Annotated in this window: 103 protein-coding genes, 2 pseudogenes and 2 riboswitches (2 of these 107 running past the window's edge); of the genes and pseudogenes, 47 read left to right on the plus strand and 58 right to left on the minus strand. The window is 56.9% G+C overall.

Annotated elements, in window-relative coordinates:
- From PHQ58_RS02475 to PHQ58_RS02515, 9 genes are all read right to left on the minus strand, one after another.
- On the minus strand, nt 1-402 hold the 5' portion of the coding sequence (locus PHQ58_RS02475) for a polysaccharide deacetylase family protein (protein WP_300106385.1). The gene continues 342 nt to the left of window position 1, outside the view; 402 of the gene's 744 nt are visible here — the first part of the coding sequence; the start codon lies at nt 400-402; its stop codon lies beyond the left edge, outside the window.
- 18 nt (nt 403-420) lie between these two features.
- A complete protein-coding gene (gene rng / locus PHQ58_RS02480; protein ID WP_300106388.1) occupies nt 421-1896 on the minus strand; it encodes a ribonuclease G in 1476 nt (491 codons plus the stop codon).
- Between the two features lie 69 nt (nt 1897-1965).
- Nucleotides 1966-2568, minus strand: coding sequence for a nucleoside triphosphate pyrophosphatase (locus tag PHQ58_RS02485; RefSeq protein WP_300106390.1), 603 nt, complete (start codon nt 2566-2568; stop codon nt 1966-1968).
- A gap of 19 nt (nt 2569-2587) precedes the next feature.
- Nucleotides 2588-3055, minus strand: a complete 468-nt coding sequence (gene rlmH / locus PHQ58_RS02490) for a 23S rRNA (pseudouridine(1915)-N(3))-methyltransferase RlmH (protein WP_300106393.1) — start codon at nt 3053-3055, stop codon at nt 2588-2590.
- 2 nt (nt 3056-3057) lie between these two features.
- Nucleotides 3058-3870, minus strand: a complete 813-nt coding sequence (gene rsfS, locus PHQ58_RS02495; RefSeq protein WP_300106395.1) for a ribosome silencing factor — start codon at nt 3868-3870, stop codon at nt 3058-3060.
- The gene (gene nadD / locus PHQ58_RS02500) at nt 3870-4484 is read right to left on the minus strand and encodes a nicotinate-nucleotide adenylyltransferase (protein ID WP_300106397.1); all 615 of its coding nucleotides are present in this window, start codon (nt 4482-4484) and stop codon (nt 3870-3872) included. The genes rsfS and nadD overlap by 1 nt, the downstream gene beginning before the upstream one ends.
- Nucleotides 4469-5407, minus strand: a complete 939-nt coding sequence (gene hemF, locus PHQ58_RS02505; RefSeq protein ID WP_300106400.1) for an oxygen-dependent coproporphyrinogen oxidase — start codon at nt 5405-5407, stop codon at nt 4469-4471. Before hemF ends, nadD begins: the two co-directional genes overlap by 16 nt.
- On the minus strand, nt 5404-6705 hold the full coding sequence (gene purD / locus PHQ58_RS02510; protein WP_300106403.1) for a phosphoribosylamine--glycine ligase: 1302 nt from the start codon (nt 6703-6705) through the stop codon (nt 5404-5406). The genes hemF and purD overlap by 4 nt, the downstream gene beginning before the upstream one ends.
- Entirely contained in the window at nt 6702-7436 is a 735-nt protein-coding gene (locus tag PHQ58_RS02515; protein ID WP_300106406.1) for a YebC/PmpR family DNA-binding transcriptional regulator, read from the minus strand. Before PHQ58_RS02515 ends, purD begins: the two co-directional genes overlap by 4 nt.
- 58 nt (nt 7437-7494) lie before the next feature.
- Between PHQ58_RS02515 and PHQ58_RS02520 the strand changes: the two genes are divergently transcribed.
- Nucleotides 7495-9015 (plus strand): helicase HerA-like domain-containing protein, encoded by a 1521-nt coding sequence (locus tag PHQ58_RS02520; protein ID WP_300106408.1) that lies wholly within the window; start codon nt 7495-7497, stop codon nt 9013-9015.
- A 114-nt stretch (nt 9016-9129) separates the two neighbouring features.
- On the plus strand, nt 9130-9774 hold the full coding sequence (gene upp, locus PHQ58_RS02525) for a uracil phosphoribosyltransferase (protein WP_300106411.1): 645 nt from the start codon (nt 9130-9132) through the stop codon (nt 9772-9774).
- Between the two features lie 144 nt (nt 9775-9918).
- Here the strand turns inward: upp and PHQ58_RS02530 are convergent, their stop codons facing one another.
- From PHQ58_RS02530 to PHQ58_RS02550, 5 genes are all read right to left on the minus strand, one after another.
- On the minus strand, nt 9919-11268 hold the full coding sequence (locus PHQ58_RS02530; protein WP_300106414.1) for a sigma-54 dependent transcriptional regulator: 1350 nt from the start codon (nt 11266-11268) through the stop codon (nt 9919-9921).
- Between the two features lie 170 nt (nt 11269-11438).
- Entirely contained in the window at nt 11439-11966 is a 528-nt protein-coding gene (locus PHQ58_RS02535) for a hypothetical protein (protein ID WP_300106417.1), read from the minus strand.
- Nucleotides 11967-11977: 11 nt separating this feature from the next.
- The gene (locus PHQ58_RS02540) at nt 11978-12640 is read right to left on the minus strand and encodes a C39 family peptidase (RefSeq protein WP_300106704.1); all 663 of its coding nucleotides are present in this window, start codon (nt 12638-12640) and stop codon (nt 11978-11980) included.
- 24 nt (nt 12641-12664) lie between these two features.
- Nucleotides 12665-13036, minus strand: a complete 372-nt coding sequence (locus tag PHQ58_RS02545; RefSeq protein WP_300106419.1) for a hypothetical protein — start codon at nt 13034-13036, stop codon at nt 12665-12667.
- A 111-nt stretch (nt 13037-13147) separates the two neighbouring features.
- Nucleotides 13148-15223 carry a hypothetical protein gene (locus PHQ58_RS02550; protein ID WP_300106422.1) on the minus strand — a complete coding sequence of 692 codons (2076 nt, stop codon included), beginning with the start codon at nt 15221-15223 and terminating at the stop codon, nt 13148-13150.
- 536 nt (nt 15224-15759) lie between these two features.
- Between PHQ58_RS02550 and PHQ58_RS02555 the strand changes: the two genes are divergently transcribed.
- Together PHQ58_RS02555 and PHQ58_RS02560 are read left to right on the plus strand one after the other, a co-directional pair.
- Nucleotides 15760-17109 carry an acetate kinase gene (locus PHQ58_RS02555; protein WP_300106424.1) on the plus strand — a complete coding sequence of 450 codons (1350 nt, stop codon included), beginning with the start codon at nt 15760-15762 and terminating at the stop codon, nt 17107-17109.
- Between the two features lie 32 nt (nt 17110-17141).
- Nucleotides 17142-17849, plus strand: a complete 708-nt coding sequence (locus tag PHQ58_RS02560) for an alpha/beta hydrolase (RefSeq protein ID WP_300106427.1) — start codon at nt 17142-17144, stop codon at nt 17847-17849.
- Between the two features lie 26 nt (nt 17850-17875).
- Here the strand turns inward: PHQ58_RS02560 and PHQ58_RS02565 are convergent, their stop codons facing one another.
- Both PHQ58_RS02565 and PHQ58_RS02570 read right to left on the minus strand, forming a co-directional pair.
- Entirely contained in the window at nt 17876-18508 is a 633-nt protein-coding gene (locus PHQ58_RS02565) for a phosphoribosyltransferase (RefSeq protein ID WP_300106429.1), read from the minus strand.
- 29 nt (nt 18509-18537) lie between these two features.
- Nucleotides 18538-18951, minus strand: coding sequence for a cytochrome c (locus tag PHQ58_RS02570; RefSeq protein WP_300106431.1), 414 nt, complete (start codon nt 18949-18951; stop codon nt 18538-18540).
- A gap of 157 nt (nt 18952-19108) precedes the next feature.
- On the opposite strand from PHQ58_RS02570, the gene PHQ58_RS02575 reads away from it, so the two are divergent.
- From PHQ58_RS02575 to lon, 3 genes are all read left to right on the plus strand, one after another.
- Nucleotides 19109-19762 (plus strand): BON domain-containing protein, encoded by a 654-nt coding sequence (locus tag PHQ58_RS02575; protein WP_300106434.1) that lies wholly within the window; start codon nt 19109-19111, stop codon nt 19760-19762.
- A 63-nt stretch (nt 19763-19825) separates the two neighbouring features.
- On the plus strand, nt 19826-20230 hold the full coding sequence (locus PHQ58_RS02580) for an Hsp20/alpha crystallin family protein (RefSeq protein WP_300106437.1): 405 nt from the start codon (nt 19826-19828) through the stop codon (nt 20228-20230).
- A 113-nt stretch (nt 20231-20343) separates the two neighbouring features.
- Nucleotides 20344-22686 (plus strand): endopeptidase La, encoded by a 2343-nt coding sequence (gene lon / locus PHQ58_RS02585; RefSeq protein ID WP_300106707.1) that lies wholly within the window; start codon nt 20344-20346, stop codon nt 22684-22686.
- Nucleotides 22687-22692: 6 nt separating this feature from the next.
- On the opposite strand, the gene PHQ58_RS02590 is transcribed toward lon, so the two are convergent.
- The 4 genes from PHQ58_RS02590 to PHQ58_RS02605 all read right to left on the minus strand — a co-directional run bounded on the left by PHQ58_RS02590 (nt 22693) and on the right by PHQ58_RS02605 (nt 27774).
- Nucleotides 22693-22929: a BON domain-containing protein gene (locus PHQ58_RS02590; protein WP_300106439.1), complete on the minus strand. Its 237-nt coding sequence runs from the start codon at nt 22927-22929 to the stop codon at nt 22693-22695.
- A gap of 171 nt (nt 22930-23100) precedes the next feature.
- Complete coding sequence (gene sbcB / locus PHQ58_RS02595; protein ID WP_300106442.1) at nt 23101-24543, minus strand: exodeoxyribonuclease I; 1443 nt, start codon at nt 24541-24543, stop codon at nt 23101-23103.
- Between the two features lie 74 nt (nt 24544-24617).
- The gene (locus tag PHQ58_RS02600) at nt 24618-26852 is read right to left on the minus strand and encodes a bifunctional (p)ppGpp synthetase/guanosine-3',5'-bis(diphosphate) 3'-pyrophosphohydrolase (protein WP_300106445.1); all 2235 of its coding nucleotides are present in this window, start codon (nt 26850-26852) and stop codon (nt 24618-24620) included.
- A 16-nt stretch (nt 26853-26868) separates the two neighbouring features.
- Nucleotides 26869-27774, minus strand: a complete 906-nt coding sequence (locus PHQ58_RS02605; protein WP_300106447.1) for an alpha/beta hydrolase — start codon at nt 27772-27774, stop codon at nt 26869-26871.
- 152 nt (nt 27775-27926) lie between these two features.
- On the opposite strand from PHQ58_RS02605, the gene PHQ58_RS02610 reads away from it, so the two are divergent.
- Complete coding sequence (locus PHQ58_RS02610; RefSeq protein ID WP_300106449.1) at nt 27927-28697, plus strand: 3-hydroxybutyrate dehydrogenase; 771 nt, start codon at nt 27927-27929, stop codon at nt 28695-28697.
- Between the two features lie 224 nt (nt 28698-28921).
- On the plus strand, nt 28922-29809 hold the full coding sequence (locus PHQ58_RS02615) for a transglutaminase family protein (protein WP_367187263.1): 888 nt from the start codon (nt 28922-28924) through the stop codon (nt 29807-29809).
- Nucleotides 29810-29836: 27 nt separating this feature from the next.
- On the opposite strand, the gene PHQ58_RS02620 is transcribed toward PHQ58_RS02615, so the two are convergent.
- Genes PHQ58_RS02620 through PHQ58_RS02630 form a run of 3 tightly spaced genes read right to left on the minus strand, consistent with a single transcriptional unit; the run spans nt 29837 to nt 33834 of the window.
- Nucleotides 29837-32251 carry an EAL domain-containing protein gene (locus PHQ58_RS02620; RefSeq protein WP_300106452.1) on the minus strand — a complete coding sequence of 805 codons (2415 nt, stop codon included), beginning with the start codon at nt 32249-32251 and terminating at the stop codon, nt 29837-29839.
- Nucleotides 32248-32673 carry a phosphate ABC transporter substrate-binding protein gene (locus PHQ58_RS02625; RefSeq protein ID WP_300106455.1) on the minus strand — a complete coding sequence of 142 codons (426 nt, stop codon included), beginning with the start codon at nt 32671-32673 and terminating at the stop codon, nt 32248-32250. The genes PHQ58_RS02620 and PHQ58_RS02625 overlap by 4 nt, the downstream gene beginning before the upstream one ends.
- A 6-nt stretch (nt 32674-32679) precedes the next feature.
- A complete protein-coding gene (locus PHQ58_RS02630) occupies nt 32680-33834 on the minus strand; it encodes a hypothetical protein (RefSeq protein ID WP_300106458.1) in 1155 nt (384 codons plus the stop codon).
- Nucleotides 33835-34231: 397 nt separating this feature from the next.
- On the opposite strand from PHQ58_RS02630, the gene PHQ58_RS02635 reads away from it, so the two are divergent.
- Complete coding sequence (locus PHQ58_RS02635; protein WP_300106461.1) at nt 34232-35323, plus strand: beta/gamma crystallin-related protein; 1092 nt, start codon at nt 34232-34234, stop codon at nt 35321-35323.
- 77 nt (nt 35324-35400) lie between these two features.
- Here the strand turns inward: PHQ58_RS02635 and PHQ58_RS02640 are convergent, their stop codons facing one another.
- Complete coding sequence (locus PHQ58_RS02640) at nt 35401-37890, minus strand: serine/threonine protein kinase (RefSeq protein WP_300106464.1); 2490 nt, start codon at nt 37888-37890, stop codon at nt 35401-35403.
- A gap of 20 nt (nt 37891-37910) precedes the next feature.
- Entirely contained in the window at nt 37911-38519 is a 609-nt protein-coding gene (locus tag PHQ58_RS02645; RefSeq protein ID WP_367187264.1) for an SIMPL domain-containing protein, read from the minus strand.
- Between the two features lie 234 nt (nt 38520-38753).
- On the opposite strand from PHQ58_RS02645, the gene ompR reads away from it, so the two are divergent.
- Nucleotides 38754-39485, plus strand: a complete 732-nt coding sequence (ompR, locus tag PHQ58_RS02650; protein ID WP_300106470.1) for a two-component system response regulator OmpR — start codon at nt 38754-38756, stop codon at nt 39483-39485.
- Nucleotides 39472-40869 (plus strand): sensor histidine kinase, encoded by a 1398-nt coding sequence (locus PHQ58_RS02655; protein ID WP_300106473.1) that lies wholly within the window; start codon nt 39472-39474, stop codon nt 40867-40869. The genes ompR and PHQ58_RS02655 overlap by 14 nt, the downstream gene beginning before the upstream one ends.
- Here PHQ58_RS02655 and PHQ58_RS02660 read toward each other — a convergent pair.
- From PHQ58_RS02660 to PHQ58_RS02670, 3 genes and pseudogenes are all read right to left on the minus strand, one after another.
- Entirely contained in the window at nt 40866-43295 is a 2430-nt protein-coding gene (locus PHQ58_RS02660) for a YgiQ family radical SAM protein (protein ID WP_300106476.1), read from the minus strand. The two genes, PHQ58_RS02655 and PHQ58_RS02660, sit on opposite strands and share 4 nt — an antisense overlap.
- 155 nt (nt 43296-43450) lie before the next feature.
- Nucleotides 43451-44179: pseudogene (locus tag PHQ58_RS02665) on the minus strand (methyl-accepting chemotaxis protein); the annotation flags it as partial.
- Nucleotides 44180-44680: 501 nt separating this feature from the next.
- The gene (locus tag PHQ58_RS02670) at nt 44681-45811 is read right to left on the minus strand and encodes an oxidoreductase (protein WP_300106479.1); all 1131 of its coding nucleotides are present in this window, start codon (nt 45809-45811) and stop codon (nt 44681-44683) included.
- Between the two features lie 63 nt (nt 45812-45874).
- Here PHQ58_RS02670 and PHQ58_RS02675 point away from each other — a divergent pair, with 63 nt between their 5' ends.
- Complete coding sequence (locus PHQ58_RS02675) at nt 45875-46786, plus strand: acyltransferase (RefSeq protein WP_300106483.1); 912 nt, start codon at nt 45875-45877, stop codon at nt 46784-46786.
- A 123-nt stretch (nt 46787-46909) separates the two neighbouring features.
- Here the strand turns inward: PHQ58_RS02675 and PHQ58_RS02680 are convergent, their stop codons facing one another.
- Together PHQ58_RS02680 and PHQ58_RS02685 are read right to left on the minus strand one after the other, a co-directional pair.
- The gene (locus PHQ58_RS02680; protein WP_300106486.1) at nt 46910-47194 is read right to left on the minus strand and encodes a hypothetical protein; all 285 of its coding nucleotides are present in this window, start codon (nt 47192-47194) and stop codon (nt 46910-46912) included.
- A 176-nt stretch (nt 47195-47370) separates the two neighbouring features.
- Nucleotides 47371-47949, minus strand: coding sequence for an MOSC domain-containing protein (locus tag PHQ58_RS02685; RefSeq protein ID WP_300106489.1), 579 nt, complete (start codon nt 47947-47949; stop codon nt 47371-47373).
- Between the two features lie 115 nt (nt 47950-48064).
- Here PHQ58_RS02685 and PHQ58_RS02690 point away from each other — a divergent pair, with 115 nt between their 5' ends.
- From PHQ58_RS02690 to PHQ58_RS02700, 3 genes are read left to right on the plus strand one after another with little or no spacing between them, the layout of a single operon-like run.
- Nucleotides 48065-48979 carry an alpha/beta fold hydrolase gene (locus PHQ58_RS02690; protein ID WP_300106492.1) on the plus strand — a complete coding sequence of 305 codons (915 nt, stop codon included), beginning with the start codon at nt 48065-48067 and terminating at the stop codon, nt 48977-48979.
- A 59-nt stretch (nt 48980-49038) separates the two neighbouring features.
- Entirely contained in the window at nt 49039-49662 is a 624-nt protein-coding gene (locus tag PHQ58_RS02695; protein ID WP_300106495.1) for a chromate transporter, read from the plus strand.
- Complete coding sequence (locus PHQ58_RS02700) at nt 49659-50264, plus strand: chromate transporter (RefSeq protein WP_300106498.1); 606 nt, start codon at nt 49659-49661, stop codon at nt 50262-50264. Before PHQ58_RS02695 ends, PHQ58_RS02700 begins: the two co-directional genes overlap by 4 nt.
- Nucleotides 50265-50295: 31 nt before the next feature.
- On the opposite strand, the gene PHQ58_RS02705 is transcribed toward PHQ58_RS02700, so the two are convergent.
- Complete coding sequence (locus PHQ58_RS02705; protein ID WP_300106501.1) at nt 50296-50775, minus strand: rhodanese-like domain-containing protein; 480 nt, start codon at nt 50773-50775, stop codon at nt 50296-50298.
- A 153-nt stretch (nt 50776-50928) separates the two neighbouring features.
- Between PHQ58_RS02705 and PHQ58_RS02710 the strand changes: the two genes are divergently transcribed.
- The 8 genes from PHQ58_RS02710 to PHQ58_RS02745 all read left to right on the plus strand — a co-directional run bounded on the left by PHQ58_RS02710 (nt 50929) and on the right by PHQ58_RS02745 (nt 58909).
- Nucleotides 50929-51720, plus strand: a complete 792-nt coding sequence (locus tag PHQ58_RS02710; protein WP_300106504.1) for a sulfite exporter TauE/SafE family protein — start codon at nt 50929-50931, stop codon at nt 51718-51720.
- A gap of 9 nt (nt 51721-51729) precedes the next feature.
- Nucleotides 51730-53547, plus strand: coding sequence for a nitrite/sulfite reductase (locus tag PHQ58_RS02715; RefSeq protein WP_300106507.1), 1818 nt, complete (start codon nt 51730-51732; stop codon nt 53545-53547).
- 24 nt (nt 53548-53571) lie between these two features.
- Entirely contained in the window at nt 53572-53994 is a 423-nt protein-coding gene (locus PHQ58_RS02720; RefSeq protein WP_300106711.1) for a DUF934 domain-containing protein, read from the plus strand.
- A complete protein-coding gene (locus tag PHQ58_RS02725) occupies nt 53991-54770 on the plus strand; it encodes a phosphoadenylyl-sulfate reductase (protein ID WP_300106510.1) in 780 nt (259 codons plus the stop codon). The genes PHQ58_RS02720 and PHQ58_RS02725 overlap by 4 nt, the downstream gene beginning before the upstream one ends.
- Nucleotides 54767-55735: a sulfate adenylyltransferase subunit CysD gene (gene cysD / locus PHQ58_RS02730; protein ID WP_300106513.1), complete on the plus strand. Its 969-nt coding sequence runs from the start codon at nt 54767-54769 to the stop codon at nt 55733-55735. The genes PHQ58_RS02725 and cysD overlap by 4 nt, the downstream gene beginning before the upstream one ends.
- Nucleotides 55736-55955: 220 nt before the next feature.
- Nucleotides 55956-57335, plus strand: coding sequence for a GTP-binding protein (locus PHQ58_RS02735; RefSeq protein WP_300106516.1), 1380 nt, complete (start codon nt 55956-55958; stop codon nt 57333-57335).
- A gap of 101 nt (nt 57336-57436) precedes the next feature.
- The gene (gene fdxA / locus PHQ58_RS02740) at nt 57437-57766 is read left to right on the plus strand and encodes a ferredoxin FdxA (protein WP_300106519.1); all 330 of its coding nucleotides are present in this window, start codon (nt 57437-57439) and stop codon (nt 57764-57766) included.
- A gap of 66 nt (nt 57767-57832) precedes the next feature.
- The gene (locus tag PHQ58_RS02745) at nt 57833-58909 is read left to right on the plus strand and encodes an NAD(P)/FAD-dependent oxidoreductase (RefSeq protein ID WP_300106522.1); all 1077 of its coding nucleotides are present in this window, start codon (nt 57833-57835) and stop codon (nt 58907-58909) included.
- 80 nt (nt 58910-58989) lie between these two features.
- Here the strand turns inward: PHQ58_RS02745 and PHQ58_RS02750 are convergent, their stop codons facing one another.
- Complete coding sequence (locus PHQ58_RS02750; RefSeq protein WP_300106525.1) at nt 58990-61059, minus strand: EAL domain-containing protein; 2070 nt, start codon at nt 61057-61059, stop codon at nt 58990-58992.
- Nucleotides 61060-61227: 168 nt separating this feature from the next.
- Nucleotides 61228-61336, plus strand: a riboswitch (TPP riboswitch).
- A 79-nt stretch (nt 61337-61415) separates the two neighbouring features.
- Between PHQ58_RS02750 and PHQ58_RS02755 the strand changes: the two genes are divergently transcribed.
- From PHQ58_RS02755 to PHQ58_RS02775, 5 genes are all read left to right on the plus strand, one after another.
- Nucleotides 61416-62747: a cytosine permease gene (locus PHQ58_RS02755; protein WP_300106528.1), complete on the plus strand. Its 1332-nt coding sequence runs from the start codon at nt 61416-61418 to the stop codon at nt 62745-62747.
- The gene (locus PHQ58_RS02760; protein WP_300106531.1) at nt 62744-63874 is read left to right on the plus strand and encodes an FAD-dependent oxidoreductase; all 1131 of its coding nucleotides are present in this window, start codon (nt 62744-62746) and stop codon (nt 63872-63874) included. The genes PHQ58_RS02755 and PHQ58_RS02760 overlap by 4 nt, the downstream gene beginning before the upstream one ends.
- Nucleotides 63875-63947: 73 nt before the next feature.
- Nucleotides 63948-64145, plus strand: coding sequence for a sulfur carrier protein ThiS (gene thiS, locus PHQ58_RS02765; RefSeq protein ID WP_300106714.1), 198 nt, complete (start codon nt 63948-63950; stop codon nt 64143-64145).
- Nucleotides 64146-64164: 19 nt separating this feature from the next.
- Entirely contained in the window at nt 64165-64998 is an 834-nt protein-coding gene (locus PHQ58_RS02770; RefSeq protein ID WP_300106533.1) for a thiazole synthase, read from the plus strand.
- Between the two features lie 49 nt (nt 64999-65047).
- On the plus strand, nt 65048-66025 hold the full coding sequence (locus PHQ58_RS02775; RefSeq protein WP_300106536.1) for a thiamine phosphate synthase: 978 nt from the start codon (nt 65048-65050) through the stop codon (nt 66023-66025).
- Between the two features lies 1 nt (nt 66026).
- Here the strand turns inward: PHQ58_RS02775 and pcaC are convergent, their stop codons facing one another.
- Nucleotides 66027-66404 (minus strand): 4-carboxymuconolactone decarboxylase, encoded by a 378-nt coding sequence (gene pcaC / locus PHQ58_RS02780; protein WP_300106539.1) that lies wholly within the window; start codon nt 66402-66404, stop codon nt 66027-66029.
- A gap of 358 nt (nt 66405-66762) precedes the next feature.
- On the opposite strand from pcaC, the gene PHQ58_RS02785 reads away from it, so the two are divergent.
- Nucleotides 66763-67788, plus strand: coding sequence for an ABC transporter substrate-binding protein (locus PHQ58_RS02785; RefSeq protein WP_300106541.1), 1026 nt, complete (start codon nt 66763-66765; stop codon nt 67786-67788).
- A gap of 16 nt (nt 67789-67804) precedes the next feature.
- Here PHQ58_RS02785 and thiD read toward each other — a convergent pair whose 3' ends face one another.
- From thiD to thiM, 3 genes are all read right to left on the minus strand, one after another.
- Nucleotides 67805-68638: a bifunctional hydroxymethylpyrimidine kinase/phosphomethylpyrimidine kinase gene (gene thiD, locus PHQ58_RS02790; RefSeq protein ID WP_300106544.1), complete on the minus strand. Its 834-nt coding sequence runs from the start codon at nt 68636-68638 to the stop codon at nt 67805-67807.
- A gap of 82 nt (nt 68639-68720) precedes the next feature.
- Nucleotides 68721-69395, minus strand: a complete 675-nt coding sequence (thiE, locus tag PHQ58_RS02795) for a thiamine phosphate synthase (RefSeq protein WP_300106546.1) — start codon at nt 69393-69395, stop codon at nt 68721-68723.
- 133 nt (nt 69396-69528) lie between these two features.
- Nucleotides 69529-70362, minus strand: coding sequence for a hydroxyethylthiazole kinase (gene thiM, locus PHQ58_RS02800; protein ID WP_300106548.1), 834 nt, complete (start codon nt 70360-70362; stop codon nt 69529-69531).
- A gap of 41 nt (nt 70363-70403) precedes the next feature.
- A riboswitch (TPP riboswitch) is annotated at nt 70404-70500 on the minus strand.
- Between the two features lie 611 nt (nt 70501-71111).
- On the opposite strand from thiM, the gene PHQ58_RS02805 reads away from it, so the two are divergent.
- The 5 genes from PHQ58_RS02805 (at nt 71112) to PHQ58_RS02825 (ending at nt 79350) form a co-directional block, all read left to right on the plus strand.
- The gene (locus PHQ58_RS02805; protein WP_300106551.1) at nt 71112-75443 is read left to right on the plus strand and encodes a response regulator; all 4332 of its coding nucleotides are present in this window, start codon (nt 71112-71114) and stop codon (nt 75441-75443) included.
- A gap of 3 nt (nt 75444-75446) precedes the next feature.
- The gene (locus PHQ58_RS02810) at nt 75447-76463 is read left to right on the plus strand and encodes an HD domain-containing phosphohydrolase (protein WP_300106554.1); all 1017 of its coding nucleotides are present in this window, start codon (nt 75447-75449) and stop codon (nt 76461-76463) included.
- A 41-nt stretch (nt 76464-76504) separates the two neighbouring features.
- Complete coding sequence (locus PHQ58_RS02815; protein ID WP_300106557.1) at nt 76505-76774, plus strand: response regulator; 270 nt, start codon at nt 76505-76507, stop codon at nt 76772-76774.
- 96 nt (nt 76775-76870) lie between these two features.
- The gene (locus PHQ58_RS02820; RefSeq protein ID WP_300106560.1) at nt 76871-77698 is read left to right on the plus strand and encodes an alpha/beta hydrolase; all 828 of its coding nucleotides are present in this window, start codon (nt 76871-76873) and stop codon (nt 77696-77698) included.
- Between the two features lie 14 nt (nt 77699-77712).
- The gene (locus PHQ58_RS02825) at nt 77713-79350 is read left to right on the plus strand and encodes a bifunctional diguanylate cyclase/phosphodiesterase (RefSeq protein WP_300106563.1); all 1638 of its coding nucleotides are present in this window, start codon (nt 77713-77715) and stop codon (nt 79348-79350) included.
- 523 nt (nt 79351-79873) lie between these two features.
- Here PHQ58_RS02825 and dnaQ read toward each other — a convergent pair.
- The 11 genes from dnaQ to PHQ58_RS02880 form a co-directional block, all read right to left on the minus strand.
- The gene (gene dnaQ / locus PHQ58_RS02830; RefSeq protein WP_300106565.1) at nt 79874-80593 is read right to left on the minus strand and encodes a DNA polymerase III subunit epsilon; all 720 of its coding nucleotides are present in this window, start codon (nt 80591-80593) and stop codon (nt 79874-79876) included.
- 41 nt (nt 80594-80634) lie between these two features.
- The gene (gene fdx / locus PHQ58_RS02835) at nt 80635-80973 is read right to left on the minus strand and encodes an ISC system 2Fe-2S type ferredoxin (RefSeq protein ID WP_300106568.1); all 339 of its coding nucleotides are present in this window, start codon (nt 80971-80973) and stop codon (nt 80635-80637) included.
- Nucleotides 80974-81040: 67 nt separating this feature from the next.
- Nucleotides 81041-82906: a Fe-S protein assembly chaperone HscA gene (gene hscA, locus PHQ58_RS02840; RefSeq protein ID WP_300106571.1), complete on the minus strand. Its 1866-nt coding sequence runs from the start codon at nt 82904-82906 to the stop codon at nt 81041-81043.
- Between the two features lie 128 nt (nt 82907-83034).
- Entirely contained in the window at nt 83035-83553 is a 519-nt protein-coding gene (hscB, locus tag PHQ58_RS02845; protein ID WP_300106574.1) for a Fe-S protein assembly co-chaperone HscB, read from the minus strand.
- On the minus strand, nt 83550-83873 hold the full coding sequence (gene iscA / locus PHQ58_RS02850) for an iron-sulfur cluster assembly protein IscA (RefSeq protein ID WP_300106577.1): 324 nt from the start codon (nt 83871-83873) through the stop codon (nt 83550-83552). The genes hscB and iscA overlap by 4 nt, the downstream gene beginning before the upstream one ends.
- A gap of 65 nt (nt 83874-83938) precedes the next feature.
- Nucleotides 83939-84337: a Fe-S cluster assembly scaffold IscU gene (gene iscU, locus PHQ58_RS02855; RefSeq protein WP_300106580.1), complete on the minus strand. Its 399-nt coding sequence runs from the start codon at nt 84335-84337 to the stop codon at nt 83939-83941.
- A 21-nt stretch (nt 84338-84358) separates the two neighbouring features.
- Entirely contained in the window at nt 84359-85579 is a 1221-nt protein-coding gene (locus tag PHQ58_RS02860; RefSeq protein ID WP_300106583.1) for an IscS subfamily cysteine desulfurase, read from the minus strand.
- A gap of 31 nt (nt 85580-85610) precedes the next feature.
- Entirely contained in the window at nt 85611-86147 is a 537-nt protein-coding gene (locus PHQ58_RS02865) for a Fe-S cluster assembly transcription factor (RefSeq protein WP_300106586.1), read from the minus strand.
- Nucleotides 86148-86328: 181 nt separating this feature from the next.
- Nucleotides 86329-88455 (minus strand): excinuclease ABC subunit UvrB, encoded by a 2127-nt coding sequence (gene uvrB, locus PHQ58_RS02870; protein WP_300106589.1) that lies wholly within the window; start codon nt 88453-88455, stop codon nt 86329-86331.
- Between the two features lie 167 nt (nt 88456-88622).
- Complete coding sequence (locus tag PHQ58_RS02875) at nt 88623-88910, minus strand: Fis family transcriptional regulator (protein WP_300106592.1); 288 nt, start codon at nt 88908-88910, stop codon at nt 88623-88625.
- Nucleotides 88907-89185 carry a type II toxin-antitoxin system RelE/ParE family toxin gene (locus tag PHQ58_RS02880; protein WP_300106715.1) on the minus strand — a complete coding sequence of 93 codons (279 nt, stop codon included), beginning with the start codon at nt 89183-89185 and terminating at the stop codon, nt 88907-88909. Before PHQ58_RS02880 ends, PHQ58_RS02875 begins: the two co-directional genes overlap by 4 nt.
- 306 nt (nt 89186-89491) lie before the next feature.
- Here PHQ58_RS02880 and PHQ58_RS02885 point away from each other — a divergent pair, with 306 nt between their 5' ends.
- The 3 genes from PHQ58_RS02885 to PHQ58_RS02895 all read left to right on the plus strand — a co-directional run bounded on the left by PHQ58_RS02885 (nt 89492) and on the right by PHQ58_RS02895 (nt 91858).
- On the plus strand, nt 89492-89776 hold the full coding sequence (locus PHQ58_RS02885) for a type II toxin-antitoxin system HigB family toxin (protein WP_300106595.1): 285 nt from the start codon (nt 89492-89494) through the stop codon (nt 89774-89776).
- A 42-nt stretch (nt 89777-89818) separates the two neighbouring features.
- The gene (locus PHQ58_RS02890) at nt 89819-91033 is read left to right on the plus strand and encodes an ImmA/IrrE family metallo-endopeptidase (protein ID WP_300106598.1); all 1215 of its coding nucleotides are present in this window, start codon (nt 89819-89821) and stop codon (nt 91031-91033) included.
- 474 nt (nt 91034-91507) lie between these two features.
- Complete coding sequence (locus tag PHQ58_RS02895) at nt 91508-91858, plus strand: DUF2703 domain-containing protein (RefSeq protein WP_300106601.1); 351 nt, start codon at nt 91508-91510, stop codon at nt 91856-91858.
- 186 nt (nt 91859-92044) lie between these two features.
- On the opposite strand, the gene PHQ58_RS02900 is transcribed toward PHQ58_RS02895, so the two are convergent.
- Nucleotides 92045-92827 carry an FkbM family methyltransferase gene (locus PHQ58_RS02900; protein ID WP_300106604.1) on the minus strand — a complete coding sequence of 261 codons (783 nt, stop codon included), beginning with the start codon at nt 92825-92827 and terminating at the stop codon, nt 92045-92047.
- 823 nt (nt 92828-93650) lie between these two features.
- On the opposite strand from PHQ58_RS02900, the gene PHQ58_RS02905 reads away from it, so the two are divergent.
- Nucleotides 93651-93890, plus strand: coding sequence for a hypothetical protein (locus tag PHQ58_RS02905; RefSeq protein WP_300106718.1), 240 nt, complete (start codon nt 93651-93653; stop codon nt 93888-93890).
- Nucleotides 93891-94091: 201 nt separating this feature from the next.
- On the opposite strand, the gene PHQ58_RS02910 is transcribed toward PHQ58_RS02905, so the two are convergent.
- The 3 genes from PHQ58_RS02910 to PHQ58_RS02920 all read right to left on the minus strand — a co-directional run bounded on the left by PHQ58_RS02910 (nt 94092) and on the right by PHQ58_RS02920 (nt 95190).
- Nucleotides 94092-94421: a type II toxin-antitoxin system RelE/ParE family toxin gene (locus tag PHQ58_RS02910; protein ID WP_300106607.1), complete on the minus strand. Its 330-nt coding sequence runs from the start codon at nt 94419-94421 to the stop codon at nt 94092-94094.
- A complete protein-coding gene (locus PHQ58_RS02915) occupies nt 94418-94669 on the minus strand; it encodes a type II toxin-antitoxin system ParD family antitoxin (protein WP_300106610.1) in 252 nt (83 codons plus the stop codon). Before PHQ58_RS02915 ends, PHQ58_RS02910 begins: the two co-directional genes overlap by 4 nt.
- 299 nt (nt 94670-94968) lie before the next feature.
- A complete protein-coding gene (locus PHQ58_RS02920; protein ID WP_300106613.1) occupies nt 94969-95190 on the minus strand; it encodes a hypothetical protein in 222 nt (73 codons plus the stop codon).
- A 73-nt stretch (nt 95191-95263) separates the two neighbouring features.
- Between PHQ58_RS02920 and PHQ58_RS02925 the strand changes: the two are divergent.
- From PHQ58_RS02925 to PHQ58_RS02935, 3 genes and pseudogenes are all read left to right on the plus strand, one after another.
- Nucleotides 95264-95584 (plus strand): annotated as a pseudogene (locus PHQ58_RS02925) (hypothetical protein); the annotation flags it as partial.
- A gap of 167 nt (nt 95585-95751) precedes the next feature.
- Nucleotides 95752-96075, plus strand: a complete 324-nt coding sequence (locus tag PHQ58_RS02930) for a type II toxin-antitoxin system RelE/ParE family toxin (protein ID WP_300106618.1) — start codon at nt 95752-95754, stop codon at nt 96073-96075.
- Complete coding sequence (locus tag PHQ58_RS02935) at nt 96072-96383, plus strand: helix-turn-helix domain-containing protein (protein ID WP_300106621.1); 312 nt, start codon at nt 96072-96074, stop codon at nt 96381-96383. The genes PHQ58_RS02930 and PHQ58_RS02935 overlap by 4 nt, the downstream gene beginning before the upstream one ends.
- A 90-nt stretch (nt 96384-96473) precedes the next feature.
- On the opposite strand, the gene PHQ58_RS02940 is transcribed toward PHQ58_RS02935, so the two are convergent.
- The 3 genes from PHQ58_RS02940 to PHQ58_RS02950 form a co-directional block, all read right to left on the minus strand.
- Nucleotides 96474-97361 carry a transposase family protein gene (locus tag PHQ58_RS02940; RefSeq protein ID WP_300106623.1) on the minus strand — a complete coding sequence of 296 codons (888 nt, stop codon included), beginning with the start codon at nt 97359-97361 and terminating at the stop codon, nt 96474-96476.
- Between the two features lie 729 nt (nt 97362-98090).
- Entirely contained in the window at nt 98091-98981 is an 891-nt protein-coding gene (locus PHQ58_RS02945; protein ID WP_300106626.1) for a PEP-CTERM sorting domain-containing protein, read from the minus strand.
- A gap of 514 nt (nt 98982-99495) precedes the next feature.
- Nucleotides 99496-100734: an integrase arm-type DNA-binding domain-containing protein gene (locus PHQ58_RS02950; RefSeq protein ID WP_300106629.1), complete on the minus strand. Its 1239-nt coding sequence runs from the start codon at nt 100732-100734 to the stop codon at nt 99496-99498.
- Nucleotides 100735-101307: 573 nt separating this feature from the next.
- On the opposite strand from PHQ58_RS02950, the gene PHQ58_RS02955 reads away from it, so the two are divergent.
- Entirely contained in the window at nt 101308-102465 is a 1158-nt protein-coding gene (locus PHQ58_RS02955; protein ID WP_300106632.1) for a phospholipase D family protein, read from the plus strand.
- A 128-nt stretch (nt 102466-102593) separates the two neighbouring features.
- On the opposite strand, the gene PHQ58_RS02960 is transcribed toward PHQ58_RS02955, so the two are convergent.
- From PHQ58_RS02960 to PHQ58_RS02975, 4 genes are all read right to left on the minus strand, one after another.
- The gene (locus PHQ58_RS02960) at nt 102594-103991 is read right to left on the minus strand and encodes an SEL1-like repeat protein (protein ID WP_300106635.1); all 1398 of its coding nucleotides are present in this window, start codon (nt 103989-103991) and stop codon (nt 102594-102596) included.
- A gap of 37 nt (nt 103992-104028) precedes the next feature.
- Complete coding sequence (locus PHQ58_RS02965; RefSeq protein WP_300106638.1) at nt 104029-104583, minus strand: hypothetical protein; 555 nt, start codon at nt 104581-104583, stop codon at nt 104029-104031.
- Nucleotides 104549-105352 carry a hypothetical protein gene (locus PHQ58_RS02970; protein WP_300106640.1) on the minus strand — a complete coding sequence of 268 codons (804 nt, stop codon included), beginning with the start codon at nt 105350-105352 and terminating at the stop codon, nt 104549-104551. Before PHQ58_RS02970 ends, PHQ58_RS02965 begins: the two co-directional genes overlap by 35 nt.
- 104 nt (nt 105353-105456) lie before the next feature.
- Nucleotides 105457-107118 carry a hypothetical protein gene (locus PHQ58_RS02975; protein WP_300106642.1) on the minus strand — a complete coding sequence of 554 codons (1662 nt, stop codon included), beginning with the start codon at nt 107116-107118 and terminating at the stop codon, nt 105457-105459.
- 186 nt (nt 107119-107304) lie between these two features.
- On the opposite strand from PHQ58_RS02975, the gene PHQ58_RS02980 reads away from it, so the two are divergent.
- The 4 genes in view from PHQ58_RS02980 to PHQ58_RS02995 are tightly spaced (at most 50 nt apart) and all read left to right on the plus strand, a layout consistent with a single transcriptional unit that may run on beyond the window.
- Nucleotides 107305-108219 (plus strand): WYL domain-containing protein, encoded by a 915-nt coding sequence (locus PHQ58_RS02980; RefSeq protein ID WP_300106644.1) that lies wholly within the window; start codon nt 107305-107307, stop codon nt 108217-108219.
- A gap of 10 nt (nt 108220-108229) precedes the next feature.
- The gene (gene brxF, locus PHQ58_RS02985; RefSeq protein WP_300106646.1) at nt 108230-108685 is read left to right on the plus strand and encodes a BREX-3 system P-loop-containing protein BrxF; all 456 of its coding nucleotides are present in this window, start codon (nt 108230-108232) and stop codon (nt 108683-108685) included.
- A 22-nt stretch (nt 108686-108707) separates the two neighbouring features.
- Nucleotides 108708-112460, plus strand: coding sequence for a DUF6079 family protein (locus tag PHQ58_RS02990; protein ID WP_300106649.1), 3753 nt, complete (start codon nt 108708-108710; stop codon nt 112458-112460).
- A 50-nt stretch (nt 112461-112510) separates the two neighbouring features.
- Nucleotides 112511-115002, plus strand: the 5' portion of a protein-coding gene (locus PHQ58_RS02995; RefSeq protein WP_300106652.1) for a DNA methyltransferase. The gene runs 241 nt beyond the window's last position; only the first 2492 of its 2733 coding nucleotides appear in the window; its start codon is at nt 112511-112513; its stop codon lies beyond the right edge, outside the window.

Raw genomic sequence — 115002 nt, forward strand, 5'->3', positions numbered from 1 at the left:
CGCCACCCATTGGCGCAACTGGGCTGCATCCATCAACGGGGTTTGAGCAATGCCCTGGACCTCGTCCCAAACATTGGTTTGCCCAAGCCGCTGGCTGACCGCATAGCAGGTGGAGGAAAACCCATGGCGTTGCAACACTGGCAATGCGTGCGTCAAGTTGTTCAGATAGCCATCGTCAAATGTGATGCCGACCACCTTGCCTTGCTTCTCACCTTTAAGGTAGGGCAGCAAATCCGACATGGAAAGGCCCTGGTAACCCAACATTTGCAGAAGAAGCATTTGCCTGGCAAACGCCTTCGGCGACACATACAAGCTTCTGAAAGCTGCACCCTTGGGCGGTGCTATATCGATCTGGTGGTAGACCAGGATGGGAATGGGCGAGGTGTTCGCACTGGTATCCATCATCGTTACCAACTCTGGCTACAGCAGCACAATATCGTACTGTTCCTGCCCCATGGCGCTCTCGCTTTGCAAGGACACCGGCTTGCCAATGAACTCGCTCAAGCCCGCCAGATGCTGGCTTTCTTCGTCCAGAAGCAGCTCAATGACTTTGGGCGACGCCACCACGCGAAACTCTTTGGGGTTGAATTGGCGCGCTTCCCGCAGAATCTCACGAAAAACGTCGTAAGCCACGCTGCGAGCGGTTTTGACAATCCCCTTGCCGCTACACACCGGGCACGGCTCGCACAGCATGTGTGCCAGCGACTCACGGGTGCGTTTGCGCGTCATCTCGACCAGGCCAAGCTGCGAAAACTCGCCACACATGGTTTTGACGTGGTCGCGGGCCAGTTGTTTGCGCAGTTCAGTCAGTACAGCAGCCCGGTGCTCTTGCGGCACCATGTCGATAAAGTCGACGATGATGATGCCACCCAGATTGCGCAGACGCAGCTGCCGCGCAATGGCTTGTGCAGCCTCCAGATTGGTCTTGAAAATGGTGTCATCAAAATTGCGAGCGCCGACATAGCCCCCGGTGTTTACATCCACGGTGGTGAGCGCCTCGGTCTGGTCCACGATCAGGTAGCCACCGGATTTGAGTTCTACGCGCCGTCCGAGCGCCTTGGCGATTTCTTCGTCAATGGCATATAGGTCAAAAATGGGCCGCTCACCTTTGTAGTGCTGCAGTTTTTGACCGGTGGCAGGCATGAACTCCTGACAAAACGCCGTCATCACGGCAAACTGCTCCAGGGAATCAACCTTGATGAACTGGGTGTGATCACTGGACAAGTCACGTAACACCCGCTGCAGCAGGCTTAAATCCTGATGCAACAACGACTTGGGTGGCAAACGTGTGGCGCCTTCGCGAATGCGCTTCCAGGCTTTGCGCAGGTAAGCCACGTCATCGGCAAGTTCTTGCTCTGTGGCATCCTCACCGTTGGTGCGCAAAATAAAGCCACCACCCTCGTCCCCCACCAAGGTTTGCAGGTGCTGGCGCAAGGCATCGCGCTGGGCTTGGGGGATTTTTTGCGACACCCCAATGTGGTCGTCCTGCGGCAAAAACACCAGCATGCGCCCGGCGATGCTGATCTGCGTGGACAGCCGGGCTCCCTTGGTGCCAATCGGGTCCTTGATCACCTGCACCATCAGGCTCTGGCCTTCAAACACCTGCTTTTCAATCGGGATCTGCGCTGCTGAACTGCGCGCCATCGAGACGGTTTCGCCCTCTGCAGGGGGATGCCATACATCGGCCACATGCAAAAACGCAGCCCGCTCCAGGCCAATATCGATGAAGGCGGATTGCATGCCCGGCAAGACGCGCGCCACCTTGCCCAGATACACATTGCTCATCAGCCCGCGCTCTAACGAGCGCTCCACATGCAGCTCTTGCAGCACACCGTTTTCCACCACCGCCACACGGGTTTCTTGAGGTGACCAGTTGATCAGAATGTCTTCTTGCATGAATTTACTTTTTATATAAGAAAAGTGCCTCTAGACTTTATAAATAAAGCGCAAGAAGCTATATTTATGCTAGCAACTAAAACCTGCCAAACGCAGCAACTGCGCCGTCTCAAACAGCGGCAACCCCATGATGCCGGTGTAGCTCCCACTCAATCGCGAGATGTGTGCTGCCGCCCTGCCCTGCACGCCATACGCACCTGCCTTGCCCATGGGTTCACCCGTGTCCACATAAGTAGCAATTTGTGCAGCAGTCATCGGCGCAAATGTCACGCGCGATGTCGACACCGCTTGCCAACGGTGATCTGGTGTACCCACAGCCACCGCCGTCATGACTCGGTGCGTCTTGCCAGCCAGGGTTGTCAATATCCGCGTGGCGTCGGCCGCGTCAAGCGGTTTGCCCAAAATGACCCGCCCCAGTGCCACCGTGGTGTCTGAACACAACACTGGCGCAGCGGGCAGGCCCAAGCGGTCCAGACGTGTCAGCGCCGCATCCAGTTTGAGCTTTGTGACGCGTTCCACATAAGTCAGTGGTGCTTCGTGCGGCAACACAACCTCAAGCGCTTCCGCATCTTCATGCGGTTCTGGCAGAAGCAATTCATAGGCCACACCAAGTTGCTCCAGCAATTGGCGGCGCCGGGGGCTTTGAGAAGCCAGATAAATAAATTTCTTCATAGCTGACGGCTCAATGCGATCACTCGCGGTGGTACGGGTGGTTGGCGTTAATTGACCAGGCTCGGTACAACTGCTCCACAAGCAGCACACGCACCATGGCATGCGGCAGCGTCAGGTCAGACAAGCGAATGCGCTCATGGGCGGCCTGCCTGAAGGCGGGGTCAAGCCCGTCTGGACCACCAATCACCAGCGCCACATCGTCACCACTGAGTTGCCAGTCTTTGAGTTTGCCAGCCAAGGCCATGGTGGTCAGCGTGGTGCCGCGTTCATCCAACGCAACAATTCTGAAACCTTTGGGAATGGCCGCTTCGATTCGGGTGCGTTCGGCCGCGTACAAAGTCTCAAGTGACTTGGACGCACGCGGCTCGGTTTTGACAGCCTTGAGTTCGACCTTTAACTCAAAGGGAAAGCGCTTTGCATAGTCGTCCCAAGCCGTTTGTGCCCAGTCAGGCACGCGCTGACCCACGGCAACAATCAGCAAGCGCACGGTCAGGCTTTACGTACAGGCGCTTTTCTGGCCACGGCCGGTTTGCTAACGGCTTTCTTGGCTGCGGCTTTTTTCGCTGCAGGTTTGCCAGGCGCATTTACCACCAGCGTCCTGATACGAGGCTTGGCCACAGGTGCAGCACCAGCAGCAGGGGCTGCACTGCGAGGCTTGGCAACCGACTTGGCTGCGGCTTTTTTGACCGCTGCTGCTTCGGCCTGAACTGCCTTTTGCATTTGGGCGCGTGAAGGAAAAGCTTCTTCCACGCCTTTTTTGGAAGCGCTGGAGCGGCGCAAGCTGGCTGCATCTTTGGCCACAGGAACGGGCTTGACCACCTTGGCTTCAGCTGACGCCACCGGTTTGGCCGCACCCAGCTTCAGACGCACCGGCTTTTCGCCCCACAGCTCTTCCAGGTTGTAATAGGTTCTGATGTTGGGCTGCATCACGTGAACCACGGCTTGGCCACAGTCCACAATGATCCATTCACCATTGGCTTCACCTTCCATGCGCGGCTTTTGAAAACCGGCCTCGCGCACTGCGTCCATCACGCTGGCAGCCAGCGCCTTGGTTTGACGGTTGGATGTGCCCGAGGCCACGATGACGCGCTCAAACAGCGATGACAAGTGCTCGGTGTCAAACACCACAATGTCTTGCGCCTTGACGTCTTCGAGCCCGTCCACAATGGCGCGCTGGAGTTTTTGCACGTCTTTTTTGGCCACAGTGGTGGATTCTGGCTTGGCGGCAGGTTTGACCGTGGTCTTGATCGCGGGCTTGGCGGCAGTTTTCGCGCTGGTTTTGGCTGGTGTTTTGGTAGTCATCAAATGGATTGGTAAAGGTGGTGGTCGGCAATATAACGTGCAACGCCATCTTGCACCAGCGTATCAACGGGTTGCCGTGCTGAAATTGTGGCGCGAATCTGGGTGGCGCTGATCGTCAAGGCGGGCATTTTCAGGTGGAAAAACCGCGCTGGAAATAATTTTTCTGCATCAAGCAAGGTGCTGGCCCTTGTTGAATCTGTGCGATCAGCTACACAAATTATAGCTAATTGCAAAATCTCCTGCCACGCCCGCCAAGTGGTGAGCGCCGCCGCCTGATCAGCACCCATGATCAGAAAAAATTCGGCCTGTGGCTCAAGCTGGGCCAGGCCGCGCAAGGTGTCAATGGTGTAGCTCGGGCCACCACGCTTGATTTCCTGCGCATCGACCACCACCTTGGGCAAGCTTGAGAACGCCAACTGTGCCATCTCAAGTCGGTGCTCGGGCGCTGTCAGGGTGCGCGTTTTGTGCCAGGCCTGCCCGGTGGGGATCACACGGAGTTCATCCAGAGCCAGTTCTTCCATGGCAGACTGCAGCAGAGCCTGATGCGCCAAGTGCGGCGGATCAAAGGCACCACCAAACACACCAACACGCCGCGGTGTCACTGCCTCTGGCATGACACCCAGTCCTTGCGTACCAGGAATTTGCGGTAAAGCTCGGCCTCGGGCGTACCTGCTTGCGGCACCTGTTGGTAAGCCCAACTCACCAGCGGCGGCATCGACAACAAAATAGATTCGCTGCGCCCACCCGACTGCAATCCAAAGTGCGTGCCTCGGTCCCACACCAGGTTGAACTCAACATAACGGCCACGCCGATACAGCTGAAACGCCCGTTCGCGCTCCCCATAGGGCGCGTCTTTGCGGCGCAACACAATAGGTAAATAGGCCGTCAAAAAGGCGTCGCCCACGGCCTGCATCATGGCTTGACTTTGGTCGGCGCCCAACTCTGAGAAGTCGTCAAAAAACACGCCGCCGATGCCGCGCTGCTCATCTCGGTGCTTGAGGTAAAAATACTCGTCACACCAGGTTTTGAAGCGCGGGTATTTGTCGTCGCCAAACGGCTGCAAGGCCGCCTTGCAGGTTTGATGAAAATGCACGGCATCTTCATCAAAACCGTAATATGGGGTCAAGTCCATGCCACCGCCAAACCAGCAGACTTCACGCCCATCGACTGCCTTGGCCGAAATCATGCGAACGTTCATGTGCACAGTGGGCACATACGGGTTGCGCGGGTGAAACACCAGCGACACGCCCATGGCCTCAAACGGCGCACCCGCAAGCTCCGGGCGGTGTTGCGTGGCCGAAGGCGGCAACTTGGGGCCAGTGACATGCGAAAAGCCGCAACCGGCCCGCTCAAATACTGAGCCACCTTCCAGAATTTGCGTGATGCCGCGGCCTTGCAACATCTCGCCGGGTGGTTTTTCCCAGGCATCGGTCAGAAACGTTGCGCCATCCAGCTCGGCAATGGCGCCGGTGATGCGCGCCTGTAAACCACGCAAATAGTCACCCACCCGCGGCCCTTGCGAGTTGCTGGCCGTCATGCGCTGGCAACCTTCACGGCACGGTGACCAATGTCAGTGCGGTACTGCATGCCATCAAAGGTGATGCCTGCCGCGATTTCATAGGCACGCTGTTGCGCCAGACGCACGTTGTCGGCCAGCACGGTGACGCACAGCACTCGCCCGCCTGAGGTGAGCAACTGGCCATCTTTGAGTGCAGTGCCAGCATGGAATACGCAAGCGTCTTCAGCTTCCTTGGGGATGCCGGTGATCACATCGCCTTTGCGAGGGGTCAAGGGGTAGTCGTGTGCCGCCAGCACCACGCCAAGCGCGGTGCGGCGGTCCCACTGAAGCTCAATCTGGTCAAGCTTGCCGTGAGGCCCGGGTTCAGTGGCAGCCAGCATCACATCGACCAAATCGGTCTTCAGGCGCATCATGATCGGCTGGGTTTCGGGGTCGCCCATGCGGCAGTTGAATTCGAGCGTCTTGGGCTTGCCCTGCGCATCAATCATCAGGCCGGCGTACAGAAAGCCGGTGAACACAATGCCGTCTTTTTCCATGCCGCGCACAGTGGGCAAAATGATGTCGCGCATGGCGCGGGCATGCACGTCGGGCGTGACGACGGGTGCCGGTGAATAGGCACCCATGCCACCCGTGTTCGGCCCCAAATCGCCATTGAGCAAGCGTTTGTGGTCTTGGCTGGTAGCCAACGGCAGCACGTTTTTACCGTCGACCATGACGATGAAACTGGCTTCTTCGCCCACCAAAAATTCTTCGATGACCACTCTTGCGCCACCTTCGTTGTGGCTCACGCCCAGCGTGTTGTCGACCAGCATGAAGTCGACGGCCTCGTGAGCCTCGGCTACGGTCAAGGCCACCACCACGCCTTTGCCAGCCGCCAGACCATCGGCCTTCACCACAATCGGCGCGCCCTTTTGGTCAATGTAAGCATGGGCCAAAACGGGGTCACTGAAGGTTTCGTATTCCGCAGTAGGAATGCCATGACGCTTCATGAAGGCCTTGGAAAACGCCTTGGAGCTTTCCAGCTGCGCCGCAGCCTTGGTTGGGCCAAACACCCGCAGCCCCTGTTTGCGGAATTCGTCCACCACGCCGGCTGCCAGCGGCACCTCAGGCCCAACCACCGTGAGCGCTATCTTTTCAGAAGCTGCCCATGCGGTCAGTTCGGCCACATCGGTGATATTGATGTTTTCAAAATGGCTGTCGGTGGCGGTGCCACCATTTCCAGGCGCCACAAAAATCTTGTGCGTTTTGGGAGACTGCGCCAGCTTCCAGGCCAGGGCGTGTTCACGGCCACCGCCGCCAATGACAAGAATTTTCATAGCGCGTCGGTATCGAGTTCTGCGTTGTGATAGATGGCTTGCACGTCGTCCAGATCTTCCAAGGCATCAAGCAGCTTTTGCATGCGGGTGGCGTCATCGCCAGCCATCTCAATTGGGTTTTCTGGGCGCATGGTGACTTCTGCCGCATCGGGTGTCAGGCCCGCCGCTTCCAACGCGTTTTTAACAGCTTCAAACTCTGTCACCGGGGTAATCACCTCCACCGCGCCGTCGTCGTCTGTGATGACATCGTCTGCGCCCGCCTCCAGCGCGATTTCCATCACCTTGTCTTCACTCACACCAGGTGCAAAAATGATCTGGCCGCAATGCTTGAACTGAAATGCCACCGAACCTTCGGTGCCCATGTTGCCGCCAAATTTGGAAAACGCGTGGCGAACTTCAGCCACCGTGCGCACCTTGTTGTCGGTCATCGTGTCGACAATGATGGCCGCGCCACCAATGCCATAACCTTCGTAACGAATTTCCTCGTAGCTGATGCCGTCAAGCGAGCCCGTGGCCTTGTCGATGTTGTACTTGATACGGTCTGCCGGCATATTGGCCGCCTTGGCCCGGTCAATGGCCAAACGCAGGCGCGGGTTGATGGACAGATCACCGCCACCGGCACGCGCCGCGACCGTGATTTCACGGATGATGCGGGTCCAGATCTTGCCGCGCTTTTCGTCCTGACGGCCTTTGCGGTGCTGAATATTGGCCCATTTACTGTGTCCTGCCACGTGAAATCCTTCAAAAGTTCGTTACGCTACTGCCTCGATTGTACTTTTTGAGGTTGACATGATTGAGCCCATCCTGATTGCCCAGCACGGCCAGACCCAATGCCTGCTGCACCCTGACAAGGCCAACCGTCACGGCCTGATCACAGGCGCCACCGGCACGGGCAAAACCATCACGCTGCAAACCATGGCCGAAGGTTTCTCAAAGTTGGGCGTACCGGTGTTCATGGCCGACATCAAGGGCGACCTGACCGGTATCTCACAAACGGGCTCCGCCACCCCTAAACTGGCCAAAATCATTGCTGAACGTGGCCTACCCACACCTGAATTCGGCGCCTTTCCCACCACGCTGTGGGATGTGTTTGGCGAGCAAGGCCACCCGGTGCGCGCCACTGTGAGCGATTTGGGGCCACTGCTGCTCGCACGCATGTTGAATTTGAACGAAACCCAGGCAGGTGTGATGCAACTGGTGTTCAAGATTGCCGACGACTCAGGGCTGCTGCTGCTCGACATGAAAGACCTGCGCGCCATGTGCCAGCATGTGGGCGACAACGCCAGTGATTTCACCACCGAGTACGGCAATGTGAGCGCCGCCAGCATTGGTGCCATTCAGCGCGGGCTGATGCAAATCGAGGCGCAAGGTGGCGACAAATTCTTTGGCGAGCCGATGCTCAACATCGACGATTTCATGCAGACCGACGGTTCCGGGCGCGGCATGGTCAACATCCTAGCTGCCGACAAGTTGATGAACTCACCGCGCCTATACAGCACGTTTTTACTCTGGATGCTGAGTGAACTGTTTGAGAACCTGCCCGAAGTGGGCGACCTCGACAAGCCCAAACTGGTGTTCTTTTTTGACGAGGCCCACTTGCTGTTCAATGACGCGCCCAAGGTACTGGTCGAGCGCATTGAACTGGTGGTGCGCCTGGTGCGCTCCAAAGGCGTTGGCGTGTATTTTGTGACGCAAAACCCGCTGGACATTCCCGACAGTGTGCTGGCCCAGTTGGGCAACCGGGTGCAGCACGCGCTGCGGGCGTTTACCCCACGTGATCAAAAAGCGGTGAAGTCGGCTGCCGACACCATGCGCCCAAACCCCGGGCTTGACGTGGGCGCGGCCATTACCGAACTGGCCGTGGGTGAAGCGCTGGTGAGCTTTCTGGACGAAAAAGGCAGGCCCTGCCCCACTGAGCGCGTTTACGTGCTGCCGCCTGCGAGCCAGATTGGGCCAATCACGCCCGAGCAACGGCAAGTGTTGTTGTCTGAATCCATCGTGGCCCAGGTTTATGAAAAGACGCTTGACCGCGAATCGGCCTATGAAAAGCTCAAGGGCCATGTCGTCGCGCGCGCCGAACAAGCCGATAGCAAAACGGCTGGCGGCAACGGGGCAACAGCAACACAAGGTGGCAGCATGTTTGACAGCATCACTTCCGGTCTGGGCAGCCTGCTGGGCGGTGGTGGCGGGCGGCGCACCTCTGCGGGCGAGCAACTGTTCAAAAGCGCCGCCAGCTCCATTGGCCGCGAAGTAGGCCGCCAGATCATTCGCGGTGTGCTGGGCGGCATTTTTGGCGGCGCCAAGCGCTGAATCGGCATCGGTATTTTGTGTTCGACTTCCGTCGAACATTACCGATTGAAATTGGCCTGACATCGCCTACGCCCTTCAAAGGGAATCCTTTTTTACTTTATTGAGACCCATCCCATGACCTCACTCCAAGACCCGATGGTTCACGTCATCAATCACCCACTGGTTCAACACAAGCTCACCCTGATGCGCCGCAAAGATGGCAGCACCACCAGCTTTCGCACCCTGCTCAACGAACTGGCCATGCTGATGGCTTACGAAGTGACACGCGACATGCCCTTGCAGGACATCGAGATTGAAACCCCGCTGGAGAAAATGACCGCCAAGGTCATCGACGGCAAAAAACTGGCACTGGCGTCCATTCTGCGTGCTGGCAACGGGCTGCTGGACGGTTTTCTGGCCGTGGTGCCTGGCGCGCGCGTGGGCCACATTGGGCTGTACCGCGACCCAGCCACACTGCAGGCGGTGGAGTATTACTTCAAGATGCCCAAGGACATGGCGGAGCGTGACGTGGTGGTGGTTGACCCAATGCTGGCCACCGGTCACTCCGCCATTGCTGCCATCACGCGCATCAAGGCGTTAAGCCCCAAGTCAATCAAGTTTGTTTGCCTGCTGACTTGCCCTGAGGGCGTCAAAGCCCTGCGCGAGGCCCACCCTGATGTGGAAATTTTTACGGCAGCCATCGACCGCCAACTCAACAGCCACGGCTACATTTTGCCGGGCCTGGGTGATGCAGGTGATCGAATCTTCGGGACGCAGTGATATTTATAGAAAATCAGCCTGTAGGCCTTACAAATAAAGCGTAAAAAGCTATATAAATAATAGTAAATTGTGCAGACTGACGCCACGGGCACAAACACCAGTGAACCGCTGGTTCATTCAGCGCCAGCGGCAAGACAAACGGTTTCAGGGCGTGATGCCGTGCTTCTCCATCAGCCGGTACAGGGTCATGCGCGAAATCCCCAGGTCACGCGCCGCACGGCTCACGTTGCTGCCACTTTCTTGTAGGCAACTGTGAATGGCATCGCGCTCGGCGCGTATGCGCGCATCGACCAAGGCTTCTCCGTTTTGCAGTCCATTCTGGCCATTGACCTCTTTGGGCATCTCCAAACCAAGGTCTGCAGGCGTTATCAAATAGCCCTCAGCCATCACCATGGCGCGTCTGATGTGATTGATGAGTTGACGCACATTGCCCGGCCAATCACACGCTTTGATGGCCTGCATGGCCCGGTTGCTAAAGCCAGTGAGCCTTGAATGCTTGTCACATGAAAACAACTTGAAAAAGTGCTGCGCCAACAGTTCCAGGTCCTCTTTTCGTTCCCGCAGGGCTGGCACCGTGAGCGGAAGCACGTTCAGCCGATACAGCAGGTCTTCGCGGAAGATGCCTGATTTCACAGCGTCTTCAAGGTGCATGTGTGAGGCGGCAATCACCCGAACGTCCACCTTGATGGTCTGCGAGGACCCAACCCGGTTGATGGTTGCCTCTTGCAGAAAACGCAGCAGGTTCACCTGCATTTCATGCGGCAGGTCGCCAATTTCATCAAGAAACAAGGTGCCGCCATTGGCCGTCTCAATCAGCCCTTTTTTCTCTCTGACGGCACCAGAGAAGGCACCGCGCTCGTAGCCAAACAGCTCGGACTGAATCAGCCCACTGGGAATGGCGCCGCAATTCACCGCCACAAAAGGGCCACTGGTCCGACGCGAGTGGTTATGAACCGCATGCGCAGCCAACTCCTTGCCGCTACCACTTTCACCCCAAATAAGCACCGGCGCGTCGGTCAGTGCAATCTTGCCAATTTGGCGGCGCAAATTCTTTATCATGGCGCTTTGGCCCACCAGCCCCATATCACGCTCACCCGATATGTCCATCGCGGGTAAGGTGCTCAACTCTGCGTAGCCATAGGCGTGGCCCAGCGTGTGGCTCAGGCGAGCGGTGTCAATGGGCCAGGTATGAAAATCGAACAGGTGCTGAACAATCAAGCTTCTGTAAGCGGGCAATTTAATGGTGGAGGCATCAAACACCCCCACCCATTGGGTCGACTGATGCGCATCAAGCAACGCATCAATCTCTGCCACATCAGCATGGCCTTTGTCATTTAACAAAAGTAGTCCAACCTGATTGGCCCGCTGGCCAAGCTCCTTGCGAGCCGCATTCAGGTCGTTGATCACATGCAAATCCCACGATGACGACAAATTTGAAGGCGCGGCCAGCAACGAGGGGTCACCCAGGTTGATGACCAGCAAGGTTCTAGACATCTTTTATCCCTTTGCATTGTTTTACGGCCTGTCCGCATGGGCACAAATGCACCTATTGCGGATCGCACATTCACAACTGAATGCCTGCCAAGCTTAAGCAGCAGCACTCAATAAGGGCTTGATATTTCTCATGGGTACCGCCAGTCACGGCGGCTGCAGGAGGCCTGCGGCTAGCGGCTACCGAGCGCGCCCGTCAGCGCGTCGTTCAATACCGTTTGGATGTTGATCGCCTTGAGCATGCCCAAGCTGTTCACACCAGTGTTGATGATGGTCAGCGACTGAATTTGCTGGTCGTTCAGGCTGTTTTGGATCAGTGTGCCAGTCAAACCGCCAGACAAGGCGCCAGCATCAACAAAATTTTGGGGCCCGATTTGTATCAGGCCCGATTCGGCAATGGCTGCACTGGCCACTCGGGCCTGATCAGCCGTAATCTGGCCAATGTCAGGCAAGTTAAAACTGGTTTGATGCACCATTTCACCATTCACCAAGACGTTGCGAACCAGTCCAAAAGACACAGCCAAACCAGCGCCCACATCAAAACCGCCACGCTGGGCGTCAAGCTGCTTTTCGCTCACCGCAGTCCATTCGTCAGGCAGAAAGGCCTTTTTTTCTCCAGCACCCAAGCCATTGCAAAAGCCTACAACACCTGCCAGCAGCAACAGGCCTGCGCGGATCAGCTTGACTGGACGATTGTTCATTTTGTTCAGCCTTAAAAGTCGCCTGGACCAAATTTTCCGATGGTGATGCGGCCAAGCCCATCCATACTGGCAGCCGCCGCCAAAGGCGCCCTGGGCGCTACCAACCAGTCTTCTGCCGCATTAAATTTGGCCTCCTTTTGCTTGTTGTGAATCACAAACAGCAGCTTGTTGACCCAAATGGACTGAAACCCTACACGCGAAATAGCCCGCGTGCCGCTTGAGGGGTCACCAATCAAAATGCGTCCGTCTTGCAGGCCCTTGATCACCACAAAATGGTGGTAGCCCTTGTCTGAAATCAGCACGATGGCGGGCAGGCCTGATTCAAGCAATTTGTCCAGCGGCAGCTCAAAGCCATCGGCCTGAAATTGGTGTGCCGCCAAATAGGCTTTCATGTCAAGCATTGAAAAGCCTTCGCGGCGAATTTTGGCCTGGTCGCCTCGGGCAAACATCTCATCAAACACCGACTGTTCTGTCACTGGGTAGTTGTAGTGGTAGGTGAGCAAAGTGGCCACGGCAGCCGAGCCACAGCTGAAATCCTGTTCTTGCCTCTTGGTCGACTTGAACCTGGCTTCCTTCAAACTTGTGACATGGACCGCGTAACGCCCCCCGATGCCAGCCAAATCCAGCACATCGGCATGAGCCGGTGCGATCACAGCTGCCAGCGCAGCAACCATCCAGGCAAGGTGCGCACGCATGATTTATTTCATCTGCACGTTGATGATGGTGGCGTTCTGGATCAGCACGTTTGAGCCAGAGTTTTGCACCACCATCGGTACACCGCTTGAGTTGGCGAATGAACCGTTGGCAATGTAATTGCTGCCACCGAGCACATCCACCGTTGAGTTGTTGGCAACCGTGCCACTCAACAACATGTCATTTTTAACCACATCAAACCCACCGCGGTAGCCTTCCAATTGGGCAGCCGCCAATGGTGTGCCGAAACTTGATTCCGAAACTTCAGTGGCTGCGACGGGCGCATCACTTGAATTAACGTCCGCAGCCAGGCACCAGCCTGCCGAACACAAGGCCAAGGCCAATGTGGCTTTTACTCCAAAAACAATGGATTGCATCTTGTCCTCCAATTTGTTGTTTGACTGCCACTCACAGGCAATTCACCTCAACAACGAAAAAGCCGGTCGGTGGGTGTCGCGGTTGCTTACCCCACCGACCGGCTCAGACGCTTACTTGCCTACAGCCAGGTTGGCCTGCACATTGACGCTTTGTTGCACCAAGGCAGCCAGGCCGCTGTTTTGCGCCATCACCATGATGCCCGCTGCTGACTGACCGATGCTGGTCATGGCGTTGGACATATCAAAGGCACCTGTGGTCACACTCAGCTGGCCACCTGCGCCGCCTACACCACCAGTTGCACCATAGCCTACGCCACCTGTGCCACCGTTGCCAACGCCACCTGCAGCACCCACTGCACCGACTGCACCGTCACCACCTTGCGAAGTGCCACTGGTGGCACTTCCGTTAGAAGCCGTGCTCGATGAGCCGCCGTTGGTTGCGCTGCCATTGGTTGCTGTCCCACCTGCACCACCTGCACCACCGGTGTTGCTGGCTGTGCCGCCAGCGCCGGCAGTGGCTGTACCACCGGCACCTGTCGCTGTGGCTGTGCTGGTGGCTGCGCCACCTGTGCTGCTGGCTGTGCCGGCGGTACCTGCGCCACCCGTTGAAGTGGCTGCACCGGTGGCGTTACCACTCGTCGCGGTCGATGCCCCTGTGGTACCGGCACCGCCAGTGGATGTGGCCTGTCCGGTTGCTGTGCCGCCGTTGGATGTTGATGACCCGGTGGCTGCCCCTGCGGTAGAAGTCGACGTACCTGTACCAGCGCCAGCTGTCGAGGTTGCGGTACCTGCGGCAGCACCACCCGTGTTGGTACCTGTCTGTGTGTTAGCACCAGTGGCCGATGTACCGCCCGCTGCGCCGGTTGCTGCACCAGACTGAGTAGTAGTTGGTCCATTGGTCGCATAGCCACCGGCGCCGCCAGGAGCCGCAGGATCAGACGCGCCTGCGCCACCTGCCCCGCCTGCTGCACTATTGGTTGAAGTGGCACCACCAGCCATCGTTTTGCTGTTGGCGTCAGCACCGCCGGTGCCGCCCATCTGCTTGGAGGCTGCCAAGCCACCAACGGAGGCATCTGCAGCTATAGACGAGCCACCTTTGGTCATGTCCACTGCAGATGACGAACCACCCTTGTTCATGTCCATCGCAGAAGACGAACCACCTTTGGTCATATCCATCGCGGCAGAGGAACCACCTTTGGCCACAGAGGTGTTATCAACAGAACCGGTCTTGGTCATGTCCATAGCATTGGATGAGCCACCCTTGGCATTGGCGCTCGACTCAGAACCCGATGCCTTTTGGCCCACGAGGTTCGTGGCGTCACCGCCGTAAGCTTTGGCGTCGCCACCGTTGGCACCTTTGGCACCCATGGCGGCTCCGCCATTGCCAGCATCGCCGACACGGGCGCTGCCATTTGTGGCGCTGCCATTTGTGGAGTCACCCGATGTGGCACTGCCATTGCTTGCACTGGATGTACCGCCTGCACCACCTGAGCCACCTGAGCCACCAGCACCGCCAGCACCACCAGTTCCACTGCCAGCAGCACCGCCTGTTCCAGCACCACCGCCACCGCCACTAGAACCATTGGCAGAACCACCATAGTTCTTGGCCACATTGCCAATGCCGTAAATGGTGTTGCCGCCCACCGTGCCGTTCAACTCTGTTTTATTGATGGCCTCGCTCTTGTTGAAGGCGTTGTTGAAGTTGGATGTGGCCACGCCACCATTGTTGGCCGCTGTGCCGTAGTCCTTGGCCTTGGCGTCGCCTGAGTTGTCGCTGTTGGTTTTGGTTCTCGTGTCAGTATGTGTATCAGTCTCAGTTTTGGTAGAGGTACTGTTGTCAGTGTCGTTTTTAGTGTACGTACGTGTGTCAGTCTCCGTTTTGCTGTGAGTGCTGTTGTCGGTGTCGTTTTTGGTGTATGTCCGGGTGTCAGTTTTGGTATTCGTACTGCTGTCAGCCCAAGTGCTGTTATCGGTCGCATTGGAGCCTTCGTTGGCTTGAATATTGCCCAAACCGGTCTGATCTGAAACAGCAGTCGCCGTCTGTTGCAGTGCGGGCCCTGAACTCTCTGCAGTAACTGCAGGCACTGCAAGAGTCACGTCACCTAAATTGTTGGTCGGATTCGCCAAAGCCTGGCCAGCGATACCGAAAGCCAGTGCGATGCCGGATGCCAATAATGTCTTGTTCATGGTTGTTCCTTTGAAAATCAGTTGAATGAAACTTGCTTGGCTCGGCGCCATCTTTACGCCAATCCGCTCATCAAACAGCAAAATCAATGCCAACCTGGTTTTTAAGAATGTAAGTCGTTGATTTATATAAAACAATTTACTTTTTCAACTGCACAAATCTCGACTTTTTAACGTGAAATTTCAAAAATTTGACGGTGCCGCAAGCATGTTGTAACGAGCCCGTTACACATTCCCTCACTAACCCGAAACAAGCAGTGTTCAACTCAATTAACACTGCTAAAAATCGCTCTTGATTTTTAATACCTTTGAGTGGCGGCAGGCCTTTTAAGTGCCTTTTTACAAGTGTCTCAGCCTTGTGACAACGGGTTTGTACTAACCCACCCGGTGCTCATGCAACCGGGCATGTGCTCTCAAATCCATATCAATAACGGCATTGATTATTCGCAATGCGCTGGTCTGGTGCCACTTGAACAATCTGAACGCTGATTGCATCTTCGTCACTTTTTTGACGGGCAGCTCACTCAAAGGACTTTGTCATGTCGAACAAAAAACCGCCATCGTTCACTGCCGTAGCCTGCGCTGTTGTGTTGTTGATTGGCAGCACGGTTCACGCCCAAACCTATTTAGGCAGCGAGCCAGATGTGCGCGCCAGACTCGACACCCTGACCCAAGAACTGGCAGATCAAGCCAGGCTGCTCGCCGACCTTGAATCATTTCGGCAACAGTATTTTGAGCAGCGCAAGCGGCTGATGTCGCTGGAGCAACAGGTGACACAACAGCAAGAGCTTCTGGATCACCTGCGCGGCGTTGCCAGCTGGGACGTGCTGGCCTCGCAACGTGGCGCGGGTACGGTGGGTGAGCCGCAACGTCTGGCGCAGGCGCAGCCGACCGAACCCGCGCCTGTGGGCAAATCGCCCTCAACTGAAGGCCGTCCGCCCGAGGTAGCGCCTTTGTTTGAACAACCGGGTGTGCTCACACCGCAGGGCAAGTATGTGCTGGAGCCATCGCTGCAGTATGGCTATTCGTCAAGCAACCGCGTGGCCCTGGTGGGTTACACCATCATTCCGGCGTTACTGATCGGACTGATTGACGTGCGCGAAGTCAAGCGCAACACGGTAACGACGGCGTTGTCGGCACGTTATGGCGTCAGCAGGCGGCTGGAGTTGGAGCTTCGGGCCCCCTACGTTTACCGCACAGACTCCACCGTGAGCCGTGAAATCTTCCAGGGCAGCTCAAGTGAAAGCATCTTCTCAGCCAACGGCATGCACATGGGTGACCTGGAGCTGGGCGCACGCTACCAATTAAATGACGGCGGCATAGACAAGCCTTTTTACGTGGGCAGCTTGCGGGTAAAAACACGCACCGGCACCGACCCGTTTGAAGTGGTCACTGATTGCAAACAGCGCTGCATTGGCAACACCACAGGCACCGGCTTGCCACTTGATTTGCCAAGCGGCTCAGGCTTTTATTCTCTGCAAGCGGGCCTGACCGTGCTCTACCCCTCAGACCCCGCGGTGTTTTTTGGCAGCGTGACTTACATGCACAACTTTGCCCGCGACAACGTCAGCCGCCTGGTGCTTGATGGCGAGCGTGAATTTTTGGGTACGGTCGCACCTGGCGACGTGCTTGGCTTTAACTTCGGGATGGGCGTCGCCTTGAACGAAAAGTCGTCGTTCAGCCTGGGTTATGACCACAGCTCAGTGGCGCGTACCCGCCTCAATGGTGAAGTGGTCGCAGGGTCGGTCAGAACCCAGCTGGCCACCTTGCTGCTGGGCTACTCATATAGGTTCAGCCCCAATACCAGCTTGAATGTGTCAGTGGGTGCCGGCTTGACGCGCGACACGCCCGATGTGTCGCTGACAGTGCGCTTGCCCATGACCTTCTGAAGCGGGTAATGACTGGGGCACCGGAGGTTTTCATGCAGTCAACTTACCAGACCGGCAGCGCCAGAGGCAAAAACCCGGTAGCGTGTTCGCCAACACCTGCGTTGCTCAGCCAATTGATTCAGATACCGGCAGGTCAGGCCGTCATTGAAGGTCTGCTTGCACTCCCCGTCGAACCTATCGGCCTCGTCTTGTTTGCGCACGGCAGTGGCAGCAGCCGCCACAGCCCGCGCAACAATTTTGTAGCAAACGTGTTGCATGAAAAAGGCATGGGCACGCTGTTAATGGACCTGCTCACACCGGTTGAAGACCAAAACTACGGGGTGCGTTTTGACATTGACCTGCTCACCCAGCGCCTGCTGTTGGCCACCAAATGGGCGCAAGACAATACGGCGACACATCACCTGCCGATTGGTTACTTTGGCGCCAGCACCGGTGCAGCTGCGGCATTGCGGGCGGCTGCCGCTCTGGGCGACAAGGCGAAGGCTGTGGTGTCGCGCGGCGGACGGCCTGACTTGGCGGGGCACCTTGGGCTGGTGTCTGTAAAAGCCCCTACCTTGCTGTTAGTTGGCGGCCATGACACCGATGTTCTGAAACTCAACCAGGCGGCCTATACCTTGCTTCCGTGCACCAAGAAGCTGAGCATCGTGCCCGGTGCCACGCATCTGTTTGAAGAAGCCGGCACACTGGAACAAATGTCGAGCCAGGCCGCCACCTGGTTCAGCCATTACTTGGCAGACTGAAGCCAAACAGACCACTGCGCGCCCACTCAGGTGCGTTGGCATTTACCCAGGATGTTGATCACCTCGCTGTCATCCACCTGATCAAAGTATTGGTAAAACTGCCCAACCGCCCTGAAGAATGGCGGCGCCTCAAGACACACCACATCGTCTGCCAGGCTTGCCACCTTGGCCAGCGTGTCGGGTGGGGCTACCGGCACGGCGCAAACCAGCTTGGCGGGCTTAGAAGCGCGCAAGCTGTGCAGTGCTGCGATCATGGTCGCGCCCGTAGCCAAACCATCGTCCACCACAATCACAGTACGCCCAGTCGGGTTGATGGCGGGGCGAATGGGTGTGTATTGGGCACGGCGCTGGCGAATCGTTTGCAGCTGCAACTGCTTCTCGGATGCAAGGTATTCCGGGCCTGCCCCATAGTCTGAAGCGTAATCGGCCAGATAGGTCCAGCCGCTTTCGTCAACCGAGCCCACAGCCAACTCGGGCTGCGCCGGGGCTCGCAGCTTGCGCACCAACACCACGTCCAGCTCACCCTCCAGCTTTTCGGCAATCACCTTGCCAATAGGCAGCGCACCCCGCGGAATCGCCAGCACCAGCGGGTGGGAGCCGCGGTAAGGCATGAGCCTTTCGGCCAGACGCTGGGCCGCGTCAATACGATCATGGAACATGGTGAGATCTTTTCAATGCTGAAAAAACGCTATTTTTCCTGGATGCGTGCCAGATAGTCGAGCAAGGAGGTGATGCGGTTACGGGCATGCAAATCAGAAGGCTGGGTGTCCTCGGCACGGTAGATGTAGCCCCAAACTGGCATTTCACGAGCGCCGTGTGAGCCAATAGCGGCGTAGGCCCTGCCGTCTATCACCTCCCAGAGGCGCTGGTTTGGAAACACGCCACCGTTGTCACGTGCCAAGCGCGTCAGGTCTGTTGCCGGCTTGGTGAGATATACCTTCATGGCACCGTCGCCTTTACCGCTCACACCGTGGCAACTGGCGCAACTTGCCAAGTACTCGTTCTTGCCGAAATCGACGCTGCTCTGTGCAAAAGTGGTGCCGCCTAACTGGGTGATACAGGCCAGAACACCAGCCTGAACCATGGTTTTATTTAGCTTCATGATGACCCTTTCATGTGTGAAATCAAATCTTGACTGAGCAGTTGAAGTGTGCTGTTGTGCCCGGCCTGTCAATTGATTATTCGCAACGCAGGGCCGCAAATCGTGGCTATTCTGGCAAGCCAAACCTGATCACCAAGGCGTTTAACCAGGAGGTGCCATGAAGACCGATTCTGAATTGAAGAAAGAAGTGCTTTCTGAACTCTTATGGGATCCGCATGTGTCAGAAACCAGAGTGGGCGTCTCAGTCAATGAAGGGGTGGTTACCCTGACCGGACACCTTGACAGCTATGCCGAGAAGGTAGCCGCAAGGCGCGCCGCCGAGCGTGTCAACGGGGTCAAAGCGGTGGCTGTTGAACTTGACGTGATTGTGCAAGGACCCCACCAACGCAGCGACACCGAAATTGCAATAGCTGTGGAACATGCTCTGGGCTGGAATACATCCGTGCCGCAGGACCGCGTCAGGGTAGCGGTAGAAAAAGGCTGGGTCACCCTGAGTGGCGAGCTCGACTGGAATTTTCAGCGCCGTGCTGTTGAACGCACGGTTCGCCAGCTCAAGGGTGTTGTTGGCATCACGGACAACATTCAGCTCAAGGCGCTGCCCGTACCCGCCCTGCTGAAAGATCGCATTCAAGACGCACTGACGCGTCAGGCCGTGCGGGAAGCCCGCCGCATCGAGGTGTCGGTGGATGGCAGCGTGGTCACACTGGACGGTCATGTGCACTCATGGGCCGAGCGCATCGCAGCCGAAGGCGCCACTTGGTCAGCGCCCGGTGTAAGCCGTGTGGTCAACCAGTTGACGATTGAGTCATGAGCTGCCCAAGAACCTCCAACGAAGCCATTGCCAACCGACACCGAGACAGAAAAGAGGACTGAAATGCGAAAGACTGACTCACCTGCATGGATGCTGGCCAAAGCCATAGATTTGCTTCGGAGTGCAGGCGGGATGCACCAACAGTTTTTCCAATTGGGGCAGGTGGACGACTCTCCGCGCTGGGAGCCACCAGTAGACATGTTTGGCGATGAGCGGGCACTTTGTCTGCTCATCGCGCTTCCTGGCGTGACGCCTGAGCGCCTTGACGTTACGCTGGAGCAGCAAACGGTGGTAGTGAACGGCGTGCGTTCATTGGGCTCAACCTTTGGCGCTGACATGATTATTCAGCTAGAAATTCCTTATGGTCGCTTTGAGCGCCGTGTGCAATTGCCCCATGCCGACTACCGCATGGTTGACATGTTGCTACGAGACGGCTGTTTGCGACTCACGCTTGAGAGAATGCCATGAATACCAGCCCACAACTCCTGGATACCGACGACACCACTACGCCGCCCAATGGCGACCAAAAGCTGTTGATATCGGATGCATCGCAGCCCCTGCCCTCAGTGCCAGACGATGCCATGGTCATTCTTCCGGTGCGCAACATGGTGATGTTTCCTGGCTTGATCGTTCCTATCGGCATTGGCCGTGAGAGCTCGATCAACGCGGCCCAGTATGCCGTCAAAACAGAGCGCCCCGTGGGGATACTGATGCAGCGCAACCCGGATGCCGATGTCCCCACGGCTGATGATTTGTCCACCATGGGCACGGTGGCCGCCATCCTGCGCTACGCGACCTCGCAAGACGGCACACACCACATCATCTGCCAGGGGCAACAGCGCTTTCGTGTGCTCGGCTACTTGCCGGGCTTTGACTTCACGGTGGCGCGGGTGGAGCGCATCAGGGAAGACAGCGCTGGCATAAGCCCTGAGGACAAACGCGAAATCGAGGCCCGCTTTTTGCAACTCAAGGCGCGCGCGACTGAAGTGCTGCAGCTGTTGCCGGGCGTACCCCATGAAATGCTGGAGGCCGTAAAAAATATTGAAGCACCCGGCATGCTGGCCGACCTGGTGGCGGGTTATGTGGACATCAAGGCCACAGAGAAGCAGGAACTGCTTGAAGAAATTGACTTGCGCAGGCGACTTGACCGGGTCATTGACATGCTGGTGCATCGTATAGAGGTGTTGAACCTGTCGCGCGACATTGACCAACGCACCAAGGCCAGCATTGGTGAGCGCGAACGCGAATTTTTGTTGCGTGAGCAGCTCAAGACGATCCAGAAAAAGCTCGGCGAGGGCGGGGCAGACAACTCAGCCGAACTGGATGACCTGAAAAAATTGATCGATGAGGCCAACATGCCTGCGGACGTGGAGAAACAGGCCGTGAAGGAATTCAAGCGGCTGGAACGCATGTCGGACAACTCCACAGAGTATTCGATGGTGCGCACCTACCTTGATTGGCTGGTGGAGCTACCCTGGAAAACCCCAGCCCCTGATGACATTAACGTGGCCCGGGCACGCCAGGTGCTTGACGAAGACCATTTTGGGCTGGAGGCGGTAAAGAAGCGCATTCTTGAATTTCTGGCGGTACGCAAGCTCAAACCCGGTGGCCATGGCCCCATTCTTTGCCTGGCTGGGCCACCTGGCGTGGGGAAAACGTCACTTGGCCAATCCATCGCCCGGGCCTTGGGTCGCAAATTTGTCCGGGTGTCCCTGGGCGGCGTGCATGACGAGGCCGAGATTCGGGGGCACCGACGCACCTACATTGGCGCCCTGCCCGGCAACATCATTCAGGCATTAAAGAAAGCCGGCACGCGCGGTTGCGTCATGATGCTTGATGAAATTGACAAGCTTGGCACGGGCATTCACGGCGACCCCTCTGCCGCCATGCTGGAGGTGCTTGACCCCGAGCAAAACAACACCTTCAGGGACAATTACCTGGCCGTGCCCTTTGATTTGTCACAAGTGATCTTCATTGCCACTGCCAACATGCTTGACCCCATACCCGGGCCGCTACGCGACCGCATGGAGGTGCTGCATCTGGCCGGCTACACGCAGGAAGAAAAGCTTGAAATCGCCAAACGTTACTTGGTACACCGCCAATTTGAGGCCAATGGCCTGCGGCCAGAGCAGCTCACGCTCACCGACGAGGCCCTGATGGGCATCATTCGCCGCTACACCCGCGAGGCCGGTGTGCGCAACCTGGAGCGGCAAATTGGCGCGGTCTGCCGCCATGTGGCGGTGCGCCTGGCCGAGGGAAGTGCCCAATCACAACGTGTGGATGCGCCCGATCTGAGCGAGATTTTGGGTCAGTCCAAATTCGAGAGTGATGTGGCCTTGCGTGCCGGCATGACCGGCGTGGCCACCGGCCTGGCCTGGACACCAGTGGGTGGCGACATCTTGTTCATTGAAGCCACGCGCACGCCCGGCAGCGCCCGCCTGATCCTCACCGGCCAGCTTGGTGACGTGATGAAGGAGTCTGCCCAAGCGGCACTGACGCTGGTGAAATCCAGGGCATTGGCGCTCAACTTGGCGCCTGCAGTATTTGAGAAAGCCGACGTGCACATTCACGTGCCGGCTGGTGCCGTTCCCAAGGACGGGCCGAGCGCAGGCGTGGCCATGTTCATTGCGCTGGCTTCGCTGTTCACCGGTCAACCGGTTCGCAGCCATGTGGCGATGACAGGCGAAATCAGCCTGCGGGGGCTGGTGTTGCCGGTGGGTGGCATCAAGGAAAAAGTGCTGGCAGCCCTGGCGGCAGGCATCAAGACGGTGATGCTGCCAGCGCGCAACCGCGCCGACCTGGAAGAAGTGCCGGCGCAAGCCAAGGCACAGCTTGAATTCATCTTCCTCGACAACGTCGAAGAAGCTTTGCTGGGGGCCCTTGGCCTGGCAGCGCCTGAGCAAAGACAGGTCGCGCTGCTTTAAGTGATGTTAGTGGTGCCGGTGCTTGACGCCAGCCGTTGGCTTGACCTTGATGGCAAGGCCGCGCATGCCGGGCACGCGCCGCGCGGCACGCTCCACCTGAAACCGGGTTTGGTAGGTGTCTACCGCGCCTGACAAGGTGACCATGCCACCCTCTACGTTGACTTCGATGTCCGAGCCGTTGATGGCTGGAATCGCATCCAGTGATTCCATCAACTCGGCTTTCAAGTCTGCATCTGATCTCATCCCCATATCTCCTCCTGTGCAAAGCAGGCGCCAAGCGGGCGCGCTGTAGGTCAAACAGATGAGTGACTTTAGGGAAACAGGGCCTTTTCCTGTTGAGAATTCGCAACGTCGCAGCAGACAAAGGCTTTGGCCAAGAGGACCAATCGGCGCCACATCAAAGCGCTTGTGCGGTTAATCGCGCGGCGGGGCAATCGCTTCAGCGTAGTCGTAGAGCGCACCCAAAATGGCCTCGCCACGCTCGTCCGCGCTCTCGGCCAGCTTGTCGAGTTCTTCAAAGAGTTGGTCAACGGTCATGGCGCCAGCATCACCGTCAAACAAGCGCGCTGCGCGCTGCGCTTCCCAGCGTTGCTGCTCCTCGGTGGTCAGGCTTTGTGGAAAATTGCGCGCGCGGTAGCGCCACAGCAGTTCTCCCAGGCGCGCATCGTCAAAGTTTGGCCTTGCGCTGGCAAGTTCTTGGGGGGAGCGCTGGCGCAAATCATTGAGCCTGCGCCGGTCCGAGTTGCCGACAAAGCCACCATACAGGTCCTCATCCACATCGACCGGGCCAGCGGCAGCACGTTTGAACACCTCAACCCAAATGGCGCTCATGTCGGGCAGATCGCGGGCTTTTGCAGCGTTTTGTTTTTGCGACTCAAGGTCAATGCCCCAACGCTGCGCCATCTCGGCACTGAGCACTTTCAGGTTACTCATCACCATGGGCGATTTGTTCAGGTGCACTGACTTGACCGGCAGGCGGCTCATGCCTTCGGGTAAATCGGCCGTTTTACTGAACAACCGCAGGCGGATTTTTTCGGCGTTCAGGCTGGCCAACTCGCTTGGGTCATGGGCCAAATCCCATGCCAGCAACTCGTTTTTGTTGCCTGGGTGCATGGCCAGCGGCCACATCAGGGCGATGCAGCCGCGCTCAGGTGAAAACATGCCGGAGATGTGCAAAAAAGGCTTGGCATGCGTCAACGTGGTGGGCAAGCCCAGCTCGGTCATGACGCGGTCTTTTTTGTGCAGCCCAAAGCAAAAGTCAAACAGCTTGGGCTGGGCGGTTTTGATGAGGCGCGCCAGGGCGATGGTGGCATGCACGTCGCTCAAGGCGTCATGCGCCGACTCGTGCGCCAGGCCGTTGGCGGCGGTCAGGTCGGTGAGTTTGAAGCTGGGTTTGCCCTCGGCGTTAAGCGGCCATTGGATGCCCTCAGGGCGCAGGGCGTAAGCGGTGCGAACCACGTCAAGCAAGTCCCAGCGGCCACAGTCGTTTTGCCACTCACGGGCGTAGGGGTCGATCAGGTTACGCCAAAACATGAAACGGGTGATTTCATCGTCGAAGCGGATGGTGTTGTAGCCCACACCCACCGTACCAGGCCAAGCCAGGGCGTGTTCGATTTGGGCTGCAAACTGGTGCTCTGGCAGGCCTTTTTGCAAACATTCCTGCGGCGTGATACCGGTGATCAGGCAGGACTGCGGTTCAGGCAAAAAGTCATTGGCTGGCTGGCAGTAAAGCATGATCGCCTCGCCAATCTGGTTCAGCTCGGCATCGGTGCGAATGGCAGCAAACTGAGCTGGGCGTGCGCGTCGGGTATTGATGCCAAAAGTCTCGTAGTCGTGCCAGAGAAAGGTGTGGGTCATGGACATATCAATTAATTATTTGCCATATATTAAATAGCTGCATGCGCTTACTTAAAAAGGGCTACGGGCTGTTTTTACTTACGACGCACCGAACGTACACCAGACAACTCAGCCACCAGCCCCATCACCTTGTGCAGCCGGCCCGAGTCGGCCACCTCCACCGTAAAGGTCATCCAGGCTGTGCCTTTGATGGACTGGGTTTGCACCCCAATCACGTTCATTTTTTCTTTGGTAAAAACTTCAGATATATCACGCAGCAGGCCCGTGCGGTCTTGCGCCTGCACGGCCACATCCACCGGGTACACCGAGCTGCCAGCGGCCTGCTTTAGGCCCCATTCCACGTCGATCAGCCGCTCCCCATTTTTGGCCAGCATCTCGGCCAGATTGGTGCAATCGGCACGGTGCACGCTGACGCCTTTGCCACGCGTGACAAAGCCAACGATTGGGTCCGGCGGGGCTGGTTTGCAGCATTTGGCCATTTGCGTCATGAGCGAATCAACTCCTACCACCAGCAGGCCGCCCTTGCTGGGGTTGTCGCCGCTACGGGGTTTGCGAATCAGCGGTGCCTCGGCGTCAAACTGGGCGGGCTCGTTGGGGCGTAGCAGCTGCTCAATGGGACGCAACGAAAACTCGTCTTTGCCGACCGATTCAAACAGCGCATCGGCTGAGGTAAAGCCGAGTTGCGAGGCCAGGTCTTCCAGTTTGATGGCCGTCTTGCCCTCACGCTGCAGCAGCTTTTCAACCACCTCGCGGCCTTTGGCAATGGTCTCTGACAGGGCCAGTGCATTGAACCAAGCACGCACCTTGGTTTTGGCGCGGTGGCTGACCAAGTAGCCCAATTCGGGGTTGAGCCAGTCACGCGACGGGCCGCCCTCTTTGGTAACGGTCACCTCAACAGTCTGCCCGTTTTTAAGCGGCGTGTTGAGCGGCACCATGACGCCGTCGATCCGCGCGCCCCGGCAGCGATGGCCCAAACTGGTGTGAACGCTGTAGGCAAAGTCAACCGCCGTGGCACCCTGGGGCAGCTCAACGATGGCCGCGTCGGGCGTCAGCACGTAAATGTTGTCTTCGAACACGCCTTGCGTCTGGGTGCCTGACAGGTCACGCTCCCAGGCCAATAACTGGCGCAACACGGCAATCTTGGCATCGTATTCGCCGCTGGCCGACACCCCCGCGTAGCCTTTGGCCCCAGCTTCCTTGTAGGCCCAATGCGCGGCCACGCCGTTTTCAGCATGTTCGTGCATGGCCTGGGTACGGATCTGGATCTCGGTTGGCAGGCCAGCGCTGTCGCGCACCACGGTGTGCAAAGACTGGTAACCGTTGACCTTGGGTTTGGCAATGTAATCGTCAAACTCTTCAGGAATGGGTGTGAAGTGGCTGTGCACCCAGCTCAGGGCGCCATAACACTCAGGCACCGTCGCCACAGTGATGCGCATGGCCCGCACGTCATACACCTGCTCAAAATCCAGTGACTTGCCACGCATTTTTTTCACAATGCTGTAGATGTGTTTGGGCCGGCCGGACACTTTGGCACTGATACCGTTGGCATTCAGGTCAGACTCTAGCTGAGCGCGCATGTGCTCCACATAGGTTTCACGCTCAACCCGCTTTTCATCGAGCAGCTTGGCCACTTGGCGGTAGGTATCGGGCTCCAGAAAACGAAAGGCCAAGTCTTCCATTTCCCACTTCAGTTCCCAAATGCCAAGACGGTTGGCCAGCGGCGCAAACACCTGTAGGGCTTCGGCGGCAATGCCTTCGGTCACTGGCAGCTTGCTGGCGGCAAAAAAACGCAAGGTTTGCAGGCGTGAGGCCAGCCGCAGCATGACCACACGCAAATCACGCGAAAACGCCAGCAGCATCTTGCGCACGTTTTCGGTCTGCATCGCCGTGGTTTGCGCCATGGCGTGGGTGGCGACATCACCAGACAAGCGGGTCTGGCGCGCATGCCGCTGCACCCGCACCAGCTTGGTAGTTTCCATGGCCAGCGCGGCAAAGTTGTCGCCGAAGGCCTTGGCAATCACCTCTTGAGGCTTGTTCAGGTGATCGCAGGCATACACGAGGTAACTGGCCGCTTGCATCGCCTCTGAGCCCCCAATACCGCGCAGGATGTGGGCCACGGCATCAGCATGGGCCAGAATGTTTTCACCGGTGTCGAGCGTTTCGCCCGCCAGCAGCGGCTCGGCAAAGGCGCGCGCGCGGGCCAGCGCGTTGGCCTGCTCGGGCAAGCTCTTGGCGGTGGCGGCCACCACTGGCAGCATCGGCTTATCGATGGTTGAGTTGGCGCAATCGTCTATGTAGAGGCTTTTCATCAGGTGAGGCTCGGGGTCAGTCCAGCAAAAAAGAAAGCACGGCCTGCACTTGGTCATCTGCCACAAACGTCGGCGCATGGCCGACCCCAGCAAATTCAAGCAGCCGGGCTTTTGGGCCGCGCTGGGTCATGGCCTGCGCCGTGGCTACCGAGAGCAAATCAGACTGGGCACCTCGAATCAACAAGGTTTGCGCGGTGATCTGGTCATAGGCCTGCCACAACAAGGCCTCACCCTGGGCCGCAGACTCTGCGGTGATTGCCTTGAAAGGCTCAGCCAGCGCCGGGTCATAACGCAGCGTGAATTTGCCACTGCCGTCCGCCAGGGGTTTGAGTTGTGGGCGGCTCAAGGCCAGCCACTGCGCGGGTGTGTGGGGGCCAAAACTGCTGGCAATGGCCCACAGCGCATCAGCGGCCTGCTGCTCGGAGTCAAACACGCCAATTTTTCCCAGGTACTGGCCAATGCGCTGCAAGGCTTGCCATTCAATCGCCGGCCCCACATCATTGAGCACCAGTCGGCGCACCTTGGCAAACGCCGGGGCTTGGGGGAACCCTGCCACAGCCATGCCGATCAAGCCACCCATGCTGGTGCCCAGCCAGTCCAGCGTGGTCGGTTGCAGCTGTGCCAGCAACGCCAACATATCGCCAGCATAAGTGGGCACCTGGTACAACGCCGGGTCTTTCAGCCAATCACTCCGGCCGCGCCCGGCCACATCGGGGCAGACCACGCGAATGTTTTCGCCGCGATCAGCAGCGCGCTGGCACAAGGCCCGCGCCAGCACATCAAAGTCGCGACCCTGGCGTGTCAGGCCGTGCACACACAGCACCACGTGGGCGCTGTCAGGCTGGCCCCATTGCCAATAGGCCATGCTATGGCCGCCCTGCGCATCGGGACAGTTGACAAATTCAAGGGTGGGTTCAAACATGGGAAAGTCTGCAATCAAAATGAAGGCTGGATAATGACCAGGTGGCATGTGCTTAAGGCTTGCGTCAGGCACATGGCAGCATCCTAATTCAAACTCTGCCGACGGCTTGGCTGCCGTCTGCTTCATTCAATTCATTTCACAAGGAAACCCCCATGCTCAAAGGCAAAACAGCACTCGTCACCGGATCCACCAGCGGCATCGGCTTGGGTATTGCCAAGGCGCTGGCAGCACAAGGTGCCAATATCGTCATGAATGGCTTTGGCGATGTGGAAGGCCCCAAAGCTGAAATTGCGGCACTTGGTGTCAAAGTGGCCTACCACGGGGCCGACATGAGCAAGCCCACTGAGATTGAAGCCATGGTGGCCTTTGCTGCTGAACAATTTGGTCGCATTGACATTCTGGTCAATAACGCCGGCATTCAGCATGTGGCCCGCATCGAAAACTTTCCTGTAGACCGCTGGGACGCCATCATTGCCATCAACATGAGCAGCGCTTTTCACGCCACCCGCGCCGCCCTGCCCGCCATGCAGGCCGCGGGCTGGGGCCGCATCATCAACGTGGCTTCCGTTCACGGCTTGGTGGCTTCCGCTGAAAAATCAGCCTATGTCACGGCCAAACACGGCGTGATCGGCCTAACCAAGGTGACCGCACTAGAAAATGCAACAACGGGCATCACCTGCAACGCGATCTGCCCCGGCTGGGTGCTGACGCCGCTGGTGCAAAAGCAGGTAGATGCCAAAGCAGCAGCACTTGGCATCTCCAATGACGAAGCCAAGAATCAGTTGCTGGGTGAAAAAGAGCCATCGCTGCAGTTCACCACACCCGAAGAATTGGGTGCGCTGGCAGTGTTTTTCTGCTCACCAGCTGGCAACAATGTGCGCGGCGTGGCGTGGAACATGGACGGCGGCTGGGTAGCGCAATAACGCTATATAAAATATAGCTACTTGCACTTATTTAATAAGGTCTAGAGGCTTATTTTCTATAAATTTCAAGAGGTGGGCCTGATGCCTGCTTCTTGCGTTCCATTTGCTTGGTGTGCCATCGCACAGACGGTGTTTCAGATGCCAACTTAACATGGTGAAAAATCGACAGCCAAAGCGGCTTGTCAATTCAATTCTTAACCCGCACATGCCCACCAGAGATGTCCATGCACACCTTACAACGCCCAGCTTTCAGCGAGCAGCAGCAAGCTGCCATTGCACCCCAGTTCTCGGCCACAGGCTTGCAGATTCGTGTTGGCTTCGAAATGGTCTACGAGTGCCCAGCCCCGACACCCATGATTTTGTCGCTGCACGTCCACCACTCGCGCGCGCCTGATCTGATACGCCCGGACATTCTCGTCACCAATCCGCCCCTGCCTGTGGTCGCCTACCGTGACATGTTTGGCAACTGGTGTAGCCGCATCGTGGCGCCTGCGGGGCGATTGGTGTTAAGCGCCGACGCGCTGGTGCATGACAGCGGCGAGCCTGACCCGATTGCCCTGGGTGCCCAGCAGGTGCCAGTCGAGCAACTGCCTGAATCCACGCTGGTGTTTTTGCTGGGCAGCCGCTACTGCGAAACCGACCAGTTGTCCAACGTGGCCTGGCAACTGTTTGGCAACGCGCCAACTGGCTGGGGCCGGGTACAGACCATTTGCGATTTTGTGCACCAGCACATTGAATTTGGTTACCACCACGCCCGGCGCACCCGCACGGCGCTGGAGGCTTATAACGAAGGCCAGGGCGTGTGCCGCGACTACGCCCACCTGGCCATTGCCTTTTGCCGCTGCATGAACATTCCAGCGCGCTATTGCACGGGTTACCTGGGCGACATTCGTATTCCACCCATTCCTGGTCCGATGGATTTTGCCGGCTGGTTTGAGGCTTACCTGGGCGACCGCTGGTACACCTTTGACGCCCGAAACAACACACCACGCATTGGCCGTGTGCTGATGGCCCGGGGCCGAGATGCCTGCGATGTGGCGCTGGCCAGCACCTTTGGGCAGAACGAATTGCGCCAGTTCACCGTGTGGGCCGACGAGGTCGTCGCGGCTTAGACAGAATTAAGCGTCATCCTGCGTCGGTCACACTTTTGACCGGGCCAACAGCTCGGGCACACGGGCTGCCACGGCGCCGAACTCTTCCACGGGCACGGGCCGCGAGAAATAGTAGCCTTGCAGGTACCGGCAGCCCAGGCGCTCAAGCGCCACCACATGGCTTTTCAGTTCGACGCCTTCCGCCACGATTTCCAGCCCAAGGCTGTTGCCCATGGCAATGATGGCACCAACCAAGGTGTGATCGTTGTTGCCATGATGCATGTCCTGCACAAAGGACTTGTCAACTTTGAGCGTGTCCACCGGGAACATCTTGAGGTAAGACAACGAGGAGTAGCCAGTGCCGAAGTCATCCAGGTAAACGCGAAAACCCATCTGGTGCACGGCGTTAAGCCACTGCAAGGTTTTTTCAACATCACGCAGCATCACGCCCTCGGTGATCTCAAGCGCCAGCTGGGCTGGTTCAATGCCGTAATGCGTCACGATCTGAAGCAGTTTGGCGGGCGCAAGGCCATCCGGTATCTGCCGCCCCGAGACATTCAGCGACAAGCTGTAATCCAGACCCTGATTCTTCCAGGCCAACAATTGCTGGCAGGCCGCGTCGACCACAAACAGGCCAATATCGACAATCAAGCCGGTTTTTTCCGCCAGCGGAATAAAGCTGTCGGGCGAAATCAGACCCCGCGTCGGGTGGCGCCAGCGAATCAGCGCCTCTGCCCCAGACAGGCGCTGGGTGTGCAGATCGATGACAGGTTGGTAAAACAGCACGAATTCACGGCGACTGATGGCGTTGCGCAGGTCACTTTCCATGTGCCTGCGGTGTTCCGCAGCAGCAGTCAGCGTGGCATCAAAAAACACATGTTTGTCGCCACCGGCAGATTTGGCGCTGTCCATGGCCAGTTCCGTCTGGCGTAACAACTGCGGCACATCAAATCCATCGTTGGGAAACAGCGTGATGCCCATGCTGGCATGCAAGCTGATGGGTGAACCGTCAACAAAGCAGGTTTGCCGGATGGCCCGCATGATGCGGCTCGCAACCCGGTCTACCGCGTCTCCTTGGGTGATGTGATTCAGGATGATGCTGAAATTGTCCGAACCCAGCCGCGCCAGGGTGTCCTCATTTTTGAGGCAAGCCGCCAGCCGCTTTTTAGTGGTCTGCAAAATCAGGTCACCGGCTGGCAAGCCCATGCCCTCATTGATGCGCCGAAACTCATCCAGATTGACCAGCAGCAGGGCAAAGCCACCGGTTTTTTCGGTGGCAAAGTTTTGAACCAGGGTGTGCAAACGGGCCTCCAGCCCCTGCCGGTTGGCCACGCCCGTCAGCGGGTCTGTGATGGCAAGTTGCCTGGCCATGGCTTCTGATTCCTTAAGGTGGCTGACATCGTGCACCACACCTTGAAGCAGGTTTTCATCCACTGAGCGCAACACCAGGTTGACCCAGCTGCGCTCGCTGCCTGACATCAGCGTCTGCAAGTCTTTTGTCACCGCGGTGTTCTGCTGCAAGGCCGTTTGAACTAGCATGCTCACCTGATCCGGGTCTTGCCAAGGCAACTGGCGAATCTTGAGCACAGGCAAGTCACTGCCAAAGGGCTGCAAACTGAGGTCAAACAGACGGGCAAAAGCCGGATTCCAGGAACTCAGTACCCCTTGGCGGTCGATCAAAAACAGCCCGGACTCGGCATTATCAAAAATGGTGTGGTACTTTTTCTCGTCAACTTCGCCCTGAATGCGCAATTGATGCTCGGTTGCCAACGCGCTAACCAGGCGCTCAGACAGGGCATTGATGTCCATGACCAACTGGCCAATTTCTGTCTTGGTGTGTCCTTGGGGCGTGGCCAGGCGCTCGCCAGCCGTGGGGTCCATGCGGTGCAAGCGGTCTGACATGGCCTTGATCGGTCGCACAATAAAAAGCAACATGATCACCACCATGGCCACAGTCACCATGCCCAACTGCCAGCTCAATTGAATGGCAGCCAGCCAGACTTCTTGCCTGATGCCCGCGTCAATGACCAGCGGGTCAGGCGTCAATTGAATGTGACCCACCTGTTTTTTGCCATTGAAAGGCGAATAAATCAAACGATTGAGCGACAGGGTGGGGGCGGTCCCCAAGGCCCGGTCATGGCCCTTGTTGGCCAGCACTTCTTGATCACTTGTGATCCTGACCGACAACACATCAGAATTGCTCAACAAACCCTGCGCCAGTTCAGCAGCAAGGGTTTGGTCCTTGGCGAAACAGGCCACCGCCAGCGTGCTTTGGACCGTGTCGAGCAGTTCATTCAGCCTGGTTTGTGATGCCCGGTGGGCGCGTTGACTGGTGGCCTGAGCCGTGTAGGCCACCGCCACCACACCAGCCAGCAAGGACGCCAGAATGACCGTCAATACCGAGCGCCACAGCAGCCCGCGCATTCGCAGGGGTTCAAGCAGCGTCCAGGGGAAATTTGTCACCGGGGAAACTCCAGAACAATTCGAAATCGCTTGTCAAGCTGGCTGCGGTCGATGTACCCAATGCTGCTGGTGCTGCCGACCAGCAGACTGATGGTTTCGGCCGAATTCGCTGCTTGCAGCGGCGGCGAGGTCTTGCCAGAAAAAATCAGGCGTGCCCAATAGGCGTTGACTTCATTCAAATCCTTGTTCACCAGCCTGCGGTAAAACTCGGCTCTGAGCGGGCTGCTTTCGGGTTGGTCAATCGGCACTGCCGTGCCCCCGTTGGGCAGCCTGCGATAGCGCCCCAGAAAGATATTGGTAACGTCATCCTGGCTGAGCCCACTGATGGCGCTGGCGGCATTGACCACCACCACCGGCTCGGCACTGACAGCCTTGCACAGGGCGAGCAGCATGAAAAAAAGCGTCAATAGCAACGGTTTCATGACGGACTAAAACACAAAATCCAGCGCCAAACTGAAAACGGTCATGTTGCCGTCCCAGCCTGGCTGATTGTTCTTGATCAGGAAAACCGATGTCGGCTTGCCGCGTACTGCGTCCACTTGCGCTTTCAGGGCCAGATTTTTCTGGAGGTCCCAGCGTCCACCCAGGGTGTAGGTGTTTTGGTCCATAACGCTATGTAACACCAGCGATGCCGTGATGGCATCAATGCCTGCCAATCCGCTGGTGGGCAGTGCGCCCATGGTCGAGAAACTGCGTGACACACCCATATAAGGCGTTACCGCCCCCAACCGGTACGCCGCTTGCACATAGCCCGCTTTGGAGTCGGCATAGGCCGGGCTGTCGTGCCTGATCAGGTTCAGCATGAACTGAATATTGACCGGCCCCTGGTCGTACACCACGCCCAGCGAACTGAACCGTGCGCGCTGGTTCGCCATTGCCATGTCTGGCACCAGCGACAGATAAGGCACACCACCAAGTGGATCGCCACTCGCCTGCAACAAGGTGTCTGTTGGGGCTTCATGCCCAAAACGCACTTGCGCATGGCTCAGTCGAACCTGCCAGGGGCCAGTTAAATAATCCAGATAAGCACCGACCAGGGTCGAGCCCTTCAATTCCCATGAAATACCCGGCGCAAAAGGTGACTTCTCGGGCGACCGGCCAGCAAACAGCTTGCCTTTGAGCAGCCCGGTCGCGACCGGAAAAGTAGCGCTGACATCCACGCCATCGATGTAGGAGAACACCAAAGAGCCGTAAAAATCTGGTGGTGGCCTGACACTGAGGTTGGCATAGCCCACCAGCCTTGAGTCACCCAGCATGTAGAACTCGGTCCCCAAGCGACCGCCACGCAGCGAGAAATCAGGTGAAAAATCATGGCGCAAAAAAGCCCAGGTCAACTCAGGCTTGTAGCTTTCGTCGGCATGGTACCGACTGACTGTTTGCAGCACAGCCTCTGTGCTGGAACTGAAATGAACATTGGCCTGAAAACCCAGCAGGCTGTCCACCTTGGCAGTCCATTGGGTGCCCGCCCCTTGCGGCTGGGACAGGTCACGGACGAACTGGGCGCTGTCGGTGTTTGATCGGGTGAAGCCCAGTGTGCCAAAACCATGCAGGCTAATCCCTGGCATGTCTGGTATGTCAGGCATCGCGTCATGACCGCTAGACCACGACACGGTCGGACAGCTCAGCATCATGCCCGCCAGCCAACCCATCACCCGCCTTTTACAGGACGCCGAAAAATCAACTGCACAGCATTTTCTAGCGAAAAACATGATGATTGAGTGACTCCAGATGCGAACTCCACCGAAACAAATAGACGGCCAGCCCAGTGTATCTTTCCTGAACTGACAAAACGCTGAGTGTTGATGGGAAAGCACGTGGCCTCTCTGATTTTTGCGCCCCCAAATAGCAGCAAGAAACAGCGGCACAGGGTGCGACAACGCACAGACTGATAGTGCTTGCCCAACCTACCATCGGCTCAGAAGTTCAGGGCATGCGCCGACGACGTCGGTCCGCTTTGAACAAATCCAACAGGAGCACTTGATGACATCATCCGTTAAAACCCTCTTTGCTGTGGCCGCTGTGGCCATGGCTGCCCAGGCCTCGGCACAGGTCACCTTTTACGAGCAGGGCAACTTTCAGGGACGCTCGTTCACCACGCAGCGACAGATCAACAATTTTGAGCGTTTTGGTTTCAATGACCGCGCCTCGTCGGTTGAAGTGATCGGCAACCGCTGGGAAGTCTGCGAAGACACCCAGTTTCGTGGACGCTGCGTGGTGCTGCGGCCCGGCAAATACCCATCGCTGGCCGCCATGGGCCTGAACGACCGCGTGTCATCCGTGAAAGCCATTAATCGCAACGCCCGCGTTGACGAGCGTCGCTATGCACCTGCACCAGCCGTGACGCAAGTCACCTTTTACCAGCAAGAGAATTTTGGCGGTCCGTCTTTCAGCACCAGCCAGGGTGTGCTGAATTTCCAGACCCAGAACTTCAATGACCGCGCCTCATCGGTGTTGGTCACCGGCGGTCAGTGGGAGGTGTGTGAAGACGCCCGGTTTGGCGGTCGCTGCGCCATCTTGCGTGAAGGGCGCTACCCGTCCCTGGCGGCAGTGGGTTTGAGCAACCGAATCTCATCCACCCGACTGGTCAGCAACGAAGCGCCCAACGCCGCAATGGCGCCTGATTACCGTCAACGCACCAATGAACGCCTTTACGAAGCCACGGTGACATCGACACGCGCTGTCGTCGGCACACCCGAACAACGCTGCTGGGTTGAAAAAGAACAAATTCCCCAAGCCCAGAGCAATTCCAACGTGCCCGCAGCCATTGCCGGCGCCCTGATTGGCGGCATTCTGGGTCACCAAGTGGGCGGCGGAACCGGTAAAGACCTCGCCACAGTGGGCGGTGCCATCGCCGGTGCAGCGGTTGGCAACAGCGTGGGGCGCAACGGCAACACCGATCAAGCAACCACCCGTGATGTGCAACGCTGCGAAAACGTGAGCGGCCAGGCGCGGCCACAGTATTGGGATGTGACCTACACATTCCGGGGTGTTGACCATCGGGTGCAAATGACCACGCCTCCTGGTCCAACCGTGACGGTTAACGCGCAAGGCGAGCCCCGCGCGCAACGCTAAGCCTTAAAATTAGCTACTAAAAAAATAGCTTCTATCGCTTATTTCATAAGGTCTAGAAGCTAAAAATACATATAAATTCACGAAGATTGCTTGAACGCCATCACGGCCTGGTTGCGCAGGGTGCGCAGCAGGGCCAGTTCTTTTTCATCGACTCTCAAGCCGCCTTTTTCTGCCTTGTCGGCGTAGATCAAGCCAAACGGTTTGCCTTTGATGGCCAGCGGCAAGATCAGGAAAGTCGGTGCGTTGTACAACTTGCGATACCAGCCTGGCAAGCGGTCGGCCAGCCGCGGGTCGCTGGCATCGCTGATCAAGGTGTCGGCGCCTTTGGTGCAGATGGTGGCAAACAGGTCTGGCACCGCGACGCCGCTCAAGGGCACGCAAAACGATTTCACCACGCCTTCTACACCTTCGCCTAAGCCAAAGCGGCCCGTGAGGGTGTCGGTTTTGGCATCGCGCATGCAGAAGATGATGCGGTGAAAGTCCAACGCCCGAAACATGGCCTCAAGAATCATGCGCAACACATCACTGAGCTTGAAGTCTTCCACCATCACATTGGTGATGTCTTGGATGCCCGCAGCCAGGGTTTGCGACACGTGAGCAGAAGACGGCTGTGCCAACTTTTCAGCGGGGGTCAATTGACTGGCGGTTGCGGCTTTTGTGGCATGCAGCTCCGTGGCCGCCAGAGCATCATGGTGTTCCTGCTTGTATTCCGCGTGACTCACATCCGCAGCCTCTGAACCGGTGAGCAATTTTGCAGCCCGGGAGTTACTCTTGACCCTGAGGTCCATGGCTGCTGCCAATTCCACCAGCTTTTTTCGCGCCACGGTGGTGGCTGCCTGCACCTGAGTCACCGACAAACCCAGTGTTTTGCCAAATTTTTTGGCTGCTTTGTCCAGGTGCGCATCGACCTCTTTGGGGTCGCCATGCAGCATGGCATCGGCCATGTCGTTGGCTGCCCGCGCGGTCCAGCGCAGACGGCTTTGCGCCTCAAACGGCACGCGGCTGGGCGGTTCACCGGCTGGTAACTGCATGCAGCGCTGAATGCTTTCAGGCAAACCCCAGGCACGCGCCACACCCACACCCAAAGCCTCGAAACTCATACCCAAGACACGGTGCGACGCGGCCGCTTCGCTGGTTGGCTCACTGGTTGAGGCGGTCATGGCACGAATGCTGGCCGCTTCTTCGGGAAAATAAAACTGCGACAGCATGCGGCCCAGATTTTGAAACAAGGCGCCAATGAAGGCTTCTTCACCCTCGGCACTGGTACTGGAGAGTTCCGAGGCAATCGATCCGGCCATCAGCCCGCGCAAAAACTCTTCTTTGAGCAAGTGGGCGTTGGTTTTGTCCTGCATGTGCTCAAGCAGCACCAAGCTGAGCGCCATATTGCGAATGCCATTGAACCCTACCAGGCTCACCGCCCGTGAGACCGTGCCAATGCTGCTGCCGCGCGAATAGTGCGCACTGTTGACCAGGCGCAGCAGCTTGTTGGTGAGCGCCACGTCTTTCAAGATTTCATTGGTGACGCTGCTGATGCTCTCGGTCTCGGAGGTGGCCATGCTCTGAATGCGCACCACCGATTCGGACAGCGCCGGAAAGTCGGTCTTGTTGCGCATGCGGCGCAGCAAAAAATCCAGCGTGCTGGTGTTGCTGCCGCTGCTTGTGGCTTCTGCGCCCACAGCAGCCTCGCTCTGCTGTGCAGCCCAAGTTTTCAGGGCGCCCAAAAAGACATCGCTGGCCGGGTACCGCTGAGCGGCATCACGGTGCAGCGCACGCAATACGATGGCGCGAAGGCTGTCGTCCAGCCCTTCCAGCAAGGCTGCGGGAAGTTGCAGCGGCTCGTAAGCGGCGCGATAGATCGCGCGGTAAGCATCGGTACTGGTCTGCAAGGGCTTGCCCCACAGCAACTCGGCCAGCATCAGCCCGGCGGAATACACATCCATGACTGGCGACACTGGAGCGCCCCGCGCCGCCTCGGGCGCCATGTAAGCCGGCGTGCCAGCCACTGTGGCGCTGGTCGCGTTGGGGTTGGCGCCAGGACTGACGCGCTCGGCAATACCAAAGTCCATCACCCGAGCACGCCCATTGGCATCGAGCATCACGTTCGACGGCTTCAAATCGCGGTGCACCACACCGGTGGCATGTGCGGCCACCAGTGCGCCAAGCACATCCACCATCAGCGCCACCGCCCGCTCGGGCCTTTGTGCCCCCTGCGTGGCCAGCAGCTGCGCCAGCGTTTGCCCTTGCACATACTCAAACACCAAATAAGGCCGCTGGTCTTGCACATCGGCCTCAAACACCGGCACGATGTTGGGGTGGGTCAGGCGGCTGACGCTGCGCGCCTCGGCCAGCCATTGGGTCAGCGCTGAGGCATCCGGGCCGCTCATGGGTTTCATCAGCTTGATCGCCACCTCGCGCTCCAGCCGGGGGTCAAAGGCCAGCCAGACTTGGGCTTGGGCACCCTGGCCCAGCAAGCGCTTGAGCTCGAACCGCCCCAAATTAGCGGGCATGGCGTCTGCGCCACCCGCTGTCATGCGCCTCAATGTGGCAAGCGGCGAAAAATCAACCATGACAATCTTCCTGCGCTCAATTACTTCAAATGCACCGAACCGGACACCGTGACGGTGACCGAGGTCAAGCCTGCCTCCAGCGGCACAGGTGCGCTCTCCGCCACCGTGCGTGCGCTCATCGCCATCATGGGGGGGCGCCCACCACCCGAGTCGCCGGCGTTGATGTTGGCCTCAACCAAGCTGTAGCTTGAATAACCAAAGCTCTTGGCGGCCTCACTGGCGCGTTGGCGAAACTGCGCAATGGCCTGGCTTTGGGCCAAGGTTTCAGCGCCCTGGCGTTGCTCCGGCGTCAGGCCAAAGCTGGCACTGGCCACGGTGAGGGTTTGCAACTTGCCGGCGATTTCACCCATGCGGGCAAAGTCACGACCCTGCAGCACCAGCTCGGCCGAGCCCTGCCAGCCGGTCATTTTGCCGTTGCGGTCGTAGCGCGGAGACAAGCCAAAGCGGCCGGTCCGCACCTCGGTGGCGCTGCTCTTGGCCTCGCGCCTGGCCAGCGTCAACGCGTCATCCAGCGCCGCCTTCAACTGGGTCTGCACGGTTTGCGCATCGGCCCCCTCACGCGTTGTGGTGAGGGACAGCGTCAGCACATCTTGCGCAATCTGCACACTGGCGCTGGCTGACAGGGTCACCCGCTGACTTAACTCTGGCGGTGTTAAATTTTGAGAAAAAGAAGCTGTAGCCCATATGAATAAAGTGCAAGCAGCTATTGATTTAATAGTATTTTTCAATCTTTTTTTCCTCAGAATTAAACAATTTGTCAGTAATAAATTTGTAACAGCGTGTGAATGTCGACCAGAATCGGCCGGAACTGTTGATTGAACCACGCAAAATCGCCCCTGTTACAAATTGACTGGACCGTAAGTATGGCTGCAAACCCTGACCGTGTTGACAAAATTCTGGTGGTCGACGACGACTCGCGCATTCGCGACCTGCTGCGCCGCTACCTCACCCAAGAAGGGTTTGAGGTGCTGCAGGCTGAAGACGGCAAGGCGCTGACGCGTGTTCTGCTGCGCGAACCGGTGGACCTGATCGTGCTCGATTTGATGATGCCTGGCGAAGACGGGCTGTCGGTGTGCCGGCGCTTGCGCGCGGCCAACGACCGCACACCGATCATCATGCTGACCGCCAAGGGCGAAGACATTGACCGCATCGTCGGGCTTGAAGTGGGCGCCGACGACTACCTGTGCAAACCCTTCAACCCGCGCGAGTTGTTGGCGCGCATGCACGCGGTGTTGCGTCGTCGCCCACCGGTGGAAGCCCCTGGCTCGCCCTCCAGCGAAGACGAAACCGTTACCTTTGGCCCTTTCTGTTTTGACCTGGGCGCACGCAAATTGCGCAAAGGCAAGGAAGAGCTGACCCTGACCACCGGTGAATTCGCCATGCTCAAGGCACTGGTGCGGCACCCGCGCCAGCCCCTGTCGCGCGAAAAACTAGCACAGCTGGCGCGTGGGCGCGACTTTGAGCCGTTTGACCGGAGCCTGGACGTGCAGGTCTCACGCCTGCGCAAGCTCATTGAAGAAGACGCTACCGTGCCGCGTTACATCCAGACCGTGTGGGGTGTTGGCTACGTTTTCATTCCTGATGACAATAGCTAAACCTGTGACCGCTGAATTGCAGTCGCCCAGACGTAACTCGTCTGCAACCAAACGTTCCGGGGTCAGCCTTTTCTGGCGGACGTTTTTCCTGCTCTCGGTGCTGCTGGCCGGCAGCGTCTGGGCCTGGACCGAAACCCTGCACGAACTGGAATTTGAACCCAGGGCCTTGCACGCGGCCAGGCAAATTGCCTCTGTGGTCAACCTGAGCCGGGCGGCCGTGATGCACACCGATGGCATTGCCAGGGTGTCGCTGTTCAAGACCATGAAGGACCAGGAACACGTCACCATTCAGCTGCGTGAGCCCAAAGACCAGTTTGAGCCTTACGACAGCGACGACATCAACCTCCACGTCACGAAAGAGATTCAGGCCAGGCTGGGGGCAGATTCCATCGTGGCCCGCAGCGTGAACAAGGTTGAGGGGCTGTGGGTTGGCTTCAGCATTGAAAACGACCAATATTGGCTGCGCACCGAGCGCTCGCGCTTTGACGAGCCCGCTGCAAAAACCTGGGTGATCTGGATTTTGACCACCGCAGCGCTGTCCTTGGCGGGCGCCGCCTGGATCGCCAGCCTGATCAACCGTCCCCTGAAAGACCTGTCCAAAGCGGCACAGCGCGTGCGCGAGGGCGACTTTGAGGCCAGCACGCTCGATGAAAACGTCAGCACCCAGGAGATCAGGGCGGTGAATGTTGGGTTTAACCGAATGACACGCAAGCTGGCCAAGGTCGAGCAAGACCGCGCCGTGATGCTGGCCGGTATCTCGCATGACCTGCGCACGCCGCTGGCACGCTTGCGACTTGAAGCCGAGCTCAGCGTGGCCGACCCGGTGGCCCGCAACAACATGGCCGCCGACATTGAGCAGCTCGACGCCATCATTGACAAGTTTCTGGACTACGCGCGCCCCGGTGGCATCACGTTGCAGCCGGTGTCACTCAACCAGACCATCGAGACCTGCCTGGCGCCCATGCGCAAGCGCCAGGACATCACATTCAAGGTGGCGCTGCAAGATGGCCTGCTGGTAGACGCTGACCCAGTGGAGCTGCAGCGGGTGATAGACAACCTGCTGCAAAACGCCGCCCGCTATGGCAAGGGCATCGACACGGGCATTGCCATGGTTGATATTTCGGCCAGATACCAGGACAACAACGTGCTGCTGCGGGTACGCGACCACGGCGCGGGTGTGGCGCCGGAACAGCTCAAGCAGCTCACCACACCATTTTTTCGTGGTGAAGCAGCGCGCACCTCGGCCAACGGCACCGGACTGGGCCTGGCCATTGTGGAGAAAACGCTGTCCCGCATGGGTTGCACGTTTGAACTGAGCAACGCCAACAGCGGCGGCCTGTGCGCCAACATCAAGCTGCAGCGGGCCACCGCCAGATTGGCTTAACGCGGCCGGTGGTTGTTGAAGTTCTTGGCAGGCGCCGTGCCAGTGACGCGCGGCGGCAAGCCGGTGTGCTGCGTCAGCAACTGGCCTGGCTTGGGCGCCTGAGCTGACTTGGGAACGAGCGCGGCCTTGACCGGCCCGGCCGTTGAGTTTTTACGCCGGGCACTGGTGTAGCTGCCATCCACCAAGGGCTGAAACGTCGGAATCAGGTGGTGTTTGCCATTGCCGACCAAGTCCGCCCGCCCCATGCTTTTGAGCGCCTCACGCAGCAGCGGCCAATTGTTGGGGTCGTGGTAGCGCAAAAACGCCTTGTGCAGGCGGCGGCGCTTCTCACCACGCACCACATCCACTTTTTCGGCCCGATCATCGCGGTGAATGCCCTTGAGCGGGTTCAAATCAGTGTGGTACATGGCGGTGGCAGTGGCCATGGGGCTGGGGTAGAAGGTTTGCACCTGATCGGCCCGAAAGCCGTTTTTCTTCAGCCAGATGGCCAAGTTCATCATGTCTTCATCGGTGGTGCCAGGGTGGGCAGCGATGAAATATGGAATCAAAAACTGTTTTTTGCCAGCTTCCAGGGTGAACTTGTCAAACAGCGTCTTGAACTTCTCGTACGTGCCCATGCCCGGCTTCATCATTTTGGACAGTGGGCCGGATTCAGTGTGCTCGGGTGCAATCTTCAGGTACCCGCCCACATGGTGCTGCACCAGTTCCTTGACGTACTCGGGGCTTTGCACGGCCAGGTCGTAACGCACACCTGAGCCAATCAAGATTTTCTTGATGCCCTTCAAGGCGCGGCCACGGCGGTAGATGTTGATGAGCGGCTGGTGGTCGGTGCCAAGATTCTGGCAAATGCCGGGGAACACACAACTGGGCTTGCGGCAGGCCGCCTCAATCTCGGGCGTTTTGCAGCCCAGCCGGTACATGTTGGCAGTCGGCCCGCCCAGGTCAGAAATGGTGCCGGTGAAGCCTTTGACCTTGTCGCGGATGTCTTCAATTTCCTTAATCACCGATTCTTCCGAGCGGCTCTGGATGATGCGCCCCTCATGCTCGGTGATGGAGCAAAACGTGCAGCCGCCAAAACAGCCGCGCATGATGTTGATGCTGAAGCGGATCATCTCCCACGCCGGGATTTTGGTGGCATGGTCGTGGCTGCCGTTCTCGTCAGCGTAGCTTGGGTGGGGCGCCCGGGCGTAGGGCAGGTCAAACACCTGGTCCATCTCGGCCGTGGTGAGCGGAATGGGTGGCGCGGTGATCCACACATCGCGGGCGGTGGCACCTGTGCCGTGCGCCTGCACCAGCGCACGGGCGTTGCCGGGGTTGGTTTCCAGGTGCAGCACGCGGTTGGCATGGGCGTAAAGCACCGGGTCGCTCTTGACTTGTTCGTAGCTAGGAAGACGAATCACGGTGCGGTCGCGCGGCGGCATCAGGTGCTTGCCAGCGCGGGAAGGCAACGCCGGGTTGTGTATGAAGGTGATGGGCCGGGTGATGGATGCTTTTTCTGAATTTAAGTCTTTTTGACCTATAGCCACCGTACCCATTGCGCTAACAGCTATATTTTCAGTAGCGTTTGAAGCTGCCTCTTTTTCAGCATCTTCTTTGGCGCAAGTGCTGCCCTGCCCCGCCGCCTGCTCACTGGTCGTCTGGTAGGGGTTGATGTGCGACTCGACCGGGCCTGGCTGATCGACATCGCTTGAATCGATCTCAAACCAGTCCAAGCGCGAGTCGTCATCCGTGCGGCGCACAAACGCGGTGCCGCGCACATCGGTGATTCTCTCTATGGGTTCACGGTGGCTCAGGCGGTGGGCAATTTCGACAATGGCGCGTTCGGCGTTGCCGTACAGCAGCAGGTCGCACTTGGCATCCACCACCACGCTGCGACGTACTTTGTCGCTCCAATAATCGTAGTGTGCAATGCGCCGCAGGCTGCCTTCAATGCCGCCCAGAATGATCGGCACATCTTTATAAGCCTCGCGGCAGCGCTGGCTGTAGACCAGGGCGGCACGGTCGGGGCGCTTGCCACCCACGTCGCCGGGGGTGTAGGCGTCATCGGTGCGGATTTTCCGGTCCGCCGTGTAGCGGTTGATCATGCTGTCCATGTTGCCCGCGGTCACGCCCCAAAACAGGTTGGGCTTGCCTAAAGCCTTGAAGGGTTCAGCGCTTTGCCAGTCAGGCTGAGCAATGATGCCCACGCGAAAGCCTTGGGCCTCCAGCATGCGGCCAATCACGGCCATGCCAAAGCTGGGGTGGTCCACATAGGCGTCACCCGTGACCAACACCACGTCGCAGCTGTCCCAGCCGAGCTGGGTCATTTCCTCGCGGCTCATCGGCAAAAAGGGCGCCGTGCCCAGGCGCGCAGCCCAGAACTTGCGGTAACTGTTCAGGGGCTTGGCGGCACGCGGAAAGAAGGAGACGTCAACAAGGGCGTTCATGGAAACTCACACAATGGGAAGGGGGCGAGTGTAAGGTTTAGACGCTTTTTACACGGTTCGCAGGGGTACTTGCGGATTTCACCGCGCTTGATCTGTCCCGCCAGCCCGCCTGCTGGCCAGATGGTTTTGCGCTGCAGACCGCGCTCCGCAGACCCTCAGGTATTGAACACAGCCACGGCTTTCGAGAGAATTTTGGTCTGCCCCTTCAAACTCTCGGCAGCTGCAGCTGACTGTTCCACCAAGGCAGCGTTTTGCTGGGTCATTTGGTCCAGGTGCGTGATGGCGGCGTTGACCGCCCCAATGCCATCGGACTGGGCAGATGACGCGGCCATGATCTCGCCAATGATGTCGCCCACCTTGTTGACCGAGGCCACAATTTCGTCCATGGTGCTGCCCGCCGCTACAACCAGGCGAGAACCGGAATCCACCTTGTCGACCGACGCGCTGATCAAACCCTTGATTTCCCTGGCGGCCTCGGCGCTCCGGCCGGCCAGGCTTCGGACCTCGCTTGCCACCACCGCAAATCCCCGCCCCTGTTCGCCAGCACGGGCCGCTTCTACGGCGGCATTGAGCGCCAAAATGTTGGTCTGGAAAGCTATGCCGTCAATGACACCAATGATGTCCGCAATTTTCTTTGAACTTTGGTTGATCTCATCCATGGTGCGCACCACTTCACCCACCACTTGGCCACCGCGCGCCGCAACTTCAGCGGCGGTCGAGGCCAACTGGTTGGCCTGGCGAGCCGCGTCTGCAGACTGTCTGACGGCGCCGGTCAGGTCTTCCATGCTGGAGGCGGTGCGCTGCAGGTTGCTGGCAGTTTGCTCAGTGCGCACGCTCAAGTCCTGGTTGCCCGCGGCGATTTCACTCGATGCGACTGAAATACTTTGCGTGGCCAGATGAATGTCGCCCAGCGTCGATTGCAGCGCCAGTGACAGCCGCTTCAGGGAGTGCAACAGGCTGCCCTCTGACGCCGACGGAATGTTGACCGCCAGATTGCCATCGGCCAAGGCCGCCAATGCCTCGCTGGCCACCGATGGGTCACCCCCTAACACCGACATGGCGGTGCGCCGTATCCAGACCGTAAAACCAATGCAGGCGACCACACAGATAGCCGTCAGCAAAGCGGTGAGCCAGGCCCCCACCGTGAGGTATTCAACAATGGCTTGGGAAGCTTCAGCCTGTGCCCTGCCCTGCAACCACAAGGCACCAACGACCACGGCAGACCCAGCCCCAGCCACCATGACAGTCGGCACCAGCATGGACAAAACCAGTTTTTGTGTGTAGTTCAAGCAAATGCTCCTTGCGCCGAGATGGCGCCATGGAGCCCAATGTATCAGCAAGCCATGATGCAGATTACCCGGCAACACACGGCCAAATCAATGGCGCTAACTGCGCAAGGCCACGAACTGCCCCGTGGCAGCGCTTTGCTCGCCCAATGACAGGACTTGCATCACCGCTCGAACTTGCGCTGGCGTCACGGCTGGTTCGGGCGCCAAGCCCCACAGATGGTCGCGCAGCTGGGCGTAATAACGCAGGTAATTACCTGCAGGGTTGGGCGCTGCGCGGCGCATTGACAGGGGCGCAGCAACGCCGGCAATGGTCTCAAAACTCAGCACGGCGCCGGGTTCCACGTCGACGCCCCAGCCTTGCGCGTCATCAAGCTGGGGCCGCTCGCCGGTTTTCAGCGCGTCTTCCTGTGTGTCGAGGCCAAACTTGGTAAAGCTGCCGCGCGTGCCATGCACCGCCCAACGTGGGCCCAGTTCTGCGACCAACGTGCTGGCGTGCAGCACCACGCGCAAACCACCATGGCGCGTGGTGTAGCGCAGCACGGCATGAAACCAGTCGTTCACAAGTGCGCCATCGCGCAGCGCAGCCAAATCCAGCGACACCTCATCAGGCAGGCCAAACAGCATCAGGGCCTGGTCCACCAAGTGCGCCCCCAAGTCAAGCCACAGTCCGGCGCCCGGCATGTTTTGCTCACGCCAACGCACTGGCACTGTCGGGCGGTAGCGGTCAAAGTGCGAGTCCACCTGCACCAAACGGCCCAGCGCGCCGCTTTCAATGACTTGCTGCAGCGCCAAAAAATCGCTGTCAAAGCGCCGATTCTGAAACACCGTCAGCACCTTGCCCCGGACTTTTGCCAGGGCCAGCAAGGTGTCCGTTTCGGCCAGCGTGACGGTGCATGGCTTGTCCACCACCACATGTTTGCCGGCGTTCAAGGCGCTTTGAGCCAATTCAAAGTGGCTGGCATTGGGGGTGGCAATCACCACCAAATCAATGGCCGGGTCAGCCAGCGCCGCACTGGCGCTGGCCAGGCTGCGCACGCCAGGCCAGTCGGCCAGCACGGCAGCGTGCTGGCTGCTCACGATGGCGTTCAGTTGCAGACCGGGCACGCCTGAGATCAGCGGTGCATGAAAAATGCGGCCGGCACCGCCATAACCAATCAAGGCCACCTGCAAGGCAGGGTGTTGGGCAGGTTGCGGGGCCGGGTGTTGGGGTAAATCAGTGGTCGTCATGTCTTAATCATCCTCGAAAATATGCGCAGGTGTTACAAAGCCGCTTCAATCACATTTCAAACCATGCTCTCTTTTTTACCCGCGCCCCTGCTTGGCCTGATCGCCAGCGTGCTGATGCTGCTGAACATTCTGCTGTGGGTGCCCATATTGTTGGTGGTGTCCTTTGTCAAGCTGCTGCTGCCCTTCAAGCCCGTGCGTTTGGCGGTTGACCCGCTGCTGCTGCGCATTGCCGAGGCCTGGATTGCTGGCAACAGCGGCTGGATGCGCTTGACGCAACGCATGGACTGGGACGTGACCGGCATTGAGGCTTTGAGCCCGCGCCAGTGGTACCTGGTGGTGTGCAATCATCAAAGCTGGGTCGATATTTTGGTACTACAGCATGTGCTGAACCGGCGCATTCCGTTGCTGAAATTCTTTCTGAAACAACAGCTGATCTGGGTGCCCATCATGGGATTGGCTTGGTGGGCGCTGGAGTTTCCCTTTATGCGCCGGCACACCGAGGCCTATTTGAAACAGCACCCAGAAGCACGCGGCCAAGATGCTGCCACCACCCGCGCGGCCTGCGAAAAATACGCCTTGGTGCCCACCAGCGTGATGAATTTCCTGGAGGGCACACGCTTTACGCTGCCTAAGCAGGCGCGCCAGCAGTCGCCCTACCGGCATTTGCTCAAGCCCAAAGCCGGCGGCCTAACGCTGGCACTAGACGCCATGGGTGAGAAATTTGGCGCCGTGCTCGATGTGACGATTGCCTACCCTGATGGTGCGCCGAACTTCTGGCAGTTTTTGCAAGGCCGGGTGCCACGGGTGATCGTGCAGGCCCGCACCCTGGCGGTACCGCAACTGCCTGCCCAAGGCACGCCCAACCCCGAACAAGCCCTGCGCGAATTGGGTCAAAACTGGGTGAATCAGGTTTGGCGCGAAAAAGACGCATTGCTGGACACACTGCTTGCCACTCATAAATTTATAAAAAAATAGGCTGTAGACCTTTAAATATATGCGCACGTAGCTATTTTTTATATAGCGTATTTTGCGCTAAATCAGAGCCTGCCCCGGGCTTGATCCATGGTTCGGCATGGCCCCCGGTCACCGCTTGCGCCCTTAAAGCTGGGACTTGAAGTAATTGAACGAATGAATGACGGCGTCGCGAACCTTCTCCATCTCAGAGACCAGCGCCTCCCATTTGTCTTCACCGGCCGCCTTGACCTCCTGCAGCTTGCCTTTGGCAACTTTGGATTGCTCGCGCAGTTTCGTCATTTCTTCCTTGTATTTCGCGCGAACATCTTCCTTGGCCAACACCGCCTTGGCTTCCAATTTGTCCATCTTGCTGTCCAGCTCATCAAGCTGAAGTTTCATTTTTTCGATGTACTCGTCGCGTTTTGTCATGACAACTCCCTGCTGTTAAAAATGAACCGGGCCACTGAAAAGCCGGCCAATTCGCCGGCTGATTTCACTTGTTAGCCCCTGTGCAATGAGCGTAGCCAGGATGCGCTTGACGCCGCATGCGAATTGTCAAAGGCGATTCAAGAAGCCGCATCATCAAGAGCGGCCGTTCTCGCGCTCTAGCGCAAATGCTTGAACAGCTTGGCCTTGAACATTTCCGGCAGACCCAAACGGCGCGGTCCGGGCACCAAGCGAAAGGCTTCACCGGCCTGCAGTGTGCCGGGCTCGTCCACGGCCAAATAAAAGCCACAACAGCCCTGCTGCGCCATCAACTTGGAGGCGATGGCAAAACCCATGGTGGCGTTGAACTTGTAACAAGGCTCGCGCGGCTGCGTCACGCGCAAGGCGCAGTGGGCAAACCGCAGCACGTCGCCGACCCACACGTCAGCCTCAGACAAGCCCTCAATACTCAGGTTTTCGCCCATACTGCCCCAGGGCAAGGCGTCATCGATACCGCCCAAACCCATCTGTGCCCTGGCATCTCGCCAAAACGCATAGTGTTCGCTGGGATAAGCGTAAACGGCTTTGTCCAAGCCACCGTGCACCGACAAGTCAGCCTGTTCATCACCCAGAATCCCCAGACGCAACACGGGCACCGGGCCAGGCACTGGCTGTTTTTGGATAGCAGTGAGCACGCTGCGGCCGTTGATCATGGCGCGCCGCGCGCGACCAACCTGCAGGCTTAAAAGTTGGGTCATAAGGCTTCTTTTAACAATCAAGGGGGTTACCGAAGGTGCACGCCAGCCGATATCTCGCATTGGAGTGCCCTGGGGCAGGCATACTTGCCAGCACCCAATTATCAGGAACCCCGCCATGCTTGCCCGTCTGCTCCGCTTTACTTACCTTGTCCAAGTGCTCACCGGGGCGCTGATTGGCACTTGGGGCGCGGTGGAAATGGCGCCCAAATGGGGCGCAGCATCACTTGGGCTGATTGTGCTGGGCGGACTTGGCTGGGTGGTGTTTTGGCAGGCCGTGATCATTGGGTGGTCGATGTTTTTGTCTCGCCCAGACGAGCCGCTGGGCCCCTGGCTGAAAGCTGCCACAGGTGAGTTCAAGGCAGCCCTGCTGATTTTTGGCCTGCGCATGCCCTGGACCAGGTCCAACCCGGGTATCTTGCCCCCCACTAGCCCCCCTGAGCCAGGCCAAACCGCACTGCCGGTGCTGCTGGTGCATGGCTTCTTGTGCAACCACCGCGTGTGGGACAACGTGGTGGTTGCGCTGCGCCAGTCCGGGCACACGGTGCTGGCCGTTGACCTGGAACCGGTTTTTGCCTCGATTGACGATTACGCACCGCTGATTGAGCGCGCCGTGGCGGATTTGCGCACCCGGACCGGCTTTGAAAAAGTGGTGCTGGTGGGCCACAGCATGGGCGGAGTGGCGATTCGGGCCTGGTTGCGCACCTATGGCGCGAAACGTGCTGCCAAAATCATCACGCTGGGCACCCCGCACAACGGCACACAGGCCCCGCAGTGGGTCAGCACACCCAACGGCCTGCAAATGAAGTGGCGCAGTGCGTGGTCAGAAGCGCTTGCGCTGAGTGAAACTCCGCAAATACGCCAGCTGATGCACCTGGCGTTCACGCGCCATGACAACATCGTCCACCCGCAAAGCGATCAGCTGCTTGACGGCGCCTCGGTCACCGAGTTCAGCGGCATCGGGCACCTGCAAATGTGCCTGGACGACGGCGTCATCACCTGGCTTGTGAATCAGGTTGAAACGGCCAAATAGCGCGCGCGGGGTTGGTTCTGTAGCCCTCGCGCATGGCACCGCGCAACGATAATGAACACATGGCTGACCTGATTTCTGACACCCTCGCGCCTCTGGCTGATTCCTCCCCACTCGCGCAGCCCCGCCCGCATTCCCTGACCGAACTGTTCTGGGCCTTCACTGCCCTAGCCCTGCAAGGTTTTGGCGGCGTGGTGGCAATTGCGCAACGCGAACTGGTGGACAAAAAACACTGGCTCACACCCGCCCAATTTGTCGAAGACTGGGCGGTGGCCCAGGTGCTGCCCGGCCCCAACGTGGTGAATCTGTCGCTGATGGTTGGTGACCGATACTTTGGTGTTCGTGGCGGCTTGGTGGCGCTGGCCGGCCTGCTGACGTTTCCGATGGTCATCGTGCTGATTCTGGCGGCGTTGTTTGCGGGAGTGTCTGACTCAGTAGCGGTGCAGGGCGCGTTGCGTGGCATGGGCGCGGTAGCCGCTGGCATGATTGTCGCCACGGGTCTGAAGCTGTTCGGCGCTTTAAAGCAAAACGTGCTTGGAACCTTTGTATGTTATGCGCTGGCAGCTATTACCTTTGTAGCCATTGCCTTGCTGCGTCTGCCCTTGATTTGGGTGCTGCTGGGCCTGGGGGGCTTGGGTGCCTTATGGGCCTACCGCCAACTCGGCCGCCTGGAGAAAGCGGCATGAACGCCCTGGCGATCACCATGAGCACGGCCGACTGGCTGGCGCTGCTAACGCATTTTTTGTCGCTGTCCTTGCTGGCCGTGGGCGGCGCCATCACCACCGTGCCCGACATGCACCGCACGCTGGTGGACCAGCACCAGTGGCTCACTGACGGCCAGTTCAACGCCTCGATTGCCATCGCCCAAGCCGCACCTGGCCCGAATGTGCTGTTTGTTGCGTTGATGGGCTGGCATGTGGGCTTGAACGCCGGTGGGGGTTTGGGTGCAGGATGGGTCGGCTGGGGCAGTGCCCTGCTCGGGGTGCTGCTGTCGATGCTGGGCATTTTGTTGCCCAGCACCACGCTGACTTTTGCTGCCTCGCGATGGGGCCACCAAAACCGCGAACTGCGAGCCGTACGCGCCTTCAAGCAAGGCATGGCACCGGTGGTGGTGGCACTGCTGATTGCCACCGGCTGGATCCTGACAGCCGCGCATGGCGCAGACTTGGCGCACTGGCCACTTTGGCTGCTTACCGCCACCGTGGCTGTGCTGGTGTGGCGTACTAAGCTGCACCTGCTGTGGTTGCTAGGCGCCGGCGCACTGGCCGGTGCTTTAGGCTGGGTTTAACCGATACAGTCCAGCCGCAATTCGCGCCAGATCAGGCGTCTGCCGCAGTGACCGCCGCCGCAGCGGCGGCAGCCGCGTTGGCCGCCTGCAATTTCTTCCAGGCCTGAAACCCGCCCATGACCGACAGCGCCTTGGGGTAGCCCAGCGAACGCAGCATCTGCGCTGCCGACACGCTGCGCTTGCCGCTGTTGCAAATGCACAGCAGCATGTGGTCGCGCCCGTGGTGCAACTGGTTGATCATGGTGAAAAATGACTTGGCGTCCATGTCTTTGGGCTCACCGGCGTCAAGAATGTCCTGCTCGTCTTCGGTCAAGGCATGCCCGAGCATGACCTTGACCTCAAACAAGGGCACATGCAGGCTTTGGGGAATCGCCCCTTTCATCTCAACCTCAAACGTTTGACGGATGTCGATCAGCGTCGCCAGGCCCAACTGCGTCAGCTCCAGGGCTGTGGGCAGCGTGATTTCAAGCTTGGCATTGTCTTTGAGGAGTTCGGTAGCTTCAGAGGTCATGGGGCATCTCGCAAATAAAGTACGACGCAAAAATGTGGCCGCGTCACCCATTATCTGTTCGACATCCAGACGATTCTTTATATCTAAATTAGCATATGGTAATCACAATAATGTAGTTTGATATCTAACGCTTGGACTTTACAGTCTGCGCCTATGCATGACATCGCTTTCATTTTTGCTGGTTTTTTCGTAGGCATCGTGGTCGGTTTGACCGGCGTGGGCGGGGGCTCGCTGATGACGCCGATCCTGATCTTCGTGTTCGGCGTGAAGCCCTACATGGCGGTCGGTACCGACCTGCTGTTTGCCGCGTTCACCAAGCTCGGTGGCACGGTCAAAATGGCACGCTCTGGCCTGGTGCCGTGGCGCGTGGTGCTGCACCTAAGCGCTGGCAGCATTCCGGCCGCACTCATCACCCTGTGGGTTCTGAAAACTGTGGGTCCGGCCGATGCCGCCATTCAACACCTGATGACCAGCAGCCTGGGCGTGGCCTTGCTGCTCACGGCGGCGGCCACCTTATACAAGGCTCTGCGTGGCAAAACTGCCCCCAGCCGCATCGCCGCGGGCCAGGAAACGCTGGCCACCACGCCGCGCCACTGGAGCTTGCCGCTGCTGTTTGGCGCACTGATTGGCACGCTGGTGTCCATCACATCAGTGGGCGCCGGGGCCATTGGCGTCACGGTGCTGATGGTGCTGTACCCCTTGCTGCCGCTGCCGCGCATTGTGGCGGCTGACATTGCCTACGCCGTGCCACTGACGCTGGTGGCCGGTGCCGGCCACGCCACGCTGGGCTCAGTCGACTGGTCCATGTTGATCCTGCTGCTGGCGGGATCGCTGCCCGGCATCTGGCTGGGTTCGCACTTCATGACCCGTGTGCCCGAGCGCGTGATCCGCTCACTCTTGTCCGTGCTGCTGGCCTATGCCGGTACCAAATTAATCGCTTTCTGAAAAATAACCATGTACCAATACACCGACTTTGACCGCCAATTCGTCCAGAACCGCGCCGCCCAGTACCGCGACCAGCTTGAGCGCAACCTCAGCGGCGAGCTGAAAGACGACGAGTTCCGCCCGCTGCGCCTGCAAAACGGCTGGTATGTGCAGCGCTACGCCCCCATGCTGCGGGTGGCCGTGCCCTACGGTGAGTTGTCCAGCCGCCAACTGCGTGTGTTGTCCAAAATTGCCCGCGACTTTGACCAGCCCAGCGCTGCGGTGTATGACCATGCCAGCAGCACCCAGGCCGAACTCGGCACAGCGCACCTGCCAGTGGGCTACGGCCACTTCAGCACCCGGCAAAACGTGCAGTTCAACTGGATTCCATTGATTAAGAGCGCCGACGTGATGGACTTGCTGGCCAAGGTGGACATGCACGGCATCCAGACCAGTGGCAACTGCATTCGCAACATCACCAGCGACGCACTCGCCGGCATTGCCCCTGATGAAGTCATTGACCCGCGCCCCTATGCCGAAATCATGCGCCAGTGGAGTACGCTGCACCCCGAATTTGCGCACCTGCCGCGCAAGTTCAAGATAGCCATCAACGGCGCACTGGAAGACCGCGCCGCCACCGCCTGGCATGACGTGGGCCTGCACCTGCGCCACAACGCGCTGGGGCACATCGGTTTCAAGGTGCTGGTGGGCGGCGGCATGGGCCGCACCCCGGTGATTGCCAGCACATTGCGCGAATTTTTGCCCTGGGACCAAATTCTGAACTATCTGGAAGCTGTGGTGCGTGTCTACAACCGCTTTGGCCGCCGCGACAACCTGTACAAGGCGCGCATCAAGATTCTGGTGAAAGCCGAAGGCCAGCGTTTTGTCGACGAAGTAGAAGCCGAGTTTGCCGACATCGTGAGCCATGACGGCGCAGCCCACACCATTCCACAAGCCGAGCTGGACCGGGTTTCCAAGCATTTTGAGCCTCCAACCCTTATAGAAAAAGCGCAAGCAGCTACAAAAAAAATAGCGCCAGAATTCACCGCCAAAGAGGCTGGCGAATACCAGCGCTGGCTGGCGCAAAACGTGCGCGCCCATAAAGACCCCGCACTGCGCGCCGTCACCTTATCCTTCAAGCGCCTGGGCCATGCACCCGGCGATGCCACTGCAGACCAGTTGTGCGCCGCCGCTGACCTGGCCGAGCGTTTCAGCGCCGGCGAAGTGCGCGTCACACACGAGCAAAACCTGCTGCTGCCCTGGGTACAGATGAGCGACCTGCCCGCCTTGTGGCTGGCCGCCCGTGCCTTGGGCGTGGCCAAGGCCAACATTGGCCTGCTCACCGACATGATCACCTGCCCCGGCGGCGACCTGTGCGCGCTGGCCAACGCCCGCTCTCTGCCTCTGGCAGCCGCCATCACCGAGCGTTATCAAGACCTCGACGAGCTGTTTGACATTGGCCCAGTCGACCTGCACATCAGCGGCTGCATGAACTCTTGCGGCCACCACCACACCGGCCACATCGGCGTACTGGGTGTCGACAAAGACGGCCGCGAGTGGTACCAAATCTCGCTGGGCGGCTCTGACGGCAGCACCCTCAGTGGCATTGCGGTGCCCGGCAAAGTGATTGGCCCATCGTTTGCGGCGAGTGAGGTCAGCGACGTGGTGGAAGCCTTGCTTGACACCTACCGCCAACAGCGCCTGAGTGGTGAGACCTTCATTGACAGCGTACGCCGCCTCGGACTCGATCCCTTCAAACTGGCCGCCAACGCCGTGCGCCACGAAACCAAAGCTGGCGGCAAAGTGCTGCATGTGCACCTGGCCACTGCCGATGCCGCGACTGACTGAGACGTGAACACCATGAACAATACAATTAAATTAATAGCTGCTGACGCTTATTCAGCAGGGGCTACAAGCCAACAAGCCTTGAATATTCCAAACGACGCCGATCCGCGCGAATTGGCACTCAATGGGGTTGAGCGCATCGACCTGGACTTTCCGAAGTTCACCGATGGCCGCGCTTTCAGCCAAGCTTATTTGCTGCGCCGCCGGCTGGGTTTCACCGGTGACATTCGCGCCACCGGCGACGTGCTGGTGGACCAGTTGCTGCAAATGCAGCGCAACGGCTTCAGCTCAGCCGTGTTGCGGGCCGACCAAAGCCTGGCCCATGCGCAACGCCAGTTGACCCAGTTTGACCATTTTTACCAGGGCGACGCCGCCCAGCCTGCACCGCTTTTCGCCGGCGCACCCGCTGCGGCCGCCTTGGCCCAACCCCACACCGGAGCCCCCACATGAGCGCCATTGACCTGAACGCCCGCGCCTCTGGCGACTATGCGCAAAAGCTGGCCCAGACTCAAGCCCTGCTGCAACAAGCCGCGCTGGACTACGCGCCGCTCAACGCCGATGACGAACCCCGCGTCACCCTGGCTTGCAGCCTGGGCGCCGAAGACGTGGTGATTGCCCACCTGATCAACGCCCTGCAGCTCAACATCGGCATTTTTGTGCTGGAAACCGGGCAGCTCCACACCGAAACCCTGGCCTTGCTTGACCGCCTCAAAGCCACGTCACGCGCAAAAGTAGCGGTGTTCACCCCGGTGGCCGAAGCGGCTATTGCGTTCGTAGCACGCGAGGGCAAAGACGCGATGTACCAAAGCATCCCCCTGCGCAAAGCCTGCTGCCAGATCCGCAAAATGGAGCCACTGGCCCGTGCGCTCCAAGGCAAGGATGCCTGGATCACCGGCCTGCGCCGCGAGCAATCCGGCGCGCGCGCCGACGTGCCCTTGATAGACACCAGCGACGCCACCCGCGCCAAACTCAACCCGCTGGCCAACTGGACCTGGGGCGACGTGTGGTTTTACATTGCTGAAAACCAGGTCGACTACAACCCGCTGCACGACCAGTTCTACCCCAGCATTGGCTGCGCCCCTTGCACCCGCGCCATTAGCCTGGGCGAAGACTTCCGCGCTGGCCGCTGGTGGTGGGAAGACGAAGCCGCCAAAGAGTGTGGCCTGCACGTGAAAGCCAGCGCCCTGCCCAACACAGAACAAAACAACACAAAGGCCCCCGCATGAACGCCCCGATCAACGCCAACCTGCTGCAACCCATGACGCACCACCGCCCAGACCATTTGAGCAACGCCCACCTGGACGCGCTGGAAGAAGAAACCATCTTCATCCTGCGCGAAGTGGCCGCTGCCTTTGAGCGCCCCACCCTGCTGTTCTCGGGCGGCAAGGACTCATTGGTGATGCTGAAATGCGCTGAAAAAGCCTTTGGCTCACCAGCCAATGGCGGCAAGATTCCCTACCCGCTGTTGATGATCGACACCGGCCACAACTTCCATGAAGTCACCGATTTCCGCGACGCGCGCGCCAAAGAACTGGGTGCGGATTTGATTGTGCGCAGTGTTGAAGACTCGATGGCCCGTGGCACGGTGCGACTGGCCCACCCGGGCGAATCGCGCAACGTGCACCAGTCCGTCACACTGCTCGAAGCCATTGAAGAATTCCGCTTCGACGCCCTCATCGGTGGTGCACGCCGGGACGAAGAAAAAGCCCGCGCCAAGGAACGCATCTTCAGCCACCGCGACAGCTTTGGCCAATGGCAACCCAAAGACCAGCGCCCTGAGCTGTGGAATTTGTTCAACACCAAACTGCAACCGGGTGAGCACTTCCGCGTGTTCCCGATCAGCAACTGGACCGAGCTCGACGTGTGGCAATACATTGCCCGCGAACAAATCGCCCTGCCATCGCTTTACTACACGCACAAACGCGAAGTGGTCGAACGCAAGGGTCTGCTCGTTCCTGTGACCCCGCTGACCCCTTTGAAAACTGGCGAAGTGGCCGAGCTGCGCGATGTGCGTTTTCGCACCGTGGGCGACATCACCTGCACCTGCCCAGTGGAAAGCCTGGCCGCCACGCCCGAGCAGATCGTGCTGGAAACCCTGGCGGCCGACGTGAGCGAACGCGGTGCCACCCGCATGGACGACAAAACGTCTGAGGCGTCGATGGAGAAGCGCAAGAAAGACGGGTACTTTTAAATGAGCCCACGTTATCTGGCAATACCCCAGCAGCGTCAAGCAACGTGCGTTGGGTATCTAACGTAGCGAAATCAAGGAGGAGGCTTGGGGCGTGCCCCAAGCCGGGGGACATTCGCGTAGTTAGATGCACAACGTGCGCTGCGGGTTAAAACTGCAAAAGCCCGCATACAAGACACCAAACCGTCACCACAAACTCTGCAAACAAATCACGAAAGCCACCATGAACACTGCAACATCAATAGCTGCTCACGCAACAACCACAAGCGCTACAACCCAATTCGACCAAAAATCAGCCCTCAAATTCATTACCTGCGGCAGCGTCGATGACGGCAAAAGCACCCTGATTGGCCGCCTGCTGCTTGACAGCAAAAGCGTGCTGCAAGATCAGCTGGCCAACGTCTCCAAAAGCGGCGAGGCCGACCTGGCCCTGTTCACCGACGGCCTGAGCGCCGAACGCGAACAAGGCATCACCATCGACGTGGCCTGGCGCTACTTCAACACCGCCGACCGCAAATTCATCATTGGCGACGCCCCCGGCCATGAGCAATACACCCGCAACATGGTCACCGCTGCCAGCAACGCCGACGCCGCCGTGGTGCTGATCGATGCCACGAAGCTCGACTGGGCCAACCCCGCTTTGAGCCTGCTGCCCCAAACTCGCCGCCACAGCCTGCTGTGCCACCTGCTGCGCGTGCCCAGCATCGTGTTTGCCGTGAACAAACTCGACGCACTGGATGACAACGCGACGACCGCCTTTGCCCATATCCGCAGCGCACTGGAAACTTTTGCACAGGAAGCTGGCATTGAAGTCGCCGTCACCGTGCCCATTTCGGCGCTCAAGGGCCACAACGTGGTCGAGTCTGCTGAAGAGGGCTGGTGCGGCTACACCGGCCCCAGTTTGCTCGACATTCTGGCGCTGCTACCGGTCACCCCGGCAGACACCGTGTTGCCTTTCGCCTTTCCGGTGCAATGGGTCGAAAAGTTTTCTGCCAGCGCCGACACCTCGCAAGGCCGCCGCATTTTCTGGGGCCGCGTCGCTGCCGGCGCAGCGCAAGTGGGACAAACCATCAAGGTGCTGCCAAGCGGACAAACCGCCACCGTGGCCCAAGTGCTGGGCACCACCCGCAAGCCTGGCACCGCGCAAGCCGGCCACAGCGCCGGCGTGGTGCTTGACCGTGAGGTCGACGTGTCACGTGGCGACTGGCTGCTGGCCCTGGATGCACCGGCAAACAGCGCAGCCCCTTCAGACGACGATTTCGCCGACACGCCGGCGCCGATCAGCCTGACCCCCAGCCGCGAGCTCAGTGCCACGGTGGCCTGGATGGACGACGAGCCGCTGGTGGCTGGGCGTGTTTACTGGGCGCTGCATGGCCACCGCTGGGTCAAGGCGCGCGTCAAGCGCGTGGTTCACCGACTGGAGATCAACACGCTGGCCGAAGAAGATGCCGATTCGCTGCCTGCCAACAGCATCGGCCACGTGGAACTGGTGCTGCAAGAAGGTATTGCCGCAAGGCCGTTCAGTGAATCACGTGTGCTGGGTGCGTTGGTGCTGGTGGACACTGCCAGCCACAGAACCGCAGGCGCAGTTCTGATCAATTGACACAAATCAAGGCCCACCCCGGCCCATATCGCTATGCTCGACAGCGTTTGGGCATGACCCTTTAAAATGCCGCTTTTGCATTCAACCGAAGAAATTTCAAAATGACCCATACCGTCACCGAAGCCTGCATCAAGTGCAAGTACACCGATTGCGTCGACGTTTGCCCCGTGGACTGCTTCCGCGAAGGCCCCAATTTTTTGACCATCGACCCCGATGAATGCATTGACTGCGCGGTGTGCATCCCCGAGTGCCCGGTGAACGCCATTTACGCCGAAGAAGACGTGCCAAAGGATCAGCGCCACATGACCAAGCTCAACGCCGAGCTGGCCAAATTGCCCACATGGAAAAGCATCACCAAGCGCAAATCGCCTCTGCCTGATGCAGATGACTGGAAAGACAAGACCGGCAAACTGTCGATGCTGGTTCGCTGAGCCCGGCCTTTTCCGCACACAGCAGCAGCTAAAAGCCCCGTCATTGCGAGCCCAACGCGGCAATCCATGCAGGGCTTAGCCACCATTGAAACCGATGCCGTGGTCATCGGTGCGGGTCCGGTGGGGCTATGGATGGTGTTTCAACTCGGGCTGCAAGGCATTCGCGCCCATGTGGTGGATGTGTTGGGTGAGCCCGGTGGCCAGTGCATCGAGCTTTATCCCGACAAACCCATTTACGACATTCCGGGCATTGCGCGCTGCACCGGGCGCGAGCTGACGCAGCGGCTGCTGCAACAAATTGCCCCATTCAAACCCGCGTTTCACCTCAACCAGCAGGTTAGCGAAGTTCTTGCGCAGGATGACGGCCGCTGGCGAGTGACAACCAGCGCGAGCCATCAGGCCGGCCAGCAGTTCTTGACCCGCACCCTGTTCATTGCCGCAGGGGTTGGCGCCTTCGCTCCCAAAGAACTCAAGCTGGACGGCCTGACCCCATTGCTGGGCAGCCAACTTTTTTACCGTAACGCGCCGCCTGAGGCCACCGCAGACAAAACGGTGCTGATCGTCGGCGGTGAAGATGCCGCAGTGGCCAATGCCATTGCGCTGGCAGCGGATGGTCCCAACCCAGCCAAAAGCGTCACGCTGGTGCACCGGCGCGATGTGCTGCAAGCCAGTGCCGCTGCCCTGGCGCAACTGGCCACCTTGCGCGATGCCGGAAAAGTCAAATTTCTGGCCGGCCAGGTCACTGGCATCCATGTGACTGATGGCCGCTTGGGCAGCATTGAGCTCAGCACGCCCGAAGATCAAACCGTCAATCTGCCAGTTGACACCCTGCTGGTGTGCATGGGCGTCAGCCCCAAGCTCGGGGCCATAGCGCAATGGGGCCTGGCGATGGCGCGCAAGCAACTCACGGTAGACACCGCAAGCTTCGCCACCAGCGCACCCGGCATTTACGCCGTGGGCGATGTCAACACTTACCCAGGCAAAAGAAAACTCATCGTCTGTGGTTTCCACGAAGCCACGCTGGCCGCCTTTGCCGCCGCCAGCTACCTGAATCCGCAAGCCAGCGGGGTGTTGCAGTACACCACCAGCAGTGCGCTGTTGCAGCAACGGCTTGGGGTTTTGGCAGACGACACGCCAGCCTGAAGCTGATCGAATGGCCATGCACGGGGCCAATCATCTTGAAGCGCGTGTCCGCTGATTTGACCAAGTCAACACATCGCACTTTAGGAAAGGTCAATTTTTTTGTGGGCGAGGTTCAGAAATTCGGCAGGCAGCAGCGGTTTGGCAAACAGGTAGCCTTGACCAAAGTCGCAGTCTGCCTCTATCAACAGGTCGCGTTGCAGGGTGTTTTCAATGCCTTCGGCAATCACCTGCATGCCCAGTTCATGAGCCATGCGGATGATGGCTTTGCACAGGGTGTGGTTCTTGGAGCCCGGGTGTAGGTCGCGCATGAAGGACTGGTCGATTTTCAGGACATCAATGTCGTACCGGTGCAGATAGGACAGCGACGAGTAGCCGGTTCCAAAATCGTCCAGCGACAAATGCATGCCGCTCTGGCGTGTGCTTAGCAATTGCTGTTTCACCCATTCCGATGCGTCAAGCAGCAGTCCCTCGGTAATTTCAACGACGATGGCGTCTGGTGTCAAATCAACGGAACGCAGGTAGTCTGCCCAGTCACTCGCCTGCCGCCGTTTGCTCTGGAATTGCAGCGGAGACTTGTTCACGGATATTTGAAAGCCAGGGTCAATCTGCGCGCGCCAGTCGCGCACCTTCTGCGCAGCCGTTTGGAACACCCATTCGCCGATGTCCTCAATCAGGCCGATGGACTCGGCCAGGGGGATGAACTCGCCCGGAGACACCACGCCGCGGGCCTGATGCCTCCAGCGGATGAGTGCTTCGGCCTTGCGGATGTCGCCAGTGCGCAGATCCACGATGGGCTGATACACCAGATAAAACTGTTGCTCCCGCAAAGCCACATGCAAATCCTCGGCCATTTGCAAGCGGTTACGGGCACGCTCTTGCAACGCACTGGTAAAGAAGTAAAACCCGTTTCTGCCGTTTCGCTTGGCCTCATACATGGCCTGGTCGGCCAATTTAAGCAGCTCATCAAAGGACTCGCCATCCTGGGGAAACAAGGTCACACCGATGCTGGCCGTGACAAAAACCGTGTGGCCAGCCAGCTCATATGCAGCACCTAGGCAACCAATTACCTTGTGGGCAATATCGCCCACATCGGTTTCTGGGGTCAGATCTGTGAGGATGATGGCAAATTCGTCGCCACCCATGCGGGCCAATGTGTCAGTCACGCGAAGGCAGTCTTCTATGCGCTTGGACACCTGCACCAGCAGTTCGTCTCCCACGGCGTGGCCAAGGCTGTCGTTAACTTCCTTGAAGTGGTCCAGGTCGAGAATGAGCAGCGCCAGGCCTTGATGGTTGCGCTTGTGGTTGTTGACGGCCTGCTCCCAGCGGTCGCGCAGCATTCGGCGGTTTGGCAGTCCGGTCAGTGCGTCGAAGTTGGCTTGCCGCCAGATGAGGGCTTCAGCCTTTTTGTGCTCGGTGATGTCGTGGGCGATACCGTAGGTGCCAATGATTTGGCCGTTGGCATCACGCAGCGGCATCTTCATGGAGACATTCCAAGCGGCTTTGCCGTCGTTCCAGACTTCATGGTGCAATTGGTTGAAGACGGGGGTGCCGGTCTGCATGATTTCCAGCTCTTCCGTGCGCGTTTGCGCCGCATGATCGGCAGAGAAAAAATCAGCATCGGACTTGCCCACGGCTTGTGCCGGGTCATCCAGACCATAGCGTTTGGCCAGGCTGCTGTTGATGCGGATGAAACGGCTCTCCAGGTCTTTGAAGAAAATTTGATCGGGCACACTGTCCATCATGGAATGCATCAAGTCCCGTTCGTGCTGCGAGGCGATGACCTCCATATGTTGACCAGTGACATCCCGCCAATGGGAAACAATGCCATCGTGCCCTCCAATGGCTTTGTGGCGATAGGTGATCCGCTCCAACCAACGACCGTCTTTGAGCTCAAAGTAGCGCGGCGTTTGCGCATCCACCCCGTAGTTCAACAGGCGCAGGGCAAAGGCATCGCTTTCGGGTTTGGCGAGCAATCCAAGCTGGTATTCAAATCGCTCGCTGCCGGTCATGCCGTAGGCGCTTTTTTCCGAAAAGCCCCACATCTCCAGGTAGTTCTGATTTGCAAATTGCAACATATAGGCATCGTCCATCAGCGCAATACCATCCGGATGGGCTCGCAACAGGGCCTCGGCCCAGTGATGTGCTACCACAATTGATTCCTTTCTGGCGCAAGTGCAATGGCGCCAGACAGAGGCGCAGTCACTGTCGACTTATAACAGAGCCGACCACTCTGCCCCCAAACAACTCACGCGACTGCCAAGAAATCTGGCACCGTCAACAACGACCTGATTAAAATCCACACCGCGCCAAAACAACGGCGTATTCGCTAGGGGTGCTGACCCGCAGTTCACGCTGCAAGTTGGCTGAGAAAGTCCCTTTGAACCTGATTGAGGTAATCCTCGCGCAGGGAAGCATGTTGAATTCGGGGTTCCGGCCGCCTTCTCTGGCCAGAACGTCACCCCAGCCGACACCGCCGACCTGCCAACTTTTTGCATGGAGCAAACTGATGGCAATTTCACATCCTTCCGAGTCAAACCAACCGGCCTCAAAACCTGCGCCAAATTCGGCGCTGTCACCGGTTCCAAATTCCGAGCGGGTTTTTAACTGGCACAACCACGCCTCGTTGTGGTTCAGCTTGGGCGTAGGCCTGCTGGTGATGCAGGTGGGCGCCTACCTGGTGCCCGCCGTGGGCAGTCGTGATGCGGCGATTGCCATCGTGCTGGGCTCCTTGATTGGCTCAGGTTTATTGGCCTGGACGGCGCGGCTGGGTTGCCAGACCGGTTTGTCCAGCGCCGCATTGATGCACGCCACCTATGGCAGTGCCTTCGCCCGCCTGCCGGTGCTACTGAACATGGCGCAACTGATTGGTTGGACCACGTTTGAGCTGGTCATCATGCGCGACGGTACCGCCGCCATTGGCAAGCAATCGTTTGGCCTGGGGCTGGACGGCATCGATGGCCGCGTGCTGACCACGCTGCTGTGGGGCGGTGTGTTGGTGTGGTTGCTCTCGGGTTCGATGACCCAACGTGTGCGCAAACTGGTGAGTCGTTTTGCGCTGCCGCTGGTGATTGCCTCGCTGTTGTGGCTGACCTGGCAGTTTGGTGGTCAAGTCCAAGCGCAAGGGCTAGCAGCTTTTTGGGCGCGCCCGGGTGACGGCAGCATGGGGCTTTTGTCAGCCATGGATTTGGTCATTGCCATGCCAGTGTCGTGGCTGCCGCTGGTGGCCGACTACGCGCGTTACGGCAAAAGTGGCCGCAGCGCCATGAGCGGCACTTGGCTAGGTTACGCGCTGGCCAACATCTGGTGTTATGCGCTGGGCGTGATGGTGGTCACTGTGGCACAACCCGGCACGGATCTGGTGACAGCGCTGCTGCTGGCCCAGGGTGGCTTGCTGGCGTTAACTCTGATTCTGGTGGACGAAATCGACAACGCTTATGGCGATGTGTACTCGGGCGCAGTGTCGGGCCACAGCCTGAAGCCGACTTTGAGCGTGCGCCAATGGGGCATGGGGCTGGCGGTGTTGTGCACTGGGCTGGCGCTGGTGCTGCCCATGCACAGCCTGGAGCCGTTTTTATTGATGTTGAGCTCGGTATTTGTGCCGCTTTACGGGGTGATTTTGGGGCGACTTGCCACAGCCAATGACCCGATAGCGACCCGTGCCCGCGCTGTGGACTGGAGCGCGGCCTTGCTTTGGCTTGGCGGCATTGCCTGCTACCACTTGCTGGCGCAATTCGCGCCGCAATGGGGCGCGGCTCTGCCGACACTTGGCGCCACCTTTGTGCTGGCCTGGCTGACACGCCCTGCCACATCACTGGCACTGGTTGGCCAAAAGGCATGAAGATCGTCATCCTGGGGGCGGGCCTGATGGGTCGCCTGCTTGGCTGCGAGTTGGCGCGTTCGGGCCATACTGTGGAAGTTTTCGAGGCCGGTGGCCCACAGGCACTGAACTCGGCGGCGCGGGCGGCAGCAGCCATGCTGGCACCGCTGGCTGAATCTGCTGTGGCAGAAGATTCTGTTGTAAAAATGGGGCTGTATGGCTTGCAACGCTGGCCTGAAATGCTCCTTAATTTAAAGCAACCGGTGTACTTTCAGCAGCAAGGCACGATGGTGGTCTGGCACCGGCAAGACCAAGCCGAAGCGACGCGGTTTGCCCTGCAGCTTGAGGCCACCAATTCACGGTTGCCGCAGTTGCCGTCGCTGCAAAAGCTAGATGCCCAAGGTTTACAACAACTGGAGCCTGGCTTGGCCGAGCGTTTTAGCCAAGGCCTGTATTTGCCAGGTGAAGGCCAGCTGGACAACCACCAATTGCTTGATGCCCTGCTGCTTGCGCTGCAGCAGCATCCAGGCGTGACCCTGCATTGGGACAGCCCGCGTCAACCCGGCGACTTTGCCCCCGGCACCACAGGACAGCCCAACTCAGCCGACTGGCTGTTGGACTGCCGTGGCCTGGGCGCCCAACCACAATGGCCGCAAGTGCGCGGCGTGCGGGGTGAGGTGGCTCTGTTGCTCGCGCCAAACGTGCGCCTGTCGCGTCCCACCCGGCTGATTCACCCGCGGTACCCGATCTACATCGCGCCCAAGGAAGATGGCATGTTCAAGATTGGGGCCACCGAGATTGAGTCCGACGACGTGTCGCCAGTGAGCGTGCGCTCATGCCTTGAACTGCTCAGCGCCGCCTACACGGTAGACCCGGCTTTTGGCGAGGCCCGCATTCTGGAGTTGGTGGCGCAGTGTCGCCCCACCCTGCCCGACAACCTGCCCGCCGTGCGCCGCCTGAGCGAGCGCTGCCTGCAAGTCAACGGCCTGTACCGCCATGGCTACCTGATTGCCCCGGCCATGATGGACGTGGTGCTGCAACTGATGCAGGGTGCTGACTCGGCGCTGGCAGAGCAGTTTGATGTGCAAGTGACTGCCCCGGCCCCAACTGTCATGACAAACACAAGCGAATCAGTCCATGACTTCTGAACCCATGAATCACCACGCAGGCCGTCCTTGCGAGAGGCGGAGCGACGCAGCAATCGCTGTGGCGGCAAGTACCATCACAGTACGCATTAATGACATACCTACAGCGCTGCGCGCACCTGCCACGCTGGCCGATGCAGTGAAGCAGTTCGGCATTCAGCCGCCTTTTGCGGCGGCCGTCAACCTGCAGTTTGTGCCCAACACCCGCTACCACCAGACACCGCTGCAAGAGGCCGACCGCATCGATCTGATCGCACCGGTCACTGGCGGCTGATTTTTTTACGCCTATGAACATGCTCACAACCCAGCCAATTACTGCTGCAGCAAACCCAACAGCTGATGACGCGCTGGTGCTCTATGGCCAGCGCTTTGCCAGCCGCCTGCTGCTGGGCACCTCGCGCTACCCGTCACCCAATGTGCTGCAAGCGGCCGTCAGACTGGCACAACCTGCCATGCTGACAGCCTCTTTGCGGCGGCAGAATCTGCAAACTGGCGAGGCGACGCCCAACCACTTCTGGGCCATGCTGAGCGAGTTGAACGTGCCCGTGCTGCCCAACACCGCCGGCTGCCACAGCGTGCAAGAAGTCATCACCACCGCTGAGATGGCGCGGGAGGTGTTTGGCACACCCTGGCTCAAGCTGGAGCTGATTGGCGACGACTACACGCTGCAGCCTGACACACTGAACTTGGTGGATGCCGCCAGTCGCCTGATCAAAAGTGGATTTCAGGTGCTGCCCTACTGCACCGAAGACCTGGTGCTGTGCCAACGCCTGGTCGATGTGGGTTGCCAGGCCATCATGCCGTGGGCCGCACCCATCGGCACCGGCAAGGGGCCGATCAACCCCTATGCCTTGCGCACCCTGCGCGAGCGGCTGAACGTGCCGATGCTGGTGGACGCCGGGCTGGGCTTGCCATCTCACGCATGCCAAGTGATGGAATGGGGTTTTGACGGCGTGCTGCTCAACACGGCGGTGGCGCTAGCGCAAGACCCGGTGCGCATGGCCGGGGCCTTTGCCAACGCCACGCAAGCCGGGCGCGCGGCATTTTTGTCCGGTGTGATGTCCGAACACCACAGCGCCCAGCCCAGCACGCCGGTGATGGGCACACCATTTTGGCATCAAGCCTGAGCCTGCAGAACTGCGCCCAGCCACAAATAAAACACCAGAGTTCATACTGATGCACACACCTGAACACCTGCTCGCCCTGGCCCAAGAGATCACCGCCTGCCACAGCCCGCTGGCCCTGCAACCTGATCCCTTGCAACGCTTGCCGCATAACGCAGCAAGCTTCTCGCAACAGGCCATGGACCAAGTACTGACCGAGGCGAACACGGTCAAAATGGCCGTCAGGGCTGCGTGCCGCGCGCTCGATTTCATCGACGCAGATGCGCAATGTGTCGCCAGCGCCTGGCAATCGCAAACCGAACGCAGCGGCCAGTTTGACGCCACCGCCTGGCCCTGCGAACCACAAGACTTCGGCCTGCGACCGCTCCCGCGCAAAGATGCTTTTGCCGCGTGCCCACATCAACTGGGCCTGTACGCGGTGCTGCCCGATGCCCCCTGGGTCGGCCGCATGGCGCGCGCCGGTGTGCCCACGCTGCAACTGCGCTTCAAGTCGGATGACGCTGCCGCTGTTCAGCGCGAAGTAGCCGCAGCCGTGCAGGCCGTTCAAGGCACTGGCGCCCTGTTGTTCATCAACGACCATTGGCAAGCCGCGCTTGACACAGGTGCCTACGGCGTGCACCTGGGGCAGGAAGACCTGGAAGGCGTGGGCAAAGCCGACTTGGCCGCCATCCGCGCGGCGGGCCTGCGGTTGGGGCTAAGCAGTCACGGTTATGCCGAAATGCAACGCGCCGACGCGGTCAGCCCCAGCTACATCGCCTTGGGCGCGGTGTATGCCACCACGCTCAAGCGCATGGCAACCCCGCCACAAGGCCCGGCCCGCCTGACGATGTATGCCCAATTGCTGCGCAACCACAGCACGGTGGCGATTGGTGGGGTCGATGCCGCACGCCTGCCCGAGGTGCTGGCCAGCGGCGTCGGCTCAGTGGCCGTGGTGCGGGCGCTGGTGGCAGCAGATCAGCCAGAAGCCCAGGCGGCAGAACTCCAAAGAATCATCACGGCACATCAGCTGCACCGACAGACCGCCCGGTAGATCAAGCCGCTGCGGCACCCACCACCTCGGCAGCACTGCGAAAGGCTTCGACGGACGTGGGCACACCGCAGTAAACGGCGGCGTGCAGCAACACCTCCTGGATTTCCTGCACGGTGGCACCGTTGTTGAGCGCACCCCTGACATGGCCTTTCAACTCATGCTGCTTGCCCAGCGCAGTGAGCATGGCCACGGTCACCAAGCTGCGGGTTTTCAGGTCGAGCCCGGGGCGTTGCCACACGTCGCCCCAGGCGTTGCGGGTGATGTGCTGTTGCAATGGGGCCGTGAAGTCGGTCGCACCCGCAAAAGCGCGGGCCACAAAGTCTTCACCCATCACTTGCTTGCGCATGGCCAAGCCAGCTTCAAATTGTGTGTCACTCATTTCAATCGCTTTCAAAAAAACATGAGCATAGCGACTGAAATGGATCTACGGTCATCCCGTCAGATGGCGCCTGTGTCCCTGCGCCGTCATCAAATCGTCATTTCATTGACTTGTGGGCGTCTTACCATGAGTCCCCGCTGACATTCGCTGAACCCTTAGACCAAGGGATAGGCCCACGCGCAGCGTTGAACAACGGCCTGGTTATTGAACGCACAACAAAAAATTAGTAACGATGACCCAAAATCCTCAAGAAAATTGGACACGCCGCAGTCTTTTGCGCAATGCGGCAGGACTGGCCGCGCTCAGTACAGCGTCGTCTTGGTCACAGACCACAAAAAAGACCCCCCTGCAACGCACCTTGGCTCTTGCACAAATCGTAGACAACACGGCTGGCCAGGCCGACGTGGCCAAAGATTTTCTGATTGGCTGCCGTGCGGCATGGCAAGAGGTCAACAACCAGGGTGGCATCAACGGGTATGCGGTTGAGCACCTGGTGATAGAAACCGATGCAAGTGCGGGCAGTCTTCGGGACGCACTGGACCTCGTCAAAAAAACAGCTCACTGTGTGGCGCTTTCTGGCACGGTGGGTGACCGTGCCGCCGGTCAACTGGTGGGATTGCTGAAACAAACCCAATTCAACATGGCGCACGTTGCGCCCTGGATGCAAAACTCTGAACTTGATGGGGATGCATTCACATTCCCCATCTTTGCCTCACGCCAGGAACAAATTGCCAAGGCGTTCCAGCAGCTGTCCGTGATGGGGGTTGCCGAGCTGGCAGCCATCTATGCGTCAGAGCAAGAGTACACACAGTACCGCAGCGATGTCGAGCGCGCGGCGGCATCGCTGAACATTCGTCTGCAGACCTATAAACCCGCGGGTGACCTGGCACTTGTTGGGAAAAAACTGACCGTCAACACGCCTCGAATCCTGTTGTTTTTGGGCGGAACGCCTGAACTGGTTCAGTTTCTGCGGGGCATCGACAAACAAGCCCGCCAGCGCTACGTCATTGCGCTAGCTGATGTCAATTTGCAAACCATGATGCAAATGGGTGCGAGCCGCATCACACCGGTGATGGCCACCCAAGTGGTGCCCATGGTCAATGCGTCTTTTGGGGTGGTGAGGGCTTACCGGGATACGCTGGGACGGCTGTATGACGAACCGCCCACGCCACAAAGCCTGGCGGGCTATATTGCCGCCCGTTATACCGCTGCGGTACTCAAACGCATCGACGGGCTACCAACACGCCAAAGCGCATTATTGGCTTTTCAGCAGCGCCAGCCGATTGATTTGGACGGTTTCCGGGTGAGTTTCAATGCCCAGGGCCGCAGTGGCGCATATGTGACGCAGAGCATGATCACGCCGGACGGACGCTTGATTGGTTGAGCGGGCGACGCGTGCGCTATGAAAGGCGCATCGGCAGCGGCGCAAACCCATGGTTCAGCGGGCCGCTGCACTGGCCGGTTTTGACCGTTGCACCGGCTTGTAGCGCTTGGCGCACAAAGGCGCGGGCCTTTTGCACGGCCTCTGGCAGCGCAGCACCCAGCGCCAGATGCGCGGCAATGGCGCTTGAAAGTGTGCAACCCGTGCCATGGGTGTTGGCAGTGTGAATACGTGGGGCATGCATCCACAACGGCTCTTTTGCCGCTTCCAGCAGTAAATCCGTCACCGTGTCACCGGCCAGGTGCCCGCCTTTGAGCAGCACCGCCCGCGCACCGCGCCCAATGAGTTCAGCCGCCGCCAGCGCCATGTCCTGCGGGCTACTTAATGGCCGCCCGACCAGCAAAGCCGCTTCATCCAGGTTTGGGGTGATCAGCATGGCACGCGGAAACATCTCGGCCACCAGCACGGCAATCGCCGGGTCATCAATCAACTTGGCGCCGCTGGTGGCGACCATCACCGGGTCAAACACCACGCGTTGCATCTGGTGGCGGTCAATTGCCTGGGCCACAGTGCGCACAATGTGGGGCGAATGCAGCATGCCCACCTTGACGGCATCCACCCCAATGTCTTCCAGCACCGCGTCGATCTGGTCACGCAGCATCTCAGGCGGTACGCCATGAATGCTGCGCACGCCGCAGGTGTTTTGGGCGGTGAGTGCGGTGATGGCCGTCATGCCATAGCAGCCTAACGCAGCAAAGGTTTTCAGGTCAGCCTGAATGCCGGCACCGCCGCCGCTGTCTGAACCCGCAATGGACAAGACCCGGGCATAGTGGTAAATTAGTTCAGTATTCATAGCTACTCACGCTTATATATAAAGGTCTATAGCCCAAAAAGGCATATATTTTTTAACTTAGCCACAAGCCATGCCACTGAAGTCATGGATACCGGATCGGGTCCGACCTTTCATCTTCACTGAACGGCTGAAACAACCAGCCGAAAGACTGCGCTGCCGCGCTTGGGTCTGGCGCCGAACAAATGGCGCTGACCACTGCCAGCCCGTCAGCCCCCGCCAGCAGTACCTCCGCCGCGTTGGTCACATGCACACCGCCAATGGCCACCAGGGGCAACGCGGTCATGGCGCGCACCTGGCGCAAACCTGCCAGCCCCCAAGGCGCCGCCGTGTCGGTTTTGGTGGGCGTGGCATAAATCGGACTGACCCCCAGGTAGTCCACCGCTTGACCCGCTGCGCGCACCACATCGTCCAAAGATTCCACAGAAAGGCCAATGAACACCTCAGGCGGCAACAGCTGCCGGGCCAAGGCCACTGGCATGTCGGACTGCCCCAAATGCACACCCTGCGCACCACACGCCAGCGCCACGTCAATGCGGTCATTGATCACCAGCGGCACACCTGTGGGTGCCAGCAGGTCTTTCATGGCACGAGCCAGCGCCACGAAGTCGCGCGAACACAAGTCTTTTTCGCGCAGTTGCACGCAGGTCACACCGCCTTGCACAGCGGACAGCACCACGTCGGTCAGGCTGCGCCCGCGCAGGTTTTTTTGGTCTGTCACCAGGTACAAGCGCAAGCTGGCAAGTAAATTAACTGACATGGCTGCTCAGCCCCCAATGGATAAAAAGAGCGCGGTCATTGCAGAACCCGGAAATGGGCTTGGGCTAGATCGCCATGGCGACACGTATTCATGTGAAATGGGCCTGCAGCGTAGGAGCGAATGACAGCCATCGTCAATGCGCCGCCACTTCCAATTTCAAATGGCGCTCAAAGGTCGGTTCGTCCAACAACTGCAACTGGTCCAGCAGTGCAATTTGCAAGCTGCCCACGCCTCCGCCATGCGCCTGAACTTGCTGCGTGGCCACTTCGCCCACCACACCCAGGTAAGCCATGGCCGACAACGTGGCGCGCCAGGCATCTGGCTGCACGGCGCAAAACGCACCCACCAAGGCCGTAGCCGAGCAGCCCACGCCAGTGATGCGTGTCATCCACTCATGGCCGTTGGCCAGGCTGGCATGGCGGCCTTGTGCATCCAGCACATGGTCCACCGGGCCGCTGACACACACCACGCCGCCGGTGCGTTGAGCCAGGTCACGCGCGTATTGCAATGAATCCGCCACCTCAGCACCGCTGTCGACACCCCGGGTTTGCGCAGCGCTGCCCGCCACACTCATGATCTCCGAGGCATTGCCTCGAATCACGCTTGGCATGGCCACATCCAGCAGCGCTGAAATACTATTGTTTCGATAGCTGGTAGCGCCCGCCCCTACTGGGTCAAGAACGGTTTTTATGCCTCGTTCTTTGGCTACTTTGAGGGCCAATTTCATGGCCTCGATCCAGTACGGCTCCAGCGTGCCAATGTTGAGCACCAGGGCTTGGGCGATGGCGGCCATGTCGGCCACTTCCTCATGCGCGTGCGCCATGACGGGTGCGGCACCCATGGCCAGCAGCACATTGGCATTGAGGTTCATCACGACAAAATTGGTGATGGAATGAACCAGGGGGTGCTGCTTGCGCACCGCCAGCACGTCAGCCCAGAGGTCAGAAGGTAAAAGTTGATTAGCCACGACAGATTCCTATTTGTGATCTGGGGGCCGCTTCAGCACAACCTGGGTTGTGAACGCTTTCCTACGCTGGGATGACCCAGATCAGGTTCGAAGAGTGTTTCTCAGCCGACCGACCGGGCGGCACCTCTAGCGGGATGAATTATGACGGACGCACGACACCGCCGGGCGAATGCAAATTGACGAAATTTCTGGCCCAACTGGAAGCCTTTGACCCGCTGCTTTTGATTGACTGTTGACCGACACCAATGGGGCGGTTATGGTGGCAGGGGATGGGTTGGGGCGGCGTCTTTGTGGCGACCATTTTGTCAAAGTAGGCCCCAGCCATCGACCAAATGCGGGTGCTCCCTGATGGCAGCTTTCTGGTTGCCCAATCTGTTTGGCCAGAAATAATTGATCATCTCAATGTAAGTCGACAGTTTCCTATCAAAACAACTTGCACAAAACCTCTCGTACGCCCCATTGCAGTGGCCGCAAGCAAACGCAGTCAGCCAACCATCGCTGCTGGCTTATAGAATCAACCACATCTCCCGCTAACCCTTGACACTGGTTTCGGGCCTTATAGGCCAAGAACCCGCCTTACTTGCAATTTGTGCTTGATAGATTTATTCGACCAAGCACTCTGGCGTGCAAGAGATTCCAGTTGGATTAGTGATCAATCTTCAAGAAAATATCCCTCCGGGTTCCACGGGTGGCTTATCAAGCATGGGCCTGTACCTTGACGTCAAAAGTCAATGTGTTGGACTGAAACCATGAATTTCATACGCCAGATGTCCGAACGGGTGCGCATGTTGGGCCAATCCTTCCAGGCCAAGCTCACATTTATGCTGCTGCTGCCACTGATGGTCATTTGGACCAGTATTTTTCTTACATCAGCGACGATGCTGGAGCGGCAGCATCATTTTGTCGGCGATCAGCAAGTGTCCGCCACGAAGTTGCAGGCCGATGAACTCAATGAAAAAATCAAAAATCTGTTGGCCATTCTTGAAGCAATTGCTGCCAGCATGGACCTTGCAGATTTGACCGGTACCCAAAATGCAACCGATTACCTGTCCCAAAGGTACGCGCTAAAGCCGATGTTTCCTGCCGGCACCGTCATTTACGACCGCTCGGGAACGGCGCTGGGGGACTATCCGGTGGCGGCGGGGCGCAAGGGTAGCAACTTTGCGGATCGTGAATATCTGCAGCGCGTTTACGCCACCGGCAAGTCCTCTGTCAGCCAGCCCTTTATGGGTCGCTTTCTGAACGTCATGCAAATCAGCATGTGCGTGCCCATAGTGGGGGCCGATCGGCAAGTCAATGGCGCGCTGTGCGGCAACTTAGACATGCAGGCGACTAACTTTTTTGGGCGTCTGTCCGCACCCCAATACATGGGCAACAACGGGTTCTTTCTGATATCGACTCGCGACCGCGTCCTCATTGCGTCCACCGACGGCAGCCGCGTCATGTCTCAACTGCCAGACAACCCCTTGGTGCAACAACTGATGGCCGGCAGCGGTAAGGCCTTTGTGGCAAAAAACATCGCTGGCGTAGAGAAGCTGTATGCCAGTGCTCCAGTGGTCTCCGCCGGTTGGGCACTGGCGTTGGGCTTGCCCACAGACATTGCCTACGCCCCCGTTCGGACCACCGTGGGTGAGCTAAAAAGAGATGCGTTACTGGCAACGCTGTTGGTCATTCTGGCCGCCTTCTTTTTTGCCCAGCGCATGCTAAGGCCCTTGCAGCAAGCGGGACTCAAGATGGATGCCATGTCCAGCGGCCGCGAACCCCTGCAGCGTGTGGAGGAGACCGGTGACAACGAAGTACACCGACTGCTGACCAGCTTCAACCGACTGAGCGACAGCATGTCCAGTCAGCAAACCCAACTGCAAAGCGAGCGCAATGCACTGTTGCTGGCCAAGAGCGAACTGAGCCACCTCAATCAGGAACTGGAAGCCAGGGTGATGGGCGCAGCTGCAGATTTCACAGCGCTCAAAAATGCTGAGCAAAGGGTGAAGCAAGCCCGCAATGAGTTGTTGGGCATTTTTGACAACCTGGCTGAAGCTGTTTTTGTATTCGACAAACACGGAAAGATTCTGCGCATCAACCGCGTTGGCCGAAGCATGCACGGGCTGTTTGACCCCAGCACACCGCCTGCAGAGGTGATGGCGCAGATTGAAATCCTGCAGCCCAACGGCGAGGTGATGTCGCCTGAGCAGTGGCCGAGTCGCCGGGGCTTGCGCGGTGATTTTGTGACCGACCTTGAACTTCAAGTACGACGCAAAGACACCCGCACATTTGTTTGCAAGGAAGACAGCTCGGTGCCGATATTCGACGAGTCCGGTGAACTGCTCATGTATGTCGTTACCTCCAGAGATATCACCGAGCGAAAGCGTCACGAAAATTTGCTACGCGAAAGCGAGTTGAATTTACGCCAGAGCCATGCAGACCTCGAACAGCGCGTGAAAGAGCGCACTTCTGACCTTTTGACGGTCAATCGCAAGCTGGCCGAGACCCAATTCGCGATGGACAGCGTCGGTATTGGCATCCACTGGGTGGATGCGGATTCAGGCCGCTTTATCCAGGTCAACAAGATCGCCGCAGAAATGCTAGGTTATTCTGATGAGGAGATGCTTAGCCTGCGGGTGTCTGATATTGATCCGAATTTTCCGGAGGAGTCGCTTCTTCAGGCGTTGGGCGACTTTCGCCAGCAAGGAACGGCGCACTTTGACTCATCTAATCGAACTAAAGAGGGTCGCACAATCCCCGTCGATCTCACGCTCTATTTCCTGCCAGAGGTTGCAGACGAGCCACCACGTTTCATCGTGTTTGTAACAGACATTTCCAAGCGCAAGGATGCCGAGTTGGCTCTGATTCATGCCAGGAAACTGGCAGATGCAGCGAATCTGGCCAAGACCAATTTTTTAGCCAATATGAGCCACGAAATCCGATCGCCACTGAATGGCATTTTGGGCATGGCCTATTTGCTGGAGCAATCCAAACTGGACCATGATTCACACAGCATGGTGCGCAATATCAGAGCCTCGGGGCGTGCACTGCTGAGCCTGATCAACGACATACTGGACATGTCCAAAATCGAAGCCGGTCAGATGATGATCGAGCAAGCCCCGTTTCGGTTGGGTGATGTGATGGACAACGTGGCCGTGGCTTTGGGCGTGGCCGTTGGCGAGAAAGACATTGAGCTCGTTATTTCACCACTGCCAATCGGGGTTTCAAATACAGTGGGAGACGCCTTGCGGCTGGAACAGGTGCTGATCAACCTGATCAGCAATGCGGCGAAGTTCACGCAGACCGGCAGCATTCAAGTTCTCGCCGAGGTTCTCAGCGGTGTTAACACACTCAGCATCCTGCGTTTTTGTGTAAAAGACACCGGAGTTGGTATTGCGCCCGAGCTGCAAAATGGCATCTTCTCAGCTTTTGCACAGGCCGATACGTCAACCACCCGACGCTTTGGCGGCACTGGCCTGGGGCTAACGATTTGCCGTCAACTGGTGAGTTTGATGGGCGGTGAAATTGGCGTCATTAGCACGCCGGGCGAGGGCAGTGAATTCTGGTTTACCGTGCCACTGCTACAAGCGGAGGGTCCGAACTATTCACCTGCCAACATGATCGCTGTCAGCGTGCTGATTGCCGACGACAGCGACATTGCCTTGCGGGCCATTGCAGACACGGCTAAGGGCTTGGGCTGGAAAGTGAGCGCTGTGGACTGCGGTGCTGCCGCCCTGGCACATGTGCGGGAGTGCAAGCAGGGCCAGCTGCCCGATGTGGTGGTGCTGGACTGGCAAATGCCGGGTCTGGACGGGCTTGCCGCAGCGCGTTTGATTCGCGAGGGCGTGGCGCCGGACGAATGCCCGATCGTGATCATGGCCACGGCCCACTCACTTACCGGCCTAGCCGCTCAGCCAGGCGCAGCGCTGGTCGATGCCATTCTGCATAAACCAGTGACTTCATCTGGCTTGTACAACGCGGTGATGGAGACCCAAAATCGGCGAGCCGCTACGGCAAAGGTTCTGCCGGTTGCCATGCAAGCGACCAGCGACAGTTTGGCAGGGCTGCGGGTGTTGGTAGTGGACGACAGCGACATCAACCGCGATGTAGCGCGACGCATTTTGGTCGGTGAAGGTGCCGTTGTGACGCTGGCAGAGGATGGCCAGCAGGCCATTGACTGGCTGCTGGCGCATGCAGGCGAGGTAGACATTGTGTTGATGGATGTGCAAATGCCGGTGCTCGATGGCATGGAGACAACCCGCAGATTGCGTCGCATGCCCAAATTCGCTGGTCTGCCCATCGTGGCGCTGACGGCAGGAGCCTTCAAGTCGCAGCAAGACGCTGCGATGGCAGCGGGCATGACGCACTTTGTCAGCAAGCCGTTTGATATCCCATCCACCATTGCATTGATTCAACTGCTCTGCCGACCGTTACAGTTGGCGCAGGCCACGCAACCATCGCCAATAGTTAGGGCTGATTCATCAGCCACTGTCCAGGTTATGGACGTGGCGCAGGGGCTGAATCTTTGGACCGACACCCAAACCTATCAGTCCTATCTGCGCCGTTTTGCGAATGATTACTGCGATGTCGGCGTGCAGATACAGACCTGCCTGTCGCGGGGCGAGCGCGAAAGCGCTGCTTCCCTCGCGCACAAACTCTCTGGGGTCGCTGCCAACTTGGCCTTGCCCGACACACGCAGTGCAGCGCAAGCGCTGGAGCAAGTGTTGGGTACCCAAAACGACCCCGCGCTGACACTAACTCTATTGAGTGAATCTCTGGCGGCCACAGTTGCAGAGATTAATCGTTACGCTTCACCTGCGACCGATGCCAATGAAGTGCCCAATACTGCCACGCAGGACCTGCAGACTTTGACCTCTGAACAGCAGCAAGCGCTCAAACCACTGCTGGTCCTGCTACTGGCAGCCCTTGATACTGACAATGCAACGCCTGTTAAAAAATGCCTGGCAGTGATGTCGCACCACTTGCCACCTGAGGCGTTGACCGCTATTTGGGCCAGCGTGTTGGGTTACGACTTTCGGGGCGCGGAAGCCCAGACCAGGCAACTTGCCAGCTATTACAAAGCAGATTTAGGGACGTAAATCATGGGAACACAAACAATATTGATCGTGGACGACGAGCCAGCCAACCTGGCCATCATGGATGGCATTTTGCAGGCCAGTTACCGGCTGGCATTTGCACGCAACGGTGCTGAAGCTGTGGCGGCGGTGGCTAAACACCGACCAGCGTTGGTTTTGCTGGATGTTGGCTTACCAGACATCGATGGCTATGACTTATGCCGACAGATCCGGCAGATTGACCCTACGCAGGCTGTGCAAGTCATCTTTATCACCAGTTACAACGATGCTGCACATGAAGCAGCTGGTTTTGATGCTGGCGGCGTGGACTACATCGTCAAACCAGTGTTGCCCCAGCTTGTACGCGCCAGAGTGAGCGCCCATTTGGCGCGGGTACAAGCCACGGTATTGGCGCAAAGCTACCGCGACGCCATTTTGATGCTGGGACATGCGGGACATTACAACGACACCGACACCGGTGCCCACATCTGGCGCATGGCCGCCTACGCACGTGCGCTGGCACTGGCATGCGACTGGAGCATTGAGCGCAGTGACCAACTGGAACTCGCCGCCCCCATGCACGATACCGGCAAGCTGGGGGTGCCACAAGCAATTTTGCGCAAACCGGGGCCTCTCGATGCGCAGGAGTGGGTCGTGATGCGCACCCATCCAAAGGTGGGCTTTGATATCTTGAGCAAAAGCCAGGCGCCAGTTTTTCAACTGGCGGCGGAGGTGTCTTTGCGCCATCACGAAAAATGGGATGGCAGTGGCTACCCCGATGGGTTGCGAGGCCATGACATACCGCAATCGGCCCGCATCGTGGCGCTGGCCGATGTGTTTGATGCGCTCAGCATGAAGCGGCCTTACAAGGACGCTTGGCCCATCGAGAAAATCATGGCGCACATCCAGACCGATGCGGGCAAGCACTTTGACCCTGAACTGGTGGCGGTGTTCACCCGAATCCTGCCAGAGATTCTTGGCATACAGAGTCGTTGGGCCGATGCGGACAACAAGCCGCAGGGCGAGGCGGTGAGTGTCATTTGAGTCCATGGGTGAACCATAAAAAATAATTAGAGGATGTTGAAGTGACAACCACACAAATTCAAGATGCTCAGCCCACGGTTCTGGTGGTGGATGACGATGAATACAGTCAGGATCTGGCTCGTCTTACGCTAGGCAAACTGGGTTTCACCAGAATTCAAGTCGCACAGGACGGTAAAGATGGCCTGCGCGCTTTAGACGCGCTGGCGCAAGCACCTGACTTTCTCATTTGTGACATCTTTATGCCAAACAAGGATGGCATTGAATTCATGGCTGAGTTGGCGAAACGCAGTTACCGAGGGGTGTCGTGCTGATCAGCGGGGGGTCAATGCCGCTAGTTGCGCCATTCCACGTCAAAGTGAATGCCCCATGATTGGGCGACAATGGCTTTCACAATTGATGGGGGGTCCATGCTGAATCAAGAAAAAATTCCAAACATCCTTGCCAGAAACAACGTCAAAGTCCTCGCAGGTGCTGGTCCGGTGCTTTTGTACGCCCATGGATTTGGCTGCAACCAAAACATGTGGGATCGTGTGACGCCAGCCTTCACTTCTACGCATCAACAAGTACTATTCGACTACGTGGGCAGCGGCAAGTCCGACATATCGGCGTTTGATCCAGACAAATATGCAAACCTGACTGGCTATGCGCAAGACGTTCTAGATATCTGCGATGCCTTGGATTTGAAGAGTGGCGTCACCTTCGTCGGTCATTCGGTCAGTTGCAGTGTCGGCATACTGGCTTCCATCGCCCGCCCTGGCCTCTTCGACAAGTTAGTTCTGTTGGGCGCCAACCCCTGCTTCGTCAATCATCCGCCATCATATGTTGGCGGCTTTGAGAAAGAAGACCTCGATGGTCTACTTGACCTGATGGATCAAAACTACATTGGCTGGGCCAACTACCTTGCACCGGTCGTATCAGCACAAGATGGCCAAGGGTTGGTGACCAAAGAGCTTTCAGAAAGTTTTTGTTCGACCGATCCAATGGTTGCAAAAGTCTTTGCCCGCACGACGTTTTTTTCAGACAACAGGAAGGACCTGCCCAAGGTTGCTATGCCCTGCCTGATTCTTCAGCATCGCGCAGACTCGCTCGCCCCGATCAGCGTCGGGGAATACGTCCACACACACTTGGCAGGTAGCACCCTCAAGGTGTTGGAAGTGCATGGCCACTGCGCTCACATGAGCGACCCACAGTTGGTGGTCGAAGCAATGCGCGAGTTTATTGATATGCCTGCCTAGCGATTGGAATAGGCATGCCTACTTTTGACCAACTGCCTTGCCCGGCTTTAGTGACGGACCGGGCGGGTGTAGTTCAATTGATCAACCAGAGCTTGCTTCAACTTGTGGGGGGCGTCACAAACACCTGGTTCTCGAAACCGATGGACCTCATGTTTCCCGGCGCAAGCCGGATATTCCTGCAAACCCATGTTTGGCCCATGGTGCTGCGTGAAGGCCAAGTCCGTGAAATCCGTCTGCAAGTTTTGGGCGATACGGGCAACCGGGTTCCAGTGTTCGTGAACTGTCAAAGATCAACTATTGAGACGACTGACAGCTACACCTGGGTCTTCTTTGTGACGGTCGAGCGCAGTCGGTATGAGCAGGAGTTGCTGGAAGCCAAGCAAAGGGCAGAGGCAATATCTGCTGAACTTGCCAAAAGCGACAAATTCATCCGAACGGTTGCAGATGCATTGCCCAGCTTGATTTCACGCTGGGACCTTCAGATGCAGTGTCAATTTGCAAACAAACCGTTCCTGCAGTGGTTTGGACGAACACCGCAGGACATGGTGGGCCTATCTCTTTCAACAATGTTAGGCGCTAGTCTGTTTGAGAAGAACTTGGCCCATATACAGGGCGTGTTGGCCGGTGAGCGTCAGGAATTCGAGCGCGCAATTGCACGGCCGGATGGTTCTGTTGGATACGTCTTGACCAATTACATCCCTGACATTGATCCGAATGGTCAAGTCCAAGGATTTTTTGTGCTTGCGACCGACATCACTGGCCTGAGGGAGGCTGACGCAGCGATTCGACTGTCTGCCAGTGTCTTTGAGGCCACGGCCGAAGGCATCATGGTGACTGATACAGCCGCAACGATTGTTTCTGTGAACTCTGCATTTACCGCGCTTACGGGCTACACATCAATGGAGGTAGTTGGGGTGAATGCACGCATCCTGAAGTCCGGCCGCCATGATGCAGCCTTCTTTGGCGACATGTTTGCGCAATTGCAGGCAACCAAATTGTGGAAGGGTGAGGTCTGGAGTAAGCGAAAGGACGGTTCGATCTTTCTAGCGCGACTCAGCATTTCTTCTATATGCAACGAAGCCGGAGATGTAAGTCGCTATGTCGGCGTAATTGCCGACATAACTGAACACTGGGACAAAGAACAGCTTGTGCAGCATATGGCGCTGCACGATGGCCTCACAGGGTTGGCAAATCGCACGCTCTTGATGGAGCGACTCAGTCAGTTGATCGCCAAAACGGTCCGTGAGTCGAGAAACATCGCATTGATGTTTCTCGATTTAGACGGCTTCAAATCCATCAATGACACTTATGGTCACGAAGTCGGTGATTTGGCCTTGAAGACCGTTTCAGCACGGCTTTTAGGGTTGCTTCGCAACTTAGACACAGTAGCGCGCCTGGGTGGTGACGAGTTTTTGATTTTGCTCGACAACCCGGAAAGTTGTGAAAAAATTGCCATGGTGGCCTCGCGTGTGATCGAAGTGGTAAATGGCCCCATGAATCTTGATGGCACGACTGTCCATGTCGGTACATCCATTGGAATCGCAACTTTTCAGAATGATGGAATGTCGGCAACTGATCTGCTCAAGCGGGCTGACGATGCCATGTATGTTGCCAAGAAATCCGGTAAGAATTCCTTCCGGTTTTCCGGCTGAGTTGCGCAATAGTGATGTGTTGATATGCGATGAACTTGCGTAGTACCTTCAAGAACCTATGGATCGGGTTACTTGAAAGCTGCCTTTTTCGATCAACCGCATCTGCTGATTTCGAGTTGCTCATATTCCAGAAACGCCTGAACAATATCCGGTACCAATGTGGTCAGATTCACCATTCGGCTGGTGTAGCTGTTGTCGACACCTTCGCGCTTGGCGATCTCCCTCAGCGACTTCACCTCGCCCCGAATTAATCGCGCAATTGACTTACTCGAAAGCTGCCAGTGGCGAACGACTCTAAACGCTACTCAAGAGTCGGACAGGTAAGAAAACTGGCAACCTTGTTTGGTTGACAGTTTCCAAGTTCTTTGCACTGCCGATGAGCGACTGCTTCCGGCGAAATTGGAAGTCAGCTTTCCACATTTCGACGGGATTCATGCTGTTCCGGTGAGCGTCGGGTATGGGTCTTAACCTGACCCAAACCTTATTGGCGATGAGCATTCATCTCTGTCGACATTCAACAGGATCAGCTGGCCGCAACAGGCTCCAGCATGCGCCAGACGGTTTTGCCTTTGCTGTCCTTGTCGATTTGCGCCAGCACACCTTCATGGGCGACGGCCTCTTGCGCGCTGGCCTGGATCACCGATAGCACAAAACCACTCAAATCCATGGCCGGTGGTTTGTTGCCACTGGCATCCAACGCAGAGGCGTCGTCCATCAGCAGCGCTTCTTGCCCGCGCGTGAGGTTGATGTACACATCGGCCAGCAATTCTGCGTCCAAGAGCGCGCCGTGCAGCGTGCGGCCCGAGTTGTCGACTTCAAGGCGGTCGCACAAGGCATCAAGCGAGTTGCGTTTGCCTGGAAACATCTCCTTGGCCATGACCAGTGTGTCGGTCACGCTGGCCACCACATTTTTCACCGGTGGCTGGCCCAGCTGCGCCAGTTCCATGTTCAGAAAACCCAGATCAAACGGCGCGTTGTGAATGACCACATGCGCGTCTTTCAGGTAGTCCATCAGGTCTTGCGCAACTTGCGAAAACTTGGGCTTGTCCTTCAAGAACTCTGTGGTGATGCCGTGCACCTTGAGCGCCTCCTCATGGCTGTCACGCCCGGGATTCACATAAAAATGCCGATTGTTGCCGGTGAGCTTGCGGTGCAGCATCTCCACACAGCCAATTTCAACAATGCGGTCGCCGTTGTCGGCCGACAGGCCTGTGGTTTCGGTGTCTAAAAATATTTGGCGCATGGTCAGTTGAGGACAGAGCTACATATCTGTCCCGCAAAGTTTCAATGATTTTCTTTGGCGTGGTTGATGGAGTATTTGGGTATCTCAATCACCAGGTCTTTTTTCGCCAGAATGGCCTGACAACTCAGGCGCGAGTTGGGCTGCAGGCCCCAGGCCTGGTCAAGCAAATCGTCTTCGTTTTCGTCCGAGGGCGCCAAAGACTCAAAACCTTCACGCACGATCACGTGGCAGGTGGTGCAGGCGCAACTCATCTCGCAGGCGTGCTCGATGTTGATGTGATTTTCCAGCAAGGCTTCACAAATGGACGTTCCGGCGGGGACAGACAGCTCGGCACCCTGCGGGCAGTATTCAGCGTGGGGCAAAATTTTGATGATGGGCATGGTGATTGGCTAATGAGTTGGGGTCAGAGCACGTTTGCTGCGCAAGGTGGTCTGACCCACAAAGTTTTTATATTGTTGCGATGTTTTTGCCAGCCAGGGCTTTTTGAATGCCTCGGTTCATGCGCATTGCCGCAAAGGCCTCGGTGCCTTTGGCAAGCGCCAGCGTGATGGCCTCGATGGCTTTGGCGTCTTCCAGGGTGCGGGCTGCGTGCACGTCTTTCATCAGCCGGTCAATATCGGCGCGCTGCGCGTCATCCAACAAATCACCATCAGCCTTCAGGGCGCTGACCGTGGCCAAAATCATGCGATCGGCATCGACCCGTGCCTCGGTCACGGCGCGGGCCTGCATGTCGGCCTCAGCCGTGGTGAAGCTTTCCGCCAGCATGCGGGCAATTTGGTCATCGGCCAAGCCGTAAGAAGGTTTGACGGCAATTTGCGCCTCGACACCACTGCCCTGCTCACGTGCCGACACACTTAACAGGCCGTCTGCATCGACCGTGAAGGTGACGCGAATACGTGCGGCACCAGCGGCCATGGGCGGAATGCCGCGCAGCTCAAACCGCGCGAGACTGCGGCAATCGGCTACCAGGTCGCGCTCGCCTTGCACCACGTGCAGCGCCAGCGCGGTCTGGCCATCAATGTAGGTGGTGAAGTCTTGAGCCTTGGCTGTTGGAATGGTCTCGTTGCGCAACACAATGCGCTCCACCAGGCCGCCCATGGTCTCGATGCCCAAGGAGAGTGGAATCACGTCCAGCAGAAGCAACTCACCCCCGGGGTTGTTACCGGCCAATTGATTTGCCTGAATGGCGGCGCCCAGCGCCACCACTTCATCGGGGTTCAGGTTGTTCAGCGGGGCCTGACCAAAAAACTCGCCCACCGCCTGCTGGATTTGCGGCATGCGGGTGGAGCCACCCACCATCACCACGCCTTTGACATCCTGCACGGTGAGCTTGGCATCTCGCAGCGCCTTGCACACCGCATTCAGGGTACGAGCAGTCAGCGCGCTGGTGGCTGACTCGAAATCAGAACATTTCACGTCAAATGTGACTCTAGCCCCCGTATTCATTGCGTCAAAAGCTACACAATCAGTAGCAGATAAACATTCCTTGCAGTTCCTTGCAACAGCTTTGAGGGCGGCTTTGTCGGTCGGGCTGGCGCTGTCCATGGACCCGGCGCCGGTCTTCGCCAGCACCCAGTCGGCCAAGGCGTGATCGTAATCATCGCCACCCAGGGCCGAGTCACCACCGGTGGCCACCACCTCAAACACGCCTTGCGTCAGGCGCAGGATAGAGATGTCAAAGGTGCCGCCACCCAGGTCGTAAATCGCATAAACGCCTTCAGCCGCGTTGTCCAGCCCGTAGGCAATGGCTGCGGCGGTGGGTTCGTTGATCAGGCGCAGCACGTTCAGGCCGGCCAGCTGTGCCGCATCTTTGGTGGCTTGGCGCTGGGCATCGTCAAAATAGGCTGGCACAGTGATCACGGCACCATACAAGTCATCATTGAAAGTGTCTTCAGCGCGGTAACGCAGGGTCGCCAGAATGTCGGCGCTCACCTCGACTGGCGACTTTTCGCCCTGCACCGTCTGGATGCCCAACATGCCTGGGTGATCCACAAAATGGTAGGGCAGCTTGGCGGCCAGCGCCACGTCTTTCAGGCTGCGGCCCATGAAACGTTTGACCGATGCAATGGTGTTTTCCGGGTCACCCACACCACTGACAACCGCGTCCCCGCCAATCTGGCGCCCACCGTCTGCCAGGTAGCGCACCACCGAGGGCAAGATCACTTGGCCTTTAGCGTCCGGCAAACATTCAGCCACACCATGACGCACAGACGCCACCAGCGAATGTGTCGTGCCCAGATCAATGCCTATGGCTATGCGCCGTTCATGCGGGTTGGGCGTTTGCCCGGGTTCGGAAATTTGAAGTAAGGCCATGATCAATTTTGAAAATATGGATTGCGAATGTTGCAACTCTAGGCACGGGCCGGGGAGGCCATGACAACGGCGAACGTCAGGTCAGGCATGTGACTTCAAGCATTGGCTGGTCGCAATTTTTGACTCACTCAAGCCTCAAGCTGGTCCAGCCGGGCATCAACATCGGCAGCAAAGCGTTCAATGAACATCAGCGCCCTGACCTGTGCCACAGCCGCTGGGTAATCTTGCAACAGGTCCAGCAGCTGCTCTATTTTTTGCAGCACCTCACGCTCAGCAAGTCTGCACTGCAGGCTGATTTTCTCTAAATCTTCAGCGGTTTGGGCATCGTCAAGTTCTTCACGCCATTCCATTTGCTGCATCAAAAACGCACCCGGCATGGCCGTGTTGTTTTCGGCATTCACCGGTGCACCGTGCAATTCACACAAATAAGCGGCGCGCTTGAGCGGGTTTTTCAGGCGCTGGTAGGCCTCATTGATGCGCACCGACCACTGCATGGCAATGCGTTGGGCTGCCGCGCCCTGGGCCGTGAACTTATCGGGGTGCGCCTGGCGCTGCAGATCTTTCCAGCGCGCGTCAAGCACTGCCCTGTCTTGGGCGAAGCGCTGCTCCAGCCCAAACAGCTCGAAATCATCCGACTGTAAATTCACACCCGAAACGACTCGCCGCAGCCGCAGCGGTCACGCTCTTTGGGGTTATTGAACTTGAAGCCTTCGTTGAGACCTTCACGCACAAAATCCAGCTCTGTGCCGTCCAGGTAGGCAAAACTTTTGGGGTCCACAAGCACCTTCACGCCGTGGCCTTCAAACACCATGTCTTCCGGGGGAATCTCATCGACATATTCCAGCTTGTAGGCCATGCCGGAACACCCGGTGGTTTTGACACCCAGGCGCACGCCCACACCTTGACCACGTTTGGTCAGGTAGCGGGTGATGTGCCGGGCAGCGGCTTCAGTCAGCGTCACAGCCATTTTGTTAACAATCCAGGTCGGTGACAGTCCGCCATGCACCTTGCAGCGCTGACGGTCTGGCGTTTTTAGTGAGTTTGAGCTTCGGCGTGTTTTTGACGGTAGTCGTTGACCGCAGCTTTAATGGCATCTTCCGCCAAAATCGAACAATGGATTTTGACAGGAGGCAAGGCCAGTTCTTCAGCAATCTCGCTATTTTTAAGCGCCGCCGCTTGGTCCAGCGTCTTGCCCTTGACCCATTCGGTCACCAGCGAGCTGGAGGCAATGGCCGATCCGCAGCCATAGGTCTTGAACCGTGCGTCTTCAATCACGCCGGTTTCGGGGTTGACCTTGATTTGCAGCTTCATCACATCGCCACAAGCTGGTGCACCGACCATGCCGGTGCCAACCGAGTCGTCTCCCTTGTCGAACGAGCCCACATTGCGGGGATTTTCGTAGTGGTCTACCACTTTTTCAGAATATGCCATGGTGCTTCTCCTTGGGTTAAATTAATGTGCCGCCCACTGGATCGTGGAGATGTCAATACCTTCTTTGTACATATCCCACAGCGGACTGAGTTCTCGCAAGCGGGCCACGTTTTCCTTGATGGTGCCCACGGCGTAATCAATTTCTTCTTCGGTGGTCCAGCGGCCAATCGTCATGCGAAGGCTGCTGTGGGCAAGTTCGTCGCTACGGCCCAGGGCACGCAGCACATAGCTGGGTTCCAAACTGGCCGAGGTGCAGGCCGAGCCGCTACTTACCGCCAAGCCCTTGATGCCCATGATCAAGGACTCGCCCTCGACATAGTTGAAGCTGATGTTCAGGTTGTGCGGCACGCGTTGCGTCAAGTGACCATTGATGAAGACCTGCTCAATGCCTTCCAGGCCTGCAATCATGCGGTCGTGCAGCGCCTGTATCTTGACCAATTCATCGGCCATTTCTTCTTTGGCAATGCGGTAGGCCTCGCCCATGCCGACGATCTGGTGTGTGGGCAACGTGCCAGATCGCATGCCGCGCTCGTGGCCACCACCGTGCATCTGGGCTTCCAGGCGAATACGCGGTTTGCGGCGCACAAACAGTGCACCCACGCCCTTGGGGCCATAGGTTTTGTGGGCCGTCAAGCTCATCAAGTCCACCGGCATTTTGCTGATGTCAAATGCTACACGGCCAGTGGCTTGCGCAGCGTCCACATGAAACACCACCCCATGCGCGCGGCAAATATTGCCAATGGCAGTGATGTCTTGAATGACACCGATTTCATTGTTGACATACATCACGCTGGCCAAAATGGTGTCAGGGCGAATGGCCGCTTTGAAGGCATCCAAATTCACCAGGCCATCGGCCTGCACGTCAAGGTAAGTCACCTCAAAGCCTTGGCGCTCCAGCTCACGGCAAGTGTCAAGCACTGCTTTATGCTCGGTCTTGACGGTGATGATGTGCTTGCCCTTGCTTTGGTAAAAGTGCGCGGCGCCCTTCAAAGCCAGGTTGTTGGACTCGGTCGCACCCGATGTCCAGACGATTTCGCGTGGGTCGGCGCCAATCAGTTCAGCCACTTGCTCGCGGGCTTTTTCAACAGCGGCTTCGGCCTCCCAGCCCCAAGCATGGCTGCGGGACGCCGGGTTGCCAAAATGGCTTCTAAGCCACGGAATCATGGCATCCACCACCCGCTGGTCGCAAGGGTTGGTAGCGCTGTAGTCCATGTAAATGGGAAAGTGTGGGGTGCTGTCCATGTTTGTATCTCTTGATGAATTGAGGTGTGATTTACATCTTGGCGTAGCTGGCACCCAGGGCAAACACTGAGTTAGGTGCGTTGATGCGGATCGGTTTCATGACCGGCATGCTGGAAATGGCGCGTTTGAGCGTGGGTTTTTCTTCCATCTGGAAGCCCTTGGCCAACTGGTCGTCTACCAGTTTTTGCAGACTGACCGAGTCCAGAAACTCCACCATCTTCACATTCAGTGACGCCCACAACTCGTGTGTCATGCAGCGGGCACCTTCACCCAGGCAGTTCTCCTTGCCACCACACTGCGTGGCATCAAGCGGCTCATCTACCGAGGTGATGATTTCTGCCACCGTGATGTCGGCAGGCGAACGCGCCAGGGTGTAGCCGCCACCTGGGCCACGGGTCGATTCGACCAGGGCGTTGCGGCGCAGCTTGCCAAACAGCTGCTCCAGGTAAGACAGGGAAATTTGCTGACGCTGGCTGATGGCCGCCAGCGTGACGGGGCCAGCCGATTGGCGCAAACCCAAATCAATCATCGCGGTGACCGCAAAACGGCCTTTGGTAGTAAGACGCATGGCAAACTCCTGAGATCAAGTAAACAAACAACTCGGCACCTTGGGTAGCAGGCAAATTCAACCGGTAAAGGCCCGCATTTAAGGGGTGGATCAAAGGGCTGAAGCCGACTAACGTGGTCAAGTATACCCAACACCAGAGCGTTTTAGTCGGGTAAGTAGACTGGTCAGTATTTTTTTAAGGTTATTTGCCGGCTACCAGTGAAACCACGTTGTCGGTGCCAGCCGCACCGAAGGCTTGCTCCTTCAAAATGCCCAGCTGGTCACGCACCCGGGCGGCCTTTTCAAACTCCAAGTTGCGGGCGTGTTCCATCATGAGTTTTTCCAGGCGTTTGATTTCACGTGAGATGTCTTTCTCGCTCATGTCTTCGACTTGCGCGCGCTGCATCGCATCGCGTTCCAGCTTCTCTGCCTCTTTACCGGCCTTTTCGCTGTATACGCCATCAATCAAGTCACGCACTTCTTTGACAATGGAACGCGGCGTGATGCCGTGCGCCAGGTTGTGCGCCACCTGCTTGACGCGCCGACGCTGGGTTTCACCAATGGCTTTTTTCATTGACTCGGTGATCTTGTCGGCATACAAAATCGCTCTGCCCTCCAGATTTCGGGCAGCGCGGCCAATGGTTTGAATCAGGCTGCGCTCAGATCGCAAAAAGCCCTCCTTGTCGGCATCCAGAATCGCCACCAGCGAAACCTCCGGAATGTCCAGGCCTTCTCTTAACAAGTTGATCCCCACAAGCACATCAAAGGTGCCTAGGCGCAGGTCGCGCAAGATTTCGACCCGCTCCACAGTGTCGATGTCGCTGTGCAGGTAACGCACCTTGACGCCGTTGTCACTTAAATAGTCTGTCAACTGCTCAGCCATGCGCTTGGTCAGGGTGGTGATCAGCACACGCTCGTGTTTTTCGACACGAATACGAATTTCTTGCAGCACGTCATCAACCTGAGTGGTGGCCGGGCGCACTTCCACTTCCGGGTCGACCAGACCGGTGGGGCGAACCAGTTGCTCTACCACCTGGCCGGTATGGTCTTTTTCCCACTGGCCCGGCGTGGCCGAGACAAACACGGCCTGGCGCATCTTGGTCTCGAATTCTTCAAACTTGAGCGGCCGGTTGTCCAACGCACTGGGCAGCCGAAAGCCGTAGTCCACCAGCGTGGTCTTGCGCGAGCGGTCGCCGTTGTACATGCCGCCAAACTGGCCAATCAGCACATGGGACTCGTCCAGAAACATCACCGCGTCTTTGGGTAAATAGTCGGTGAGCGTGGCCGGAGGCGCGCCGGGCGCCGAGCCAGCCAGGTGGCGCGAGTAGTTTTCAATGCCCTTGCAGTGCCCCACTTCGCTGAGCATTTCCAGATCAAAGCGGGTGCGCTGCTCAAGGCGCTGGGCTTCCACCAGCTTGCCCTGGCCGACAAACTCTTTCACGCGGTCGCTCAGTTCAATTTTGATAGCCTCCACCGCAGACAGCACTTGCTCTCTAGGCGTGACGTAATGGCTGCTTGGGTACACGGTAAAACGCGGAATCTTTTGCCGGATGCGCCCGGTGAGCGGGTCAAACAGCTGCAGGCTCTCGATCTCGTCGTCAAACAGCTCGACACGAATCGCCATCTCGGAATGTTCAGCCGGAAAGATGTCGATGGTGTCACCCCGCACCCGAAACGCACCGCGTGAAAAATCGACGTCATTGCGCTGGTATTGCATGCGCACCAGCTGGGCAATCATGTCGCGCTGACCCATTTTGTCGCCGGCGCGCAGGGTCATCACCATCTTGTGGTACGCCTCGGGCTGGCCAATGCCGTAGATGGCCGACACCGTAGCGACGATCACCACATCGCGCCGCTCCAGCACACTTTTGGTACAGCTCAAGCGCATTTGCTCGATGTGTTCGTTGATGGCGGAATCTTTTTCAATGAACAGATCACGTTGCGGCACATACGCCTCGGGCTGGTAGTAGTCGTAGTAGCTGACAAAATACTCCACCGCGTTTTTCGGAAAAAACTCGCGGAATTCACTGTACAACTGCGCCGCCAGCGTCTTATTGGGCGCAAAGACAATGGCAGGCCGCCCCAGCCGCGCAATCACATTCGCCATGGTGAAGGTTTTGCCTGAGCCGGTGACACCCAGCAAAGTCTGAAACACCTCGCCATCGTTGATGCCTTCCACCAACTGGTTGATGGCCTCAGGCTGATCACCCGCCGGAGGGTACGGCTGGTACAACTCGAAGGGCGAATCCAGAAAGCTAACAAACTGGCCAGTGCGGATGTGCGCGGTGTCGTCGGACGTGGCGAGCGCGATCGGGATGGGTGCGGGCATAAATTGAGGATTTCCAAAAAGAAAAGCCCAACTGAAATCAGTTGGGCTTTTTGTGTGTGGTGGTGGAGTGCGGACGCGGGTTCAATTCCGATCTCCAAAGCCGTGAGGCAAGTTTACGGCACTTGTCCCCGCTTTTGTAGATTGTCCGTTTCACATCGTGGCAACCGTCAGACTGGCGTTAACTCAAGTTTGATGCGTTGACCAAGAGCCGCTGCCGCACCCGCCAAGGTTGTCAAAGTAAGGCTGGTATCGTTTTCGTCCAGCAAACGGTTGAGCGAGGCGCGACTGGTACGCATCTTCTTCGCCATCGCGGTCTTGGTGATCTTTTGAGCCGACATCTCCTGCTCAATCTGCCAGGCAATCACCCTCTTAACCGCCACGGCAGTCACCTCTTCCAGCATGCCCTCATCCGCAAGGAAGTCATCGAAATCGCTACCGATGTTTTGATTTTTCATTTTTTCCTCTTCAACAGTTTGAGGAGTTCTTTTGCCAAATCCAGTTCCGGTTTGGGAGTCTTCTGCTCCTTCTTTATGAAACCATGCAATAAAACCATCACGTCCCCATCAAGAACAAACAGCACTCGTGCAATTCGATTGCTTAACCTCGTGCGGACTTCCCAGATGCCACTTTCGAGATGCGCCACCAACGGCATGCCCAAAGGCCAACCGAACTGAACGGTTTTAATGTCTTCGCCAATAGTCTTTCGCTCAACGACGGGCAGATCCTTCAGCCAATCACGAACCGGCTCGCCACCGGCATCCGTCTTGAAAAACCGTGCGCCTAAAGTTGGTGGGACTTTTTTTCCATGGTCTAGTGTATCAACTTTGGTACGTTTTCAAATCTGATTTGCAGTTGCTTTATGGTGTTCCTACTTCGAACGCCACTTGGAAATGCTTGATGCATCATTCTGATCACGATGTACGCGGGCTTCTGATCCTAGGCTAAGCTCATTTCCCACAATCTTTTCTTGTTAGTCTTGATTTTTCCCTTTTTGGGAAATATAATGCGAGACTGACTATGCACACACTGTTCCTTCATGCGAATTCTGGGTTTGCCCATCCTCGAGGCGTTCAAAAAAAATCATGCAACCTCTCGAGGCCAGCTGGATGCGTGGCAAACAGACGTCGAGCGCGAGACCTGGCAAGCGTCACATGACATCAAGAAGAGGTACAGAAGTGCAGATTTCCTGGCCGACAACCGGGTCATCTTTGACATAAAGGGCAATTCATATCGGCTTGTTGTCAAGGTCAGATATCAAAACGGACTGGTGGTAGTTGAATGGGTTGGGACTCACTCCGAGTACAGCAAAAAGAAGTTTTAGACAGATCTAAGTGATGTGCGCTAGCAATAAATGGAGATGACAATGAATGTAAAGATCATTAAAAGCGCGAAGGACTACGAGGCAAACATGGCGCGCTTGTCTGAACTCATGTCGCTTGATCCAAAGCCCAACTCCAAGGAAGAAAACGAACTCGAATTGCTGGCATTGGTCATACAGGACTTCGAGCGTCAAACAGTTCCTCATGTAAAGGCCGACCCAATCGAGTCGATCCTTTTCCGCATGGACCAGATGCAGCTCACCCGTAAGGAACTGATTCCCTACATCGGTTCAATTTCCAAGGTCTCTGAGGTGTTATCGCGCAAACGGCCGCTGTCCCTGCCCATGATTCGTAGATTGAACCAAGGCCTGGGTATCCCTGCGGACATTCTGATCGAAGATGTCGAAACCGACAGCTCATTGGTCGATCAAGAGCCTGAGATGGATTTCACGCGCTTCCCAATCAAAGAAATGCTTGAGCGGGGATGCTTCGGCGACTTTGAAGGAAACGTTCAAAGACTTAAGGACTACGCCGAGGATTTGGTCAGAAAGTTCATGCAAGATCTTCTGCCCAAACGCATGGAACCCGCTTTTCTGCGTGCCCCCCTGCATCAGCGTGGCGATCGTCAAGCCGATGAAATGGCCATCTTGGCTTGGCGCATGTGTGTTTTGCGCAAGGCCAGGGAGGTAATTTCAACGCGGGAATACAAGCATGGAACCATCACTCCGGAGTGGTTGCGTGAACTGGCTAAGCTGTCCGCTTTTGACGAAGGCCCAAAGCTTGCCAAGGAGCACCTTGCCCGTCACGGCATCACTCTCGTTATCGAAAAGCATTTCAAGCGTACATTCCTTGATGGTGCCGCGATGCTAGACAACGATCGTCCGATCGTTGCACTGACCCTGCGGCATGACCGAGTAGACAACTTCTGGTTTGCGCTGTTGCATGAGTTGGCTCACGTTTCCAAGCACCTAAAGCCTGAAACTCCCGTATTCATTGACGATCTGGATCGCACCAACCTGCAAACAGTGGAAGGTGAGGCAGACGCAATGGCACAGGAGGCATTAATTCCCAACAAAAGTTGGAGCGCAGCCAAAGTCCGACAAACACTCGCATCTGAGGATGTCATCGCGTATGCCGATGAGATCGGCGTACATCCCGCCATCGTGGCTGGTCGCCTTCGACATGAAGAGAAGAACTTCCGCCTGCTATCGCACCTTATCGGCAAGACAGGACAGGTCAGCCAGACTTTCGCCGCATAAATCGCATTGAGATGAATTTCGGGAAATAGGCTATATGCCTTGTTCCTATTTTGGGATAGATGTAAAATCAACCTACCAAGACGGAATTGAACTCCGTGCCGTGGAACAGGGGACAGGACTGAGTTGGTGATAAGTGAGCGTTTTCGCAGCGCACCGGGCTTAAGCGCGGAACCGGCGAATGACAAAGAAAAAGGCCCTGAAGTGCGACTAACACTTCAGGACTGCGGAGGTTCGCGTCACCAAAATACAAGTAAATGGGTAGTCGGACACCGTGAGATGGCAAAGGAGTTGGTCAATATTCTGATATTTATCAATATCAGGCTGGTCAACTCTCTTAGCTTTGAGTGGATTTTTGATTTGCCGCGATCAGATGGATTTCCTGATGGCGGAAAAATGACGACAAGGAAGGGGCGACGACAATGAAAATACTGCAAATCCTTTGGCAACGACTCGTGACTCCCGAGGGAAATACATGTGAACGCTGTGGCGGCACACAAGACGCCATCATTTAAGGCTGTCCCAAAGCTTCAAGAAGCGCTTCGACCGCTTGGCATTGAGCCTATTCTGGAAACGCGGGAGATTGAACCTGACGCCTTCAAGGGGATGCCTTCAGAGTCCAACCGCATTTGGATTGGTGGGCGCTCGTTGGAAGAATGGCTTAACGCAAGCGTTGGGAAAAGCACCTGTTACTCTGCCTGTGGCGGCGCGGAGTGCCGAACCTTGGAAATTGGAAAAGAAACATTCGAGACCATTCCAGAGCAACTGATACTCAAAGCCGCACTGCTTGCCGCTGCCTCGCGCCTTACCAGTGCCAGCGCCGTGTGATGAACCCGCCCGCCGTGGACAACTGTCCTGTCCACAGGGCGATCCTGTGGACAGCCGGTGCTGCGCCCCGGTGCGACAGTTGACCAGTGAGTACCCGTCATGTGCCATCGCCGGTCATCCGGTGCGCTTCATTGAAGGGCGGCTCAAGACTGAACGCAGACTTTGCATTTCAATACTTAGGTCACGCTAAAAGGTTAGGAATGGTTTGAACGTGCGATGTCGAATGGCATAAGCTATCTTCTTGACCCAAATGCTCACGTACATACGCTTCCAAAGTTTAAATTTTTGAGAGAGCGTCACCTGCGGTAGTGGCTCACCCTTTTTAACGTACCAGCAGTTCCTGTTGTGGCGTTGAGCCAAAACATAGCCAGCCTTTACAAGGAACCGATGCTTAAAAAGATACAGATGCTTGTCCTCTAATAGGATTAGCTTGGGCTGCATATTCTGCAAATCTGCCCCCAAGAGAACATCCAGTTCAGCTCCTTCCACGTCAATTGACAGAAGGTCTATGTTGCGAATATTATGCCTTGCACAGAGGTCACTGAGAGTGATGGCTTCAACACTGACTTTCTCAAATTCTTGGTAGTTGTGTTCATCAATGTTGGCCTCTAAGCTAGCATGACCTGTCATTAACTCGGCACCAACTTTGGGAATCAACAATTCCAATGAACCTACTTTTTTGGGTGATGTACAAGCACACTCGCACACCACTGCGTTAGGGCGTTCACGGCGGGCCAATTCAGCAAGGTACGGAATTGGCTCAATTAGTAACCCTCTCCACCCTAACTCTGTTTCCAAATGGTATGACTGCGACTCTGGTGACGTTGGGTCGTTAGCGCCGACTTCTACAAACACACCACCTCGCTTATTGCCGAAGTAATGCCGAATTAGCTTCTTCTCAATAGCCTCATCCCGCATTATGTGCTGGGGTAAATTGTGGGCTGGTCGCCCGCTGTAAGGTGTAGTCACTGAGCTAGGCTTTCTTCATTATTTCTGGTATCGATCGGACGCAATTTTACGTTCTGAACGTGATACTGGTCGATGCATTCAGCCGCGAAGCGTGGTCAGTAGCTTTACTAGTTCAACAATTGCGGTGAATGGCTCGGGATCAGTGCGCGCTGAAAATCGCGCCGCTAGTCGTTCTGCGCGTTGGGTGGCCATGGCCAAATGTTCGCTTGTGTGCACAACCGGGGGGGCCTGCCGGCAGCCCTGGCAGGGGCCTGATAAATAAAAATTCCAATTCCAGAATTCAAAAACCAAAGCCCCGCTTCGCGAACGGTGTCTGGCGATGATCAGCACTGCGCTTTGAGATACATTATTTCCTCGCTTGCGCGCATCCCTGCGCGTCCACGATCAGCTTGAAACGCCGTCCACGATCACGTTGAAACAGACGTCCACGATCGCTGAAATACGCAACCTTGTCACCGATCAGGATCGCACTACGGCCATTTGCCACGAGATCAAGGTGGCGTTCGATCAAGGTCGCAAAGTGCTGGTGTTGACCGAGCGCACGGAAAATTTGGATGCCATTTTGGCTGGTTTGACGGACAAGGCAGACGAAAGAGGTTATCAAGAGTCCGACTTCCGGCAAATTTGCCGAAAGTGCCGTTGGATGCCAGACATGCAAATTTGCACCTCTGTGAACCGACTGCAAATTTGCTTAAGGTTGCGCGCTCATTACTCGTGCAAATTTGCAGCTTTAAAAGCATCAATAAATGATCGAAATGGACTTGGCTTCTCAAGCAACCAGCGTCTTACTAGAGGCATCGCAGCACACCCACCGGAGATTGACATGACCACCACCATCGACCAGATTTTTGCTTTGATCGCCCAAAAGCACCTTTTTATCGACACCCTGGAAACACGCCACTCAGACCGCCTTGACTTCCACGATGTCGCAGTCTGGAGCGTGCGCGATGCCCTGGAGGCGGCTTTCAAGGCGGGATCACTGCCACAAGGGTGTCCATTGCGCGGACACCCTTTTTCTTCGCCAGCACATCATTCGCCGCAGGAAGTGCGGCAAATCTGCTGACTTATCTCCGCATGACCCGCCCGCCGCGTCGGCAAAGGGTGTGAATTGAATTCCCCCCCCTTTTGCTGCCCAAGGTGCAAACCAGCCTTGGTGCAAACCCCTGCAAACCTTGGTTTGCACTCTGACTGTGGGCAACGCGTGCGCTGGTCTCCCCCGCATAGGTTCTTCGTCAGGAAGGACCCCTTTTACCTGGTATGAAAATCAGATGTCATCAACCGTAGCCATCCACTGCGGAATGTCCCGCGTGCCATGCAGCACCCGCCAAACATCAATATGGTCTGCTCGTTCGACGTAAAACACGAGGTGCGGATAGCGTGTCAGAGGCCAAAAGCGCAGACCGGGCAGGTTCAATTCGTGTGCATAACGCGGTGAACCGGTCGCAGGATGGCGACCAATGTGGGCGTAGGCATCCTCCAGTGCATCAATGAAGCCATAGGCGGCTTGCTCGGCAGACTCGCCCAGATAGTAGGCAATGATCTCGTCGATATCGTGATGGGCCAGCTCGCGTGCGACAACAGGCTTGACTTTCAACCGTGCGTGCCCACTGCGGTGGCTTTGCGAACACGCGCGCGTAGGCCATCAAAATACGCTGTATCGGCCACGCCTGCAGGCGCAGAGGCGGCACCAGCCACCAGCAGACTGCGCAAGTGCAGCCGATCTTTGTCTTTACGGATTAGTTCGCGCAGGTATTCACTGCTGGTTCCATACGAGCCCTGGCTAACCTGCTCATCAACAAAGGACTTCAGGGTGTCTGGCAAAGAGATGTTCATGGTACTCATGCCCACAGTTTAGAGGTCTTGGCAAAATTTGGCAAGATTGATGTGCCTTCCCAAAGCCACCAATGGGTACGAGGGAGTGAGCATTCCCGATGCTCACCCTCTCTTTAGAGAGGAAAGGCCGGGAACCGGGAAAGTGGCGTATTCATTGGGTTTGATCGTTCCCGACAGCGTTTCGGGAACGATGCCCACCGGGAACGATTGAATCCGCATAAACACTGGCTGCAATCGTTCCCGGGAACCCAATCGTTCCCGGCGGGAACCGGGAAGCCGGGAACGATTGAGGCAGGTCGGGCAGATCATTAAGCATCCCGCTGTCCGGGTCTGGACTGGCTCAAGTGCCCTTTGATGAACACGGCATCGCCGCCCGCCACGGGTCCGTTTGGCACGTCGAGCCACTTGACCAACTTGGACCCTTCAGCCATGGCACCGACCAGTTCCTGCTTGGCCAGCAAAACACTGACCCATTCCGCGAGTTTGTGTTTGCTGATGGCATGAAATGCGTCTCTCGTACCGACTGGCATGCGATATGTCGTGGTTGTGAAAGTACTGAACCAAAATGTCTTGCGCACTTATGGGTGAAAGCCACGAAAGGATTGGCAGACCGCAGGGGCCGCAGCCATCACCGCTGCCACCTCCACCTCTGCGGCGTGGGCCACTGCCAATTTGTCAGTGACGGCTGCGATTGCCAGCGTCGGCCTGCTCAAGACAGCGTTTGCCGTGCTGGGTGCGTTCGCCGTGGGTTGGGAAATCGGTACCTGGTTGTCCGAGAAATTCGAGATCGTGCGCAAAGCGGGCATCTTCATGGTCGAAATCCTGGTCAAGGCGGTTGAGCAGTTGCAGTACCGCTGGGAGGCGTTTGCAGCGATCTTCACCAGTGACACCATCGATGCGGCCACCGCACGGAACCGTTTGGGCTGATCCGCCCCATCTTCTGCTACCGCGTTTGATTCCATAAAACCCGATCACTCATGTTGAAGTGTTGCTGCCCGAGCGCAAGTCCCTTCAGGCGCGATTGCTGGCCAAGTGGCGTGCAAAGTAGCGTGTGAGTTGATATGAGATCAAATTCGATGCATAATTGACGCATGGAAACCAACTTCAAACGGCCGTTTGCTCAGTATGTCAAAAAGGCACACAAGCCCCTGCAGTTGGCAATTGAAGATGAAGTGGACATCGTTTGCGATGATCCTGAAATTGGTGAGATGAAGGTTGGAGACCTAGCTGGAATCCGAGTGCACAAGTTTCGCTTCAGTCGGCAGGAATATTTGATTGCTTATCGCGCTCCAAAGGAAGATGTGCCTGTGGAGTTTTTAGTTATTGATTTTTATCAGGTGGGTGCTCACGAGAATTTTTACGCTGAGTTGAAACAGTACCTACGACAGGAAAAATCCAAAGGAACCTCAAAATGAGCCACGCATTGACCGCACAAGATCTCTTCTCGGAGATGAAGCGCATGCCCTCGACTGAGCGGATCAAATTCTTTTCGCTCCTGGCAAACCAGGCGTTTCGGGATGATGACTTCACGCATGAGCAAGTGTTCGGGCACTTACAGCATGAACCTTTATCAGCGTTTGAGGCGGCTGAGTATCTAGAGGTGTCTTTGCCAACTCTGCGGCGATATGTGCAGGCGAATAAATTGCGGCCCTGTCACACGGTGGGACGCAACCAGATGTTTTCTGCCGAAGATCTTCGGGTCTACAAACGAGCTCGGCGGTAGAGACTATTTATCTGATCCTGTGAAGTTTGGTGTTCAGTTCGAAGTTTCACCATCCGAAAAGGACAATCTCCAAAAGCGGGGACAAGCACCCTATACTTGCCCATCGCAAGCAATGCCTTGGAACCGACGGTAGCCCAGCAGCTTGCGCACGACAGCACCGTTTTTTTGCTCGATCCAAGCTTGATCGTTCTTGCGATAGGGTCGAGAGCGAGTGAGTTCGATTCCATGGCTGAGGCAGTAATTGATCAAAGTCTCGTTTACAAATTCGCTTCCGTTATCGACATCCAGCGCACGAAGCGCGAATGGCAATCCCAAACGAATTCGTTCGAGCGTTTCAACAAGTAGACCGCTGTCGCGAACCACCAAGGGCGCAGCCTCCGTCCAACCGCTCGCGATGTCAGTCAGGACCAAACTGTTGACGTAGCTGCCGCGATTGGCGTCCCCGCAATGCGCGACACAGTCCATCTCCATGCTCCCCGGCGGCGGCTCGTTCCAGTCCGCGAAAGTACGCACCGGCACACGCCGTCGCGCCTCAGGCATCGCGCGGCGACGCTTCTTCAAATTAGTCGCACTACGTGGCACTCGCAGCAATCGGTCAATTGTCGCGGCGCTCATGGTCAAGATTTTTTGGCGTATCGGCTCGTGGAGATGCAAATGCCCGTTGCGCTCCAAGGCCGGCAATAGGATCGGCAACAGGGCCTTCAGCCGCTTCCCGCATACCCTGTCGGAGGCCTCCCAGAGAACAATAAGCGCAGTCTGAACCGCCTCGTCGTAAAGGGCCGGCCGGGCGCGGGTCTGTCGTTTCTTGCTAGTCGGCTCCGAGTTGAGTGCGCGAATCGCCGACTTGTGGTGATAGCCGGTTACCGCAATGAATTCATCGAGAATCTTGCTCTTATCGGCGCCTGCTGCAGCCCTATAACGCGTACGGACTACGTTGGTAAGTTCGGCCCGCGCCGCGTGCGTCATCTTGATAGCCATAGTCCCTCCAAAGTCGTGGAGCAGGCATGATGGCAGGTGCTAACGCCGGCAACATCTCAGGTGAGGCAACATGTGCGCCAGGTAACACTTCTATTGATGCAATGCGAGGGCATAACTGGGCGCTCTGCATAAAGACCCATTGCAGTCATCCACGGGGCACTTTTGTAAGTCGGGTATGCCGCGATAGGAGCCGTTCTGGTCTTGACCGGGGAGGACTCCAGAAGGCAATAGCTGTAATCGCGATTGGCGAAAGGGTTGATACCGGCCAAAGTTCTGTCATATAAATGGCGAACTGCGTGTGGGCGTTGTTGATGGCCCACTTCTATAAGGTGTTCCCGCTGTTGTATTCAATGTGCGGTGGACAGATGCTGCGGACATCGGCAAATCGATTCATCCACCACCATCCCTTTGGGTATCCAACGGTACGGCGGTTGATGTTGATGTTGATGTTGATGTTGGGGTTGAGCACGGTAGCAGGATGGATGTTCCGCCGGCATAGAAGTGAGACTACAGAGACATTAAATTTGCTACGAATTCAGTAACTGTCCGCGCATATTTCGTATGTGCTTCGTTGCTTTCTAATGTTGTTGCTCGTGCTTATTGATTCGCGATCGCCCGCACATTCGATCTAGATGAATGGCATCCAACCCTTGTGTGCAAAGCACCGTAAACGAAGCTCCCAAATAAAAACAGGGACCCGAAGGTCCCTGTTGCGAAGAAAGACATACCTTACGAAGTGATGCGGCGACGCACTGCCAAGGCTGCCAGAGCGACTCCGACCAGGAGCAGGCTGCCAGGCTCGGGAACATCATTGCCTGTCACTAAGGGGTCACGCGCCCAAAGCATCAAGTTCGAAATGGATTTATTGTCTAAATCCTTCGTGTTCCAGGTGCCGCCAAAGGTGTAGGCAGTTGTGAAATCAAAAGTACCAGCCGGCAACGCCTGACCCAGTATGCTGAAGTCAAAGTCATAAACGGCAAACATGTCACCTGCCTTCAAGAGGATGGCGAGATGGTCAAAAGCATTCGGCCCCAGAACACTTTTCACCGCGGCAATTATTTCTGGTTTCAAAACCAATGTCCAATTTCCGGATGAACCACCCTGACCAGTCATACTGATGGTGAGATAGTCTGCAATAGATAGCGTACCTAAAGTACCGTAATTAGTTCCGTTTTTCCCCAAGTAGATCCAGCCTGGATCATCAGCAGCGTCGTCACCGTCCATATCGACCAAGGCGCTGGTCGTTGTTAGGGTGTTATAAATTGGATTGAAATGAACCAGAGAGTTACTTTGAACGCCAGGCAGGTAATAAGGATCAAAGTACGTGTTTGGTCCAACCGATCCGCCGTTAAGAACACTGGTATCGATCACTCCAACGTTATTCGTCCCACTGGGTTCTGAAGCGACATTATTCCCGTCTGCCACTCCGTAGCAACTGGTCGCTTGGACGGTGCCGGGGAGCAAATTTGTTGATTGCCCGGTAACCGTCATTGAAGTTAAGGTTACGGTATTGTTAAACGAGCATGCGGGTAATGTGACAACATTGGCAGCATATGCGCTACCTGTAAACAGCGATACCGAAGCCATCACAAGAGACGACACAATATGTTTGGTTTTCATAATTTTTCCTTAACAACACAATGTGATGAAAATAAAGCACGAATCGTGCCATGTATGTCTCATGAAGATTTCCTCAATATTTTCAACAAGTTAGCAAAATATTGATTTGGCATAGGATTTGTGATGCAAGAAAACCCGACACATAGACTCGGTAAATTGGCTGAACGGCCATGCGCACTTTCACCTCTGTGTGGTCGATCGGGTGTTTTAGGGGGGCCATGGGACCTTGGCCGACCCGGAACCGGGCACTGGTCATCTAGCGTAGGCTATGTTCACAATGTTCACAGATAAAACCAAATGGCCATCTATTGCAAGTCGGATTGTGTCTGCTTGAGTAACAGTCTCGTTTAGACATGTCGTCAGATAATTTGCCGCTTCTTCAAGTGAAAGCCATTCTTTGAGGCTAAACAATTTGCTCATCCCGTCCCCCCAAACGCCCTGAGAAAGAACCAGCGCCAGGCAGTCAGGGGTAACTGCTTTTCCCTCCGTCGAGGTAGGCGTGGTCTAAAACTGTCTATGCTGCTTTGAACTGGATCACGTCCGCGCCCGTGGCCAGCTTGTCCAAGTAGTCCGCCCATGTCTGCATCATGGCAAACCGCTGGGTGATGTACTTTGTGCGGTTGTAGCTGGTGCCGTTCGCGTCCTTCTTGGCGTGTGCAAGGTTGGCTTCGATCACCTGCCAGTCAATATCCAACTCGTCCACAAGCATCGTTCTGGCGCTCGCCCTGAATCCGTGCCAGCTCTGTTCCTTGCCGAATCCCAGCGCGTACAAGGCGCTGCGCACTGAGTTATCAGACACGGGCCTGTCATGGCTGCGCTCGCCGGGGAATACATAGCGCCCGTGTCCGGTCAAGGGGTGAATGCTGCGTAGTAGAGCCACGGCCTGCGTGGGAAGTGGCACCGTGTGATCTTCGCCTTGCTCCTTCTCCAGCTTGGTGCGCTTCATCTTCATGCTGGGAATCGTCCACAGTGCCGCGTCAAGGTCTAGTTCTGCCCACTCCATCATGCGCAGGTTGCCGGGCCGTTGATACAGGTAGGGGGTGAGCTGCAAAGCAGTGCGCACTATCGGCCCGCCCTTGTAACCCTTGATGGCCCGCATCAAGCCACCCATGCGCACAGGGTCAAGGATGGCTGCAAAGATTTTGCCCCGGTAGGGTGTCAAACGGCCTTTCAGCCCTTCGGTGATGTTGCGTTGTTGAACGTGGGCAGTGGGTAGCCAGTAGTCCCAAACCTGCCGCGCCAGCATCAGTACCCTGTCAGCCGTTTCAATCGCACCACGTTCTTCTACTTTTTGCAGTGCTGCCAGCAGCTCCATGGCGTGAATGTCGGTCATGGCCCTGTCGCCAATCCACGGGAACAGGTCACGCTCCAATTGCCGCAATGACCGCTCTGCGTGGCTTGGGCTCCATTGGGGAGACTGTTTACCGTACCACTCCAAGGCAATAGCTTTGAAGGTGTCACCGTCGGTTCGCGTGGCTTTGAGCTTTTCAACCTTGCGCACCTGAACCGGATCATGGCCGTTGCTTCTCTCCAACTTTGCAGCATCTCGGGCTTTGCGTGCAGCCGTCAGCGACACATCGGGGTAACTGCCCAGCGCCAATTGCTTTTCAGTCCCGGCAATGCGGTATTTCAGAAACCATCGCTTTGATCCTGCCGGACTGACTTGCAGATACATCCCGCCTGAGTCGGCAAACCGGGCTTGCTTTCGATCTGTTGGACAAACTGCATTACGGCACTGGGCATCGGTCAGCATGGGGGTACGGCCTCGGGTGAATGTGGGGGTGCAACATAGCCAAATGGGGGTACAGCATCAATTTCCCCCCGTTTTTCCTATTTCTCCCCCCATTTGTACCCCCGCTTAGGTCTGGCTGTCAATGTATGCCTTTGTACTGTGCTGGCATGTAACTAGCTGATTTACCAATGAAAAAGGCCTCCGAGTATCGCTACTTGGAGGCCTTAGTCAGTGCATATGGTGGTGGAGTGCGGACGCGGGTTCAATTCCGATCTCCAAAGCCGTGAGGCAAGTTTACGTCACTTGTCCCCGCTTTTGGAGATTGTCCTTTTCATATCGTGAGATTGAAAACCCGCCTCCAAGCCGATTGACTACATGTTGCAACCACTTAGATTTTGGAGCGACAGGTAGAACCAACTTTTTTAAACCGTGATGCGTTTAGGCTATTGACAATTTTCAGCCTCTTTTCGACGACATGCACAATGTTGCAATGCGTTGACCTGGGCAACGGTTGAAATATACGTTCTGGACTTGATCACAAAGCTGATGCAGCTATCAGTGAACTTGATTCCCACCTACCAAAGGATTTTGACAATGACGATTTACCTGCATCCAAAAACGGACAATGCACTTTCCGATGCATACAACGACGCCTTCAATCATGCTGAAGAAATTTTTGTTCTTTCAGCTTTTTTGCGCGATTGGCGAAATTTCACCTTGGCTAATGGCTGTACAAATGCAACGTTAATAGTTGGAAAAGACTTTGGAATTACCCGTAAAAAAGCACTTCGTGACGCTTTAGTTTGGAAGAAGAAAAACAAGAATAAATGCCATTTTTTTGTTGCAGATCAGATTTCAGGTTTTCATCCTAAGCTTGTAATGTGGAAACAAGATACAAGTTACTTTCTCATCGTTGGATCTTCAAACTTGACCATTGCAGCCTTCGAAAGTAACTACGAGGCCAATATTCGTATCAAGATTTCAATAGAGCGCTACCAAGAGATAAGCAACTGGATTACCCAAATTCTTGGACTATCAATACCGGTTACAACTCAGTGGATTGATGATTATGAGGAATCACCAAATCCAATTAAGAAACCTGCCAAATTATCTAAAAAGACATCACCGGGCTTGATTAAATTTAATTTACCGCTATTCCCCAAGCTTGCCAAAGCACTTGCCGAACGAAAAGAGCGTGCCTTTGCCTTTGAGGATATTCGTATTGAGTTCGAAAAGGAAGTTAGAGAATGTGCTGCGGGCACAACCAGTCAACAACACTTTTACCAATGGCTCATCGATAACTGGAATGGCGCTGAGTGGAAATTTCAAGGAGCGGGAATTTTCCGTCACAAATCGACTAAAACTAACTGGCAGCTTCTTTGCAACTCATTGGTAATTAGCATAAATAGCAATAGTGTGCAGCGCGATCATGTTATTCAATCTGAATACGACAAACTGGAACAATCTGGGGAAGTAGAAGTTCGACAAGCATTTCTTACCGAGATGCTATGTCATTTTTTCCCTGATGACTATCCTTTGTGGAATAAGCCAGTTGAGACGTGGCTAAAAAAAATCGGCATTTGGAAAGAAAAACAACGTGGACTTAGTGCTGGCGAGAAATACATTTGGATCGCAAAACAACTCCGACTCGCGCTACAACAAAATTCAGACTATCCCGCACAAAATCTTGCAGAGCTGGATCATGTTATCTGGGCCTATTGTGATTACAAAGGATGGCTGGTGAAAACTTAGCCTTTCATTTTTTCGGGCAGCACCGCCCGAATATCCTAGCGGAGGAATTAGGGAAACCAAATATCTGTGACTAAATGCGTATAGACTAATCTGGATTAAGTAAAGCCAGATGAGATATCACCGGTAATTTATCGAGTGATTGAATTACCGACCTCCCATCGTGACGCAAGTCGCTGTGCATCGGAAACTTGTGTCTTTGTCATTTTTACTTCAAGCTTATCCCTCCACTCGCTTGCAGGCTCGTCGCCACCAGCTGCAGCTATGTTCAGCCAAGAATACGCAAATACGTAGTCACGAGGCACGCCGACCCCATCCATGTACATTCTCCCGAGACGGCTTTGAGCGTGCTCATTGCCACTTTCTGCGCGAGCAAGACAAAGACAGAATGCTTCGCTTGTATCCTTTTCAGTACCGCGGCCATATATGTAGCATTCAATGAGCGATATGGGCGCAAGATGATGGCCACTCTCGACTGCAGCTGTGTACCAAGAAAATGCAATCTCATCATCCTTCGAAACACCGTCTCCGCGAGAATACATTTGTGCAACTAGATATTGCGCGTGTGGATGTTTCTTTTCTGCTGCTTTCAGATACCAAGCGAACGATTTTTCTTTCGAACTTATCAGTGGGTCATTAGACGCATATATATCACCCAGCTCTACCAAAGCGCGAATATTACCGTGAGCGGCCGATCGTTCAAACCATTCAGCTGCTTCAACCAAGTCCTTTTTGCATCCAGTTTCTCCAGACAGCATTTGACCCACACGAAACTCTGCATCATGATGCCCTTGGCTAGCAGCCTTATGGAACCACGTGAACGCAATAGCCATATCTTCCTTGCATCCAATACCTCGCTCGAATTGCTTTGCCAACTCGTGCTGCGCTTGACGGTGACCTTGCTCTGCGGATTTCGAAAGAAGTTCATGAGATCGAATGTCGTCGCGTTCAACCCCATTTCCACGGCTGTACCGCATGCCCAAAAGATAACCTGCATGGGAGTTGCCATTTTTTTCCGCGCGCTCGTACCACTCCACTGCCTTCGAAGCATCCTGCCCAACACCTTCACCGTTTGAAAATTTCAGACCAATCTCAAGCTGTGATTGAACCTGCTCCTTTTCCGCTGCCTTCAAGAACCACTCAAAAGCCTTTGTTACGTTTCTTTCTACTCCAATGCCATTTTGATAGAGACGACCTAAGTTGAACTGTGCAACTTCATCCTCTTGAGACGCAGCCATATTAAATAGGTCAAGCGCCCGCGTCAGGTCTTTTTCAACTCCGTCCCCAGCCTCGTAAAGTCGTGCCAGGTTGTTTTGTGCAGCAGCGTCACCCTGCTCGGCTGCTAGGCGATACCAATGCGCGCTTTTGATCGAAGATTTAGGGAGCAGGCGACCCTCTAGGTAAATCCGTCCCAAGTTAAATTGAGCATGCGAGTCACCTCCTTCGGCATCTCTGAAGATCAGTTGACACACTTGATCGTCCCAATCAAGAGTTGGTGGTGTGTAATCGGAATCATCGTCAAATTGCATACGTTGGCCCATTCATGCTTCAATTTGCGGCTTTTGTTCAGTCGACATCGATTGCCTTCCACATGGTGAGAAAGTACTTGCCCGGTGCCCCGTCCCGAACTGAAATGTACCCAGATCTGATTTCTTTCCGCCCCCAAGGCGTTTCCCAAGACGCAGCAAATGACCAGACATCGTTGTCTGCGTCTAAACCTTCAATGAAATTCTTCCAAGCTGCATTCAAATGGCCAAACGGAGCGTTTGGTACAGCACCCATTGGGTCCGCAACCATTTCGCGTGCCTCGATCTGCGGAACAGTCAGTCGCTCCTGAAGGTGGCTGTGCTCCACCGCAAACTCCTTTTCCTCCTCCAGCGCAAACTCCTGATGTTTATCCACCGCAAATCTCTGATCTTCTTCCAGCACATCCTCACATTTTTTTGAGAAGATTTCCTTACCTTTCATATAGATGGCGGCTGGCCACACAACCACAACAGCTACTGCTGCGAGAACCGGCACCACAAAGTCACTCAGGATTCGGTATGAGAGTTTCTTGCGGTCGGGTTCGACGGCATCGAGAAGGTCACGTAACGACTCTGACTCGTCTTTTTTCGTCAACCAGTGCGTGCCAAAGACGATAACAAGAACCACCGCGCCTATTTCTAATGAGCTGACCAGTGACATCGTCAGTTTTGATATCCATCGCTGAAATCACCAATTCAGCCTCGTCGAATCGACCCTGCTCCCGATAAAGATCGACCAGATTGATGACATACCCCTTGCGAGATTCTTCCCACCGGCCAAATAGAACTTTGCTGAGACGCTGCATGTTTTGAAGTTGCGCATCCGTTGGTTCGAAGGCCGGGTAAGTGAACGGACTGTTCGGCGGACGTCTGTATTCCGGTGGCTTTCGGCGCAAAAACTTGTCCCACCAGGTTCTTCGATCAGGATTGGCCGCGACCCAGGCTGATTTGATCGCGGCCTCTTCAGCATCCCTGTGCTGGCGGTATCTCTCCCGGTACTCGTGATTGAGACATCGCCAATAACCAAGTCTTGCGGCGACCTCCATATCCTCGCTGCTCGCCTTTGAGATGCACTCGGGCAAAAGTTGATCGGGCACGTGATCCATGTAAGGCAGATCATTGGAATCATCTTCGTCCATATTGGACGCTTCTGATTTATCAATTGAGACCATGTCCTTTGTCAGGACAAACTGCCCACATTTGCACTGTCGCAAGCCTTCGTCGTTCGGCATGAGCGAGTACTCTCGCCAACCGTCAGTCCAGTATTCAAATGCCGAAAAGTTCATCGACACGTATCTTGGAAAGGCATATTGCGCGCCACAACACGGCGCTGCCATTATTCGGACACCACGAACGATGGTCATGCGGCGCTCAGCTTGCGGTGTTTGTCGGTTGCGAAGGCTGCAGCCTTCGAGAACGCGACCAGTGGGCTTCCAGTGTTTTCCATTCCCGGCTCCTTTCTTACGGTTTATTTCGTCTTGGTGACCGCTTCATCCACAAGCGCGACCACCGCGTCCTCTTTTCCCGTCGTGATCAAGGACCACAGGGCTCGGCACTTGGCCAGCGCGTCGCTCGGTGCGTCTTCAAGTTGCTTGATCAGGTCCAGTTCCAGTTCAGCGCGTTGCTTGGCTTTGCGGCTGCCGTATTCCTCGACGATGTGGTCACCTGCGACGTTCATAGCTTTGATCAGAGCGTCCTCATCAGTCCTGATGCCCTGCCAGAAGAACCGATTGGTCATAGCCTCGCGGGGGAACTCCGCGATACCCTTCAGGAGCGCGAACGCTTGGCCCCAGGGCGACGACCACTCCGACTTCTGTGAGGGATTGAATGCCACGGGCGAGTACGCCACCTTGGGAATCAGCTTGTCGGCTTTGGTCCGGTCGAGGCGGGTCTTGAGCTCATCCAAGATGTTGGTGACGGCGTTGTCCGGAATTTTTCCGTCCGGGTGATAGGCCTCGTACATACGCTGCGCGTCGCTGCGGATGCGCTCGCGCTGCGAGGCCAGAAAGGCCTCGATGTCGTCGCCTATGGCCTGTCCGAGCAACTTTTTCGCGTCGTCGTTGGCCGCTGTCAATGCTGCTTCAAAAAGGGGAATGGCTTGCTTGGGCATCCAGCGCACCCCATCAGCGAGCGCGAACGAATAGCGAGGCAGCAAGTCACCGGACACACGACGCAACCGGTCGATCTTCTTGAGCGTGGATTCATCGAATGGCGCTACCTTGAATGAGGTCTGCGCCTTCACCATGCCAGTCTGACGAAAACTGTCGACGCCGAACCACTCAGGCTTCACGGGCGCCTCTAATGGCGGAATCCGGCTTAACTTGTCCACGGAGACAAGTGCACCGAGTTCAAAAACCCGCGCCACACTGTCAGAGAGAGGGTCGAGCTTGGGAACGCCGATGGCTTCGGTCGGAGATGGCACTGCTTCGTTGTTCTGGTCCACCAACACAACCTCACCCGACTCCGGGTCGACGACGGCCCGCACCAGTGGCTCGGTGGCTGACTCGTGCGCAAGGCAGCGCCGTCGATAGTCTTCCCATAGCCGGGCTGCTTCCACGTCCCCTTCTGGCAGCACCAGGTTCGGCATCATGGATGCGACATCTGGTCGCAGCGGACCCGCGATGCCCCACAAGTAGTCGAACCACTTTCGGCAGGCTTCGAAGGTTGCTGCTGTCACGATCGCGGCTAGGTTGGCTTGAGAAGGCGACGCAGGCGCAAATCCCATGTTTTCGGTCGGGCCAACCGACACCGCCACATTACCATCTGCACCACACAGGCACAAGAGGTTCGATGACCGGTCGAACAATGAGGCTTCGGGGAATACCTTGAACGCCGCCCGATCGCCGTGTCGTTCGACGAGCCGAAGCAGGTCTTGCAAATCGGACTCAGAGGTCCTGCACGTCGGGTGGATGCTGATAACCAGACGGAGCTTGGTCTCCATATTGTCGGCCAGGTATCCCTCCATCCAGCCCACTGCCCTGGCGTCGATCGCAGACACCACGCCGAACACACTGAGCGCTGCTCGCGCGGCCACTTCAAAGGGTAGCGCCGTCTCGTACCTTCCGACTCCGGAACTGACACGGGGTTCCGGCCACACGAAGGGCATTTTCGGGATGATTGATGTGCTCACGGAGCCTCCTTTGGCAGTTCGGTAACGCGACGACTAAGAGCCATAGATGCCTTATTTTACATTAAGGTAATCAAAATACAGCGGATATTAACCTTATAATAATAATTTGCACGGATTGTAGAGCAGCTTATATACTTCATGTAATAGACCTCACCAGCATTTGTTAATCGAAAAGAGCACCCACAGATGTTGAAAGAACAGCTTGCCGATTTGACCCAACCGCAACGAGACCGCCTCGCATTCGTAGAGTTACGCGTGCGATTCGTCGGTGAGATTCGACGACAGGACTTGGTGGCGCGTTTTGGCATCCAATCCGCCGCCGCCACCAGAGACCTGGCCCTTTACAAAGAGCTGGCCCCTGGAAACATCGACTATGACGCCAAGGGCAAGTCCTATGTACTGGGTGCTCACTTCCAGTCAGTCTTTGACTTCCCGCCCGAGCGTGTGCTGTCGTGGCTGACTCAGGGGTTTGGCGATGGGGAACCCATGTTGCTCAAAGCCTGGGTTGTCAGCGAGCGTCCTACCAGGTTGACGCATCCCGATCTGGATGTGCTGGCAAGCGTGACGCGGGCGATGTATCAGGAGTGCCCGCTACAAATTGAGTACTACTCTATTAGTAGCGGCCAGTCAGAGCGCGAGATTGTTCCATTCGCACTGATAGACAACGGCCTGCGTTGGCATGTGCGCGCCTATGACCGAAAGTCTTGCGAGTTCCGCGACTTCGTTATCACACGCATCAAGTCACCACAGCTGTTGAAGGGGTCGGAGGTCCGTGTGACCGAGCGAAGCGACCAAGACATCCAGTGGACGCGAATCGTCGAACTCGAACTGGTGCCCCACCCGGACCAACCCCGGCCCGAAATCACAGAGATGGACTACAGACTGGATCGCGGCGTCCTGCGCATGAAGCTCAGAGCTGCCACTGCTGGGTACATTCTTCGCCAGTTGAGCGTCGACTGCTCACCCGACCACAGCCTGCGCGGCCCCGAATATCGACTTTGGTTGCGAGATCACCTGGCGCTTTATGGCGTCAAGAATGCGCTGCTTGCTCCAGGCTACCGCTCTCCTGACCACCTTCGGCCAGAAGCTGAAGCGGAGTGAGGGACTGCTGATGTTGACAAAACTGGAACGATACGTAGACCTGCTTGGCGAACTGCACACGAAACTCATCGTACTGGCGGGGCCGCGCGACAGCGGCAAAACGAAGTTGCTGCAAGAGTTGGGAACCAAGCTGAATGTCCAGCCGCTGAACGTCAACTTGGAGTTGGGGCGCCGCTTGTCAGCTACGCCCCATGCAGAGCGTGGTTTTTCAGCGGGTCAACTGCTCCGTGATATCGCCGACAAGCAGCTCAAAGAAGATGTGCTGCTGCTCGACAATATCGAGTTGTTATTTGAGCGCGGCCTACAGATCAACCCGCTTGATCTGATCAAACGGTTGGCTCACTCAAAGCGCGTTGTGGCCGTCTGGCCCGGCGAGCTGCGCGGGAATCGGCTGTATTACGCCGAAATGACCCATTCAGAATATCGCGACTACGACGCTGAAGGCGTGGTTGCACTGGCAATTTGAAGTTTAAGGGAACGAGGAAAACATGGCTAATAAGATGAAATACGGTGATCTGATCCAGTTCGAACAGATTGAGTCGGTTATCCAGCTGCTGGATGCTGACCGGCCAAACGAGGCCAAAAAGCTCGTGACGACCTATGTCATTTCGGATGACATGGCTGAGCGGATCGCCAAGCTCATGATTCCCCAACTTAGCTTCGACGATTCCGTCGATCACAAGGGTGTGCTGATCGTCGGCAACTATGGCACCGGCAAATCGCACTTGATGTCGGTCCTGTCGCTGGTGGCGCAAGATGCCGCCTACGCCCCGATGATTCGCCACCCCAAGGTGGCCGAAGCCGCAGCCTCGATCGCGGGCAAGTTCAAGGTGCTCCGTATTGAAGTCGGCGGCTTGGAAATGCCGCTGCGCCAGATCATCACCCGTAGGCTACAAGAGTTCCTTGCCAATCTGGGCGTCAATTACATCTTCCCCACGGCGGACCAGGAGCTTGACAACAAGCACTCCTTCGAAGAAATGATGGGTGCTTTTGAAGATGTCTATCCGGGCCAGGGCATCTTGCTGGTAGTGGACGAGTTTCTTGAATACCTGGACTCTCGCCGTGGCCACGAACTGGCGTTGGATCTGGCCATCCTGCGGCAGATTGGTGAAGTCACCAAACATCTGAAGTTCCGCTTTGTGGCCGGTGTGCAGGAAGCCATTTTCGACAGCGCACGCTTCGAGCACGTCGCAAGCAGCATGCGTCGAGTCCATGAGCGCTTTACGCAAATCCTGATCGATCGCAATGACGTGAGCTTTGTCGTCGCGGCGCGTTTGCTCAAAAAGAGCGTCGACCAACAAAACAAGATCCGCGAATACCTAACGCCGTTTGCAAAGTTCTACGGCACCATGAACGAGCGCATGGACGAGTACGTCCGTCTGTTCCCCGTTCACCCTGACTACCTGAAAACCTTCGAGCAGATCCACTTTGCAGAGAAGCGTGGTGCGCTCACCACCATCGAAAGTGCGATGAAGGCACTTCTCGATCAAGAAGTGCCGACCGACAGGCCATTGCTCATCAGTTATGAGAGCTTCTGGCAGACCATCAAGAAAAATTCGGCGCTGCGCCCCGATGCCAACATTAAGGAAGTGTTGCGCGTCTCCGATGTGCTGGAGTCCCGCGTTCAGCAGTCGTTTACGCGCCCAAACTACAAAGGCATGGCGTTGCGCGTCATCAACGCACTTGCCGTGCACCGCTTGACCACGGGTGGCGACATCCACATACCGATTGGCCCCACCGCTGCAGAACTGCGTGATTCGCTGTGCCTGTTCCAGCCGGGCGTAGAAGACATGCCAGGCGATGCGGCAGAGAACCTGCTGTCGATGGTGCAAACGGTGATGCGTGAAGTGCTGAAAACGGTCAACGGCCAGTTCATCTCCAAGGCAGCGGATACCGAGCAGTACTACCTCGACCTGAAAAAAGACATCGATTACGACGCCCAAATCGAAAACCGCGCGGGCAGCCTGGACGATGACCAACTCGACCGTGCGTATTACGCGGCGCTGCTGCAGCTCATTCGCGAGAACCCCAGTGAGCCAAGCTACGTTTCCGGCTTTCAGATTTGGCAGTACCAGATCGAGTGGCAAGAACGCCGCGCTGAGCGCATGGGCTACCTGTTCTTCGGTGCACCGAATGACCGCCCGACGGCACAGCCAGAACGTGATTTCTACGTTTACTTTATCCAGCCATTCGATAAGCCCAAGTTCACCGACAACAACCTCACGGATGAAGTGTTCTTCCGCCTGAAAGGCCTGGACGAAGACATCAAACGCCTCCTGTCGGCCTACGCCGCAGCACAGGAACTGGCATCCACTGCCAGCGGCGGAGCCAAAGCCATCTATATGTCCAAGGCGCAGGACTTCCTCAAAGCCATGAGCAAGTGGCTCCAGGAAAAGCAGATGACGGCTTTCGAGGTGACCTATCAGGGCAAGACAAAAACCCTGCAAGACTGGGCTAAAGGCGTATCGCTGCGCGACCGCGCGCGGCTTGGCCCGGATGAACGCATCAACTTCCGCGATGTGGTCAACATCATCTCTGGTTTGGCACTGGGCCAGCGTTTTGTCGATCTCGCGCCCGAGTACCCGACCTTCTCAGTGCTGGTGACCGAAGGTAACCGCAAGCAACTGATCGGCAATGCGCTGCGTGCACTGGCGGGCGGCAACCGCACCAAGGACGCAACCGCCATCCTCGACGCACTGGAGTTGCTAGACGGTGACCGCATCGAACCGGCCAACTCCCGCTATGCCCAAGAAGTGCTGAAGCGCTTGAAGGACAAAGGCCACGGCCAAGTGCTCAACCGCAGCGAACTGCTTTCCGGCACGGCCGATGTTGAGTATTTCGCGCCGATCAAATACCGACTGGAGCCGGATCTATTGGTCACCGTGCTCGGTGGATTAGTGTATTCCGGTGACTTGGTGCTGTCTATCACTGGTGACAAGATCGACTCCGGAAAATTGGTTCAACTGGCCGAACGCTCGCTGGACGACCTCAAGCAGTTCAAACACATCGAGGCACCGAAGGAAATCAACGTTGCTGTGTTGAAGTCGCTGTTTGAGTTCTTTGGCTTGGCCTCAGGTTGGGCGCAGAAAGCCACACAAGGCGACCCTGATTCAGTGCGTGAACTGCAAGACCGCATCAGCGCCCTGACACCGCGCGTGCTCAAGGCGGGTTCGGACCTACAGCAAGGCAAGCTGGGCTTTTGGGGCCAAAATCTGCTTCGTGATGAAGAGGCCAAAGACTGGCACGCCCGGCTGGATTCGCTCAAGAAGTTCACCGAAGACCTGTCACCGTACAACACCGTTGGCAAGCTGAAAAACCTGCGCATCACCCTCGAAGACATCGAAGCGCAGAAAAAGAACATCGAAGTCCTGGCCTCCGTCGAGCGAATGCTGGATCTGGTGGTGGAGCTAGGCAGCACGGCCGCCTACCTGTCGCAAGCCGAAATGGTGCTGCCTGCCGGGCACGAGTGGGTCAAGCAGGCCGAAGCTGCCCGCAAGGCGATGCAAGAAAAGCTGAGCAAAGACCGCACGGCAGAGCACGCCAGCGAGTACCGCCAAACGCTCAACCAGCTCAAGAAGGACTACATCAACGCCTACATCGCCAGCCACACCAAGGCGCGGCTCGGCGTGTCGGAAGAAAAGAGCAGGAACACCCTGCGCAACGACCCGCGCCTGCAAGGCCTTCGCGTCCTGGCCGGTGTGGAAATGATGAACGTCAGCCAGCTCACCTCGTTTGAGGATGCGCTCAATGGCCTCAAGAGTTGCTCTGCACTGGACGAGCCGACGCTGAACATGTTCGCGGTGTGCCCGCATTGCCAGTACCGCCCCTCTGCCGAGCAGTTGGAACTGAACATCCCCGCCGCCAAAGCGCTGCACAAGCTGGATGACGATCTGGATCAGCTCGTCGCCAACTGGCAGCAAACCCTGCTGGAAAACCTTGAAGACCCGTTCACGCAGGAAAGCCTTGGCCTGCTGCCGGACGCCAGCAAGAAGCTGATCAACGCCTTCCTAACCTCACGCGCGCTGCCAGACCCGGTCACTGGCGAATTCGCCAATGCCGTGCAAATGGCGCTGGTTGGCTTGGAGAAGGTGGTGGTCAAGAGTGACGAGATCAAGCAGGCCCTGTTGCTGGGCGGTTCCCCGGCGTCGCTCAAAGATGTCCGCGAGCGCTTTGAAGCGTTCCTGAAAGAGCGCTGCAAGGGCAAGGAAGACCCAGAAAAACTGCGCTTCATCATTGAGTGATGGGTATTCGATCGCCCAGCGATGAACAGAAGAATTTGAGGAATTAATTGATGAGTGATCTTTTCCAAAACCACGCGGCCAAATTAGGTCCGGTTGAATGCCTTGGGCAAACGTTTCCAAGTGATGAGGCGCGGCGCGAGCACTACTTGAAGCTTCTAGCTGAAAAGCTGAAAGAGCCTGCATTCCGAAAGGTAGAGGGGTTTCCTGTGGGTGCCGATGCGGATATCTTGGTGCTATCCGATCCGCCTTACTACACCGCTTGCCCGAACCCATTCATCGAAGACTTCTTGCGCCATTACGGCAATGCCTATGACTCGTCTGTGCCATATAGCAAGGAACCATTTGCGGCTGACGTCAGCGAAGGAAAGAATGATCCAATCTACAACGCTCATAGCTATCACACCAAAGTTCCGCATAAAGCCATCATGCGGTACATCGAACACTACACAAAACCCGGCGACGTCATTTTAGATGGGTTCTGTGGCACGGGAATGACTGGCGTCGCAGCAGCGCATGTTGGTCAAGGCAGAAGCGCAGTCTTATTGGATTTATCGCCGATCGCAACCTTTATTGCTCGTAACCTAAATGGATCGCTCGATTCCATATCGTTTTTAGACGCTGCAAAAAAACTCGTAAGGGATATACAAAGGTCGGATGAAAGACTTTACGAAACAAATCATAGCGGATGGAAAGTACGGGATCGCAAAACGGCAGCCCATAAGCAGTACAAGAATCCTGGATCTTTAAAAGGCGTTGTTGAGTTTGTCCTATATTCTGATGTGGTTGCCTGCTCAAATTGTGGTTCACAGCACCCGTTTTATTCAATCGCCGTCGATGAAATGGAGGATTCGCTGCGTTCCTCTATCAAGTGCCCATCATGTGGCGTTGAGGCAAAGGAGTCCAGCTGGGAGGCGTGCTATGAATCACGAATTGATCCACTTTTGAATATGGCTCATAAGGAAGCCAAGACAGTACCTGTATTGATAAATTATTCTGTTGGGACTAGTAGGTTCGAAAAAATTCCAGACGAAGATGACTTTGCTGCAATCCGAGACGCAGATGCAAAGCTTCGCACAGTTGGATTCCCTGTTGTTGAGCTAATTCAGGGAAAAGAAACTCGGCGGAACGTACCTCGCGGCATCACACATCTCCATCACTTTTTTACTCCGCGCGAATTGTATTCAGTTGCACTAATTCATCGCTATATAGCGGGCGTTCCTGATGCTTCTATTCAGCATGCCCTTCTTTTTGCGCTGACGGCTTGCATGCCATATGCATCAAGAATGCGTAGATTTAGAGCTGACAGAAAGGGAGGCGGGCCTCTCTCAGGAACCTTATATGTTGGTTCTCTTATTACGCCACCAAATGTACTTAAATCATTCTTGCGTAATGCAGAAACCATTGCTTCTAGCCTCGCATACCAGCGCTCGATGCCACGTTGCAATGTCATTTCCACGCAGAGTTCGACTGCATTGAATGGGATAGCAGACAAGTCGATCGACTATATATTTGTCGACCCGCCATTCGGGAGCAATTTTGATTACTCGGAGTTGAACTTCTTCTGGGAGTCTCTGCTCGGTGTCGTAACCAAGCAAACGAATGAGGCGATTGTTAGCTCAGTTCAGGAAAAGGGACTCGATGATTATCGCCAGCTGTTAACCAATGGTTTTAAGGAGTTCTTTAGAGTATTAAAGCCTGGCCGATGGATGACTGTCGAATTTTCAAATACACAGGCATCTGTGTGGAACACTATTCAAACATCCTTGCAAGAAGCAGGGTTTGTCGTGGCGAACGTGTCGGCTTTAGACAAAAAGCAAGGCAGCTTCAAAGCAGTAATGACGACCACTGCTGTAAAGCAGGACTTGGTCATTTCTGCCTATAAACCAAATGACGGTCTGGAGGACCGTTTTGCGCAAACAGGTGGAAGTGAAGATTCAGCATGGGACTTCGTCCGGACGCACTTGGGATATTTGCCGACCGTGAAAGTAAGGAACGGGGCTTTAGAGTTCATCGCGGAAAGAGACCCTCGAATCATCTTCGATCGAATGATCGCATGGTTTATTCGGCACAACGCACCAGTTCCAATGTCAACCCATGAGTTTCAAGCAGGATTGACGCAACGTTTTGTTGATCGCGATGGAATGGTGTTCTTGGCCGATCAAGTTACTGAGTACGACAAAAAACGACTACAGGTAGCGGTCGCGCCGCAGATGGAAATGTTCGTTTCTGACGAGCGCAGTGCGATTGACTGGTTAACCGATTTTTTGAAACGTCGGCCATCCACCTATCAAGAGGTTCATACGGATTTCATCAGTCAGCTTGGTGCTGGCTGGAAAAAGCACGAGTCGAAGCCTGAGTTGGCAGCACTGCTGGAAGACAACTTCATTCAATATGACGGGATTGGCGAAGTTCCGAGTCAGATTCACGCATATTTGTCTTCTAATCATAAAGATCAACGCAAGCTTGAAAAGGATGATCCGGCACTGATCGCCAAGGCAAAAGACCGCTGGTACGTGCCCGACCCGAACAAGGCTCAGGATCT

It is taken from the genome of Rhodoferax sp. (assembly GCF_028688795.1).
Lineage (GTDB): Bacteria > Pseudomonadota > Gammaproteobacteria > Burkholderiales > Burkholderiaceae_C > Rhodoferax.

What these genes read in the sequence shown, in the direction of transcription:
- thiD (WP_300106544.1), bottom strand. Translation starts at nt 68,638, where the DNA reads ATGAATACTGAACTAATTTACCACTATGCCCGGGTCTTGTCCATTGCG.
- pcaC (WP_300106539.1), bottom strand. Translation starts at nt 66,404, where the DNA reads ATGAGTGACACACAATTTGAAGCTGGCTTGGCCATGCGCAAGCAAGTG.
- PHQ58_RS02485 (WP_300106390.1), bottom strand. Translation starts at nt 2,568, where the DNA reads ATGAAGAAATTTATTTATCTGGCTTCTCAAAGCCCCCGGCGCCGCCAA.
- PHQ58_RS02705 (WP_300106501.1), bottom strand. Translation starts at nt 50,775, where the DNA reads ATGACCTCTGAAGCTACCGAACTCCTCAAAGACAATGCCAAGCTTGAA.
- PHQ58_RS02675 (WP_300106483.1), top strand. Translation starts at nt 45,875, where the DNA reads ATGCTCTCTTTTTTACCCGCGCCCCTGCTTGGCCTGATCGCCAGCGTG.
- PHQ58_RS02940 (WP_300106623.1), bottom strand. Translation starts at nt 97,361, where the DNA reads ATGGCTATCAAGATGACGCACGCGGCGCGGGCCGAACTTACCAACGTA.
- PHQ58_RS02745 (WP_300106522.1), top strand. Translation starts at nt 57,833, where the DNA reads ATGCAGGGCTTAGCCACCATTGAAACCGATGCCGTGGTCATCGGTGCG.
- PHQ58_RS02755 (WP_300106528.1), top strand. Translation starts at nt 61,416, where the DNA reads ATGGCAATTTCACATCCTTCCGAGTCAAACCAACCGGCCTCAAAACCT.
- brxF (WP_300106646.1), top strand. Translation starts at nt 108,230, where the DNA reads ATGTTGACAAAACTGGAACGATACGTAGACCTGCTTGGCGAACTGCAC.
- upp (WP_300106411.1), top strand. Translation starts at nt 9,130, where the DNA reads ATGACCTCACTCCAAGACCCGATGGTTCACGTCATCAATCACCCACTG.
- PHQ58_RS02660 (WP_300106476.1), bottom strand. Translation starts at nt 43,295, where the DNA reads ATGAACGCCCTTGTTGACGTCTCCTTCTTTCCGCGTGCCGCCAAGCCC.
- PHQ58_RS02950 (WP_300106629.1), bottom strand. Translation starts at nt 100,734, where the DNA reads ATGCTGACCGATGCCCAGTGCCGTAATGCAGTTTGTCCAACAGATCGA.
- cysD (WP_300106513.1), top strand. Translation starts at nt 54,767, where the DNA reads ATGAACGCCCCGATCAACGCCAACCTGCTGCAACCCATGACGCACCAC.
- PHQ58_RS02890 (WP_300106598.1), top strand. Translation starts at nt 89,819, where the DNA reads ATGAATGTAAAGATCATTAAAAGCGCGAAGGACTACGAGGCAAACATG.
- lon (WP_300106707.1), top strand. Translation starts at nt 20,344, where the DNA reads ATGGTCATTCTTCCGGTGCGCAACATGGTGATGTTTCCTGGCTTGATC.
- PHQ58_RS02970 (WP_300106640.1), bottom strand. Translation starts at nt 105,352, where the DNA reads ATGACCATCGTTCGTGGTGTCCGAATAATGGCAGCGCCGTGTTGTGGC.
- PHQ58_RS02690 (WP_300106492.1), top strand. Translation starts at nt 48,065, where the DNA reads ATGCTTGCCCGTCTGCTCCGCTTTACTTACCTTGTCCAAGTGCTCACC.
- PHQ58_RS02630 (WP_300106458.1), bottom strand. Translation starts at nt 33,834, where the DNA reads ATGCCTGACATACCAGACATGCCAGGGATTAGCCTGCATGGTTTTGGC.
- fdxA (WP_300106519.1), top strand. Translation starts at nt 57,437, where the DNA reads ATGACCCATACCGTCACCGAAGCCTGCATCAAGTGCAAGTACACCGAT.
- PHQ58_RS02555 (WP_300106424.1), top strand. Translation starts at nt 15,760, where the DNA reads ATGTCGAACAAAAAACCGCCATCGTTCACTGCCGTAGCCTGCGCTGTT.
- PHQ58_RS02990 (WP_300106649.1), top strand. Translation starts at nt 108,708, where the DNA reads ATGGCTAATAAGATGAAATACGGTGATCTGATCCAGTTCGAACAGATT.
- PHQ58_RS02530 (WP_300106414.1), bottom strand. Translation starts at nt 11,268, where the DNA reads ATGTCTAGAACCTTGCTGGTCATCAACCTGGGTGACCCCTCGTTGCTG.
- PHQ58_RS02605 (WP_300106447.1), bottom strand. Translation starts at nt 27,774, where the DNA reads ATGTTTGAACCCACCCTTGAATTTGTCAACTGTCCCGATGCGCAGGGC.
- PHQ58_RS02980 (WP_300106644.1), top strand. Translation starts at nt 107,305, where the DNA reads ATGTTGAAAGAACAGCTTGCCGATTTGACCCAACCGCAACGAGACCGC.
- PHQ58_RS02885 (WP_300106595.1), top strand. Translation starts at nt 89,492, where the DNA reads ATGCGAATTCTGGGTTTGCCCATCCTCGAGGCGTTCAAAAAAAATCAT.
- PHQ58_RS02770 (WP_300106533.1), top strand. Translation starts at nt 64,165, where the DNA reads ATGCTCACAACCCAGCCAATTACTGCTGCAGCAAACCCAACAGCTGAT.
- purD (WP_300106403.1), bottom strand. Translation starts at nt 6,705, where the DNA reads ATGAAAATTCTTGTCATTGGCGGCGGTGGCCGTGAACACGCCCTGGCC.
- PHQ58_RS02610 (WP_300106449.1), top strand. Translation starts at nt 27,927, where the DNA reads ATGCTCAAAGGCAAAACAGCACTCGTCACCGGATCCACCAGCGGCATC.
- PHQ58_RS02545 (WP_300106419.1), bottom strand. Translation starts at nt 13,036, where the DNA reads ATGCAATCCATTGTTTTTGGAGTAAAAGCCACATTGGCCTTGGCCTTG.
- PHQ58_RS02945 (WP_300106626.1), bottom strand. Translation starts at nt 98,981, where the DNA reads ATGAAAACCAAACATATTGTGTCGTCTCTTGTGATGGCTTCGGTATCG.
- PHQ58_RS02805 (WP_300106551.1), top strand. Translation starts at nt 71,112, where the DNA reads ATGAATTTCATACGCCAGATGTCCGAACGGGTGCGCATGTTGGGCCAA.
- PHQ58_RS02960 (WP_300106635.1), bottom strand. Translation starts at nt 103,991, where the DNA reads ATGCAATTTGACGATGATTCCGATTACACACCACCAACTCTTGATTGG.
- PHQ58_RS02575 (WP_300106434.1), top strand. Translation starts at nt 19,109, where the DNA reads ATGAAGACCGATTCTGAATTGAAGAAAGAAGTGCTTTCTGAACTCTTA.
- PHQ58_RS02915 (WP_300106610.1), bottom strand. Translation starts at nt 94,669, where the DNA reads ATGAGTACCATGAACATCTCTTTGCCAGACACCCTGAAGTCCTTTGTT.
- PHQ58_RS02725 (WP_300106510.1), top strand. Translation starts at nt 53,991, where the DNA reads ATGAGCGCCATTGACCTGAACGCCCGCGCCTCTGGCGACTATGCGCAA.
- PHQ58_RS02635 (WP_300106461.1), top strand. Translation starts at nt 34,232, where the DNA reads ATGACATCATCCGTTAAAACCCTCTTTGCTGTGGCCGCTGTGGCCATG.
- PHQ58_RS02540 (WP_300106704.1), bottom strand. Translation starts at nt 12,640, where the DNA reads ATGGTTGCTGCGCTGGCAGCTGTGATCGCACCGGCTCATGCCGATGTG.
- PHQ58_RS02875 (WP_300106592.1), bottom strand. Translation starts at nt 88,910, where the DNA reads ATGAAAAATCAAAACATCGGTAGCGATTTCGATGACTTCCTTGCGGAT.
- PHQ58_RS02695 (WP_300106495.1), top strand. Translation starts at nt 49,039, where the DNA reads ATGGCTGACCTGATTTCTGACACCCTCGCGCCTCTGGCTGATTCCTCC.
- uvrB (WP_300106589.1), bottom strand. Translation starts at nt 88,455, where the DNA reads ATGCCCGCACCCATCCCGATCGCGCTCGCCACGTCCGACGACACCGCG.
- PHQ58_RS02625 (WP_300106455.1), bottom strand. Translation starts at nt 32,673, where the DNA reads ATGAAACCGTTGCTATTGACGCTTTTTTTCATGCTGCTCGCCCTGTGC.
- PHQ58_RS02810 (WP_300106554.1), top strand. Translation starts at nt 75,447, where the DNA reads ATGGGAACACAAACAATATTGATCGTGGACGACGAGCCAGCCAACCTG.
- fdx (WP_300106568.1), bottom strand. Translation starts at nt 80,973, where the DNA reads ATGCCCATCATCAAAATTTTGCCCCACGCTGAATACTGCCCGCAGGGT.
- PHQ58_RS02735 (WP_300106516.1), top strand. Translation starts at nt 55,956, where the DNA reads ATGAACACTGCAACATCAATAGCTGCTCACGCAACAACCACAAGCGCT.
- sbcB (WP_300106442.1), bottom strand. Translation starts at nt 24,543, where the DNA reads ATGACCCACACCTTTCTCTGGCACGACTACGAGACTTTTGGCATCAAT.
- PHQ58_RS02680 (WP_300106486.1), bottom strand. Translation starts at nt 47,194, where the DNA reads ATGACAAAACGCGACGAGTACATCGAAAAAATGAAACTTCAGCTTGAT.
- PHQ58_RS02760 (WP_300106531.1), top strand. Translation starts at nt 62,744, where the DNA reads ATGAAGATCGTCATCCTGGGGGCGGGCCTGATGGGTCGCCTGCTTGGC.
- PHQ58_RS02580 (WP_300106437.1), top strand. Translation starts at nt 19,826, where the DNA reads ATGCGAAAGACTGACTCACCTGCATGGATGCTGGCCAAAGCCATAGAT.
- PHQ58_RS02710 (WP_300106504.1), top strand. Translation starts at nt 50,929, where the DNA reads ATGCATGACATCGCTTTCATTTTTGCTGGTTTTTTCGTAGGCATCGTG.
- PHQ58_RS02535 (WP_300106417.1), bottom strand. Translation starts at nt 11,966, where the DNA reads ATGAACAATCGTCCAGTCAAGCTGATCCGCGCAGGCCTGTTGCTGCTG.
- hemF (WP_300106400.1), bottom strand. Translation starts at nt 5,407, where the DNA reads ATGACGGCCAGCAACTCGCAAGGGCCGCGGGTGGGTGACTATTTGCGT.
- PHQ58_RS02550 (WP_300106422.1), bottom strand. Translation starts at nt 15,223, where the DNA reads ATGAACAAGACATTATTGGCATCCGGCATCGCACTGGCTTTCGGTATC.
- PHQ58_RS02860 (WP_300106583.1), bottom strand. Translation starts at nt 85,579, where the DNA reads ATGGACAGCACCCCACACTTTCCCATTTACATGGACTACAGCGCTACC.
- PHQ58_RS02700 (WP_300106498.1), top strand. Translation starts at nt 49,659, where the DNA reads ATGAACGCCCTGGCGATCACCATGAGCACGGCCGACTGGCTGGCGCTG.
- dnaQ (WP_300106565.1), bottom strand. Translation starts at nt 80,593, where the DNA reads ATGCGCCAAATATTTTTAGACACCGAAACCACAGGCCTGTCGGCCGAC.
- PHQ58_RS02670 (WP_300106479.1), bottom strand. Translation starts at nt 45,811, where the DNA reads ATGACGACCACTGATTTACCCCAACACCCGGCCCCGCAACCTGCCCAA.
- PHQ58_RS02865 (WP_300106586.1), bottom strand. Translation starts at nt 86,147, where the DNA reads ATGCGTCTTACTACCAAAGGCCGTTTTGCGGTCACCGCGATGATTGAT.
- PHQ58_RS02520 (WP_300106408.1), top strand. Translation starts at nt 7,495, where the DNA reads ATGATTGAGCCCATCCTGATTGCCCAGCACGGCCAGACCCAATGCCTG.
- nadD (WP_300106397.1), bottom strand. Translation starts at nt 4,484, where the DNA reads ATGCCAGAGGCAGTGACACCGCGGCGTGTTGGTGTGTTTGGTGGTGCC.
- rng (WP_300106388.1), bottom strand. Translation starts at nt 1,896, where the DNA reads ATGCAAGAAGACATTCTGATCAACTGGTCACCTCAAGAAACCCGTGTG.
- PHQ58_RS02570 (WP_300106431.1), bottom strand. Translation starts at nt 18,951, where the DNA reads ATGAAGCTAAATAAAACCATGGTTCAGGCTGGTGTTCTGGCCTGTATC.
- rsfS (WP_300106395.1), bottom strand. Translation starts at nt 3,870, where the DNA reads ATGACTACCAAAACACCAGCCAAAACCAGCGCGAAAACTGCCGCCAAG.
- PHQ58_RS02615 (WP_367187263.1), top strand. Translation starts at nt 28,922, where the DNA reads ATGCACACCTTACAACGCCCAGCTTTCAGCGAGCAGCAGCAAGCTGCC.
- PHQ58_RS02820 (WP_300106560.1), top strand. Translation starts at nt 76,871, where the DNA reads ATGCTGAATCAAGAAAAAATTCCAAACATCCTTGCCAGAAACAACGTC.
- thiE (WP_300106546.1), bottom strand. Translation starts at nt 69,395, where the DNA reads ATGTCAGTTAATTTACTTGCCAGCTTGCGCTTGTACCTGGTGACAGAC.
- iscA (WP_300106577.1), bottom strand. Translation starts at nt 83,873, where the DNA reads ATGGCTGTGACGCTGACTGAAGCCGCTGCCCGGCACATCACCCGCTAC.
- PHQ58_RS02825 (WP_300106563.1), top strand. Translation starts at nt 77,713, where the DNA reads ATGCCTACTTTTGACCAACTGCCTTGCCCGGCTTTAGTGACGGACCGG.
- PHQ58_RS02905 (WP_300106718.1), top strand. Translation starts at nt 93,651, where the DNA reads ATGACCACCACCATCGACCAGATTTTTGCTTTGATCGCCCAAAAGCAC.
- PHQ58_RS02685 (WP_300106489.1), bottom strand. Translation starts at nt 47,949, where the DNA reads ATGACCCAACTTTTAAGCCTGCAGGTTGGTCGCGCGCGGCGCGCCATG.
- PHQ58_RS02930 (WP_300106618.1), top strand. Translation starts at nt 95,752, where the DNA reads ATGGAAACCAACTTCAAACGGCCGTTTGCTCAGTATGTCAAAAAGGCA.
- PHQ58_RS02565 (WP_300106429.1), bottom strand. Translation starts at nt 18,508, where the DNA reads ATGTTCCATGATCGTATTGACGCGGCCCAGCGTCTGGCCGAAAGGCTC.
- PHQ58_RS02600 (WP_300106445.1), bottom strand. Translation starts at nt 26,852, where the DNA reads ATGAAAAGCCTCTACATAGACGATTGCGCCAACTCAACCATCGATAAG.
- PHQ58_RS02590 (WP_300106439.1), bottom strand. Translation starts at nt 22,929, where the DNA reads ATGAGATCAGATGCAGACTTGAAAGCCGAGTTGATGGAATCACTGGAT.
- PHQ58_RS02775 (WP_300106536.1), top strand. Translation starts at nt 65,048, where the DNA reads ATGCACACACCTGAACACCTGCTCGCCCTGGCCCAAGAGATCACCGCC.
- PHQ58_RS02655 (WP_300106473.1), top strand. Translation starts at nt 39,472, where the DNA reads ATGACAATAGCTAAACCTGTGACCGCTGAATTGCAGTCGCCCAGACGT.
- PHQ58_RS02955 (WP_300106632.1), top strand. Translation starts at nt 101,308, where the DNA reads ATGACGATTTACCTGCATCCAAAAACGGACAATGCACTTTCCGATGCA.
- PHQ58_RS02640 (WP_300106464.1), bottom strand. Translation starts at nt 37,890, where the DNA reads ATGGTTGATTTTTCGCCGCTTGCCACATTGAGGCGCATGACAGCGGGT.
- PHQ58_RS02935 (WP_300106621.1), top strand. Translation starts at nt 96,072, where the DNA reads ATGAGCCACGCATTGACCGCACAAGATCTCTTCTCGGAGATGAAGCGC.
- PHQ58_RS02560 (WP_300106427.1), top strand. Translation starts at nt 17,142, where the DNA reads ATGCAGTCAACTTACCAGACCGGCAGCGCCAGAGGCAAAAACCCGGTA.
- iscU (WP_300106580.1), bottom strand. Translation starts at nt 84,337, where the DNA reads ATGGCATATTCTGAAAAAGTGGTAGACCACTACGAAAATCCCCGCAAT.
- ompR (WP_300106470.1), top strand. Translation starts at nt 38,754, where the DNA reads ATGGCTGCAAACCCTGACCGTGTTGACAAAATTCTGGTGGTCGACGAC.
- hscA (WP_300106571.1), bottom strand. Translation starts at nt 82,906, where the DNA reads ATGGCCTTACTTCAAATTTCCGAACCCGGGCAAACGCCCAACCCGCAT.
- PHQ58_RS02920 (WP_300106613.1), bottom strand. Translation starts at nt 95,190, where the DNA reads ATGCCAGTCGGTACGAGAGACGCATTTCATGCCATCAGCAAACACAAA.
- PHQ58_RS02715 (WP_300106507.1), top strand. Translation starts at nt 51,730, where the DNA reads ATGTACCAATACACCGACTTTGACCGCCAATTCGTCCAGAACCGCGCC.